Here is a 115,343-nt window from a genome sequence, read left to right on the forward strand (position 1 = left end):
GTTCAGGTGTGATCTTGCTTAGATCGTAACGTCTGTGATTTTTTGGGGTTCTATCTGCGACTAAAGTGCCTTCCTCATCCCATCTTCTTAGGGTTTGGATGGAAACACCCAGTGTTTTAGCTGCAACGCCAATACTAACATATCTACTCATTTGTATATAATAATATAGAAATAAGTATATTTCAATTAGCAGTTATTAACCCTTCAAAAAACCACGCTCAGGCGTGGTTTTTTGCTATTCGCGCTCATGTTCATGCCGCTGTTTCAATGCTGATCTAGCTGCTGAAACCAGATCACCTGACTTAAGGATGGCCGCTGCGCCATCCATTGCAGATACGGCCGGAATTCTTCCAAATAAGGAATGGCCTTCAGAGCAATGGCATAGGCCAGCCAGTACGCCAGATACAAATCTGCGGCACTCATACGCTCACCGAGCAAATAGGGGTTGGCCTGCTGCAGTCCCTGTTTTAAAACGCCATCAGATCTTCCGGCAATCCCATCCCTAAACCGCGTTTATGCTGTTCGAGCTGGGCCTGACTGATCTGGAAATTGCTCAAGTCAATCCATTCGGTTAATGGGCCATGACAGAAAAATAGCCATTTGAAATAGGCGCCGCGCTGCGGATCATCCAGGGCCGGGGCCAAACCTTGTTCAAAGAAATGATCAGCCAGATAGGCAAAAATTGCCGGGGTTTCACTAATAAAAACCGGGCCATCGACCAGTAGCGGCACTTTGCCCAAAGGATTTATGGCCCGATACTCTGGCTGTTGCAGATCTTCCCAACTGACCTGAATAATCTCGATCTGATCCTGAATCTGCAGCTCCTGTAATAGCGGCATTAGGGTCTGACCACGTGATTGAGGATGCGTATACAGTTGCATGTGGAGTTCCTCGACAGTGCATCAATGCTTATATTTTAAGCCTGCTGTCCGGCGAGAAACGCTGTTGATTTGTGTCCATCTTTAACGGCTTCACCAATTTTAAAAAACCGGCTGCGCCGATATGCAGTTAGGTGTAACACACGCTTTAGCCAAAATCCATATAAAACTGCGCTTTTAACACTTTTAAAATCAGCTCAATCGCTTCGCTGCGATGTTGTTTGCGATAGCTGGCATAGAGGCCAATCATCGGCAGTGGTTCCAATGTGTTTTTCACCACAATTTTATCGCCAAGTAGCGGAATCACATAAGCGGGCACCAGACTCCAGCCGACGCCCATCCCGACCAGATTAACGTTCATCAGAATATTGGTGGAATGCTGCACCACATGAATCTCCAGCCTAGACTGCTTTAAAAAGTCCTGAATAATTTTGTACAGCTGCGGTGAGGCGTGCTCATCACTAATCACAAAATCCTGCTGCTGAAAACTTTTGATGCTGATATGTTTTAAGCTGGCCGCCGGAGAATCTTTCGGCACAATCAGGGTCAGTGGTTCATCAAAAATCTGGATTGACTCAAACGCTCCCGATTCATCTGGATAGCGGGTAAAAGCAATATCAATTTCCGCCCGACTTAAGGCCTTAAACTGCTCGGCATCCGGCAGGCTATGAAAATGGATTTTTAAATTGGGAAACTGGGCACGAATATTCGGCATGATATAAGGAAACACTTTCATTTCGGCCACCGGCACAAAGCCGATATTCAACTGTGGTTTTTGCGCCTGTGCCACTTGCCGCGCTTCCTGAATAGCTTTGTCGGCATAGTCCAGACACAAACGCGCCTGCTTTAAAAAGGCCTCGCCTTCTGGAGTCAGTTCTACTTTACGGTTGGAACGCAGCAATAACTGCACCCCGACCTCCTGTTCCAGATCTTTAATTTGCTGGCTTAAAGATGGCTGCACGGTATACATTCTGGCTGCGGCCCGGGTAAAGTTCAGCTCTTCTGCCACCGCAACAAAATAACGTAAATGTCTTAATTCCATGTTGAAGCCTCTTAGGGAGCCTGACGCAAGGTTGGTGTGACCATGGCTTTGTAAAGCAGCAAGGTCAACAGCACCAGCACGGCGCAGAGTAAATAGGTCAGCTGGAAGCCCATCCAGGCAATCAGGATGCCCATCAGCACGGAACCGAGTGCCAGCCCCAGATCAAACAGGGTAAAGAACGTTGAAATCGCATGACCCATGCGCTGTTTATTGACCGTTTGAATGGCCACGGTTTGCAGACACGGAAACAAGGTGCCGTAGCCAATACCAATAAACACCGCCGACAGCCATAAAATCCACGGATTAGATAAAAAGCTGACAATCACCAGTCCCATGGCAAAACACACAAAGGACGGATACATCACCGCACTTGGACCTTTACGATCATAACGCTTGCCGACCCACGGCCGCACCACAATCATGGACACAGCAAAGACCACAAAGAACAGACTGGTATAGGCCAATAACTGCTTGGCTTCACTATAGGCGGTAATAAAACTGATCACACTGGAATAGGCCAAGGCAGTCAGCATCGCCACCAGCCCTACCGGAATGACCCGGGTTTCGACAATATCATGCAGGCTCAGCCGGGGTTTCATGGCAGATGGATCGGGCGGATTGGCCGGTTTGACCCGATCATCCTGTAATTTCAGGCTAAGGCAGAACAGAAAACCCATCGCCATAATCACCGCCAGCACGGCAAACAGCACCCGAAAACTGGTGAACTGGATGGTGGTTAAGGCAATTAAAGGCCCAAAGACTACGCCCAAATTGGTCGACATCACAAAATAGCCAATGCCCTCGCCTTTACGCGCTTCTGGAATAAAGTCGTTGGCCACCGGTACCGCCACCGTGGTTAAAATACTGAACCAGATGCCATGTAAAAAACGCACCAGCAGCAGGCTCCACATGCTGTCAATCCAGATATAGCAAAAGGCAAACAGCACAAAGCACAGCTCAGAACCACGAAAAGACAGTTTCTTGCCCAGCTTTTCCACGATTAAACCGGAAAACGGCCGGATGGCAATCGAGGACACCAGAAACAGGGTCAGAGCCAAACCGGCTTCTTTGACCGTGCCGCCCAGATCATTCATGATATAAATTGGTAATACGGCTAGCAGGGCAAAATAATAAACAAACAGAAACAGGTTATTGAAAAGACACAGAATAAATGCACGATTCCATAATGCAGCAGAACTTTGAGTAGACATAGGCTTAGCGCTCCTGCGCATCAATAAGCGGCTGAACCCGGACTGGTGCCAGCACCATCTCAATCAGCTGCTGAATATAGTCGGCATCGGGCATCCGGTTAAAGAAAATAATCTGGTAATGAATCGGTGCATATAGCGTGTCGAGCATCAGTTCAAACGGATACTGCGCCACAATTTCGCCACGCTGAATCGCCAGCTGAATCAGCTTGCGCATCTGTTCACGCCGTGGCAGCAAATATTCACGAAAAAATGCTGCGGCAGTTTCACGCTGCTCGGCCATCACCACCAGTACCGCCCGCCCAACCTGATGGTTCAGCGCCTGACTCAGCTTAAACAATTGCTGGGTCAGGTTAAACTGCAAAGACTGGCTAAAGTCGAGTTCAAAAATCGAGGCGGTTTGCAGCTTAAAGGCATCGAACACCAGTTCGGATTTATGTTTCCACCAGCGGTAGATGGTCGATTTCCCTACACCGGCCCGCGTGGCAATATCCTCAATGGTCAGATGGCTATAGTCATACTCTGCCAGTGCCTCGACCACAGCATTTAAAATACATTGCTGCCGCCGTGATGATTTTTCAGTTTCCATACCTAGCCCAAAACGAAACGATACGTATCGTTTTATAATAAGCCAGTTGGTGCCGGCTGGCGAGTGATTCTTTTGTCGTCTGGTATGAAAAAATTTGGCAATAAAAAAAGACCTGAAATTTCAGGTCTTTCTTCAACACAGTGAAAGTCAGACTTAAATCGACTTCTTGTAAATACTGCAAGATGGATGAGTACCTTCCTGTAAACGCGCCACTTTACGCTGTTCTGCCGCTTCAAAACGGCAGCGTTTCCAGTCATTGTCCAGATTTAAGGCCGGCACCTGTTTGGGTTTGCCCTGCTCATCAACTGCGACCATGGTAAAATAGCAACTGTTGGTATGACGCACGGTGCGTTTTTGAATGTTCTGCGCTTCGACGCGAATGCCAATTTCCATGGAAGTACGGCCTACATGGTTCACACTGGCCAGGAAAGTCACCAACTCGCCGACATGAATTGGTTCCTTAAAGTTCACTTTATCTACCGAAAGTGTCACCACATAGCTGCCTGAATAACGGCTGGCACAGGCATAAGCCACCTGATCCAGTAATTTTAGAATTGTTCCCCCATGAACATTACCGGAAAAGTTTGCCATATCTGGCGTCATTAACACCGACATGGTTAATTCAGATTGATCTTCTAAGATGGGTTTAAGCTGATCTAATGGGGACATCTTGTTTTCGGCTCTTATAAAAGACAGGATATGTGAATATTATTATATCGTTTTTAACACAAATTAAATGTTCAATTCGGCAATAAAGTCATCATTATTATTTATGGTGATTGGGGTATTATTTAGAAAAATATATAGTGTTTTGCGCTATTACTTGAATTTTCAATTATTTATCCACATCCCGACACCACTTGAACAGGATTTCAGCAGGCGCGTCAGGAGGTGGATTTTTTCCATTCGGGCCGATGAGCTCAGCCCAAAATTGGACTTTTACTGCCTGAGTTTTTAAGCCGGGTTGATATGACGCAACATTTCCGGCGACACGTGACCATAATTTAAAACATTTTGTACATCGAGCTGGGCTTCAATTTCATAGGAACCATCGGCATTAATTTTTTTAATGGTAAAAATAATTTGTTCCATGCTGGCCAGTTGTACAGATTGTCCAATGTGTAATTGCTTCATACTCATGCCCTGCTCAGTTTTAGCTTCTAAGATAAATCGTTATATTCTGATGCGGCCAGTATAAGAGCTTTATTAACAACAGGTAAACTTAAATAGCTGAATTAAAATACACTTATATATAAACTTTAAATATTAATCGCAACCTTTTGAGCATGAATCGAAATACCTTTATTGAATAACATCAGGCAATTAACGCCAAAAGCAAATTGCAATATGAGCATTCTTGCCATTTTTATTCGACTTAAGTTATAGAAAAAAACCGGCAGCATTCTAGCGCCCCGAATGTATCTCAACAGTATTTTGTTGCAGGTTATAGGTTTGAATCCGGTGACCATCGGCATAGCCTTTATGCTGATAGACCTGCGAAATCTGCCCCAGCTTGCCATAGGCGGCGACCACACCGGCCTGCATGGTGGCTTCGCGGCCCTGCACATCAAAAATATGTGCTTTTTCGCGTAAATCTGGCTGAATTACAATATCGGCATGTTTCAGCTCTTCCTGGGCCAGATGCTTCTGCATGATATTAATATTCTGGTTAAACAGCCCCCAGACATGGCTGGTTTCGGTATACATCGGCTGGGCCAGAATATCGACCGCAATCACAATGTCCGCACCCAGTTCGCGGGCGACATTTACCGGCACCGGACTGGCCAGCCCACCATCGACATATTCGGCATCGGCAATTCGGGTTGGAATAAACATGCTTGGAATTGACACCGACGCCCGTACCGCCTGTCCGGTATTGCCGGCATTAAACACCACTTTCTTGCCCTGTTTTAATTCAGTGGCCACCACATACATCGGAATTGGCAGCTGCTCTAACGGCAACTGGTTGACCTGCGTATTGACATAGTTCTCGACTTTTTTGCCATCGAAGAAACCTTTCATATCCAGTTTGATGTCACGGACATCATTGGCTTTCATGTTCAGGGCAATCTGACGCAGCTCATGCGCGCTTTTACCGCTGGCATAAATCGACCCGACTATACTGCCGGCACTGGTCCCGACGATAAAATCCGGACGGATGCCATTTTGCTCCAGCACTTCAATCACGCCAATATGGGCATAACCGCGCGCGCCGCCGCTGCCCAGCACCAAGGCAATGACCGGGTCCTGTCCGGTATATTGCGGCAATGTTTTAAAGTTCATGCGTGCGTTCTGCTGGCTGGCCTCAGCCATTGCCGGGGTCGCCAGTAATTGAGAGGACACCCCCTGATGCTGTTCTGGCAGATGCTGACAGGCGCCTAAGGTCAGCATGACTGCCCCCATCACACTGATAAAGCCAAGATTTTTATTCAACATGGATTCCTCGATCTGAACTCGACAGGCCTGCTGTAGTCTAAGGAGATTTTCTGCAGTGCATTGTTTAAATTCGTTAAACTGTCATCTGCTCAGTTTAAACTTAAGTCGGGTTTTTTAAAATTCTAGCCAATGTCTTCTTTATCTTATTCACAGATTTTTCTGATTTTCTTTAAGCTGGGATGCTTATCTTTTGGGGGCCCAGCCGCGCATCTGGTGTTTTTTCACCAGACTTTTGTGCAGCGTTTGCACTGGCTCAAAGATGAAGACTATGCCCAGGTCGTCGCTTTAGCGCAACTGTTGCCCGGCCCGACCAGCAGTCAGGTTGGACTGGCCATTGGCTATTTAAAACGTGGCTATTTAGGCTCGGTGGTGGCCTGGCTGGGCTTTACCTTGCCCTCGGCCTTACTGATGACGCTACTGGCCTTTATCGGTCAGCAGTTATTCCCGTGGATCAGTTCGGCGTATTTTCATGCCATTCAACTGATTGTACTGGCGGTAGTGTTCTGGGCCTTCTGGCAAATGCTGCAAAGCTTTTGCAAAAGCTGGTGGCAATACCTGCTGATGCTTGTGTCTGCGCTCATGATCTGGTTCCTGCCACTGTCATATAACCAGATTCTGGTGATTGTGCTGGCTGGTCTGGCCGGCATGTGGATTGCCAAAGCACAACCTCAAAGCGGCAGTCATACCACGCCGAGTTTTCAGCTGGAACAGCGCAGTTTCGGCTCAACTACACTCTGGCTAATCTTATTTATCTGTCCATTTCTGCTGCTCGGTGCGCTGAACTGGATCAATCCGCATCTGCTGGCTGAAGGCTTTTTAGGCTTTTATCAGTCTGCTGCACTGGTCTTTGGTGGTGGGCATATTATTTTACCGCTGCTGCATCAGGACTTTGTCAGTACCGGCATGATCTCAGCCCAGCAGTTTGATTTAGGCTATGCCTTTGCCCAGCTCATGCCGGGTCCTTTATTCAGCTTTGCCAGCTATGTCGGCTATTTTCTGGATTTAACTGCCTATCCTGTGCTGAACGCGATCATTGCCACCATCGCCATTTTCCTGCCCTCGTTCTTTCTGATTTTTGCTACCCTGCCGCATTGGTCCTGGCTGATGCATCAGGACAAAATCAAACATGCGGTGATTGGTATTAATGCCACGGTGGTAGGTTTATTGCTCGCGCTCATTGTTGATATGGGACAGGATTATTTAACATCAGTGCTGGATCTGGCGTTTGTGATGTTTGTGATTGTTTTACTGAAAAGCAAACTGCCGGTGTGGGTCAGCCTGATTGGTAGCTTTGGCGTGTATATGGGTTTGCTGTCTTTGCTAAGCTAAAGCATCTAAAAGATAACCTGCTATTAATAAAACAACAGCCTCATGATGAGGCTGTTGCTGTTTGTATTACCAAATATCGGAATTAACCCGGTCTTTAAATTTAGGATGATTGTCCAGTTTAAATTCCGGTTCTTTCACGCCACGCTTCAGCTGAGCTTTGAAGTCTTTTAGCAGCATCAACACAAATGGCGTCAGCAGTAAAATGGCAAACAGGTTGATGGTAGCCATCACGCCCATAAACAGATCGGCCATCGACCAGATCAGTGGTACGGTAGCAATCGCGCCAAAATACACCATAAACAGCACCAGCAGACGGAAAATCAGCATGATCTTGCGGTTGTTGTTAATGAACTGCACGTTACCTTCGGCATAGGCGTAGTTCCCAATAATCGACGAATAAGCAAACATAAACAGGATAATGGCCAGGAAGTCATCACCCCAATGGCCAATCTGGCTTTCCAGCGCCATCTGGGTCAGGGTCACCCCTTCAAAACCGGCATTCTGATATAAACCGGAAGACAAAATGATGATTGCGGTACATGAACAGACAATAAAGGTGTCCACGAATACGCCCAGCATCTGTACCAGCCCCTGATTCACTGGATGTTTTACATCCGACACAGCAGCCGCGTTTGGTACAGAACCCATCCCCGCTTCATTGGAGAACAGACCACGCTTGATGCCCATCATCATCGCCATCGACACCATCGCCCCAAAGAAACCACCGGCAGCGGCATCAAACTCAAAGGCCTTGCTGAAAATCAGGCGGAAAATATCCGGAATAATCGGTATATTAATCACGGCGATATATAGCGCCACCACGAGATATAACAGCGCCATAATCGGGACAAATTTCTCTGCCACTTTGGCAATACGTTTAATCCCGCCAAAAATAATCATGGCGGTCATGACGACCAGAACCAGACCCAACCAGGACAGTTCAAAACTGAATGCACCCATTGGCACAGTCAGATTGGCCTGATTCCAGCCCCAGGCATGTGATGTGGCACTGATAATCGAGTTGGCCTGCACCGCGTTAAACACGAAACCGTAAGTTAAAATCAGGGCAACCGCAAATACTACACCCAGCCATTTCTGTTTTAGGCCTTGGGTAATGTAATAGGCCGGACCACCACGGAACTGATGGTTGCTGGTATCACGCACCTTAAATAGCTGCGCCAGTGAAGATTCGACAAAGGCCGAACTCATGCCTAAAAATGCGGTAAACCACATCCAGAACACCGCACCCGGACCACCAATCGCAATCGCAATCGCAACACCGGCAACGTTACCGACCCCGACCCGACTGGCCAAACCGGTCACAAGGGCCTGAAATGGGGTAATCCCATAACTGTCTTCGCCTTTTTTACGGCTCGACCTCATGGCTTTAATACTGTGCCAGAACAGGCGAATTTGTACAGCGCCGGTGATCAGGGTATAAAATATCCCGACACCAACCAGAAAGATCACCAGAAAATCCCACAGCGGGGTATTTAGAAGCGTCACCCAGGACATTAGGGTTTCATTTAATTGTTCATTCATTTTTTCGCACCCTTTGCTGATTGAGTCATCCTAAAAAGAAAAGCCTTTTAACAAGGCTTTTCCACTCAAATTACTTAAACAAAAAACTTAAGAATGACTTGAATGACAGTCGCATTAATCAAGTCGACAAAGAAAGCACCACACAGCGGTACAATCAGGAAGGCTTTATGAGAAGCACCGTACATATTGGTAACGGCCTGCATGTTGGCAACCGCAGTAGGTGTTGCACCCATACCAAAACCACAGTGACCCGCAGCCAGTACAGCAGCATCATAGTTTTTACCCATAACACGGAAGGTAATGAAGGCCGCATACAAGGCCATGGTGATGGTTTGCGCGCCTAGAATGACCATTAGCGGGCCAGCCAGATCTGCCAGTTGCCATAATTTCAATGACAGCAATGCCATCGCCAAATATAAAGACAATGAAGCGTTACCAAATACGTCAATCGCACGGTCAAAAATAGTGACTTTGAAAATACCTTCTAATACGTTACGCAGAATTACCCCACCAGCCAAAGCCCAGACGAAAGTTGGCAACTCAAACAGCGTGCCTTTGGCATAACCGGTCATAAACTCGGCAAAGGCCAGACAGGCTGCAAATAAACCTAAAGTGGTAATGGCATTGTCTGCGGTAATTAAACGCACCTGATGCGGATATTCAAATGGCACAAACTCACCCGGTACCGGTTCAACTGGCGTATTGTCACGCTGTTCAATTTGTGCATCGGTACGTGGTGTAGCCAACTGATAACGGTTGATCAGCAGTTTGGCCAATGGCCCACCAATAATACCACCAATAATCAGACCGAAGGTCGCACTGGCCATCCCCAGGGCCAAAGCCCCCTGAATACCATGTTCAACCTCAAGGATTTCACCCCATGCACCCGCAGTCCCGTGACCACCGGTTAAGGTAATGGAACCGGCAATCATACCAATTAGCGGATCAATGCCCAATACTGTCGCCAGACTAATCCCGACAAAGTTTTGTACAATGATGAATAGTGAAATTGCGATCAGAAAGATTACCAGACCAATACCGCCTTCACGCAGTTTGGCAAAGTTGGCACTTAAACCGATGGAGGCAAAGAAAATCAGCATAAAACTGGTTTGTAGCGCACTACTGGTGGTAATGCTGTAGCCCCAGAAATTGTGCACGATTAAAGACACTACCGCAGCGACCAAACCGCCCGCGACAGGTTCCGGGATGTTGTAACGTCTTAGAAAATCAATATTGTTAACTAAAAAACGTCCTAAAAGGAGAACGATTACAGCCGCAATTAAGGTGTAAAACGCATTAAAAGTAAATTCCATGGCAATATCCATTTAATATGGTCAATGCTTATTGTTTTCCGGTTCTGATTATTTAAACCTGATGATATAAGCACCTTTTATGATAAGGCTGCTCTGTTTAATTTAAATAAACGGGAAAACTCTGCAATATGAATAATGTAAATCAGAAAAAGTTCTGAGTTGGCGAAGAAGCATCTGAGCTGGAGCGCAAGACTCAGCGTCGCTCCTCAAATTCATATCAACCGGCACTGCCTGAAAAAGAGGGAGTGAAAAATAAAATACAGACACTTCAGTGGCAGGGTAATGTCAGGCTGAAATCTCTGAATAGGCTTACTATAGAAAGATAATCTCATATAGGCTCCTAAACATAGAAAATGCATTGCTTCATGTAGCCAACAAATACATCTTAATTCATAGAAAAAGCTGAACAATACAGCTTAAAAAATCGCACATTATGCATCTTTTTCTCTAAAAATCTTTATTTTTTTAACGCTATTCGCTATTAGTCTAACTTATTGCTTTTAACTATAAATTTAAGCAACTGAATTTAAAATTGTTTTTTTAAAAATTGGTAAATAAAAAAAAGAGGTGGCAAGCCACCTCTTTTTTGGTTCAGCACTTAGAAGTTATAACGTGCCATTAAACCAAAACGATTATCTTTAAACTTGTTACCTGCAAAGGTTTCACGCTCACCGTTGATATATTCAATACCCAAATCAACCGGTTTTACTGGCGAATAAATAAAGTTTAACCATGCTTGGTACACTTCTTCATTGACATTGACATTGACATTGACATTCACATTGTTAGCATTCAGACGTGCATAGTCATTACCATCATCTGCAAAAATAGCACCATAGCCCAGTGTTGAACGCAGGTTTGGCGCAAACTTATAGGTTGCACCGACCTGGAAAGCAGTAAACTCATTTTGTTCAATATTTCTGCCGTCTAAACTGTAAGCCGTATTCGAACCATATAAATAATTACTATTGCCGACTACATGAGAGACATCTGCTGAAATTTTTAAAGGTTCTGTCACCTGATAGTGCGCACCAGCAGCTACACCCCAACCTGTTTTATCATCATTTGCAGTTGTTGATTTATAATTTTCAACCATAGCACGTGCTGATGCTGCACCTTTACCATTCGCAAAACCTTGAGTGACTTTAGCAGTTAACACTGGTAAACGATACGTTAAACCTTCACCTGAACTATCCCCTTCTTCAGCAGAAACCAGCAATTGAGTGGCTGGTGCCAGTTTGTGGCTATAACGCACTTGTGGAATACGGGTAGTACCACCGCCGACGTTGGTACCAAAGTCAATCATTTCTGGTGCATGGTTTGACAGGAAGTTGGAGGTGGTTTGACCCAATAACCAGTTGTCCAGCGTTAAGTATGCATGACGGATACGTAATGCATCGTTGCTCCCTGCGAAGTCAACTTCAATTTTACCGCCCACTTTACGGTCACCTACTGGTGAAGAAAAATCGAGACCTAAACGTGTAGTTTTTGCAGTTGCACGTAATTTATCTTTGGCTAATTTGACATCATTACTTGTTCCAACTGTTGCTGTCTTATGTACCGAGTTGAAGTCATTGTCTGCACCTTCAACAATATAGTTGGCATCACCACGCACAAAACCGTACAGATTGACTTCAGCACCGCCCTTCGACTTTAAGGAAAATGGTGAAGCCGATTTTGCTGCAGGTGCCGGTTGCGCCTGAACTTGCTGGATCTGGACTTGTTGCTGTTGCTGAACCTGTTGCTGCTGTTGAATTAAAGCTTTGAGTGCTTGTACTTCCTGGCGTAATTCTTGAATTTGTTGTTGTTCAGTGCTTGCTGCCTGTACCGTAGAGGCCATTGCTGCTGTAATTGCGACCGCTAATGTTTTTGTGATAAGTAAAGTTTGGATTTTACGATCCATGGGTTTCTCCAGAGTAAAAAATAATGCGCATCCGTGCTCTTTTAAGACATTTTAAATACTGACTCAGATGGCAAGCATCCCTAATTTAAATGTCATTTAATCATCACACTTTTGCTATTTATCAAATAATTAAAAGTCTTATCGATAAAGAATTACACAAAACTGTAATCGTTTTATGCTTTCAATCTAACAATTAATTTATTTTATTAAAATCACTTTTAACGTATAAGGATAAAGGACTGATCAATTTTTCTAATTCTCGTTTGTAAAAATATCGAATTATCATAGTTTTATCGAAAAGCAAAAGTTACCCACCCGGTTAAATATTAGACTATTGTATATAGCAACAGTTGATTAGAACATAAACATTTTAAGGGATTTTTCATGGATAAAGGACTAGTACAACTGGTCGATCAGGCCATTAGCTCGCGTCATTCGGTGCGTGCCTTTTTAGATCGGCCGGTCGATCCGCAAATGATTAAAGATATTCTAAGCGTGGCCAGCCGCGCACCATCCGGCACCAATATTCAGCCGTGGAAGGTGTATGTAGTGACCGGTCAAAAGCGTCAGGAACTCATTGATCGGGTCTGTCAGGCACAAACTGAACTGTATTTGCATCCTGAACGTGCGGCCGATTATCAGGCCACCTTTTCCTATTATCCGGAACAATGGTTCTCGCCGTTTATTGAGCGGCGCCGTGAAAATGGCTGGGGACTGTATGGCCTGCTCAATATTGAAAAAGGCGAAAAACAGAAGATGGCCGCGCAGCATCTGCGTAATTTTCAGCTGTTTGATGCACCGGTAGGCCTGTTTTTTACCCTGCATCGCGACCTGGAAATTGGTTCAAAAATGGATCTTTCTATGATGATGCAAAACGTGATGATTGCCGCCAAGGCACGCGGGCTGGACACCTGCCCACAAGCGGCATGGAATAGTTTTCATCGCATTGTACTGGAGGTCTTAAATGCCCCGGCCGATGAAGAACTGGTCTGTGGTATGGCCTTGGGTTATGCCGATCCAGAGCATATTGTAAATAGCTTTATTACCCCGCGCGTACCGGTCGAAGAATTTGCCGTATTTGTAGAATAATTTTTTAGCTCTGGCCCTCACGCTGCAACAGCTTAAAGAGCAAAGAAGAAACCGCCCGGGTTTCTTCTTTTTATTTATAAGAATGAATCGGGGTTAGGCTGTTTTTAATTTCCGCTCCCGATGCATAATGTACATCGCACTCCCCCCAATCAGAATAAACAGTAGCATCACACTGCCCATATTTAATAAAGCATCCCAGATCAGTACATTCAACATTAAGCCGCCAATTAAACCGCAGCTAAATTGCATACTGCCCATAATCGCGCTAGCTGTACCGGCACGGGCACCCTGCTCCGACATCGCCAACGCCATGGCATTGGGGCCAGTAAAACCAATTCCGGCCACAGCTAAAAACAGCCCGGCAAAAACCACAACAATCGGCGCATGGCTCATCAGCCCGGCGATGACCAGAATTAGCGCGCCAGTGCCCTGCACCGTACCGCCTATTTTTAAACGGGTCATTAAAGAGCTGCTGGTTGCCAAATGCTTGTTTAAGGTCGAGGCCAGCATAATACCGACCGCATTGGCACCAAAAGCAATCGAAAACTGCTGCTGGTTCAGGCCATAACCATCCATCAGAACAGCGGCAGAACTGCTGATATAACAGAACATCGCCCCGCCGGTAAAACAGCCGGCAATCATCGGTAAATAAAAACTGCGGTCCTTAAAAATCGCCAGATAGAGGGTCAGCACCTGATAGAAATTCAATTTCAGACGGCGCTCTGGCGGCAAGGTTTCCTGAAAGAAAAAATGAACACATAACCAGCAGACTAAACTCATGATGGCCAGACAGACAAAAATCGCCTGCCAGTCAAAAAAGCTCAGCACAATCGCCCCCAGACCCGGCGCAATAATGGGCGCAATTGCGGTCACAATCATCATGCTGGAAAAAGCCTGCGCGGAAGCCTGCATATCCAGCCGGTCACGAATTGCCGCACGGGCAATCACCACCCCGACACAGCCCCCTAAGGCCTGTAACACCCGCGCAGCAATCAGGCTCCATTCATCCTGGGCATAAACACAGAGCAGGCTGGCCAGAAAATACAGTCCCAAACCAAAATACAGTGGGGTTTTACGGCCAATCCGGTCACTCAAAGGGCCATAAATTAACTGTCCAATCGCCAGCCCCAGAAAATAAGCCGGCAGACTGTTGGCCACCATTTGCGTGCTGACGCCAAAATCATCTGCCATTTGAGGCAAGGCCGGCAGATACATATCAATTGATAGCGGACCAAGCGAGGTCAGCAAAGCCAGCAGTAAAATCCAGGAAGATGGATACTGCTGCTGCGGGCTTGCACTGACATGGGAATCGGACATATTCATATTTCTTTTTTAAATGACTGATTTAAAGACAAGGTACACAGTCCATAGTATTATTTCAGGGTACTGAAAGTGAAGTTTCACATAATTGCTGCCCGCTGCATAGCATCTGGCTTCGTTTAAGGAACAGTCTTGAAATCCTGGCTCACACGTCTCAAACACTTTGCCTACAACACGGCCTTTATCTATAACATCCGGATGATGATCGCCTTTGCCGGCACCGCCTTTGTTCCTTATCTGCTCGGCTATCAGCTGGCCACCATTCCGCTAACCTTGGGCGTGGTCGCAGCCGGTTTAAGCGATATTGATGACCGCTTCTCTTTAAGAATCCTGAACCAGACTTATACCTATATCGGCTTTTTTATTACCGCCGCCTCCATTCAGCTGCTGTTTCCACATCCGGTGCTGTTTGCCATTGGCCTGATTATCTCCTGTATTGGCCTGATTCTGCTCGGTTCTCTGGGCCGGCGTTATGCCACCATTGCCTATGGCTGTCTGGTGATTTCGGTTTATGCCATGCTCGGCGTGGACCTGTTTGAAGACTGGTACACCCAGCCAGCCTTGCTGGTGGCCGGTGCAGTCTGGTACGGGCTGATTTCCACCATCAGTTTTTTACTGTTCCCGGTACGGCAGCTACAAGACAAACTTTCGCAAAGCTATGCCTCGTTAGGCGATTTCCTGTTTGCCAAATCCAACCTGTTTGATGTCGATATGACCCCCGGCAGTTATCAGCAAAGCCTGATTGACCTATCGATGGAAAACGGCAAGCTGATTGGCCTGTTTAATGAACTGAAAACCGCGCTACTGACCCGCTTAAAAGGTGACCGCGGCCAGAAAGACACTCGCCGCAGCCTGCAATATTATTTTATTGCCCAGGATATTCATGAACGTGCCGACTCTGCGCATATTGACTATCAGAAACTGGCCAAAATTTTTGAGCACAGCGACATCCTGTTCCGTTTCCAGCGCATTCTGGCGATTCAGGGCAAGGCCTGTAAAGATTTAAGCGAAAGTATCCTGAAGCGTGAACCCTATATTCACAGCAAACGTTTTAAACATGCCTTTGAAAACCTGAAACACTCGCTGCAAAAGCTGCGTAGCGAACAGCAGTATGATCAGGTCTGGGTCAATGCCCTGTTTGCCCTGTATCAGAACCTTAAATCTATTGATGCGCAGTTACGCAACCTGGAAACCGAGCGTTATATCAAGCTGGATAAAACCAAACATATTGAAAACCAGCTTAAAGATGATGACCTGAAAGGCTGGGATGATATGGTCATCCGCATCAAGCAGCATCTAACCCCAGAATCGGTGCTGTTCCGGCATGCCATTCGATTATCGGCGGTGCTGCTGATTGGCTATATTTTTGTCCAGGTCACCAATATTGAATACGGCTACTGGATTTTACTGACCGCGCTGTTTGTGACCCAACCCAACTTTAACGCCACCAAACGCCGCTTACGCCTGCGGATTGTCGGCACCCTGGTCGGGATTCTGGTCGGTTATAGCATCTTATATTTTATTCCATCGGTCGAAGGTCAGCTGTTGCTGCTGGTGGTGAGCGGAATTCTGTTCTTTGAATTACGCAGTAAGCAGTATGCACAAGCCACCGCCTTTATTACCATTCTGGCGCTGATTAACTTTAACCTCGATGGTATGGGTTTTGCCGCCGCCCTGCCGCGTATGATTGATACTTTAATTGGCTGTGCACTGGCCTGGTTTGGCGTCAGCTTTATTTTCCCGGACTGGAGATTCCGCCGCTTGCCGCGCACCATTCGCCGTGCCTTAAATGCGCAGTGTGATTATCTGACTGAAGTGGTCGAGCAATACAAAACTGGGCGCAATAACGGCCTGACCTATCGCGTGGTACGCCGTGCAGCGCATAATACCGATGCCGAACTGGCCTCGCTTATTTCTACCCTGGCCACTGAACCGGATTTTGATGCCTCGCAAAAAGCCCAGGCTTTTGAATTGCTGTGCCTGAATCATACCTTTATCAGCTATATTGCCGCGCTGGGGGCACACCGGGAAAAAATTGAAGATCCGGAGATTTTAACCCTGCTGGATAAAGCGCTGGAAGATATTCGCGGTGCCTTGCTGAACGATGAAGTACCGGATCTGTCTTCGCAAAATATGCTGCATACCATCCGGCAGCGTTTAAGTCAAAATCATCAGGAAGATCAACAGGGATTGATTATTTTGCAGCAGTTATCGCTGATGCTGACCATCCTGCATCAACTGAGTCAGCTAAAGCAGAGTTTAAGCCATGACCGTGATCAGGATGCCACCGAACTGGCCTCGTTATAATTCGGATGATTTTGCAACAATAGACTCCTGAAATGCTGTAATTAATGCTAAACTTTTCTGAGTTTGAAATTTGTTAGTTCCACTATGACCGCGAAAAATTTATACGCTTATACTTTACAGCCTGTGAACTACGACATTAGCGAAGCCGAGCAGCGTCATGCCCAGCTTTTAATTTGGCGTAGCACCAACAAAATTGGCACCAAAGCCTGGGCGATCATGGGCATTATTACGGCCCTGTCTATTCTGGGGATTATCCTGATCAAGAACTATTCCACCATTTTCTGCTGGGTAGCTCTGGTCTGTGTGGTGCTGTACTTCCTGATCCGTAAATTCGGTCTGGAATGGTATGCCAAACGCAAAATGAATGAATTTCCGGTACAGGAAATTAAAGGCATCCGTCTAGGCGTACAACCGCACGGCATCATCATGCGTCAGCAAATGGGCCTGCAAGAAGGCATGGGCGCGATTAGCTGGAAAGATATTTATGAATGGTATTCTACCCCGGATTTCATTCTGGTGAACTTTACCGTCAAAGGTCAGCAAGGCGCTTATATCTTGCCAAAACGTCTGGATTCTAAAAACTTTTCTTTTAAAACCATTCGTAAGCACCTGCTTGAATCTGTAGGTGAACCAAAACAGCTTTAAGCCTGTAAGCTCAAAAAAACCTCCACCCTGCTGGAGGTTTTTTTATCCGGTTTGCACCAATCTAAATGATAATGAGAATAAATATTATATTCAAACTCTATTCCATCTCGCTATTCTTCAGTTATAATTTCGCCCATTGTTCTCTTCACACTGCTGCTGTATTGCTATGCTTAAAAAAATATTTTTCCAGCTGCACTGGTTCCTTGGAATTAGTGCGGGCCTGATTCTCGCACTGATGGGTGTTACCGGTGCGATTTATTCCTATGAACAACAAATTCTAAAATGGATGAATCCGGACAGTTATACCGTGCAGGTCGAAAACCGGGCCAAGCTCACCCCGGCGGAAATCTATCAGCATTTTCAGCTGACTCAACCTGAAACCAAAATTAATAGCATTACTATCGCCTCCGATCCGGCAGCATCTTCGAGTGTCAATATTGCCAAAGAAGGCGCACGTCGCGGCCAGAATGTGCTGATTAACCCCTACAGCGCAGAAGTGTTACCCGAGATTAAAGGCCGTGAATTTTTCCAGTTTATCCAGCAGTTACACCGTAACCTGACCGTTGGCCCGGTCGGCAAGCAGATTACCGGCGCCTGTGCCTTGATGCTGATTTTCTTTGTCTTGAGTGGTCTGTATCTACGCTGGCCGAAAAAGCATTCGGTAAAACAGTGGTTCTTTGTGAAGCCGAAACTTAAAGGCCGGAACTTCATCTGGGATTTACACGCCGTTGTCGGCACCTGGGTGGTGATTTTCTACCTGATTCTGGCCTGTACCGGTTTGTACTGGTCCTATGACTGGTGGCGTAATGGCATGTTCAAGGTGCTGGGCGTAGAACGTCCACAACCACAAATGCAGGCCAATGCCGCGCCGCAAGGTCAGCGTGGTGCGCCGCAAGGCCGTGAACGTGGCGAAGGTGCTGCGCGTGAAGGTCGTGGTGAGCGTGCGGAAGGACTGGATTCGCTGCAAATGCAGGCTGTATTAAACCAGACCTGGACTGGCGTACAGGCACAACTGGGACGCGACTACTCAACCATGACCCTGAATCTGCCCAAACAGGCCAATGGTGAAGTCAGCCTGAACTTTGTCGATGCAGTACCGCAGCATGAACGTGCCCGCAATAGTGCAACCTATAACTATCAGACGGCCAGCCTCACCGACATCAGCCTGTATGAAGATAAAAAACTCAATGAAAAAATCATGAGCAGCATGTTACCGGTTCACCGTGGCAGCTTCTTTGGTCCGGTGTACCAGTTCTTTGCCATGGTCGCTTCCCTGCTGATGCCGCTGTTCTTTGTGACCGGCTGGATGCTGTATCTGAAACGTCGCAAGCAGAAGAAACTGACCCAGGCAGCACGGAATAGCGCAAGCGCCGTCACGGTTGATCCAAATGCCAAACCGTGGCTGATTGCCTACGCCACCCAAACCGGCGTGGCTGAACAGCTGGCCTGGCGTACTGCGACCAGTTTGCAGGAAGCGCATCAGCCGGTGACCGTGAAACCGGTACAGCAATTGAGTCTGGAAGATCTGCAATCGGTAGAACAGGTGCTGTTTGTAGCCAGTACCTATGGTACCGGTGAAGCACCTGATTTAGCCTCCAGCTTTGACAAGAAAATCCTGAGCAGCTCGGCCAATTTACAGCATCTTCGTTATGCGGTACTGGCGCTGGGCTCCAGGGAATATCTGGACAGCTACTGCAGCTTTGGTCATAAAATTGATCAGTGGTTACAACGCAATCAGGCACAGCCTCTGTTTGCCACCATTGAAGTGGACAATGCCAGCAATGAAGATATCCAGCGCTGGAACGCGGCACTGGCTCAAGCCACCCAGCTTGAATTGCAAGGTATGGACATTCACAAGACCTTTGACAGCTGGATTCTGAAACAGCGTGATCTGCTCAATCCGGACAGTCTGGGTGCACCAGCCTATAATATCGAGCTGGCACCGCAACACGAAGCACACTGGGAAGCCGGTGATATTGCCGAAATCCAGCCAGGGAACAGTCCTGAGCGTCTGGCAGCCTTTATGCAACAGCATCAGATTCAGCCGGGTACCCTGCTAGATTCGACCGGTGAACCGATTGAACAGGCGCTCTGGGACAAAGACCTGACCATTGAAATCGAGCCGTTTGCCAATCTGGAGCATTTACTGGAACAGTTACCGACCCTGCCGGCACGTGAATATTCGATTGCCAGCATTCCATCGCAGCAGATTTTGCGTCTGGTAGTCCGTCAGCAATCCGATGCCCAAGGTCAACTGGGTCTTGGTTCGGGCTGGCTCACCCAACATGCGCCGCTACAGAGCAGTATTGCCCTGCGTATTCGCACCAATGAGTCGTTCCACCTGATTGATGACAACCGTCCAATCATCTGTATTGGTAACGGGACTGGTATTGCCGGGCTAATGAGTCTATTACAGGCGCGCATCCGTCATGACTACACCCAGAACTGGCTGATTTTCGGTGAACGTCAGCGCGCACATGACTTTTTCTATGAAAATATTGTGTCTGCATGGCAAAGCACCGGCATGTTGCAGCGTCTGGATGTGGCCTTCTCGCGTGATCAGGAACAGAAAGTCTATGTACACCATAAATTGCGTGAACAGGCCAAAGAACTGCAACGCTGGATTGAGCAAGGTGCCGTGATTTATGTCTGCGGCAGTATTGATGGCATGGCCAGCGATGTTGACCAGACCCTGATTGAACTGCTCGGTGAAGCGACGGTGGATCAATTACGCAGCGAAGGCCGTTACCGCCGTGATGTCTACTAAGTTTCGCTAACTGGCTGAAAACTAAAACTGAAAAAACCGGACTTGATGTCCGGTTTTTTCATCTTGATCTTTTATAATCTGCAGATACATCACGCTATTTATGATCATTCCGCCATGCAGAGTCACAGCCACGCCCCACTGAAACGTCTTCTGAGCCTGATGGCTGCAGTTCTACTGCTGGCCAATGGTCTGTGGTTGCTCAGCCTGAACAGCTTTCACTTTGGTACGCTGCTGCCGATGCTACTCGGTGGAGCACTGTTCATTTATGCCTTGTGTTATGTTCCACTACAACGCTGGATTCGACAGCGCCCGATCTATCAACAAGGCTGGCGTTTAGTATGGGGTGCTTTCTGGGTCTGTCTATTCAGTGTGGCGTTGTTCTTTGGCTACTTACACTGGCAAAGCCTGCATAGCCAGCCCAATCCGAATACGCAGGCGATTCTGATTTTAGGCGGGGGAATCCAGCACAACCAGCCAACGCCAACCTTGGCCAAACGCCTGGATGCCGGGGCCGCGTTAGCCAAGCAGCTGCCGCAGATTCCAATTATCGTCAGTGGTGGCGCCACTTTTGGGAATCAGTGGACCGAAGCCGAAGTGATGGCGCACTATTTAACAGAGCAGCATCATCTTCCGAAAACACGGATTCTATTGGAAGCACGCAGTACCAGTACCGCTCTGAATTTCCACAATTCCAAGGCCTTACTGGCACAACACGACATTCAGCTCAGTGATCCGATTGCCGTGGTGACCAGTGATTTTCATTTACCACGTGCGCTGGCGATTGCCCGCAAACAGGGCTATCAGCAGCCATTACCCTATAGCGCCCCCACGCCGCTCTATATTCGCTATAACTCCTGGTTACGCGAATATTTTGCTTATGTAAGCGGCTGGCTGCTCAATGAATATTAATACCCAATAAAGATTAATTAAGGCGAATGGAACGTGGCGAAGGCAGTTGCAGGTTTTTATAGACGTCAGGTTTTTGCAGATAAATCTGGTAAAGATAGTTTTTAATATCCAGCAGCAGCTTTTCCGGTGCCACCAGCACGTTCTGCCCTTCGGGACTAAGATTCATTGACACCAGCGTGCTTTCCTGCCTTAAAAATGGCAGGACTTTTTCAATAAAATCCTTAAAGCTGACTTCCTGAATATCGTAATTTTCCCAGTTGTCTTTGACCAGCAGTTTGGCCAGACTTTTATTTTGCCAGACCGCAAAAGCGCGCTGTCCGGTGGGTGTGGCACATAAGGCCCAGCCGTCATGATACAGCGCAAACACTTGTCCCTGGCTGACCATAATTTCAATAAACTGTTTGTAAATATCTTGAACGTTATAGCTTGAAGTTTGAGATTTAGACGCGGCCTTGCGTTGATATGGATTGCGCATAGATCATCCAGTCCATTTTATTGTTTTATAATGCTGGGATTCTATGGAATATTTAAGATTTAGGCAAGAAAGATATGGTGGGCGCTGACGGGATCGAACCGCCGACATTCTGCTTGTAAGGCAGACGCTCTACCAACTGAGCTAAGCGCCCTGAAGAGTAAAAAATAATATATTATTTTTTACGACGCAAGACCAACGAAGTGTGTAGTCTTGGTAATTGATCACATTTTTCACATCAGGGCATGAAAAATGGCGCAGCGGACGGGGCTCGAACCCGCGACCCCCGGCGTGACAGGCCGGTATTCTAACCAACTGAACTACCGCTGCAACGGTAATTGCGTAAGCAATTAAGGTCTTTTAAGCTTTACAGCTTGAATATGGTGGGCGCTGACGGGATCGAACCGCCGACATTCTGCTTGTAAGGCAGACGCTCTACCAACTGAGCTAAGCGCCCTGATTAAGATTGTCAATCTTGATTCCACTATAAGCTCAGGAAACTTATAGGGCTATTCTTTGAGATGGCGCAGCGGACGGGGCTCGAACCCGCGACCCCCGGCGTGACAGGCCGGTATTCTAACCAACTGAACTACCGCTGCATCGCAAAAGAATCATGGTGGGCGCTGACGGGATCGAACCGCCGACATTCTGCTTGTAAGGCAGACGCTCTACCAACTGAGCTAAGCGCCCTCAAAAGCATTTTATGTAAATGGCGCAGCGGACGGGGCTCGAACCCGCGACCCCCGGCGTGACAGGCCGGTATTCTAACCAACTGAACTACCGCTGCACTTACACAAAGTCACTATTGTGGTTCAAACGAATATTAAAGAAGCTTAAGTGGCGCAGCGGACGGGGCTCGAACCCGCGACCCCCGGCGTGACAGGCCGGTATTCTAACCAACTGAACTACCGCTGCACGTAAGAATCTTTAACGTAAAGGCTTGGTGGGCGCTGACGGGATCGAACCGCCGACATTCTGCTTGTAAGGCAGACGCTCTACCAACTGAGCTAAGCACCCTTAACGTCTTCATCGTTTGTGAGGTGCATTATAGAGAATCTTTACCGCCTGTCAAACGCTTTTCTGCCAGTTTTCACTTTTTTATGACTGAGTGATTAAAAAATAAGTGATTCGCTAGAAAAACAAACAAATTCTGTATGTTATTTGACTTTATTCAAAAAATTTTATTTTTAGCCCACTTGAGAATAGAAGAAATTTCTTGCAATTCCCCCCCCTGCTCGCCTGCACATTTTTATTTTTTATCTGTAAAAAATGCCAGTAAAATTCAGGCTTAAGTCTTATGGCTGTGGTTCAATGGCCAAGGGGCTAAAATCCAGCCGCTTTTCGGACAAATACACCAATGCCTGTTCTGGAATCAGCTCGAACAGCTCGATAATGTCGCGATTGCGCATCCGGATACAGCCATGTGACTTGGGAATGCCCATCGGTTCGGTATCTGGCGTGCCATGCAAATAAATATAACGTTTAAAGGTGTCACAGCCAGCGCCCTGGTTAAAACCATCCTCCAGCCCTGATAGCCATAAAATACGGGACAAAATCCAGTCACGTTCAGGAAACTGTTCGGCCAGCTCATCATCATAAATTTCACCCGTTGGCTGACGGGCAATAAACACGGTATTTTCCGGCGCATCTGCACCAAACTTGAGGGCCACCTGATGCCAGCCACGTGGGGTTTTGCCACTATTTTCTGCTTCACCAATGCCCTTTTCACCGGTAGACACCACATACAGTTTATTGTGTTTTGGTAGATATAAGGTCTGCTCAGATAAATCGACCAGAATATCCGCAGCATGTAGAGGGTAGATCATTCTTGCTTTACCTTTGGTGGAGTGACAACAACAGGTTCAGGACGTAGCCATAACCAGATTGCCACCACAAACATGGTCAGGTTGGTAAAAATTTTGACGGCCAGCGGAGCCGTGGTAAATAACATGATGCAGGCACTGATCAGCATCATGATGGTGGCAAACCATTTGGCTTTACGCGGTACGGTGCCATTGGCACGCCAGTCTCTTAAGGTCTGGCCATATTTGGGATGGTTCAGCAACCAGGCATCCATTTGCGGCCAGCCTTTGGACGCGGCCCAGGCCGCTAAAATCAGAAAGACTGTTGTTGGCATACCGGGCAACACTGCACCAATGAAGCCGAGGATGACAAAAATCACCACCAAACTTCGCCAAAACAATACTCTCATACCGCAACCCTACCCGTCGAATTGCGCTAGTATAAAGCGTTTTTAAACTTTTCTTCGTTGTAATTCTGCTGTTTAACCATGGATTTACTGATGTCGCCTAACACCTTTACTGATATTTCTGCTGAACCCTGGTTAAATTTCCGCAATCCGCTGGTGCGGCAACTGGCCTTTAGCGTGGCCAGTCCCAACATTTTACAGCAGCTGCCACCAGCACTGGAGCAGCGTTATGGCTTTGATTTTCATCCCACAGACTGCTGGTTGCAGCACTTTGATCATTATCAAAGCCGGCTGAAGCATTTAGACCAGCATCCGGCTGCACTGGAAGATTTTTTAAGCCAGCTCAAAAGTACCCGGCTAGGGCTGCGGTTTGAAATGCTGCTCTGGTTCTGGCTGACCGAGCGTGACTATCATCCTTATGAATTGCTCGGGCATAGTATTCAGATAATTGATGGACCACGCACCACGGGCGAACTCGATTTTCTGCTGCTAAACCATAATCACCAGCAAGTTGAACATTGGGAAGTAGCACTCAAATATTATCTGGCCGAACGTGATTTGAGCCTACCCTACTGGTATGGGCTGAACCGCAGCGACACCTTATTGCGCAAGTTAACCCACTTTACCCAAAAGCAGTTTCAGTTTCAGCAGGCGCAAGGTCACACCATTCAACAGCGCTTTGCCGTGTTAAAAGGCCAGCTGTATCTGCCTGAACATACCACTGCACAGGCTCTTCCTGACTGGGTCAATCCCGAGCGCAGAATTGGCACCTGGGGCCAGCATTTGCCGAAAAATCATCAGGATTTTTACCGACTGCAACGGCATGAATGGATTTGCCCACATGCCAGTCCAAGCAGTTCAGCCAACGCATTCTGGAGCAATGGCTTATATCTGAATCAGGACCAGTCTGCATTTTATATGTATCGTAACCCGGTGCTGATGGATGCCTGTTATCAGCACTATTGGACTAAAAGCCTATCTTTGAACAACATTTAATTACTCAACCACAATCAAAGCACTATATTTTTTTGGCTGTATATTTCTTACTCTAATTTTCACATCAGAATAATTTATGCTTAATGATACGGAGATGATGATGAAAAAAATTCTAGCGACTTCATTACTAATGATGTTTGTTCTGACTGGTTGTAATACAGTAAAAGGTCTAGGTGAAGATGTCTCTTCAGCAGGTAATGCGGTAAGTAATACGGCTGAAAAAACTCAGGACGAAATCCGTCAATAATCAAATTTCAATGCAAATTCCCGGCAAAAACCTTATCTCCTGATAAGGTTTTTTTATATTAAAAACTCCCCTTCTCGGCATGATTCCCCTATTATAGGGGCAAATTTTTTGCATGATTCCAAAGCCATGAACCACTCAGATACGCTCGAGCTCAGCTTACAGTTATTACGTCAACCTTCCGTAACACCTGTTGATCATAACTGCCAAGACATCATGGCGGAACGCTTAAAAAAGATTGGCTTTAATATTGAATCAATGCGTTTTGAAGATGTCGATAATCTTTGGGCGCGTAAAGGCACAGAAGGCCCGGTGTTCTGTTTTGCCGGTCATACCGATGTGGTCCCTACCGGTAGTTTAGATGCCTGGCATTCTGACCCGTTTGCTCCAGAAATTCGTGATGGCAAGCTCTATGGCCGCGGTAGTGCCGATATGAAAACGGCATTGGCAGCCATGGTGGTGGCTTCAGAACGCTTTGTGGCCAAACATCCAGATCATAAAGGCTCAATTGCGTTCTTAATTACCTCAGATGAAGAAGGTCCATCCATTAACGGTACCGTAAAGGTGGTTGAAACCCTGGAAGCACGTAATGAAAAAATGGACTGGTGTCTGGTCGGTGAACCATCAAGCACCCATCGTCTGGGTGATATTGTCAAAAATGGCCGTCGCGGTTCATTAAATGCGGTATTAACCGTGAAAGGCAAACAGGGCCATGTGGCTTATCCGCATCTGGCAATTAACCCGATTCATACTGCCTCTAAAGCGCTGGCTGAACTGTGCGAAACCGTTTGGGACAATGGCAACGAATACTTCCCGGCCACCTCTTTCCAGGTGTCGAATATTCAGGCCGGTACCGGTGCAACCAACGTGGTACCGGGCACCATGACCGTGACCTTTAACTTCCGTTACTCGACGGAAGTGACTGCTGAGCAGCTCAAAGCCCGGGTACTGGAAATTCTGGACCGTCATCAACTGAACTATGACATTCAATGGACACTGTCCGGTTTACCATTCCTGACCCCAGTTGGTGAACTGGTGAATGCCGCCAAAAATGCAATTCGCAATGTGACCGGTGTTGAAACTGAACTGTCTACTTCGGGCGGAACATCAGATGGCCGCTTTATCGCGCCAACCGGTGCACAAGTGCTGGAACTCGGTGTGCTGAACGCGACCATTCACCAGATCAATGAACACGTGAATATTGATGATTTAGAGCCACTGGCTGAAATTTATGAGCAGATTCTTGAAGGCCTGCTGACTTAATTTTTTGCTGTTGCATAAAAAAGGAACTCCGCGGAGTTCCTTTTTTTGTGTCTGTTGCCAACTGTTAAATTAGCTATTCAAACCCAGACTGGCCTGAATATGTGCCAGATTCGGGACATGGAATACCTGCTCACCCATACGCACATACTGGAATACCGCCGGATGTTGGCCTTCACGCTCATCATCAACCACTTCCGAAATACGCAGACGGATGGTTTTTGGCATGGCATTACACATCAGGGCAAAACGCTGGTCAATTTCATCGCCTTCAATCACCAAGGCAACGCCCTGATTTTGCTCTGGATGGGTAACACGATATACCGGCAGTTTTAGATCATGCCACTCGACATGATCGACTGCGGTAGAACTGTCCAGCGCCGACAGGACAATATTCTGCGGAATCAGCATATCTTCCTGATCATGACATTCCACAATATAGGCATCAATAAAACCGGTCGAAACGGTAATCAGATGTTGCAGTTCCTGCTGGCTAATCTGGTCGATTTTGCTGGTGCTGTTGCTTTGACTCATGCTTTAGCCTCACTGCTATGCAAAATGTTTTCAATATTGGCAAGCAATTCTGCTTCCTGGAACGGTTTACCCATATAGTGCGTTACCCCCAAGCTAAAGGCACGTTCGCGGTGTTTTTCACCGGTACGCGAGGTAATCATGATAATTGGCAAGTCACGATGGATGTCATGGTGGCGTACCAGGTTGGTCACCTCAAAGCCATCCATACGCGGCATTTCAATATCCAGCAGCATCAGATCCGGTTTAACATTTTCCAGCTGCTCAATCGCATCGACACCGTCTTTGGCCGTGACCACATCAAAGCCCTGACGTTCGAGCAGACGTGACGTGACCTTACGTACGGTCACCGAGTCATCCACAATCATCACCAGACGACGGGTATCACGACGCTGTACTTCACGCGGTTCCATCACATGCTTGATGCGCTGGGTTGCCTGAATCTGACGGGCAATATTCTGACCATCCAGAATCAGACAGACCTGACCATCACCGAGAATGGTCGCGCCGGCAATCGAGCCCACGCTGGAGAACTGCTGCCCAATCGGTTTCATCACAATCTGGCCACGCGAACCAATCAGCTGATCGACCAGTAAGGCAATGGTCTGACCGGTATTGCCTTTAATCAGCAGCACCGGCAATGAATGCGCGATATTGCTTAAACGCGGCAATGGCTGATTAGCGACAAACTCGGACAGATAGCGCAACTTATAGTTTTGCTGATCAATCTTGAAGTAGTCATCTTTGCTGCTGAAGTAACTTTCCAGTGCAGAAGGTGAAATTCGTACAATACGGTCAATTTGCGCCAATGGAATTGCGAACTGCTGATCGCCAACTTTTACCATCAGGGCATCGGATACCGCCACTGTGGTCGGTACGCGAATACTGAAGGTGGTGCCTTTACCGAGTTCAGAATCGACCTCGACATGGCCGCCCAGCGCTTTAATTTCGCTTTGCACCACATCCAGACCGACGCCACGACCTGAAATCTGGGTCACGGCTTGTGCGGTACTAAAGCCCGGATGGAAAATCAGCTGCAGGATTTCTTTCTTGTCCAGCTGCTGCTCTGGCTGAATCAGGCCAAGGCTCAGGGCTTTGGCGTGAATTTTGGTTTCATCAATCCCCTTACCATCATCGGTAAAGCTAATCAGTACATCGGTACCCTGACGGCCGATGTTCAGCTCAATCTGGCCCACTTCCGGCTTCGCTGCCTGTTTACGTACAGCGGCATCTTCCAGGCCATGGTCCACCGCATTACGCAACATGTGTTCAAATGGTGAAATCAGGCGTTCCAGAATGGTCCGGTCCAGCTCGCCTTCGGTATTGTGTACCACCAGCTCGGCAGGACGGTTTAAGGTCGATGAAGTCTGACGCACAATCCGCTGTAAACGTGGCAACATGCGCGAGAACGGTACCAGACGGGTGCGCATCAGGCTTTCCTGAATTTCTGCCTGAATCCGCGATTGTTGCAGTAACAGACCTTCGGCATCACGAATCTTGTCCGCCAGCGTGGTCTTAAAGTCCACCAAGTCCGACGCCGATTCCGCCAACGATTTCGACAGCTGGTTCAAGGATGAATATTGGTCCATCTCCAGCGGGTCGAAGTCGGTATAGCGTGAATGTTCATCACCATGTTTGGCAATAATCTGGCTTTCCAGCTCGCCTTCCATTCGGCGTAACTGATCGGCCAGACGTTTAATCGCCAATTCCATTTCATTCAGGGTACCGCCCAGCTGACCCAGCTCCATCTCGATTCGCGAGCGGTTAATCGCGTTTTCACCCGACAGGTCAATCATCTTCTCAACCAGATCAGCCGAAATACGGATCATCTCATTGCTGTTATCCAGCTGTGCGGTTTCGCTCCATTCGCCCTGCATGGATGGCGGCTCGGCACCATCACCCTGTACAAATTCGAAGGTTTTGCTTGGTGCCAGCAAATCGGTAGCATTAAAGCGTTCTGGCAGCTGTGCCGTCGCATTGACGTATTCAATCGACTCCAGGCTAGCTTTCAGGCTGTCAAAATTGCTGTAATCACGCTGGAAGATGGCTTCTTTTAACCAGACCACAGTGGTGTTGAGCAAGGCATCATAAGCATTGGAATTAAACTGATGCACCGCAAACTGTTCAAAGGTATTTTCCAGCTGATAAGCAATCACGGCCACCGGCTCGATTTCAGCCATACGCGCGCCGCCTTTTAGACTGTGCGCAGCACGTTGTAACTGCAGCAAAATACTTCGGTCACTACGATGGTCAAACCACTGCTTTAACAGGCTTTCTGTGGTGTCGAGCAGTTCCTCGGCTTCTTCCAGGAAGGTTTCTTCCACAATCGAATGCAGATTGTCTTCACCGTCATTTTCAGTAGTAGATACCGCGTCTGTAGGGATGGTTTGCTCGGCCAGAGTCGGTGCATCTTCCAGTACCGGTTCGCTGCTAATATCTGGCTGCTGCTCATCTTCAGGCGCAGCATAGGCTGTTTCTGCAGGTGCTGGCTGTTCCAGTTCAAACTCAAGTGCAGCTGCATCAGACTGTTGTACATCTGCGCTAGAGGTCGCTTCAGCCGCCACTGCCAGCGATTCAGCTTCAACCAGTTGACCCTGGGCCAGTTCGCTAATATTTTCCAGAATCGCCAGTGATTCTTGCGCCGGATAATCGACTTGCTGTTCACGGATGGTCTGGATACGGTCCGCAATATTGTCCTGAACCAGACGGATAATCTGGATCAGTGCGGTTGATGCATTCATTTGACGGTTAATGATGCGCTCATAAATGGTTTCTAAATGGTGCGCAATCAGACCGATATGGCTGGCTGCAATCATGTTGGCGCCACCTTTTAAGGTGTGCAAATGGCGCATCAGATTGTTCAGCGCAGCAGTATTGCTCGGGTCCTGACTCCAGCTGTTAACATCCTGGTCAATACCCGTAAGTAACTCTTCGGCCTCTTCCAGGAAAATGTCCAGCAGATCTGGATCAAAGTCCTTATTGGCCTCAGCGCTATCCATGTATTGACGGTCAGCTTCCAGACGCTGTGACAATACGGCCAGATTCAGCCCTGCACCGGTTTCAGCCGTTTCGGTGACAGCTTCTGTGGTGCCAGTTTCTGAGCTTAGCGCTTCAATATCCTGCTGTACAAAGGCACTCAGGTTATTGATGATCTGCTGGGCGTCTTCGCTTAAGCTGACGCGTTGTCCGGCAGCCAGGGTATCAAACAGATGGATAAATTCCTGATGCGCCTGTCCAAATAATTCAAAGGCATAATCGCTATGCAGCAAGCTTGGCTTATCCAGCAAGGCCGCATAGGCCAGTTGTAATTCCTGGGTAAAATCATGAATACCCTGAGAGGCGCGGTTATCGGTACGCTCTACCAGCAGCTTCGCCTGATGGCTCAGGGTCTGGATATATTCCGGATATTCAGCCTGCGCGCGCTGGTCAAATTCGAACTCAGCATCGAGCAACTGATCAATATTCAGTTCAATCAGCTTGGATACCAGACCTTGCGGATTCACTGATTCATCAACATCTTCCAGGCTAAAGCCATAGTTCTGCCATGCAGTATTGAAAGTCTGATAAATCCGGTCCATGCCGGCACTGTCATTCTGCGGCAACAGATGCAGATAATCCCGCACAAATTCAGCATATTGCAGCAACAGTGCGGTTTCTTTAGAGGTCGATTCAATTTCATCCTGTAACAGGGTCTTGAACAGGTTTTCGACCTTGGAGCTGGCATCAAAAATCTGCTCGATGTGTGCCATGGATGAACTGCCGCGCAAGGTATGCAGGGCACGAATCAGGCCATTGTAATCTTGGGTTTTCAGCTCATCATGTGCCAGGAAGCGATCCACTGTTAACAGGTGTTCTTCCGCTTCTTCAATAAAGATGGCCAGTGTTTCAGCTGCTAGCGGATCTTCTTCAACACTATCAGCCACAGCCAGCTCGGTGTCTGCAGCAACCTGCTCATCAGTACTTGCTGTATCAAACTCCAGACCGGTGATACTGTCGCTGGACCTTAGGCTGCTTGCCAGTTGTAACAGCTCTTCTAAAGCCGGTTCAGGACTTAAATTTTGTTGTAATTGTTGTCCTAATAGCACCAATGGACGCAGGTCTAGTGCCATCGGCTGAGCATGTTTAAAGCTTGGATAAAGTTTGTATTCAAAGACGTTCGCCACCGCGGTTGCAAACTGCTGCACCTGCGCTGACAGGGTCAGGCTACCGTAAATGACCCGGTTTAAGGTATCTTCAACCGTCCAGGCCAGCTCTCCTGCCGACTTGGCACCAACCATGCGTCCAGAACCTTTTAAGGTATGAAAATGACGGCGAATGGTGGTTAGCGTTTCCTGATCGTTAGGCTGCGTGGCCCATTGAGCCAACAGGTCTTTTAGCTCAACGAAGATTTCTTCAATTTCTTCAACAAAAATTTCTAGAATTTCTGCATCTTGATCAAGATAACTATCTTCAGGAAGCGCAGTCGTTTCAACTAAATTTTTTAATATTTCTTTCATAGCTAAGGCTTCTTATGTTTTCAGCGCCCAGCGGCACTCAAACTTAATTGTAACCATCACGTATAACCTAACCCTGAAGTTAAGCTGATCTTGTCGATGCTTGGCTTGATCTGTGTAAAACAGAGAGCTTCCCGAAAGAAGCTCTCTGTGGCTTCCTTAGTCTGGAAGTTTAAAGTCGGTTACAGATTCACGTAATGATTCTGCCATGCTGGCCAGTTCAGAGACCGAACGTGCCGTATCGAAGGTTGCTGTCGTGGTTTGCGAGGTAATTTCCTGTACGACGTTCATCGTGGTCGCAATATGACCCGCCGAAGCCGACTGCAGTTTCGCAGCGTCAGAAATGTTGGCAATCAGTTTCGCCAGGTTATTCGATACCGTCTGAATTTCATCCAGTGCCACACCGGCATCCTTGGTCAAGTTCGCACCACGAACAACCTCAGAGGTGGTTTGTTCCATCGAAATTACCGCTTCGTTGGTATCGGTCTGAATGGTTTTAACCAGCGTTTCAATCTGCTTGGTTGCAGATGCTGAACGTTCCGCAAGACGCTGTACTTCGTCGGCTACGACCGCGAAACCACGACCTGCTTCACCGGCCATCGACGCCTGAATTGCTGCGTTTAAGGCCAGAATGTTGGTCTGGTCGGCAATATCGTTAATCAGGGCAACGATGTTACCAATTTCCTGCGAAGATTCACCCAGACGTTTAATACGTTTCGAGGTTTCCTGAATCTGCTCACGAATGATATCCATACCCTGAATTGAACGGTTTACAACTTCCGCACCATTCGATGCAATTTGTACTGAACGTTCCGCAACCGCTGCAGATTCTTCGGCGTTGGCAGATACCTGGTCAATCGACATCGCCATTTCGTTAATCGCGGCAGATGCACCGGCAATTTCCTGCGCCTGGTGTTCAGATGCTTCGGCCAGCTGGTTGGTAATTTCCTGAGTATTGGCGGTATAACGCGCTACTTCGTGAGAAGTTTCATGAATACGCGATACCAGGTCACGTAACTGGTCAATTGCGAAGTTAATCGAGTCGGCAATCGCACCGGTAAAGTCTTCCGATACGGTCGCGTATGAACGTAAGTCACCATCTGCCAGGTCGGCAATTTCATCCAGTAAACGTAAAATCGCATTCTGGTTACGGTCATATTCGTCTTGCAGACGGGTTACACGTTGTTTATCGGATTGACTACGTAAAGTCAGTAATTTGAATACCAGTACCAGGAAGACCAATAAGCTGGCAATTAACAGTACGGCCGGAATAATGACTGCCGGGCCTGCACCGCTAGATAATTTGTTTAACTGGTTTAACAGCTCATCTGACTGACTGAAAATGTCCGATGCAGCCTGACGTACACGTACAATCTGCGCCGAGTTATTTAATACCGTTGCCGATGCAGATTTTAAAACGTCATCATATTCAAACTGGATGCCTTCTAAAGCTTCACGCAGGCCTGGGTCCGAAATACGCTGTACACCGAGCTCTGCACTACCGTTCAGCTGGGCATTTAAGTAAGCACCGAATGTTTCGGTATCGGCACTGAAGTCATCGGCAGATTCACGCGAGTTTTCTGAACCGGTTAATACCGAGCTGATTGAACGCAGGATACGTTCTGCAATGAACACCTGGTTCTTGGCAATAACCACCTGGCTACTTGGCATGTCCTGACGTGCCATCTGGTCAACCATCAGGTTATATTCGGCCTGAATCCCCGGAATGGTTTCACTGATCGCGATGTTGGTGTCATACAGTTTGCTAATAATGGCCTGTTGCGAGCTGATCGCATCAATATTCTGAGAAACTTTGGCCCAGTCGGCTTCGACTTTTTCCAGCTCGGCCGAGTTACTGCCAATATCTTTTACCGTTTCCAGGTTGTCTTTAAAGCTTTGTTGTGACTGGGTCAGCTTCTGGATCGATTCTTTGGTGCCTGAAGCAGTGGCTTCAGTGGCCTGACGTGAAATGGTCTGCGATAACAAACGCAATTCACCCAGACTCTGGGTTAACTGGTTGGTACGCGGTACGCTATAGAATAAAGACAAAAGACTGATAATCGAGACCAACAGCGCAACTGCGGCAATGAAAATAAGTGGCTTTGATTTATTGGTATCACCGAATACACCCGCAAACTGGTCAATTTGCGTCTGTAATTTTGCGACCGATGCCGAACCGCTTTTGCGGTTGGTTCCATCGCTTGAGTTTTTCTTTTTAAGTTTAAAGCCCATGCAGCTTCTCCCCGATTTTCGCCTTTATATATGCGTACGCGATAGTTAATTTATAAATTTTATAGATGCGTTCATAAATTTTGGGTTTTGCAATAAACGACTAAATAAGAAAATATGCCATTGCTGGTTATGCTGGTGGAAATATCCCTGACAATATTCTTGTAAATTACTATCTAAATCATTGTGTTTAGAAAAGAAACTTTTCTTATTAAAGTGTTGGATCCCCAAAACTTGATCTACAACCAAACCGACATAATGGTCTTGATGACTAATACACATTACTTTTTGAGTCGGTGAATAAGCACTGCTATGTCCAGAAACATAATGTGCCAAGTCTGAAACTGAGAGTAATCGGCCCCGGATATTGGCCAGCCCCATGACCCAGTTCTGGGTGTTGGGTACCGGCGTATATTTTGGTGGATAGATAACCTCAGTGACTTCCCCCAACGGGGCAACGAAATATTGCCCCATCATCTCAAACGCAATGCCAGACCATCGGTTTACTTCATTTTCAGTTGTAACGTAGTTTTTATTTCCCCGTTTAGACAACCGAAGTAATTCGATAAATCCATTTGCGGCCATAAGTTATCCTGCATTCAGGTGTTGATTAATAACGTCTATTAATTGTTGTTCATCTACAGGTTTAGTCAGATAATCGCTGGCACCCTGACGTTTCCCCCAAACGCGGTCAGTGGCTTGGTCTTTGGTACTCACGATCACAATTGGAATATGCTTGGTGGTATCCCCACGGGCAATTTGACGGGTTGCCTGGAAACCGTTTACACCCGGCATCACCACATCCATCAGCACCAAGTCAGGAAGCTCGGCCTGTGCCATGGTCACCCCGTCTGCACCATTGGCTGCTTCAAGCACTTCAAAACCATGCTTGGTCAGAATTTCTTTGAAGCGGAATGTTTCTGTTGGAGAATCATCTACAATTAAAATACGTGCCATCTTTATATTCCCCGAGTTATGCGCTTACGTGATTACGAATCGCGTTTAAAAGCTCATCTTTACTAAAAGGTTTGGTTAAATATTCATCTGAACCCACCACGCGGCCTTTGGCCTGATCGAACAGACCATCTTTACTGGACAGCATGATGACTGGAATATTCTGGTAGTTTTGCGAGTTTTTAATTAATGCGCAGGTTTGATAGCCATCTAGACGTGGCATCATGATGTCAACAAAAACGATATCCGGATTTGCATCGGCAATTTTAGACAATGCTTCAAAACCGTCGACGGCAGTGACCACTTCATAGCCTTCACGCTGTAATAAAGTTTCAGCTGTACGACGAATGGTTTTTGAATCATCAATCACCATGACTTTTAGATTTTGGAGTTTATCGTCCATTTAATGACCCTTCCCATTTTGTTTGTACAAGCAATTCGGTGTAGTAGAATTTTATTTACATAATTATGGTTATTTTTAACATATCTTTACTTTAGGTTTCAATGAACAGTTTTTGCCCAAACCTACACTTTATAGAAACTTTGTATAACTGCTTCACACTTTTCCATGACCATTGATTTTTTTTTGTCTATTGTATTTTTTAAATTTCTGATTCTGGTCTAATATAACAGTTTAAAGACTTAAAAATAAGTAAATTAGTCAACTTTATCTCGGGGAAGCTTGTGCGTACTTTTTTTCAAAAAGCTCTCACAAAAAGGGCGCATACATCATTGTTCAGTCAATCGTTGCTGGGCTTGCTGCTGGCTTTACAGATAGGACAGCTGTCTGCCAATACCGATAACAAGCCGGCCTGGTATCGCTACTACGATAAAAACGGCGTGGCCAATATCAGCAGCAATGTTACGCCAAACCATATCCGCTATGGCTATGAAGCACTGGACCGCAACATGCAGGTGATTCAGCGTGCGCGTCCCTATAATAGCGAAACCGATGCCCGTCAGGCGCCACAACGTGCCGCGCAGGCCCGTCAGCGCGAGCAGGATTTAAAACTAAAACAGGCCTATACCAACAGTCATATTGCCACCCAGCAACATGACAATGCGCTGGCGCATATTAAAAAGCAGATTGCCTTTCAGCAGGAACAGTTAAAACAATTACAGAATGACCGGATTGTGTTTAAACGTCAGGAAATGGAATATCTGCGCAAAGTCAAACCGGTCCCGGAACAGCTGAAAAATAATTTAAACAACAACCTGACTAACTTAAATCAGAAAAGACAGCAGATTCAATCGTTACAAACGAGCTATCGAAAAACACAGGCAGAATACGACAGAATTATTACTCGCTTAAAAGCACTTGAATAAAGTGAAGTTTTTAATTGAATTGTCATGTGACAAGAAAAATAAGGATAAATATGCATGCGACCAGCACCGCGTATATCACATACTTCTACCCGTTTTCATACGCCCCTACTCGGCCTCAGTACACTTTGCCTGTGCCTGCTGCTGACCGCCTGCCAGAACTCAGAACCTGAACAGGCCCGTAGCGAAGCAGAAACCATTGAACTGATTCAGGATGATGTGGTGGCCGTGCAAACCGGCGACTCGGTGTCCAAAACTGCCTTTACCGGCACTATTCGCGCAGTACAACACAGCAGCATTCAAGCACAGGTCACTGCCACCGCCAGTGCAGTCAATGCGCAAGTGGGCCAGCGGGTTAGCAAAGGTCAGGTGCTGGTCCGTTTAAACAATCAGGATAATGCCGCGCGTCTGGCGCAAGCACGCGCCAACCTTGCCTCCACGCAGGCACAAGCCAATCAGGCCCGGGTGATGATGGAGCGTAAACGTCGCCTGCTGAATCAGGGCTTTATTTCCAAAGTTGAATATGAACAAAGTCAGGTCGATTATCGTGCCCAGCTGGAAAATGTCCGTGCCCAGCAGGCCAATGTCGATATTGCCGAAAAAGCCGATCGCGATGGCACCATTCTCAGCCCGATTAGCGGCGTGATTACCCAGCGTCAGGTTGAACCCGGCCAGACGGTTTCTGCCGGCCAGACCCTGTTTGAAATAGTCAATCCGGACCGGCTGGAAATTCAGGCCAAACTGCCAAGTGACCAGCAGTCTGCACTCAAGGTCGGCCAAAAGATTGAATATAAAATTCAGGGCAATCCGGCCCAGCTGACCGCCACCTTAAGCCGGATATCTCCAATTGCCGATCTGGCCAGCCGTCAGATCGAGTTTTTTGCCACACCCAATGAATCCATCAACTCGCTCAGCATCGGTGCCTTTGTTGAAGGCAATATTGTTTCATCCAACTCGATTTCTGGTCAGCTGATTCCTTTAGACACCATTCAGGATATACAAAACAAACCTTATGTCTGGGCCATTCGCCAGAACAAGATTGTCCGGGTTGATATTCACGTGCTCGAGCAGCGCTATAGTGACAATACCGCCATTGTAAGCGGATTGCAGGCCGGCGATTTAGTGAGTCGGGTCAAGTTTAGTCCGCAGAATGAACAGCAACCGGTCAGCATCAGCCAGACCGCCGAAAACGCCTCAGGATAGAAAACTATGTGGTTTACCCGAATTAGTGTCAAATATCCCGTTTTTACGGTCATGATGATGCTGTGTCTGATGGTGCTGGGTCTGGCTTCCTGGCAGCGTATGGGCGTTGAAGAATTTCCGGATGTCGATTTTCCGTTTGTGGTGGTCTATACCAACTATCCGGGCGCCTCGCCGGAAACGGTTGAATCTGAAATTACCAAGAAAATGGAAGATCAGATCAATACCATTTCCGGTCTCAAACAGGTAATTTCCCAGTCCAGTGAGGGCCTTTCCACCATTATTGCCGAGTTCAATCTGGATGTATCTTCTGCCGTAGCAGCGCAGGATGTACGCGATAAAATTGCCAGCGTCACCGCCGAATTCCGCGATGAAATCCAGGACCCGGTGGTGGAGCGGTACGACCCGACGGCCAACGCGATTATGTCGATTGTGTTTGAATCCGAGCAGATGTCGCTGCGTGATTTAAGTGCTTATCTGGACCAGCGTATTGTGCCGCAACTGCGCACCGTACCGGGGGTGGGAACGGTCAATTTACTCGGTGATGCGCAGCGCCAGATCCGGATTGAAGTACAGCCGGAAAAACTGCAAAGTTTCGGGATTGGTGTAGATCAGGTCATCAACACCTTAAAAGCAGAAAATATTGAAGTGCCGGGTGGCACCCTGAAACAGGCCAACAGCGAGCTGGTGGTTGAAATTAACTCCAAGGTTATCCATCCGCTGGCCTTTGGGGACCTGATTATTGCCAATAAAAATGGTGCACCGATTTATCTGAAACAGGTCGCTGACATTCAGGATAGCCAGGCCGAGCTAGAGTCCAGTGCCTTTTTAGATGGCAAAACTGCGGTTGCGGTGGATATTCTGCGCAGTTCAGATTCTAATGTCATTGAGGTGGTCGATAACACCTATAAAGTGCTGGATGACCTTCAGCAACAATTGCCTGAGGGCACCACAGCCAAAGTGGTGGTCGACAGTTCCAAAGGCATTCGCGGCAGTATCCGTGATGTGGCCCGCACCATTATTGAAGGTGCAGCACTGGCAGTACTGATCGTCCTGCTGTTTTTAGGCTCGTTCCGCTCCACCGCCATTACCGGCCTGACCCTGCCAATTGCCCTGCTCGGCACATTGACCTTTATCTGGGCCTTTGGTTTTACCATCAACATGATGACCTTGCTGGCCCTGTCTTTAAGTATTGGTCTGCTAATTGATGACGCGATTGTGGTGCGGGAAAATATTGTCCGTCATGCCGACATGGGCAAAGACCACGTTACCGCAGCACTGGATGGCACCAAAGAAATTGGGCTGGCGGTTCTGGCCACCACCCTGACCATTGTCGCAGTATTCCTGCCGGTGGCCTTTATGGGCGGGATTATTGGCCGTTTCTTCTATCAGTTTGGGGTCACGGTAAGTACCGCAGTTCTGATTTCCATGTTTGTTAGCTTTACCCTGGACCCGATGCTGTCGGCACACTGGGCCGAGCGTAAGAACCCCAACAAACAGCCAGGCCGGGTGAAACGTTTTCTGAACTGGATTTCCACCAAACTGGACAATCTTAGTCATATCTATGAAAAGCTGCTGAAACTGGCTTTACGGTTCCGTCTGATTACCCTGCTGATTGCGGTGGCCTCGTTATTTGGCGCACTCGGTTTATCCAAACTGATTGGTACCGAATTTGTACCGGTACCGGACAAAGGTGAAATCCGGATTAAATTTGAAACTCCGGTGGATGCCTCGCTGGAATATTCACAAGCCAAACTGAAACAGGTCGATCAGATTATTCGCCAGCATCCACAGGTTATTTCTACCTATGGTTCGGTTAACAGTCTGACTGACCGCGGTAAAAACCATGTCAATTTACGCGTACGTGTTACGCCGCGCAATGAGCGTGAACAAACCCTGACTGACCTGAATAATGAATTCCGTGAACGCCTGCAAACCGTGGCTGGCATTCGTGTCACCTCGGTGGCCTCGGCAGATGAAACCGTATCGGGCGGGCAAAAACCGGTGATGATTTCGATTAAAGGGCCGGATTTAAACCAGCTACAACAGATTTCCGACCGCTTTATGCTGGAAATTGCCAAGGTAGATGGCATTGTCGACCTGGAAAGCTCCCTGAAAGAACCGAAACCAACACTGGAAGTGCAGATCAACCGGGTACTGGCCAGTGATTTAGGCCTGTCTGTGAACCAGATTGCCAACGTAATTCGTCCGCTAATTGCCGGCGATGACGTCACCACCTGGCAAGATGAAAACGGCGAAACCTATGATGTAAATGTCCGTCTGACTGAAGACCGCCGCAGCCTGCCGAGTGATGTCCAGCAAATGTCGCTGACCTCACAAAAAACCGATGCCAATGGTCAAGCCATTCTGGTGCCGTTGGCCAGTGTGGCCAGCTTTGAAGAAAATCTTGGTGCCTCACAAATTAACCGTCGTGATCTGGCTCGTGAGGTTCTGGTTGAAGCCAATACCGCAGGTCGCCCAGCTGGTGATATTGGCCGGGACATTGAAGCCATTCAAAATAACTTTGAATTGCCGCCGGGTTACAGCTTCGATACCCAAGGTTCCAATGCCGATATGGCTGAATCTGCGGGTTATGCACTGACCGCCATCACCCTGTCGATTGTGTTTATTTACATTGTGCTGGGCTCGCAATTTAACAGCTTTATTCACCCAGCTGCGATTATGGCCTCGTTGCCACTGTCGCTGATTGGGGTGTTTTTGGCGCTGTTCCTGCTGAACTCCACCATGAACCTGTTCTCGATTATCGGGATTATCATGCTGATGGGACTGGTCACCAAGAATGCCATCTTGCTGATCGACTTTATTAAAAAGGCCATGGACAGAGGTGAGCCGCGTTATGAGGCGATTATTCAGGCCGGTAAAACCCGTTTACGCCCGATTCTAATGACCACGTCTGCCATGGTAATGGGCATGGTCCCGCTGGCACTCGGTCTGGGTGAAGGCGGCGAACAGAGTGCGCCCATGGCCCATGCGGTAATTGGCGGGGTGATTACCTCGACCCTGCTCACGCTGGTGGTGGTGCCCGTCATCTTCACCTATCTGGATGATTTCAAGAATTTCATGCTGCGCCAAAGCCGCAAACTGATGTCTTGAGTCAGAAGAAAACACAATGAGGTGACATTCCGAATGTTCACCTCATTTTTTTATCGTATAATCTCTGCTTTCACGATTAATTATCAGGACAGTTTCCATGCGCGCGAGTCGCTTTTTGTTTGCTACGTTAAGAGAAACCCCAAATGATGCTGAAGTGATTTCACATCAGCTCATGTTACGTGCGGGGATGATCCGTAAATTGGCTTCAGGTCTGTATACCTGGTTGCCGATGGGGGTACGCGTATTAAATAAAGTCGAAGCGATTGTCCGTGAAGAAATGAACCGCGCCGGCGCTTTAGAAACCTTTATGCCAGTGACTCAGCCTGCATCTTTGTGGGAAGAATCGGGCCGTTATGTGCAATATGGTCCGGAATTACTGCGTTTTACCGACCGTCACAACAACCCATTTGTGCTGGGCCCAACCCATGAAGAAGTGATTACCGATCTGGCACGCACTGAACTGAAAAGTTACAAACAGCTGCCAATGAACTTCTACCAGATTCAGACCAAATTCCGTGACGAAATCCGTCCACGTTTCGGGGTGATGCGTTCACGTGAATTCATCATGAAAGATGCCTATTCTTTCCACGTTGATCAGGCTTCTTTGCAAGAAACCTATGATGTCATGTATGACACCTACTGCCGGATCTTTAGCCGTCTTGGTCTGGATTTCCGTCCGGTACAGGCCGATACCGGCTCAATTGGTGGTTCAGGTTCCCATGAATTCCACGTCCTGGCAGACAGCGGTGAAGATGATATCGCCTTCTCGACTGAATCAGATTACGCAGCCAATATTGAAATGGCGGAAGCGATTCTGGTCGGTGAGCGCGCAGCGCCAAGCCAAGCCTTAACTGTTGTAGATACTCCAAATCAAAAGACCATCGCGGATGTATCAAGCTTCCTCGGTACGGATCCTGCACATTCTGTTAAAGCTTTACTGGTACAAGGCATTGCCGATGAAAATGGCACTGTTCCGGTGATTGCCCTGTTCCTGCGCGGCGACCATGAACTGAATGAAATTAAAGCTGAAAAGCATCCTTTAATTGCAGCGCCATTAACCTTCGCCACTGAAGAGCAAATTGCTGCGCTTGGCCTGACCACTGGTTTTGTGGGCCCACAAGGTCTAGTTGAAAAAGGCATGACCGTGATTGTCGATCGTGCTGCTTCTGTCTTGTCTGACTTTGTTGCAGGTGCCAACGCCGCAGATCAACACGCTACGGGTGTGAACTGGGAGCGTGATGCACAGTTTACTGAGGTCTATGATCTTCGTAATGTGGTGGAAGGCGATCCATCTCCAGATGGTAAAGGTGTACTTCAAATTAAACGCGGAATTGAAGTGGGCCATATTTTCCAGCTGGGCCAAAAATATTCTGAAGCACTGAACTGTAAAGTGTTAGGCGAAGATGGCAAACCATTTGTAGTAACCATGGGCTGTTATGGTATTGGTGTGACCCGTGTCGTGGCTTCTGCAATTGAACAGAATTACGATGAGAAAGGGATTATCTGGCCAGCTGCCATTGCTCCATTTGAAGTCGCAATTGTACCAATGAATGCACACAAGTCACCGCGCACATTAGAAGCTGCAGAAGCCTTATATGCAGAATTAAGTGCTGCCGGTTATGATGTACTACTGGATGACCGTAATGAACGCCCAGGAGTGAAATTCTCTGATCTGGAGTTAACCGGTATTCCACACCGTATTGTGATTGGTGAAAAAGGCTTAGATGCGGGTACTTTTGAATATAAAGGTCGCCGTGATGCTGAATCAACCAACTTAAGCAAAGATGAGTTATTGGCGAAGCTCGCAAAATAATAAATCTTGGCTTATAAAAAATCCCGCTTCAGCGGGATTTTTTAGTTTTAAGGCTTAGCAGAATTTCATACCACCGTAGCAGTTTGATTTAAACTCCTGCCCCTGCAAGACCAGATTTGTTAAAGGAAAATCCAGATCAGTTGTCAAAGGAATATTTCCGACCTCTAAAGCATCACCACCTATACACCCCGTTAACAAGTTACCACATGCTCTTGGATTATTTGTTAAATCTGCATTAATTCCATTAATTGTCTGCTGAAGTACAGCATTACTAATTGCAACTTTAGTAGTTGGACTTAAACTTCCTAATTCAACCTCATCTTCCAGAGCAAGCCACCAACCTCTATTTGCCCCCACTGAAGCACCAGGCCACAAAATATTCTCAGCTTGCAAAGAAAGAGAGGCAGGGTTATTTAAATATAACGCATGAATCAGGCCAAGGTCTTGAGATACAGTAATATCTGTTGTTAATCCCGTAATATTACCCGTTACCTGTTTTTCTAAATTTAAAAAACCTAAAACAGTTGCTGTTAATGGTCCCTCAAAGTTAATTTGGCCAACCGTCCCTGCTCCTTTCAATTTAACATCTGTTAATCGCGTACCCGAAACCACAGTAGACTGAATAGTAAAAGGAGCATTTGTAGAACTTAATTTTAAATTATACTGGTCTGACTCGTACTCAATATCTAAACAAGGGTTAAGGAATCCACCACAATTACCAAACCCCAGACCACCTGATACTTCACCTTTAATTTTCATACCTGTATCAGCATAGGCCATATTACGTTCTTCTGTAATCGCAACACCTGAGGCTGTTTTAGTTTTCATATAACCGCTAAAAGTATTAATACCATTCGGAACATTGCTATTTTCAGTACCTAACGTCATTAAACCGGCGATTTTTTCAGCACTTATACGAAAACCCAATATTTCGCGAGTTGCTGTTGAATTTCCATTTCTAATTGCAAACTGAATAAAAGGGTTAGTAATGATTGCAGAACTTGCTGCCCGCTGATCTGCTGTGTAATCAGTACTTGCAGGTAAACCACTTAAAGAAATATTATCGATATCAATATCACAGGTATTTGAAATAAGTGAGTTGTTAACTCCACCACAACCCAGTTGTAGTTTTTTAATATTCGCATTCAGCTCCATTTCGGCACTTAAACCTAACTTATAAAAGCTAATATTCGATTGATTATAAGTGTTATTTAAAGCATCTCTTGTATCTTCACCCATTTGCATTTCTAAATTAAGTAAAGCCTGTCCTGTCACATCCGATAATTCAGCATCTTCAAGCACAGATAAGGCATGACTTGTGTTCGTCATGGATAAAGCTGAACCTATAAGAGCCCACATTATTGTTTTTTTCATACTCAAATCCTTAAGCCAATTTCATCTACTTAGCGTGGTGTGATCCCTAAAGTGCTACGCATATTGCCACCAGGAATGGCAAAATCAGCAATTTTTTGCATCGTTCCAGATGGAGACATCGCCATTTCTGCTTTAAAAGCTTGTCCCAATCCAGACTGCATTGTCGCTTTATAATTAAAGTTCACCTGATTATCTAAGACCACCGTATCTTGTTTCACTAGAACACGGGCATCTAAACCAACATGACCTTGCATTTTGTTTAAATTTACACTGGAGGTTTTAGTCCCGACGCCATTCCGGTCTTCATTAATCAGGCTGATATAACTGCCCAAAACACTTGGATTATCTTTATCTGTCTCTGCAATCGGATTAAATTCAAAATTTGCTTTTAAAGATAAAAAATTAGTATCGGGTGTGGCATTCGTGGACTCAAGACCAGGAATAATCATAAGTTCACCTTTACCATCAAGCTTGAAGGCTAAAGAAGCCAAGATGTCATCTTTTCTGGCAAAGTTATCGATAGGAACTACCCGGTTCTGGCACTCCACTTCAGCACAGTCATATAAAGAGCCAGGCAACTGACCAATTGCAATTTCAGCTTTTGCAGCCAGCAGCAAGTTATCTGCCTTGACATAAATACCATCTTCTTCAAAACCAATCACCCCATCCGATTTCAGGTACGCATCTATATTTCTTAGGCCCGCATAATAGTTGACTTCTTCACCACTGTATTTACCGGTCGCACCATCAATAATCAGAATAGAGGTTGTACTTGGTGCGCCTGTTTTCTGGTCAATACCATAGCCTTCCGTCGAAAGTGCCAGGTTATAGCCTAAACCAGAACGGTCAACACCATTACGACTATAATTTTTTGCATACAAAGCCAGGTTGGTATTTAAGTTAAAGATTGGAATACCAATCCCCCACTCGCCAGAAGTTGCGGTAATGGCATTAATCGAGTTATCTGAAATGAATCTGGCCTTACGCGCGATGGCCTGAAAGTCCATGCCTCGCACCGCAATAAGCGCTAAATTCTGTGCATTCTGATCAGGGCTAATGTTATAAATCAATTCTAGAGTATTACTGCCCAGCACCTTTTGCATATTCTCATTGATAATAAAGTTTAAAGATTTGGCCTGAACGGTATTAATAAAAATATCACCAAAATCAATATAGGCGTTGCGTTTAGTCAAGTCATCAACATTATTACTATCACGTACTGCAAGTGGCGATAAGTTAGAAAATTCAATTGCATAGCTGCCTGTACCTGTATGCCCAATCTCGAGTGTAGTCGGAGCCCTGCCATTGAGTAGCGGGTTGCCTTCTCGGGTAAATTCGGCAGACATACCCAGATGTAAACCACCCGGACCTGCTATATCATAACCACCGGCTTGCCGTGTTGTTTCAGTCAAATCGCCTGAATTACGACTAACCGTATTAAACTTCCCAATTCCAGCCTGGTTGGCATTAATAAAGAGCTTACCATTGGTCACTGCTCCAGAAGCTCCCATACGAATCAGGTTATTCTGGCTTCCCTCTGGACCATAACGTAAATCGATATTCACCCCTGGATTGGTTGCTCCTGACCGGTTATCGGATACATTGGTCAGATCTTCTACCCGTCCTAAATTTACAATATGGTCTTGGCCAGTAGGACTGTTTTTAGTTGCCAGCACAATCCCTTCATCCTGATCCAAATACATATACCCATCTGCAGACAGGTTAAAGTTAAAATCTTTTAAGGTCAGGTTCTGGCCATTTAGACCATAAGAAATACTGGCATTTTTAAGCTCAAAATCTAAATGAGCCAGATCATTTCGGTTAAATAATCCATTACTGGTAATTAAGTTAAAACGTAGTGGTGAAATAGTATGAAAGCTTAAAGACCCCAGGTTCTGATCCGTTTGGTTATCACCACAGTTCGGCTCACAAATGAGCATGATGTTCTGAACCGTAGATTTAAATGGTGAAATACTCGCCTGGATATGCATACCGACACCATTTGCTGTGGTACCAACGTCAACATCAAGGGTACTTTTAATATTCTGCCCCCCCGAGCTGAGCACTTCAATATCATGCATCCCCAGTTTCATACTTCCGGTATTGTGATAGTCCACCCAGTTCAATTGATCAATTGTCACCTTCGAAACTTCATGGGTAATAGAAATACCATCCTGCCCTGTCACCTGACTGAGACTACGATCAGAAATAGGCTGTAGTGCGTATGCCTGCTGAGCTAAACAGATAGATAAGGCAAGTACATTTAATTTTATTGTTTTATTCATTTCAATGTCCTTTTGAAATCCCAACGCTTAACAGCGGCTGGTTGCAGCTCCTGAGCAGTTATAACTGAAAATTTTGATATCTCCTGACAGATGCAAGTTGCCATGAACATTCAGTCCCATAAATCCCTGTTCCTGTCCCTGATCAAATGAAGGAACCTGAGAACCATTGTTATAGGTGGTATATCGGGTATTGTTTAAATAACCTTCATTACCTGACTCAACCGCCAGACTCGCAAAACCTAGATTCCTGATTTTCAGAGGATGCTGATCATAAAATTTAAGCAGCATCGCTGTTTGTGGATTTTTATCCTTATTAATAATGGTGGTGCCTTCCAAGGAGAATTTATCAATCTGAATCGTGCCTTGAATCTGTTTAAACACCAGCCACTTCTGACCATTTTCATCACGATGATTATTGGGAGAAAAAGCAAAACGGCATAACACATCATTGCTACATTCATACTGATAATTTGCCGTAGTGACCTCACCATTACTGAGTTCGGAAATATTCTTGAGACTCATGTCATTGGCATATTTATGGTTTAAAGAAAGCGTCCAGCTTAAATCGGCACCGCCCTGCCCGACCGTATTTAACAGTTCATCTTGATTTAAACTGACCAGTTGAGCAGAACTGAATGTACTGACACAAAGGGTCAGTGGAAAACAGATTTTTTTCAGCATCTCAAGTTCCCTCTTATAGTCCCGTGGTCTTAAACTTCAAGTGCTGGATCAGCACACCATCAATTGCCACCGAGCCCAAGTTTACAGGTGCTGTAGTTGCATGCGGACTTCTAAATACCACACCGGTAGAATTACTCGCAGTGTTGGCTTTTAACAGATTCGTGGTCGGATCACGTGTCACACTACCAATTGAAATACTGCTATGTGTTGCATTGGTTCCCTGATAGTTGGTGGTTCCTGCCCCTGAAAGTACTTGGGAAATATTAGAGCCACAATAAGCAACATTACAGGTTGAGCCTTTATAGTCAGCAGGGTTGATCTCGGTGTTATCACCATCAATATCGGCATAATAGGTATAAATCTGTTTATAAATTTCAGGGACATTCGGAATGCGGGTCACTTCTAAAATAATATTCTGACCTTCCGAGCCCAAAATAAACGGTTGGTGCATATTGCCGAGCACTAAATTGATGTTAGGGCTATACAAATACAAACCCTCTTCAGCATGGAAAATTGGGGCTAAAGAACGGTCGAGTGCAGGCGTAACCGCGGTACCATCATTGAGGGTTGCTGTACTTATACGCAAACCTCTGGCATTGAGCAGTTCTTTATTAGCCTGGGTATTTTCATAAATTAGAGCTTCAGGATTATCATTGGTATTCAGACGGATAAGACTGGCCATACCTAAAGTCTGACTTTCTACCGCATTGGTAGAAGGCATGGTTTGAAACAGTCGAACCTGTGAACCACTTAGGCTTAGACCATTGGCCACCAATTGCAAACGAATTCGCTGATTTTTTAATAAGTCAGGATCATTGACCGCATCGGTCGTGACAGGTGCCCCCGTAATTGGGTCCACCTTGTTACTTGAGTTCCAGCTGCGTGAAAAAGCATCTAACCAAAGCCCAAGTTTAATATTATTGTCCTGATCATCAGCATCCACTTTGGCCAAAGGAGCTTCTAAAGAAATATAACTGATATCGGCCGCTGCATTCGTACTGTCAAATTGACGGATATTTTCGGCTGTACCAGCGCGAAATAACCAGGGATTCGCAGCACTGCCCCAATCAAACCCCTGATTACTATAGCGCTGGTTCATATTGTTATTGGTTTCAGAGAGCGCCAGACCATAAATAAAAATATCCGCTTTGGTTCTCTGATTGGCAGCATCAGTCTGACTGAGGGTTAAATTATCGTAATTTTCACCTACCGGAATGATGCGAATAAAACCGGTGTCATATTGTTCCGGATTATCGAGATTACGGGTATAACTTGATGCCGCAGACACATCATTCGGGCGCTGAAATACCATTTTGAAATTTTCAGGAAGCAAGGCAATCCCTTCACCTGTGGTATTTGCCAGATGTTCATCGGATAGATTCTGTAAAGCATATGCAGGAGAACTTAGCAACATCCCGACCAAGGCAGCTAAGCAACTTTTTCTAAAATTTAGGCCAATTCCATATTCAGTCATCTCGACCATCCTATTCCCAGATGCTCCGCATCATTCTTTTATTTATCCAGAACTTGGCTATTTATTTATGTGTTTTTATCCTTAAAAACATGCGATTACCAAGTCATAATTGTTGTTCATTATGCGTAATAATTTATCAATTGCAAAAAATACAGGCCAAAAAGCCCGTATTTCCGATGAATGAATTGGAGAAAAAATAAGCGAGCACAACGGCTCGCTTGTTTTTATTTTAAGTTTCCACTATCAGGCTTTCGGTAAGGTCACCCCAGTTTGGCCCTGATATTTACCGCCACGATCTTTATAGGAGGTTTCACACACTTCGTCTGATTCAAAGAACAGCATCTGTGCAACGCCTTCACCTGCGTAAATACGTGCAGGCAAGTTGGTGGTATTAGAGAATTCCAAGGTCACATGCCCTTCCCACTCTGGTTCGAGCGGCGTGACATTGACAATAATACCGCAGCGCGCATAGGTCGATTTGCCCAGACATACGGTTAAAACATTACGTGGGATACGAAAATATTCAACTGTACGCGCCAAGGCAAACGAGTTTGGTGGAATAATGCAGACATCCGATTCAATATCAATAAAGCTTTTTTCATCAAAGTTTTTTGGATCAACAATGGCAGAATGAACATTGGTGAATACTTTAAATTCACGTGCACAACGGACGTCATAACCATAACTTGAAACGCCATAGGAAATCAGTTTGTTGCCATTTTCATCAAATCGAACCTGATTATGTGCATACGGTTCAATCATGCCGTGTTTTTCGCTCATTTCGCGAATCCAACGATCAGACTTAATTGCCATTTATTTCTATCCAAAAGCGAATGTTTTACTGCGCTGTACTTTAACTGAAATCGGCACCAATGGAAATAAGCAGGCATGACGTCGACTTTTCTGCCTGCTGTAGATGGGTCATTTAAAGCCTTAAAAGCGCCGAATAACTTAACGGAATTGAAAAGCTGAACAGCAGCAAGGATGCTGTTTTTTGCAGATTGGCCGGATTAAGCCAGCGGATTTTATTGCTGGCCAAAAAGGAACCAATCAGGGTCCAGAAAAATGCAATGGGAATAATCAGGATCAGAAACATCAGAATATGTGCCACATAATGTGCGGCGCTGGTCCAGGCGATGGCCGGAAAAATTGCAGAAGCAAACAGCAAGGCCTTCGGATTTAGTAAAGTGGCCACAAACAGTTCACGTGCACGAATGGTCGGCTGCTGAAACTGCTGTTCGACATTGGCAGTACGCCACAACTTGATGGCCAGATAAATGATATAAACCGCACTAAACAGTTTTAGTACAGTAGGCAATAACGGTAACTGGCTCGACACCTGCCCGATTAGTATGCCCCACAGGGTAATGGAAATCAGATAACCAAAGGCTTCAGCGGGAATTAAATGAAAAGATTTACGGATGCCGACCTGAATTCCGGAAGAGGCCAGCAAGGTGTTGGTTGGACCAGGTGTCAACAAGATGGTGATCACCAAACCAATAAAAAACCATGAAATCATAGCCAGCCTCATGCGCGAATGCTGCAAATGTAATGGAGTTGCAAGGCATAGGCAAAAAATAAATTGTAACTGGCCTCATTGTGCAGCAAAACAGATAAATTCCTCAACTAAAAATACAGTCAATTACAATATATTTATCATTAATTATCATAAGCTTAAAAACATATTAAAGAATATATAACAGTCATCAAAACTGGGCCGTTCATCTCTAATGTATCAAGGGTTTTTAGTCCATTTTTACTCTCCCCCAATTGTATAAATGCGTAAAAAAACTGTTCAAGTTCAAATTATTCAGTTAATTTTTAACTCAACAAGCTGCCTTAACCAGAATAACCAGAATCAGCTTTAAGTTTGAAATCTTTCAATATTTCAACAATGGATGACGATAATAATCACAGGAGAAGTCAATGAAAAAATGGACGCAACTGACCTTGCTGACGCTGGCCTTAGCTAGTGTAAGTGCTTGTTCCAATGATCCGGGCCAGAATAACACCCAGGCCGATCCACAAAGCAGTACCGCTGCTGCCGACAAACTGCAAACCCGTTTTGTCAGTATTGCCACGGGTGGTGCCTCCGGTCCCTATAACGTGATCGGGACCAGTCTGGCCGAACTGTATAACAAAACCTACGGCGTTAATTCCAAAACCCAGACCACCGGCGCTTCGGTTGAAAACCTGAATCTGCTAAAACAGAATAAAGTCGAAATGGCTTTTGTGATGAGTGACAGTCTGACCGAAGCCATTCAGGGCACAGGCAGCTTTAAAGATAAAATTGGCAATGTGCAGCAAATTGCGGCTTTATATCCTAACTACGTGCAGATTGTGGCTTCAAAAAAATCCGGGATTCGCTCTATTGAAGATTTAAAAGGCAAACGTATTGCCGTGGGCGCACAAAACTCCGGGGTGGAAGTTAATGCGCGTACCCTGCTGAATGGTTTTGGGATTAGCTATGACGATGTCAAAGTCGATTACTTGGGCTATGCCGAAGCCGCCGATGCCTTAAAAGGTGGCAAACTGGATGCGGCCTTCCTGACCAGTGGTATTCCAAATTCATCATTGATGGAACTACAGCAGAGTTTTGATCTGCAACTGGTGAGTATTAATGCAGACAAAGTCAAACAGATTGCCCAGAACCAGTCTTACTTCCTGCCAATGGCAATTCCAAAAGGCACGTATGGCAATGCAGAAGATGTGCAGACCGCGGCCATTATGAATGCCTTGGTGGTACGTTCCGACCTGTCTGAAGATGATGTGTATAAGCTGACCAAAACCTTCTTTGACAATTTAGGCAATTTGGCCAATGCCCATCAGGCCGCTACCGATATTACTCTGGAAAAAGCCCAGCAAGGTCTGGTTGCACCGCTGCACCCAGGGGCGAAACGTTATTATGATGAGGTGGCAGCACCTTAATGTTCAGCTATAAAAGTGCAGTTTGGGCTGCACTTTTTCTGTTGATGCTGATCATCCTGCTCGGCTTGTGGTTTCCGCAAAGTTATACCCTGGTCAAGATTGAAGAGAGTCACAAAGGTCCTAACACCAGCTGTGTGATTCGCCCGCAACAGTTTCAGTTGCAGTGGCAACATTCGGTAGAAAAAACCCGCTGGCAGGAACATTATCAGCGTGAAGATCAGCATTTTATTTTAACGCATACCGACCTGGTGTCCTTTGGTGCCGGTACACCGGATCATTATCCTGTGCTGCGCCAAGCCAATGGCCAGGTACGTATGCAGGTCAATCATCATTTAAAAGAATTACATTGGACCATTTCACGCCGTATGCAAGGACAGCTCCAGATCAATCAGAAACGCTGGCCCATAGCCGAAGATTTTCCTGATTACACGGTGGTGCATTTTTCGGTACAGCAACGACCGTTCTGGAAATGGTGGGGTCAAGGAGACTGCGTATGACACAACAAGAAAAAGTAACCATTGAACAGCTGGATGAAAAAGAACAGCAGGCCCTGCTGGAAAAATTTGACCGGGAATCGGTCACGCGTCAGCCTCGCAGCAAATCGGTCAGCTGGTTTATTGCCGCGATTGCCATCAGCTATTCGCTGTTTCATCTGTTTATTACCTTTAACCCGCTTCCAGAACTGCTACAACGCTCGGCGCACGTGGCCATTGGTCTGGTACTGGTGTTTTTACTTTATCCGGCACGACAGTCCAGTTCCCGCCAGCATGTGGTCTGGTTCGACTGGATTCTGGCCCTCGCCTCTCTCGCTTCATTTTTATATTTATGGAAAGAATATCAGGCCATTATGACCACCCGCGGCGGGATTCCCAATGTACTGGATATTGTGTTTTCAATTATGACCGTGGTGCTGGTAGTGGAAGCAGCACGACGGGTCATGGGCTGGATGTTGCCCATTCTCGGGCTGATTTTCCTAGCTTATCCTTTTATCAGTCATTTTAACTGGATGCCAGAACGGTTGCTGACCCGGCCTTATACCGTGAGTGATATTTTCGGGCAGATGTATCTGAAAACCGAAGGCCTGTATTCATCGGCGATTGGCGCATCGGTGACTTTCATTTTCCTGTTTATTTTATTTGGCGCCTTTCTGGCTAAATCGGGGATGGGCAAATTATTTAATGATCTGGCCATGGCCCTGGCCGGGCATAAACAGGGTGGCCCGGCCAAGGTGGCGGTTATTTCCAGTGGCTTTATGGGCAGTATTAATGGTACAGCAGTGGCCAATGTGGTCGGTACCGGTTCCTTTACCATCCCGCTAATGAAAAAGATTGGTTATCACAAAAATTTTGCCGGCGCGGTGGAAGCCAGTGCTTCGGTCGGCGGACAGATTTTACCGCCAGTGATGGGCGCCAGTGCCTTTATTATGGCGGAAACTACCGGCGTCAGTTATGGCACCATCGCCCTAGCCGCGACCCTGCCGGCGCTGTTGTATTATTTAGGCGTGATGGCCCAAGTCCATTTTCGTGCCGGGAAAGACAACCTAAAAGGGGTACCCAAAGCAGATTTGCCCCGGGTTAAAGAAGTGCTAAAAGAGCGCGGACATTTGCTGATTCCGATTGTGGCGCTGGTGTTTTTCCTGTTCCAGTCAATTCCGGTCAGTTATGCCGCGGTATATACCATTGTACTTACGGTTATTGTGGCAGCCTTTAGAAAATCCACCCGCATGGGAATTCGGGAAATTCTGGATGCCCTGGCCGATGGTGCCCGGCAGTCCTTATCGGTGATGGCAGCCTGTGCGGTGGTCGGAATTATTATTGGGGTGGTCAGCCTGACCAGTTTTGGTACTGTCATGACCTCATCCATTATGAGTATTGGTGCGGGCAGCCTGTTCCTGACCCTGTTCTTTACCATGCTGGCCTCCATGATTCTGGGCATGGGCCTGCCTTCAATTCCGGCCTATATCATTACCGCGACTATGGCTGCGCCGGCTTTGGCCCATTTTGATATTCCGACCCTGGTGGCGCACATGTTTGTGTTCTATTTTGGTCTGTTTGCCAATATCACCCCGCCGGTGGCGCTAGCCGCCTTTGCCGGTGCCGGGATTGCTGGCGGTGACCCGATGCGGACCGGTTTTCAGGCACTGAAACTGTCACTGGCCGGTTTTATTGTGCCGTTCCTGTTTGTATATAACCCGGCCATGCTGATGATTGATACCACCAATGTGGCCGTTAATGCGCGTGAATTTGCCTTCCCGGCCTGGACCACCATTGTCAGCATTACCGTGACTTCGGTTATTGGGATTCTAGCCTTGGGCGCGGCGGTCGAGGGCTATTTCAAAACCGGTTTAAACTGGTTCTGGCGAATTTTCATGGGGGTGGGTGCCTTAATGATGATTATTCCGGAAACCTATACCGATATTGCCGGTACCATCATGGTGGTGATTGCAGTGGCTGTTAATGTGCTGCAAGCCAGAAAGCAAAAATCGACGCCATCCGGTTTATCATCTGCCTAAAATAAAAGCCCAATCTGAAGATTGGGCTTTTTTCTATTCACTACATTACAGAATTAAAAAATCCGGTTCTGGTCTTTGTCTGCTTTTGGCAGTTTATCCATGATTTTCTGGGCAATTTCCCGATAGCTGTCGGCTGCATCATCTTCGGCAATCACAGACGGTTTACCGGCATCGGCATTTTCACGAATCTGTACATTCAGCGGCAAACGGCCCAGTAATGGAATATCGTATTGCTCGGCCAGTTGATCGCCACCACCGGTCCCAAAAATTTGCTCTTCAAAACCACAGTTAGAACAGATGTGCGTCGACATATTTTCAATCACACCTATCACCGGAATCTGTACACGGTTAAACAGCTCAATGCCTTTGGTCGCATCCATTAAGGCTACGTTTTGCGGTGTAGTGACAATTACGGCACCCGTGACCGGAATACGCTGCGCCAGGGTTAACTGGATATCACCGGTTCCCGGCGGCATATCAATCACCAGTACATCTAAATCTGGCCACAAGGTCTGATTGAATAACTGCATCAGGGCACCCGTAGCTTTTGGTCCACGCCAAGCCACCGGGGTATTATGATCACCAGTTAAATGACCAATCGACAGCACCGCCATCCCATAGGCATCTAGCGGCACAAAATGCTCGGCTTCAATCATCGGGGTTTGGCCGGCATTGCCGAGCATGGTTGGAATACTCGGGCCATAAATATCGGCATCCAATACACCCACTTTCAGACCCAGCTGTTGCATCGCCAAGGCCAGATTAACGGTAGTGGTTGATTTTCCAACCCCGCCTTTACCGGACGACACCAGAATTACGTTTTGAATACGTGGATGTTTTGGCACATCACGCTGCTGCGGTGCAGCTTTTTGAATTGGCGCTTCTTCTTGCTGGGGTTGATAGTTGGCATTGGCTTGCTTGAGCGCATCTGAACTTGCCGAAGCATCGACCACAGGTGGCAGACTGGATTTTGCTGCAGCTTGTGGTTTGCTGGAACAGCTTTCCCCTTCGGCATGGTGATGACCACAGCCACCCTCTTTTTTCGCTCCGGTTTTTTGCTGCACCACATGCAGATTCAGTTCCTTGATGCCGCATTGCTCGAGTGCATCGGCCAGATCATCATGAATCTGCTGCAAATACTGTTTTTCTTCCGGATAGGTATTGATGGTTAATTGCAGGATGCGTCCCTGTACATTGACCTGAGAAATACGCTCTTTGAGTGCGTTTTGGGAAGCAGGAAGTACATAGTTTTGCAGTACCTTCTGGATTTCTTCCTCTTTCACCTCCTGTGCAGGAGCAAAGACCGATTTTAGTGAAGAAAGCCACGACATAAAGTTACTCCAAATCTGGATATACAACCGAATGCCCTAGTTTAACGGGTATTTAAACGAAGGTTAAGCCAGTGCAGCCACAGGAATTATAAATCTTAGTCAAAGACTTGGTTTTTTCTGTTTTTTCGGCACAGAAATGCAGATTTTATCCGGTCCTGAAAAGAATTCACCGATTCCCTTGTGCAAGCCTGCATCATCTAAGGTAAAATCGCGGACATTGCATAATGAACACGAATGAGAGAGTTAATCCGTGCGTAAAATTTTAGTCACCAACGCCCTTCCATACGCCAATGGTCCAATCCATATGGGCCACTTACTCGGTTATATCCAGGCAGATATCTGGGTTCGTGCCATGCGTGCAATGGGCTATGAAGTGACTTATGTCTGTGCGGATGATGCTCACGGTACCGCCATCATGCTACGTGCTGAAGCCAACGGTATTTCACCAGAACAGCAGATTGCCAATGTTCAGGCCGAACATATGCGTGACTTTGCCGGCTTTAAGGTCGATTTTGATCATTATGATTCCACCCATAGCGACACCAACAAGGCACGCGCGCAAGAAATTTATATCAAGAACCGTGATGCCGGCAATATTGCCGTACGTCCTGTGACACAACTGTTCGACCCGGAAAAAGGCATGTTCCTGTCGGACCGTTTCATTAAAGGCACCTGCCCGAAATGTAAAGCCGAAGATCAGTACGGCGACTCATGTGAAGTCTGCGGAACCACGTATAACGCCACTGAACTGTTAAATCCGAAATCGACGTTAAGCGGTGCCACGCCGATTGAAAAATCATCGGATCACTACTTCTTTAAATTGCCAAACTTTGGTGAATACCTGCAAAAATGGACCCGTGATGAAGGCCGTTTGCCGGTATCAATTGCCAACAAGTTAGATGAATGGTTTGACAATGGCCTGAACGATTGGGACATCTCCCGTGATGCACCTTACTTCGGCTTTGAAATTCCGGATGCGCCAAATAAATATTTCTACGTTTGGGTTGATGCACCTATTGGCTATATGTCGAGCTTTGAAAACTACGTCAAAACCAAACGTCCAGACCTGAATTTTGATGATTACTGGAAAAAAGATTCTGACAATGAGGTCTATCACTTTATTGGTAAAGATATTGTCTATTTTCACGCGCTGTTCTGGCCAGCAATGCTGGAAGGTGCCAACTACCGCACCCCAACCGGTTTATTTGTAAACGGTTTCTTGACTGTAAACGGCCAGAAGATGTCGAAATCTCGCGGTACGTTTATTAAAGCGGAAACGTATTTACAGCACTTGAATCCGGAATATCTGCGTTATTACTTCGCATCTAAACTGTCTGATAAAGTTGAAGATTCTGACCTGAATCTGGATGATTTCGTGCAGAAAGTAAACTCTGACCTGGTGGGTAAAGTGGTCAATATTGCCAGTCGTTGTGCCAAATTTATTAACACCAAGTTTGATAACACATTAAGTGCAACCTGTGCCGAGCCTGAACTGGTGCAAAGCTTTATTGACGCTGGTGATTCAATCGCGCAAGCATACGAAGCACGTGAATTCTCAACAGCGATTCGTGAAATCATGGCGCTTGCTGATAAAGCCAATCAATACATTGATGAGAAAAAGCCTTGGGCGCTTGCGAAAATTGAAGGCGAAGAACAGCAAGTGCATGATGTGTGTTCTGTCGGGATCAACCTATTCCGTCAATTGGCGGTTTATCTTTCACCTGTACTTCCAACATTGGCAGAACAAGTTCAAGCGTTCTTACAGTTAGACAGCTTTAACTTTGCATCGCGTCAGCAGATTCTGCTTGCACATGAAATTGCATTGTTCCAACCGCTCATGCAACGTGTTGACCCGAAAGCAGTCGCAGCGATGGTCGATGCCTCTAAAGATTCTTTGGCTGCGCCTGCTGAAGCGCCAAAAGCTGAGAAGAAAAAAGAGAAGAAAGCTGAGAAAAAGCCAGAACCGAAAGTCGGTGAAGCTGAAATCATTAATATTGATGATTTTATGAAAGTTGACCTACGTGTGGCTGAAGTTTTAGAAGCAGCTCACGTTGAGGGTTCTGACAAGCTTCTTCAATTGACGTTAAATGTGGGTGAAGCTGAGCCACGTAACGTATTTAGCGGTATTCGTGAGTTCTATAAGCCTGAAGACTTAAAAGGCAAATTGGTGGTGATGGTGGCAAACCTTGCACCACGTAAAATGCGTTTTGGTATTTCAAACGGTATGGTACTCGCTGCGGGTAATGGCGATGGTGTTTGGGTGATTTCACCTGAATCTGGTGCTAAACCGGGTGATAAAGTGTCTTAATTGTTAGATTAAGATGAAAAAAGCCTCTACGTTGTAGGGGCTTTTTGATGCCTTTAAGTCCCCCTCTCCTTTTTTAAAGGAGAGGGTTAGGGAGAGGATTATTGAATCACAGCCCCTTTTAAAACTGTATTTACACAGAATTATTTACACCCTCCCATTTTAATCTTATAAAATATATTTGCTTTGCGTAGGCATTCCCTTACTTTTGAAAGATCAAAAATAACAAAAATCTTTTGTTCACTTGATGATACGTCCCTGTACCACAAGTGAACGGCGACATCCATGTCGCCCCAAAATCACTGTAACTATTACTTATCTAAAAATTTCGGAATATTCAATATTTCAGTAGGAATCTCTAAATATTCATAGATAGCATCACTCTTATCTGCTAAACGTTCATCATTTGTAATGAAATAGTCGCAATAACTCGCATAAGCTACATGTGAAATATCTGATTGAGAACTGATAAATTTTTTCTCATTTTTTACTTTCTTTTCTGGTCTAAAGCCCATCAAATTTAGATTTGTGTACATTACATGTATTTTTTCAAAGCTATGTTTCACATTTCTAATTTGCAAAAAATCATCTAATTGGATTTCGTCTAATGATGAATTACTTTTCCTAAGAGTCTCCCAAAGTTTTGTCAAAACATCAGGACTTTGAATTTTATTGATTTCGTCAATATTTATCTTTAACTCTTTTCTAAAAGCTAAGTGGGCATCTGTTTCAGTATTAATCTGCTTTAGATGATTAGTATTATTTTTCACATTCTTTTCAAAATCAGACATCTGCTTTCTTAGACTATCTAACTCATTCTCTTTTTCTTGAATAAATAAGTTAAAAAATGGATGATCAATTTTTTCGTTTTTTAAATTATTTATTTGATCTTCAATAAATTTTAATAAAGAGTATTGAGATTCTATTTGTGAATTTTCCATATCCTCATAATCTTTAACACCACCATACATAGCAAAAATAGTTTCTGTAGTGGATTAATAAATTCATCATATTTTAAGCTTTCATTAATATAATTTTCATAAATTACTTTTGCAGACCCTGATAAAAGCTTCATTTTCCCAGTAAATTTAAAATGCTCATCAAATTCAGCTTCAATATAAATGGCATCAAATTGATCTAATAAAACTAAAAATTCGTCAGAATATTTAGTATCTTTTATGCCTGCTCTATAAATTTCCTGAAGTGTGATATTTGAATAAACTACTTGTACACGCTCTAAAAATCCTTGCACGAAGTCTGGCTCGGTTTCAATACAATTCAAAAAACCATCTAAAATATTTTGATCTAAATAAGCTAAGGGTTTTCCTGAATATTCTGGCTCTCTCATACAGTACTCTTATCGAATAATTGTTTATTTTATAACCAAGAAATTTTTTAAACAATGTGCTAAAAATAGAATATGTTCCTGAAACCAATAAGAATCCCATGAAAACTTTAAAACCCCTATTCCTCGCATTCGCTTTAAGCACCACAACTATCACCACAGTCCAAGCCGTTGAACCAACCATCCCCCAACAAAAACAGGTCGCGGGCTATTATCAGCATCAGTTTGGGCCTTATCTGATTACCGCCCTGCTCGATGGCACCAACTATCTCAACCGCTCACAATTTAAAGGTGTGGCAGATCAGGAATTCAGCGAGATTCTGCAAAAATACTATGCCGATCAAGCCAAAGGCATCCAGACCTCCGTCAATGCCTTTCTGGTCAATACCGGCAGTCAGCTTTATCTGGTTGATAGCGGTGCAGCCAGCTGTTTTGGCGATCACTTAGGTTCAATCTATAACAATTTAAAAGCCTCAGGCCATCAGCCTGAACAAGTGAATGGTGTCTTTCTGACACATTTACACCCTGACCATGTCTGTGGCATCTCAAATAATGGTGTAGCCAATTATCCCAATGCAACCTTGCATATTGCCAAAACTGAATATGATTTCTGGCTCAATCCCAATACCGTAAAAAAACTACCGAAAGACAAACAGGCTGGCTTTTTGGGTACGGTGGAAAAAATCAAAGCGGCTTTAGCACCTTATGAAAAAGCCAAAAAGATTAAAGTCTTCTCCGATAAATCTCTGGCCTTTGGTAGTGTCGAGTTTAAACCGTCATTCGGGCATACACCGGGACATTACAGTTTTAAATTAAAGCATGAGCAGCAGGAACTGGTATTTATTGGTGATATTGTGCATTCGCATACCATTCAGTTTGATAAACCTGAAACCGCCATTGAATTCGATATTGACCCGAAAGCAGCAGTCGAAACTCGCTTAAAGCATTTTGCTGAATATGCCAAAGACGGTCAGACTATTGCGGCCGCGCATTTACCGTTCCCGGGCATCGGCCATATTTATTCAAAAGATGGTAAAAGCTATCAATGGATTCCAGTACATTTTACTGATTAATTCAGTTCTCTTGAGCTAAGTCACTTTTATAAACAGAACCCCGCTAATGGGGTTCTTTTGTTTTAAACCCAGTACTCTTTTGCCATTTTTTTTCGTTTTTTCTGTTCCTACACGCAACCACATTAGCCCTCGCAGCAATTTTCGCCTTAATTTTTAAAATTTTCTAAACAGTCCAGCCTGTTTCAAAATGCACCGTAAACATACAAACTGCTGCACACCTTTGTATCAATCAATTTAAATCCTTCAAAAATAGCCAATAATATTGAATTTTACAGCGTTCAAAAAAGACTTGATTTGGTGCAAAAAACCGCACTGTGCTTTATATCGAGTCTTATTCATTTCACGAAATTCTTCATCAAAATTTCCGCAGTCTGCCCCTCTTTTACAATCTATTCGCCTCGATATACTGAGTTTCTTTTCCTGATCCCGTGCACTCAATTGGAACGCACAATGCCAAATATCGACTTATTATTTCTCCTTCTTGGTGCAGTGCTGGTGCTGGCCATGCATGCCGGATTTGCATTTTTAGAGCTCGGCACCGTTCGGCATAAAAATCAGGTCAATGCCTTAAGTAAAATTCTAACTGACTTTGCCATCTCCGCCATCGCTTATTTTTTAGTAGGCTATTATATTGCCTATGGTCAGCATTTTTTCCATGATGCTCATACCTTGGCAGCCGATCATGGCTATAATCTGATGCGCTGTTTCTTCCTGCTCACCTTTGCAGCGGCCATTCCAGCAATCATCTCGGGCGGCATTGCTGAACGTGCCAAAATGCGCTCCCAAGCTTTAGCGACATTATTTCTGGTTGCCCTGATCTATCCTTTTTTCGAAGGCCTGATCTGGAATGGCAACTTTGGTCTGCAACTCTGGCTGGCACACAGCTTTGGTGCCAGTTTCCATGACTTTGCCGGTTCGGTGGTGGTACATGCCATGGGGGGCTGGATTGCACTGGCCGCGGTGATTCTGCTGGGTGCGCGTTATGGTCGCTATAAAAAAGATGGTCGCATCAGTGCCCATCCGCCTTCATCTATTCCTTTTCTGGCTTTGGGTTCCTGGATTTTGATTGTCGGCTGGTTTGGCTTTAATGTCATGAGCGCCCAGCGTCTGGATGCCATTTCCGGACTGGTGGCAATCAATTCTTTAATGGCGATGGTCGGGGGCACAATAGCCGCTAAAATTGCAGGCAAAGATGACCCGGGCTTTTTACATAATGGTCCACTTGCCGGTCTGGTGGCCATCTGCGCCGGCTCCGATGTGGTACATCCACTCGGTGCCTTTGTGATTGGCGGCATCGCCGGGATTATGTTTGTCAAACTCTTCACCTATACCCAGAATAAACTCAAGATTGATGATGTGCTTGGTGTCTGGCCATTGCATGGCGTATGTGGTGCTTTTGGTGGGCTGGCAGTTGGCATCTTTGGGCAGCAATGGCTCGGTGGTATGGGGGGCGTATCCCTGATCTCCCAGCTGTTCGGCACAGCGCTGGCAATTCTGATTGCGCTGGCCGGGGGGTTCCTGGTTTACGGCGTACTGAAACTGCTGATGGGCATCCGTTTAAGTCAGGAAGAAGAATTTAATGGCGCAGATTTATCTATCCACCGGATTTCCGCCAATTCTGAAGAAAATATGTTCTAAGATAAAAAAGCCTCCGACAAAACGGAGGCTTTTTTGAGATATGTTGATCAACGATCAACACAATTTAAGCCATCTATTTCATACCAAAAATCAGCTTTAGACCCAGCACCGTCATCACCACACCGGCCGCACGATCAAACACTTTTTTAAACTTTAAATAGACTGCGCGCGGTTTTTCCGCCGATAGTGCCACCGCCAGCAAGGAACACCAGCCGGCATCAATAAAGAAACACAGAATAGGCAGGACAAAATAAAAATACAGCGGAATCTCTTTGGGTAATAGCGCGGTAAAAATACTGGCCAGCACAATGGCAATTTTAGGATTCGACAATTGGGTAATCAGACCGGTCATAAAAGCACGGCGTAAGGACATTTGCGTGCCGGCAGCATGATCGGCCTGAATCGGGTCTTTGGCATGTTTAATAATTTTAAATGCCAGCCACAGCAGGTATAAACCGCCACAAATTTTTAAGGCCAGATAAGCCGATGGCACAGCCAGTAAAAAGGCCTGTAAGCCCAGCACCGCAAGCAAACCAAAGATGGCTGCGCCCAAACCGGTGCCCAGCGCGGTAAACAGACCATGCTGACGTGAAATCGCAATCGAGTTTTTCGCCACATAAATTGATGTTGGCCCCGGACTCATGGCCCCCAACATCAATGCCAGCGCAATTGATCCCAAAATAAAAACGGATTCCACAGTCCTATCCAATACAATGATCTGCCGGCATTTTACAAGCAAGTGCTTTGAATATCTTCCTATTTTTTACCAGTTGTTTTGATTTTCACGATATTTTTCACTATAGATCTTTATACTGACCTTATAAAATTCACTCTGTATTTTAATCAATCCGCTGAAATCTACGGGCCATAAAAAAAGTGCTCAAGTGCCATTAGGCCTGAGCGCTTTTCAATATGATCAATTAAATACAATATTAATAAATCTGTGATGAATCAGCCTGTTCTGGCCTCACACTCGATTTTTGCTTGGGCAGCAGATAATCCTGATCATGCACCGGCACACCGCCAATAATCATGCTGCGTGTTTCTTCCGTTTTGGGCTGGTTTAAATCTTTGGTCGGGTCACAAGCCGCCAGTAAAGCGCCCTGGATTAAAATAAGCAGGAAGATGATTCTTTTCATCATTATTCTCCCTTTCTGCAAAGTCTATCCGTTTATTTTTTGCACAGTTACTATTTTTATGCAAGCCTGATCCGGCTTTTATCGTGAAAGATTATTTAGCCATCATTGATGGCCGTGCCCCGTTTTCAGTTAGAATTGTCAAAAACGTTCCGTTCTGTCTATGTTTGATTCTATTGCCCAGCAAGTGCCTTATCAGCACATTGAATATCGCCACCAGCGCATCAGCATCAAGCGGCTGGATCTGATTCATCCGCAGATTTCGGGCAACAAGTTTTTTAAACTGAAATACAACCTGCTGGCCGCCCGGCAACAGGGGTTTGAAAAAGTGCTGACCTTTGGTGGGGCCTATTCCAATCATATTGCTGCAACCGCTTTTGCCGCGCATAAGTTTGGTTTTCAGAGCTTAGGCATGATTCGCGGTGAAGAACTGGCGCAGCGTCCTTTCAACCCGACCCTGGCCACGGCACAGCAATTTGGCATGCAGCTGGAATTTATCTCCCGCAATGCCTATCGCCAGAAAGATCAGCCCGATTTTTTGCAGCACCTGCAACAGCAATATCCCGATTTTTATCTGATTCCGGAAGGTGGCACCAATGCGCTGGCGGTTCAAGGCTGTCGGGAAATTCTGACAGCGGAAGATGCGCAATTCGACCTGATCTGCTGTGCCGCCGGTACGGGTGGTACACTTGCCGGATTGATTGAGACCAGCCAGCAACATCAGCAACTGCTGGGGTTTTCGGCCTTAAAAGGTGATTTTTTAACTCAGGAGGTCGCGCAGCTCACGACCAAACGCAACTGGCGTATTCTGGATGATTATTGCTGTGGCGGTTATGCCAAAACCACACCCGAATTAATCCAGTTTATTCAGTCGTTTGAGCAGCGTTATAATATTCCGCTGGAGCAGGTTTATACCGGCAAAATGCTGCGCGGCATCTTTGATCTGATTGATCAAGATAAAATTGGGCCAGACCAGAAAATTTTACTGATCCATACTGGCGGGCTACAGGGACGCGCGTTTTAAAGCATTAGCTTCAAGTGCAGTCTATTTATGATACCGGCTGGTTATTGTTTAGCGCCATCAGGCCTTTCACCAAACGGTAGATATGCCAGATAAAGGCCAGCAACAGCACAATAAAACCAATCAGAATGGTGGTCAGAACCGCACCGACCAGATAGGCAATCAGCGTCACCCAAAAGGTTTTGATTTGCCAGTTCACATGACTTTCCAGCCAGGTGCCACGCATTTCCGCGCGTTTTAAATAATTCATGATAATGGCAATAATTGGTGTAACACCGACAAAAAAGCCGACGATATACAGAATATAGGTGATCAGGTTGTATTGTTTGAGTTGATCCAGCCCCGCGGTTTGATTCATTGATTTTTTCCTTTTTTATAAAGTCCGATACCAGATATAGATGTCTAGCCGACATTTCTATTTATTGTTAAGCCAATCAAAGTGTAACTGCGTCAAGTTGAGGCTCGACATCTTCATATAAACAGATCATAAAAAAGTCTGATGAAAGTTTTGTTGATGATCTGTATGTGCTGTGAAATTCAAAGTTCATCTGTTGTGACGTCCTCAATCGGGCTTTCATCCAGCGGATACAGTTTCAACTGGATGGAAGGAAAATCAAAACTTAAGGCTGATTGGTCTCTGGCAATGGATTGGCGGCAAAATAGCGCTCCAGATGATTCACATGTGAATCCGGACGTGGCCGGCGCATATTTTCTGCGACCCCGTTATAGAGCTCAGCCCGTGGCGTTAAGTGGAATTTATTCAGCTCTGGGTCCATATACGGCAAGCGCTGTTTACGCTGTAAATATTGATGCAATTGCTGATTAATTTCCTGTAAACCATAGCCACCTTTGGCCCAGGCGCTGTCGTGGCTGCCCCAGTGATGGCCGAACTCATGGCCCACAATACCAATACTGGTATTGAAATAATGCGCATAGAACAGCCAGGTATCGACTCCCAGCACATTTCGTCCGCCTAAACCGCCGCCCACGGTGGTCACCCCGAGCGTCACTTTGCCACGGTTCATAATCTCATCATAATATTTTTGATACTCCGCTGCGGTAAAGTAACCGCCATCTCCGACCACTTGGCCCTTGTTGCCAAAGAAGTCATGCCCCATGACTGCTTTATGGTTAAACCAGATGTGTTTAAACTCAGGGCTATTCACCAGATAGGCAAAATTGGTAATCATAATCACCCATTCACGCGCATAGGCTGGAGTAATTTTGCCCCAGATGCTGTAAATTTGCCGATAAAATATTATCCATATAAAAATGGCGCAGGTTTTCATTGGTCAGGGTTTCCCAACTTTCACCATCTTGCAGCACATAACTGCGGCTTTGGGCCTGCTGCTGCTTGAGTGCCGTGACTGTGGCAGCAGTATTGGACTGGAACTGCTGCAATCGCATAAGCGGCATCATGACAATTTTGCCGTTAAACAGGCTGAATAAATGTTCCTGACTAACCTGAATATCTAAGGCACCGGCCAGTTGCTGATCGGTACTCGCCCCTGCCGTACGATATTTATAAAAACTTTCTTCTGCGGCTGGAAAAATATTCTGTAGATTTTGCGTATTTGGTAAAGCTGAACTGTCGATCCGGCCTGAAGTATGGGCTGCATAAAAACGCTGGTCATCCGCGGCATGAAATACCCGTGTTCCCACATTTTCCTGTCGTGTCGCCGCCACGTTTGTTGCGCCTTCTTCAAGATGAGTCAGGTCATATACATAGCTCATGCCATTATTAAAACTGGCATACAGCAAATTACCGACAGCTTCCAAACGCGCACTACAGTTATAACCACAGTTCGGCAAGGACAAACGTGCATATTTTTTGGCTTTTAAATGATTGGTGCTACTGATCTCACTTTGCTTCCAGACATTAATCCGGCTATGCGTATCTGTGGCAAATACATATTGATCATTCGCTGCCACCGACATGGGATGCACCACCACGGTATTGTGCTGATCACCCGACCAACTGCCGGTTCCCAACGACATCAGAAATTGTGGTTCGCCTGAGCCTAAATCAAAGACATCGACCCGGTTAGACGAATAAGAAGCCGCATATAAGCGGTCGTTATGTACACTTAAATCAAACAACCGATTCCACGGCCGACCAATGCCGGAAATATTCTGGGCATGGATCGAACTCAAGACTCGCTTGGCTTTCAGGTCATAACGCAAAATGCTTGCCTCGGCGCTGTCATTGGCCACATACAAAATATCCTGATGCACCACCATCGCTTTCGGATTCCAGCTGTCCAGACCAAAAGTCTGGGCACTAAATTCGGTGGCCAGATCTGCAAAGCGAACGTCATTGATCAAGCTGGCAGTGACAGGCGTGGTATCAGGTGTTGAACCAGGTGAAGTTGGCGTCACAGGAGCCGGTGCAGATGGATTTGAAGATGCTGCCGTATTGCTGTCACTGCCACCGCCGCCACCGCAGCCAGTGAAAGCCATACTCAAAATTACCGCCAGGCTTAATAATGTTTTATTCATTGTGTTCCCCAAGAGACAAAGTCATGACATAAAAAATATGTCTAAAAATTGCTATTTATTCTGAACAACAATGCCCCTTTAATAAATACTAAAATATTGATTTAAAACAACTTTAAAATAAAACCAGATCAAATAAACACGACTTTGCCGCGTAAAAAATCACCTTAAAACAGTAAAATGTGGCCTTGCTAACGATGATTTGGTTTATTGATAGACCATTCCTGCTTTATAGGAAAAGTAAATATTCTGCGCACATTTCAATCTGGAAAATGCGGCATCATCAAACGATAAAGTCTATAATAGTCCGCTTTCATTTTCTCTCGGTGCAACATGGCAACAGCAAATCAATACGATGTTCTAGTTTTGGGTGCCGGTGCGTCTGGTTTAATGACCGCCTATATGGCTGCCCAGCGCGGACGCAAAGTATTGGTGCTGGAAAAAGCCAATAAAGTTGGCAAGAAAATCCTCATGTCGGGCGGTGGCAAATGCAATTTCACCAACCTCTATGTCGAGCCAAGCAACTATATTTCACATAATCCGCATTTTGTGATTTCCGCGCTCAGTCGTTATACCAATTGGGATTTTATCGGGCTGGTCTGCGAATACGGCATTGACTATGAAGAACGTAAACATGGGCAGCTGTTTACCTTAAATGGCGCCAAAGACATTCTGAATATGCTGCTGGCCGAGTGTGACAAAACCGGTCTGGTCGAGATTAAAACCAGCTGTGAAGTCAAAGCCATGACCGCCATAGATGATTTGGGTTTTCAGGTCGCAACCACTTTAGGTTATTTTCAGGCGGAATCTGTGGTGATCGCCAGTGGCGGCCTGTCCATTCCGACGCTAGGGGGTTCCGGAATCGGTTATGAAATTGCCAAGCAGTTTGGTCATCATGTCTATCCAACCCGTGCTGGCTTGGTGCCGTTTACCTTTTCCGACAGTTTTAAAGAAGTCACTACCCGCCTCAGTGGTAATGCCGTAGAGGCCACACTTTCCAATACGCTAAACAGCTTTACCGAAGCTTTGCTGTTTACTCACCGCGGTTTAAGCGGACCAAGTTCGCTGCAGCTGTCCAATTACTGGGATGTCGGCCAAAGTTTTCATATCGACTTCCTGCCGGCCGTGGATTTAGCCGAGTTTTTTAAAGCCAAAAAATCCAGCCAGCCGAAAGTGCTGTTACGTACCTTACTGGCCGAACATTTACCGAAAAGTGTGGTGGCAGAGCTGCAACAGCTGATCTGGCCGGAACAGGCGGAAAGCGCCATCGGGCAGCTGAGTGATGAAAAACTGGAGCAGATTGCAGCGCGCCTGCACAGCTTTGAAGTCAAACCGTCAGGTACCGAAGGCTACCGTACCGCAGAGGTGACTTTAGGTGGCGTCGATACCACTGAAGTTTCTTCCAAAACCATGGAAAGTAAAAAGCAGAAAGGCTTGTATTTTGTCGGTGAGGTGCTGGATGTGACGGGCCATTTAGGTGGTTATAACTTCCAGTGGGCCTGGGCGTCAGCGCATGCCGCCGCCCAATATGTCTGATGGTTTATAAAACTAGTAGATGAATTATTCCAGATAATCTGTGCGCAATAAGCACAGATGATTCTGGCGTTGTACACGTAAAATGGTCTGCTGCATTTTCATCACGGCGCACTGAATATGCTTTGGTAATACTGCCGGCTGTTCTGATTGTTTTAAGCTAATTTTTAACATAAGGTCTTCCCCAAATAGACTTTCGTCGATTTTATTCCCTGAATATTTCATACAGATTAAATCTAAGCATCTAAAATATATGAAATATTTATTCCTTTTTTATGAAGCTTCACTATAGCAAAAAATTGTTCATTTATACAACATCATCGACTTTGGTCGCAGCTTGCCCGGTATCGCCCGGATCATCAGCGCTCTGGGCGGGTTGGTTTTGATTTTGGTTTTGAGTTTTGGCAAAAATAAATTTATATGCGCTGGCCAAAAAGCCAAGGGTAATCCCTGCAATCACTACGGGTGCAAAAAGATTAGAAGGCGCTTTCTTTTTCGTCATTCTGCTTCTCCAGTTTTCAACAAAAAACGAGGTCGATCAACACTCAGTTTGATCGACCTTGTAGATAGATGACAGGTTATTTCGGGTCATCTTTTCGTGGTTGATGTGCATCGACATCCGGTTCTTTTTCACCAGTTGAACCAAACGGATTATTATTGGCCGGATGCGCCGGATCCACCTTCAGCGTATCAGGTGTAACCTGATCTGCACCGGATGCTTCATCTTCCTGTGGTGCAGTGGTCAGCGTTGCCGGTGTGGTATTCGACAAATCCGTGGTCATTGGGGCATTTGTCCCTTGTGACGGGTCCTGTTTGTTCATTGGATTTACTCCTGGGGTCATAAAGCCGCTATTGGCCGCACTGTCCTGCTCCTGTTTCAACGGATTCGGCTGCTTGGCTTCGCGTTTGGCTTTATCAATCAGATCGGTTAAAACACGTTCTGCCGGTTGACGGCCACCCAGACCAAAGGCCAGAGCAAAGGCCACCGCAACTGCACCCAAGGTTAGACCGAAGGCCAGGTTCACAATAGAATCGGCAATGCCCATGGCACGTAAGCCCATTGCTACGACCAGACCCATAATCAGTACGCGTACCAGCGTCGCTAACCAGCGTGAACTGTTGTATTCACCACGCTCGACCACTTTGGCCACCACATTCGCCAGCCAGAAACCGACCACCAGAATAACCGCGCCCAGCAGAATATTGGCACCGAAGTAAATGAACATCGAAATCAGACCACTTACCTGCTCGAAACCAAGACGATTGGCCGCTTCAGACACGGCAAACAGCATGGTAAAGAACACGATCAGACAACCAACCATGGTCGATACTTTGGTGGTACCGAGGAAACGTTGTACGCCCAGTTTGGCCGGAATTTCATCGACACCCGTACCTGAAATAATTTCAACCACCAGATTGGCCACGAAACGTGACACCACATAGGCAATGATCAGGATTAAACCGGCGGCAATAATATGCGGAATTGCATACATGATTTCATGCAGCATGGCGGTTGCCGGCTGAGAAATCGCCTCAATACCCAAGGCTTCAAATGCAATGATTAATGCAGTAATGATGATCAGGGCAAAAACAAAAGAACCGACCAGCTTCGGCAAGTTAGAGTTCTTGAACAGGCCAATTTTTTGCGCCTGCTGTTGCAGATTCAGGCTACCAATTAAACCTTCGACAATACCACGGACAATTTTAGCCAGAATATAACCGACAAAAATAATCACGCCGGCAATAAAGATATTCGGCAGATAAGAAATGGCTTCAGTCACCATGTTTTGTACTGGATACAACAGGCCGTTTAAGCCCAGAATCGACAGCACAATTGGCAAGAACAGTAACAGGATTAACCAGTACACAATATCACTGATATTGCGGCTAATCGGGCTAACCCCGACATCGGCACTGAGCTTTTCATCCAGCTGGGTACGATTCAGTACGCGCTGCAGGCCCATTTTGACCAGCGTTGCGACAATCCAGGCAATAAAACCGACCGCAATGGCTGCCAACAACTGGGGAATAAAGACCAGGAAGCTTTGAATCATATTGCTAAACGGCCCACTGACACTGGTCAGATTCAGCACATTCAGCGCCGCGATAATCGCGATAATCATGATGATCCAGAAGGCAACTCTGGACAGAATACTTTCTACATTGGGACGGTGCCCGGTGGCATGCGACAGCTTCTGGTTGGTGCCCAGCTTTTCTAAGCCTTTTTTAATGGCTGCACCGACAATTAAAGCAATAATCCAACCAATAATAAGTATGGCAATCGCCGATAAAATGGGATGAAACTGTTCCCAGTAGTACATGGCATCGAAGCCTGCACCTCTCGGGTTTCCATCAAAATAATCATTCATATGTCTTGCCCTCTTGTTATGACTTTCTACATTCGTTGTTCATGGCAAAAGATGCGCATCTTGATCATGGTAAAAATGAAAGGTTTAAGTACTTTGTATTTTTAAGTACCGTGTTTTTATGAAGTACCAAGCGTGTAAGAATGCACGGCTATCGCAAAAAACCCTGAACTGACGGTCAGGGTTTATGCAATCTTCAGACTTATTGAGCGGTGGCCGTAGCGGTATCGCCATCAGTGGCAGTGGCTGAATCACCATCTACAGCGGTGCCAATGTCGCCATCCACACCTGTGGTCGCCACACCTTCTTCAGCCATTGCAGGCGTACTGTTATTGGGTGTAGCCTGTTCTACATTGGCATTCGGATGCCCAGGTGGTGCCTCACTCGGTTTAGGATCACGATCCGCAAACATATACACCACCAGTGCCAGCAGAAAAACACCCACAGCAATCAAGATAAAAACTGGCATACGTTTTTTCTTTTGTACTTCTTCTGCGCTTGTGACATGAGGTGGCTTGTTAAAATCATGGCTCATGTTTCCCTCACTTCTTTTCTATTCGCTTGTCGAATTTTTATACTAACAAGAAGCATTGTTGTGTTGTGTGACAAAGCATTGTGAGATGGTGAAAAATGTAATTACAAAAAATGAAGTTTTTTACTGCTTTCATTTTATTCAAAATTTTGACGTAAACTGGATTTAGCAGCTGACAGGACTTGTATACTTTTTAGTCGCAATAAGCAGATGAATAACTGATGCAAAATTAGAAGAATAAGCACATGAAAAGGAATATAGAATCGCCTAGATGAGAGAAAAAATTCAGCAGCCTGAGCATTCTCCAGTGCTGATCAGCCCCTCCTTGCTTGATACAGCAAAATGCCAGGTAACAATTTGCTTCAGCTCGCCCACCACAAGCACTGCCTTAACGCATACAAATGCGCTATAATATGTCACTCTTTTTTTCATGCTCCAGAATTTTATGGCGTATCGTCAACAAAGTGTAACGCTTGATCTTGACACTGACGTCACACATCAATGTGCTTTGCACTACACGCGTGATCAGCATTTAATCGGGATTATTGAGTTCAGTAAGCCGAGCTTTCTTCTGAAATGGGGCGATCTGGAATATTTCCGCCGTCGTACTGAAGAGTTTTCAGTGATGCCGTTTCCAGACTGCATTAATGCCATGGTGATTGATGTGCGTAATGTCGCGGCCTGGCTCGATAATGAAGTGCCGATTATTCCATGGCGCTTACTGGAAGAAGAATGTCCAGTGCGTCTGGTGGTCCCTGCAGACCGTGTCGAACACTATGCCGGCTTTTTTGAACCGACCTGGCTGACTACTGATACAGAAACAGCGATTCAGGAAATCCGTCATTTTATGGATATGTTTGTGCATTAAGCATATTCAAGTGGTGCTGACACTTCATCAAAAAAACCTCATCTGAATCATACAGATGAGGTTTTTTAATAGAATATACGTTTCATTTAATCCGTTAGCGAATGGTAAAAATACACTGCTGCTTAAAACTGGATTTGGGTAGCCAGATCAGCTGTTTATAGCGCACCTGATCTATTCCAAAACTTTGCATTTTCTGGCGTGTATAGCGCCAGCCAATACAATCTTGATAGCGCGCATATTCAGGCGCTTGCCCTGCTGTAGTCGATGCCTGCTGGACCTGAATTTTCTGGAAAAACGCGGTTTCTCTGGCGCGCATCGGGCCAATATACTGCTGATAGGCCTGCTCCATGTCTGCATCATCAAACTGCATTGGTTACATGGCGCCGCCATGCCAGCCCAGCTGACTGCGCCAGTTCAGATATTTGACCTTTCCGGCCGGAAACACATAATTGGCGCAGGAGGAAAAACAGTATTGCCCGACTTCTACATTCAGCTAATGCGCATAGACCAGATCACCCAAATCCATTCCCAGACCAATTTCACCCCCTTGACTGGTGATTTTCAGGGTCTGTACTTGCGGGAACTGCTTTAACAAGGCAGCTGCACGGGTATTGGCATCTTGGCTGAGCGGGCCAGTATAGATCAGCACATTTTCTTGTACCGTCACTTCTGTTTCCGTGCCTGTGATATTTGCCTGCAGCGTAGTTTCCGCCACCAGCGCGACGCTGGCCATAAGCATGGATTGAAACACTTGCATCACATCCTCACAGAACAATAAACCAGGCTGAGAACAGCAGACCATTGAAGTAAGCCTGTAGCACTCAAGCTTACCAGTAATTCTCTACCGCGATATTGCCTTCTCCACGGCGATTCATGCTCAGGCCACGCGCTTTTAGGGCTTCTTTGGTATCTTCCACCATTTGCGGGTTACCACATAGCATCACATGACTGCTGTCCGGATTAAAAGACAGGCCCACAGCTTTTTCCAGCTCGCCATTGGCGATTAACACCGGCAGACGGTCATGCAAAGGTGCGTTCGGATCACGGGTAATAATCGGCACAAATTTAAAACCTGTATGCCCTTCGCCAAAAGTCGCTGCAATTTCTTCAATCCGCTCGACATAGGCCAGTTCAGCGGCAGTACGGACACTATAGACCAGATGGATATGCTGGTATTTATTCCAGGTGTCGAAGTCTTGCAGCATCGACAGGAATGGCGCCAGTCCGGTGCCGGTACCCAAAAGCCATAAGTCTTGTGGCAAAGGCAACTGATAGCGCGCCAAGGTTAAAAAGCCATACGGTACTTTTTCCAAATACAGCTCATCGCCAACCTGCAGATGTTGCAGATTGGAAGTAAAGGCCCCATCGGGTACGACAATTGAAAAGAATTCCAGGGTTTCATCAAAAGGTGAGGACACCACTGAATAGGCCCGCACCACCAGTTCATCGCCGACTTTAAGGCCAATACGCGCAAATTGCCCGGCAGTAAATTTAAAGTGGGCTGGACGCGTCATGGTAAAGCTGAACAAGGTATCGGTCCAGCGATGTACAGATAACACCGTTTCTAGGCTAAATTTTTCAATTGACATAATTTGTACGTGGCATGAAAGACTGCGCTCATGGTAGCATGGCAGCATAATTTATTAATATTTTTTAAATGTTAAGGCTATATTCATGCGCATGACTTTACGCCAATTGGCTGTTTTTGTAGCAGTCGCTCAAGAAGGCACAGTAACCAAGGCCAGTGATGCCGTCAAACTGACGCAAAGTGCGGCGAGTATGGCTTTAGCAGATCTGGAAGATGGTTTAGGCGCACCATTGTTTGACCGTTTAGGTAAACGCCTGCAATTGAATGATCTGGGCCGTTTTTTACTCCCGCAGGCGCTTGAAATTCTGGGTCGCTGTGAGGCCTTTGAACAGGCCGCCAAAGGTGAGCTGCAAAGCATTGATTTGCGTCTGGGCGCGACCCTGACCATTTCCGATTATCTGATGCCAGATTTAATGGCCAACTTCCTACAAATTCAGCCACAGGCGCATTTACAGCTGCAAGTCGGTAATACCCGTCAAATGATTGAAGCAGTCAACCAGTTCCAGCTCGATTTAGCCCTGATTGAAGGTTCCTGTCATTTACCGCAGCTGCAATGTATCCACTGGCGTGATGATGAACTGGCGGTCTGCTGTTCACCGAATCATCCGCTGGCGCAGCTAGACCGTGCCTTAACCGCAGAAGACTTTAAACAGGTGGAATGGATTTTACGAGAAGAAGGTTCAGGCACGCGTGAAGTATTTGATAACGCCATTTTAAAAGATGTGCCAGATGCCAAAATCCGTTTAACCCTGGGTCATAATGAAGCCATTCTGAAAATTGTGGCCGGCGGCTTAGGCATGTCCTGTATTTCAAAACTGGCGATTGAGCCTTTACGTGAAAAAGGCCAGCTGGTGATTTTAGATACTCCATTCTGGCAACTGGCGCGGCCTTTATTTATGCTGGTGCATCGTCAGAAATACCAGGGTCCAGGTCTGAAAGCCTTTATGAAGTTCTGTGACAGCAAATAAGACTGTATTTAATCCATAAAAAAGCGCCTGCAGGCGCTTTTTTCATACCTTATCGAAATTGGCTTTCACATGGAATCCCGTCGCCATCACCATCCATTTTGGTATTTGGGCAATTACGAATAAAGAATAAAGCCTCCTCATAAGACTTCATCTGACTACAATGCTCGCGGCCATCACATTTAAATTGTTCAGATGAGCTGCTACTTACCGGCAGCGCTTGCTCTACATTCTCTTGGACATTTTCTAAATTCTTTTTCCCTTTTTCACTAAGTCCAAGTTCCGGTAATTCGCCATGTACCGCTCTTTGCTCAGCTACGATCTGTTGCTGAGCAATCATCAGTTCTTCAAGTTTTTGCTGTTTCTGAGTTTGATATTCTTGATATTTCTTATATACCAAAACACTTAATCCTAAAATAATGATTAAGCCTAATACAGTAATGATCTTTGAGTTAAGCCATGAAGACTTCTTTTTATCTCTTGACGAAACTTTACCCTCGATATTTCTGTATCGTAGATTGTTCTGTTCAGCAGGCTCTGATACTTTTAGGTCTAAGCGCACAATATTCGCGGCTTTAAATTTTCCTGCATCTTCAACAATTATAAATTTTAGATTTTCACCGATTTTAGGTGGAACATTCTTATTGGGAAAATCTTTGATGTGGAAAAATAAATCTTTTGACTCTTTCTCTATCTGAATAAAACCAAAACCACGATCTTCATGATAGCTTTTGATTTTCCCCTCTTGAAACATAATGCGCTCTTATCTTTGATATTTTTAATAATTGTAATAAAAAAGAAGCTAAAAAGCCTCTTTTCTATTCTTATACTCGACTTAAGCAGAATATATAAATTCTACCTCAGTACTAACGTCGGAAATTGGACAGCAGGGAAGAAGTAATCGACTGGTTATGGGCGGCCACTTTGGATTTTTTGGCTTTGGCCGACTGGTCTTCAACCCGCTCAATTTTCACTGCTTTAAACTTGTTGCCGTTTTTGACCACATTAAATTTCACCCGGTCATTTCGCTTCGGTTCTATCCTATCGGCCGGGAAATCGGAAATATGAAAAAACACTTCGCCTTCCGGACAGGCAATAAAGCCGTAACCCTTGTCTGCGTTGTATTGCTTAACTTTACCCTGATATTGTTCGTTGCTCATCGACCTGTCCCCCATTTGCGCTTCAAGCTTAGTATATAAAAAAGAGGCTATAAAAGCCCCTTCTCTGTTCACTGGCAAAATCAGTCTTTTTGCACGGAACCGAAAATTTTGTCACCGGCATCACCCAGGCCCGGTACGATATAGCCATTTTCATTCAGGCCCTGATCAACAGAGGCAGTGAAAATTACCACATCCGGGTGCGCTTCCTCTACACGCTGAATGCCTTCTGGCGCAGCCACCAGCACCATCACGCGAATATCTTTACAGCCGCTGGCTTTTAACACATCAATCGCCGCCACTAAAGATGAACCGGTGGCCAGCATTGGATCAATGATCATGGCAATACGGTTTTGTACATCTGGCACCAGTTTTTTATAGTAGGTACGCGCTTCCAGCGTTTCTTCATCACGTTCTAAGCCCAGTACAGAAACTTTGGCACTTGGAATCAGGTTCAGGAAACCATCCAGCATGCCAATACCAGCACGTAAAATTGGCACTACAGTAATTTTTTTACCGGCAATACGGTCTACCGTGACCGCACCATTCCAGCCGTCAATTTCATGCTCGACCATTGGCAAATCTTTGGTCGCCTCATAGGTCAACAGCATGGTCACTTCTTGCGCCAGCTCGCGGAAGTTTTTAGTGCTGATATCTGCACGACGCAGTAAACCGAGTTTATGACGAATGAGCGGATGACGAATTTCATGGATAGCCACGGGAGAACACCTAAAAGGTTAAGATAAAATTCCGTCTATTATAATCATTTTTTGACCCTGATAAAAACAAAAAAGCCCTCAAATATTGAGGGCTTTTTGCTAGACAATTCTCTTTTTCAAGATTATTGCTGAGACAGCATGAAGTGAATTGGAGATAAAATCTCGGCTTCAAGCGCCATCTGGATAATTGGATCCGGATAAACACCAATCACCAATACCGCCAGTGCAGCCAGCAGAACCATGATCCCGCCAACACGTTGACCCCAATGATCGACTGCATCCATTTTTGGTGTTTCTGGCGGAGTCATATACATCACCACCATCACACGTAAATAGTAATACAGACCAATACCCGAACCGACAATAATCATCGCTGCCAGGAACCAGTGCTGGGTTGTTACCGCAGCCATGACAATCAGGAACTTACCAATAAAGCCTGCAGTCAGTGGAATACCGGCCAGAGACAGCATCATCACGGTTAATACAGCAGTCAGCACTGGACGACGCCAGAACAGACCACGGTATTCAGCCAGACTTTCTGCTTCTGAAGTGTTGTTATATGGACTCGACATTAACGCTACGGCACCGAAAGCACCAATCGTGGTTAATACATAGGTAATCACATAAACAGTCACATTACCCAAGCTGGCATAAGTCAGACTGATCAGACCAATCAGCAGATAACCGAAGTGTGCGATTGAAGAGTATGCCAGGACACGCTTCAAGTTCACTTGGCGTACCGCCAGGAAGTTACCGACCACAATCGACAGTACGGCAATAATGGTCAGCAGTGTAATAACTGATTCTTGCAGGATGGCACCTGAAGTCAGCAAGTAACGTACGAACAAACCAATGGTCGCCACTTTGGCAGCCGTTGCCAGGAAGGTCGCGATTGGTGCTGGAGCACCCGCATACACATCTGGTGTCCATTTGTGGAATGGTGCCAAAGACAGTTTGAATGCAACCGCAAAGATAATTAAGGCAATACCTAAAATGACCAGTGGCTGGTGCAGGTTCTGCATAAGCGCCTGTACAGAGTCATAGAATGACAGTGAACCGGTGTAGGCATAAATATACGCCATACCCATCAGCAACATCGCAGATGCGGTTGCTGAAAGTACCAGGTATTTCACCCCTGCTTCTAAAGACTTCGAACGCTGATGCGTATAGGCTAACAAGCCATACACCGGAATCGACATCAATTCCAGGCTGATGAAGAATGAAGCATAGTGCGAGCTTGCCACCATGAGCATTGCGCCTGCAACTGAGGACAACATCAGGATGTACAGCTCTTCACGATTGTCTTTATAGCTTTCAATATAAGCATGTGACAAGGTACAGCAAGCCAGTGCAGCAACCAGGATCAGTAACTGATAAACCAGTGTGAACTGATCAATCATAAACATGCCCATGACATTCGCTGGTGCAAAAGCACCACCGAATAATGAGAGCAGAATATACGCTGCAGCAAGGTTTAAGCCCACTACAGATGCTGTCGCAATCAGGTTATGGTTACGCTTGATTGCGGTGAGAATCATCACGACGATCGCAGTTAAAGCCACGATCATCACAGGAGCTAATGGCATAAGCTCGGAAAATGACATTGTGAAGTTCATGACTTATTGGATCTCCACATTTTCGAGTTGAGTGCTTACCTGTTCGGTCACTTCAACTAGCTCTTGAACTGGAATGTAGCTGTTTGCTAACCACGCCATGCTTGAATTGGAAATATCAAGGAAGCTTTGTGGATACAGACCAAGCCATAACAGACCAACGGCACAAATTAACAGAATCACAATTTCACGCGCATCCAGATCTTTTAACGGATTGCTGTAATGCTGTTTTTGCTCTTCGTTTGGTGTACCAAATAATGCTTTGTGAATCAGGATCAGACCATAAAGACCTGCAAACACCAGACTCACTGCAGCAATGATTGTAAATACAGGGAACTGGTTGAATGAACCCATCAGAATCAGGAATTCACCAATAAAGTTACCCAGACCCGGGATACCGACCAATGCTGCCACGAAGAACATCAGGAAGAAGGCCAGATACGGGAATTGACCACGAATACCACCCATCAGACGCATGTCACGGGTATGCACACGTTCATAGACCTGACCACACATAATGAACAATGCAGCAGATGACAAGCCATGTGCCAGCATCATGATCATTAAGCCTTGGTAAGTCAGGATATTACCTGCGTAAATCGCCAGTAACACAAAGCCCATGTGCGAAATAGAGGTATAAGCCAACAGGCGTTTCATATCGGTTTGCTGGAAGGCACACCAAGCGCCGTAGAAAATACCAATTAAACCGAAAATAATCGCGATGTCTGCAAACTGTGCAGAAGCCGCCGGGAAGAATGGAATCACAAAACGGAGTAAACCGTACGCTGCAGTCTTAATCAAGATACCTGCAAGGTCAACAGAACCTGCTGTTGGTGCCTGTGCGTGGGCATCTGGTAACCAGCCGTGTAACGGGAAAACTGGAAGTTTTACCGCAAAGCCGATGAACATACAGATCATGAAGGCATAAGCCACTGCCGGTAACTGTGCATCAAGCGTATTCGCCACCGCTAACAGATAGTGGTAGTTGAACGAGATGGTACCTGACAGCATGTAACCGTAAATCACCAGACCCAGGATACCGATCAGCATGATCAGACCTGCAACCTGTGTATAGATAAAGAACTTGGTTGCTGCGTAAACACGCGATTTACCATCTGCCCCTTTATGCCCCCAAAGTGCAATCAGGAAGTAGATTGGAACCAGCATCATCTCCCAGAAGAAGAAGAACAGGAACAGGTCAATCGCCAGGAATACACCAATCACGCCACCTAAAGACCATAACAGGTTCAGGTGGAAGAAGCCTACGTTCTTCTGGATTTCACCCCAAGAACAGCCGACGGCCAAAATACCCAGCAGCGCTGTCAGGCCAACCATGAGTAATGATAAGCCATCTACCGCCAGGTGAATGTTAATGCCCAGGGTTTGAATCCAAGGCAACTGGAATTGGGCAGCCCAGCTTGGAACCTGTGCACCCAATGCATATTGATACGTACCTGATTGCCATAACGCCAGGGTCAGACCCAGCGTTACCAGCATACCCACCAGCGCAATATAGCGCGGCAGTTTGTCGTCGAGCTTGTCGACGATCCAACAAATAAAACCTGCAATGAACGGAACGAGGATCAGTGCGGGTAAAATGATATTGTTTGGAGCTTCCATCTTATTTCCCCACGACCTGAGTCACGACCACGACCAGCAGTAAAACAACAACACCGAGGGCCATACTAGAGGCGTATTCGCGCAATGAACCGGTTTGACGTGAACTGGTAAAGCTGTTGCCTGCTTTAACAATTGCAGGAAGCACCAGCCACAAGCCATCAATCGGATCGCGACCTAAAATTTTAGCGATAAGCAGGTAAGGCTTCACGAATACGATGTCATACAACGCATCGAAACCAAGTGCATTACGGCAGATATTGGCCAGACCTGAACCCAGAGAAGTCTGAGCAAAGCCTTTTACGGCATTGTAAGCAAACGCAAACAGCACCACGCCAACAGCAAGACCTGCCAAAGCAACCCCAATCGCGATGTATTCAGCACCATGTGCACCGGCTTCAAGCGCTTCAGGAATAATGAAGGCTGGAATTTGTGCAGCATCCAAAATACTCATGACTGGTGCTTTCAGCACAATCGCCAGACCCGTTGAAAGTACTGCCAGAATTGCCAGTGGAGCCCAGTAAGTAATGCCTTTGATTTCATGATAAGGCGTGTTTTCTTTGCCGAAGAATACCACCCAGATTAAACGGAAAGTATAAATAGACGTTAAGAACGCACCTGCAACACCTACCCAATACAGTGTATTGAAGACTGGTACGCCAGCTAAATGGCTTTGTGTCCACACCGCGGCCAGAATCGCATCTTTAGAGAAGAAGCCGATGGTCAGGAATGGAATGGCTGCCAAGGCACCGCCACCAATCGCGAAACATGCAAACAGGAATTTGTTCTTGTAGAACAGACCACCCATCTTGAAGATGTTTTGTTCGTGATGGTAAGCCAGAATCACTGCACCTGAAGACAAGAATAATAATGCCTTGAAGAATGCGTGAGTCAGCATGTGGAACAGACCCGCCTGGTACGCTTCAGCACCTACGGCCATAAACATATAACCGAGCTGACTCATGGTTGAGTAAGCCAGAATACGTTTGATATCGGTTTGAACCAGCGCTGCAAAACCAGCCACCAGCAAGGTTACCGCACCGGTAATAGAAATGAAGATCATCACTTCTGGTGCAAGTTCAAATACGCTGAACATACGGCAGCATAGATAAACACCTGCAGTCACCATAGTTGCCGCGTGGATTAACGCAGATACTGGTGTCGGACCCGCCATCGCATCTGCCAACCAGGTTTGTAACGGGATTTGCGCAGATTTACCAGCAGCACCCAGGAACAACATTAAAGCTGTCCAGATGGTAATTGATGAACTTTGGGTCATAACCGCAGCAGCATTCTCAACGATGTACTGTGTATTCAGGGTACCGAACTGTTGGTACAGCAAGAACAGTGCAATCAGAAGAAATACGTCACCAACACGCGTTACGGTAAAGGCTTTAATTGCCGCAAAACCGTTGGCCGGGTTCTGGTAGTAATAACCGATTAACAGGTAAGAACACAGACCTACACCTTCCCAACCCAGGAACAATAACGCCAGGTTATCGCCCAGTACCAGCAGTAACATGCTGGCTACGAACAGGTTGAAGTAAGAGAAGAAACGTGCAAAGTCTTCCTCACCACGCATATACCAAGATGCGAAGATGTGAATCAGGAAACCAACACCGGTGATCATGCCCATCATCAGTAACGATAAGCCGTCAAGCTGCAAACTGATGCCTGGGGCAAAATCACCCACACTGAACCACGTCCACAAATGCTGAACGTAAAGTTCTTTACCGTTATTGACAAAGTCAAGGCCGGCAATCAGGGCAAATAATGCCGATAAACCAACTGCCCCTACCCCGATAATCGCCGCAACTTTCTCAGGAAGATTGTGACGCCCTGCCGCTAATAAAATAAAACCGATTAGCGGGAACAAAATTGTTAAATATAAATAACTCATCCGCGCATCTCACTAGCAGCATCCACATCCAGGTGATGGAAGCGATGATAGAACTGAAGGACGATCGCAAGACCGATACATGCCTCTGCCGCAGCCAGCGTCAGAATCAAGATGAACATGATCTGGCCATCTGGTTGTACCCAGGCACTACCCGCCAGAACAAACGCCAGTGCCGCAGCGTTCATCATGATTTCAAGGCTCATTAAAATGAATAACAGGTTGCGTCGCACCATTACACCGTAAAAACCCAGTGCAAAAAGAATGGTTGCAACGATCAAACCATGTTCTAAAGGGATGTTGCCCATTATTGTTTTTCCTCTTCTGCACCTGGTTCACGTTTACCTAAGTGGAATGCTGCAACCAGGGCTGCTAGCAATAACATCGCGGCAACTTCAACCAATAATAAATAGTGAGTAAAGAGTGCTTGACCGACTTCTTTAGGACCAACAATTTCGGTTCCCATGACAGCTGGCGTGCTGGAGTAATCCGATGCAAGCATCCATACCAGAACCAGACCCATCAGGAAGCTCATTAATGCTGGATATGCCCATGCAGATGAGTTGAGCCATTTGCTCTCTTGTTCAACAGTTTGCTGACCCAAGTTCAACATCATCACCACGAACACGAATAACACCATGATCGCGCCGGCATACACAATAATTTCCAGGGCACCGGCAAACGGTGCACCCACAATCATGAACATCCCTGCAACTGCAAGTAATGACACGATCAAGCTCAGTAACGCATGTACTGGGTTCGTGTTGGTGACAACACGAACAGTAGAGATAATGGCCACGAGTGCCATCAAATAAAACGGCCACATCATGGTAATAGACTCCGTACATCAACAGGTGCACTTTCTTTTTGTGCTTGACCTTTGTCTTTACCTGTAACTGCCATACCGGTTACACGGTAGAAGTTATAGTCAGGATATTTACCCGGACCTGAAATCAGCAAATGTTCTTTTTCATAGACCAGGTCCTGACGAACATATTCACCCAATTCAAAGTCTGGTGTCAGCTGAATTGCAGTTGTCGGGCAGGCTTCTTCACACATACCGCAGAAGATACAGCGAGAGAAGTTGATACGGAAAAATTCCGGATACCAACGACCATCTTCCTGCTCTGCTTTTTGCAGTGAAATACAACCCACTGGACATGCAACGGCACACAGGTTACAGGCAACGCAGCGCTCTTCGCCATCTGGGTCACGTGTAAGCACGATACGACCACGGAAACGCGGTGGTACGATTTCTTCGGCTGGCACTTCCGGATATAAAATGGTGTCACGTTTGCGGGTTGCGTGGCTGAACACCATCCACAACGAGCGCACGATTGACCCAAATCCAGCTAGAAACTTATACATTTTGTTCTCCCTGCCCTTACCACAAGATAACCGCGCCAGTAACCAGCAGGTTCACCAACGCTAATGGCAAGCAAATTTTCCAGCCAAAGTTCATTACCTGGTCATAACGTGGACGCATTAAAGAACCACGTGCCAGAACGAACATCATTACAAAGAATGCTGTTTTGATAATGAACCAGAATGCTGGAGGTAAGAAATCAAGTCCGAATGGCGCTAACCAGCCACCGAAGAATAACGTCACGATCAGCGCAGAGATCAGCACCACGTTGACGTATTCCGCAACGAAGAACATCCCCCATTTCATACCGCCGTATTCAACGTGATAACCCTCTGCCAATTCCTGTTCTGCTTCTGGTTGGTCAAACGGGTGACGGTGCGTTACCGCAACACCTGCAACCACGAAAATCAAGAAGCCCAAGAACTGAGGAATTACAAACCAGACATCTTGTTGTGCTTCTACAATTTCACGCATGTTGAATGAGCCGGCAATTGCCACCACACCCATCAGGGAAATACCCAGGAACACTTCATAAGAAATGGTTTGCGCTGCAGAACGTAGACCACCCAGCAATGCATATTTGTTATTTGATGACCAGCCACCAAACAGAACCGCATAGACTGCAATACCCGCCATTGCCATAAAGAACAGCAGGCCGATGCTCATGTCTGCCACACCTAAATACGGTGATACAGGAATAACCATGAACGACAGTACCGCAGTTGCCATTGCAACTGCAGGTGCCATACGGAAAGTCAGCTTGTCAGCGAATTTTGGTGTCCAGTCTTCTTTGAACATGATTTTCAGCATGTCGGCGACAATCTGGAACATACCGCCCGGACCTACACGGTTCGGACCGTAACGGTCTTGCCATAAACCGAGCAGACGACGCTCGATAAATGACATTAATGCTGCAACCAGTACCACAACCAGCAAGATCACAATCGCTTGAATGACTGAATAGGCAATTGGCCAGTTCTCAGCCCAAAGCGGTGTTTGACGCATTAATTCTTGTTCCATGAATTATACTCCTACCGCGACTGACACAGGCTCAGCAAGAGATACCGTCGGTGCTAGACCAATTGGGTAACCAATATAACCTGTAGGTAAATATTCAATCACTTGAACTGGAAGAACAATTGAAGTCTCGCCTGCTTTCACAGTGATCTTCTGACCATCTTTCAGGTTCAAACGGCTTGCATCCTGTTCACCCACGGCAAACATGGCTTCAGGAATACGTGATTCCATCGCTGGTGTTTTAATGGTGAATTCACCTGACGCAAAAATATGATGCATTGGCACCAAACGGAAACTGTCCGGATTGGCCAATACAGGGCTTGGTGCTACGAAGCTACGTGCTGGACGTTTTGGTAAACGGTCGAATAAACGTACGCCTGAATCACCACCTTTTAAGTGACCGCCCACGTTGTCCTGGAATTTGTTCCAAGCCTGTGGCGAGTTCCAGCCTGCAGACCACGCAAATGGCACCAGTGCAGATGGCGTCTGATTACCGACATAACCTTCCATCGAGAAAGTTAATGCAGAATCGACATCGGTCGGCTGTTTTGGTTCGTGAATCGAAAGCGGTGCACGAATGGCAGTACGGCCTGAGTAACGACGTGGTTCACGTGCCACTTTCAGACCATGGACACGGAAGCCCGCATCTGGTGCAACGTCTAAAATACCTTCTAATGCCGGTACGTTTTTCGCTACAGACTCGATCACATCATCCAGCAAGGTCCATGAAATCGCTTTACCTTTCATGCCAGTTTCAAGGGCATGTAACCAGCGCCAAGATTCTTTAATCGCCAGTTCCGGCTTGTAGTAGCTTGGGTCATACACTTGATAGAAACGCTGTGCACGGCCTTCTTGCGATACCACAGTACCATCACCTTCAGCGAAGCTTGCTGCTGAAAGTACGATGTCTGCTTTCGCCACAGTCGCAGTTTCAGAGTGGTCCAGCACAATAATGTCTTTACCTGCAAGTGCAGCATCGACCTGAGCCGCTGGTAAACGACGGTAAAGGTCATTTTCCACCACAATCACAGTGTCATAGTCTTGTGCAAAGGCTTGCTCCAAGCTTTGACCACCAAAGATCGCCAAGCCCATTGAGTTCACTTCAGGAACAGTCAATGTTAAGCCTGCATTACCAAGATTCTGCGCCACTTGAGCCGCCGCTTCCATAATCGCAGCGTCTTGTAAGCTTGTACCAGAGATGATTAAAGGCTTCTTCGCCGCTTTTAAGGTATCTGCGATGGTTTGCGCAAATGCTTTGGCATCGTCATCTAAACCGGTAATCACTTCGCCTTTTACGCCAGCGGCAATCGCAAAGCCTAAACGCGCGATGTCATTTGGAGATGCAACCACTTCACCAGTTGCTACATCTGCTAGACGGGTTTGTGTTGCAGCCAGAATGTAAATCGGAGATTTCGCATCTTGCGCAATACGTTGTACCGGTTCAGCCAGCCATTCTTGAGTACGACGCTCTGCCGCCATTTCTTTGGCTTTGTTTTTCGCCGCTTGACGAACAGATAAAGCCATACGTGGTGCAGTTTGTGTCAGGTCTTCACCCAGAATTAACACGGCGTCATAGCTTTCAATTTCACGCATACCCGGGTTGTAAACACCTTCGGTTTGCATGATTGATGCCGCCAGTTCCACTAGGCTTTGCTCTTTTTGCGACATACCGGTTGAGTAGTTGTCCTGACCAACCAGTTCGCGCAGTGCAAAGTTCGATTCAAGCGAGGCACGTGGTGAGCCAACACCCAGCACTTTTTTGCCTTGAAGATTCTCAATCACGGTGTCTAATGCCTGATCGACAGACACAGTCGTGACATTTTGACCATCACGGAATTGTGGCTGACGCGGACGATCTTCACGGTTTACATAACCGGTACCGAAACGGCCTTTGTCACACAGGAAGTACTGGTTCACTTCACCGTTGAAACGGTTTTCTACACGACGCAGTTCACCATAACGCTCACCTGGAGAAATGTTACAGCCTGAAGAACAGCCTTGGCATACGCTAGGCGCATACTGCATGTCCCACTTACGGTTGTAGCGCGCAGAGTGAGTTTTGTCGGTGAATACACCTGTTGGGCAGACTTCAGTCAGGTTACCCGAGAATTCAGATTCTAAAGTCCCTGATTCTGGACGACCGAAGTACACACGTGATGCGTTGGCATACACGCCAAAGTCGGTACCGCCAGCATAGTCTTTGTAGTAACGCACACAACGGTAACAGGCGATACAGCGGTTCATCTCGTGCGCAATAAACGAACCCAGTTCCTGGTTGTAATGCGTACGCTTGGTGAAACGGTAACGACGACGGTCGTGTTGCGTCATTACAGTCATATCCTGTAAATGACAGTGACCACCTTCTTCACAGACCGGACAGTCGTGCGGGTGGTTGGTCATCAAGAATTCAACAACAGAAGCTCGGAAATCTTTTGCTTCTTTGTCTTCAATCGAGATGTAGGTATTGTCAGCAGCAGGCGTCATACATGACATGACCAGACGACCACGCGTATCTTCAGGATTCGCGTATTGCGTCACAGCACATTGACGGCAAGAACCGACAGAACCTAAGGATGGATGCCAACAAAAATATGGGATGTCGATGCCAAGGCTTAAACAAGCTTGCAGCAAGTTTTCTGAGCCGTTGACTTCATACGATTTTCCATCGACATGAATTGTAGCCATAGTCGAATTCCTTAAGCTTGTTCTACGTTGCTGGTCTGAGCTGCGGCATTCACCACTTTCGCTTCAAACTCGCCACGGAAATATTTGAGTGCGCCCATTAACGGTTCCATCGCACCTGGTGCGTGTGCACAGAAAGTTTTACCAATCCAAAGCTTACGGGTCAGTTCCTGTAAGTGATCGATGTCTTCTTTCGTACCCGTACCATCTTCGAGTGCTTTCAGTGCCTTCACCGCCCACGGTAAACCATCACGGCAAGGTGTACACCAGCCACATGATTCACGCGCAAAGAATTCTTCTAAGTTACGGGTTGCTGAAACCATACATTGGGTTTCATCGACCACCATCAGCAGACAGGTACCTAAACGTGAACCCGCTTTCATGATGCTTTCTGCATCCATTGGCAGGTCAATGTGCTCAGCAGCCAGGAAGTCTGTTGATGCACCACCCGGCAACCATGCTTTCAGCTTCAGGCCGTCACGCATACCACCGGCATGTTCTTCAATCACTTCACGTGCAGTGGTACCAAAAGGCAGTTCCCAAAGACCCGGGAATTTCACCTTACCTGATGCACCGTAAATTTTCGTACCTGGATCTTTCGATTTACCCGCAGACAGGTTGATGTACCACTCAGGACCACGTAACAAAATAGCTGGCAAGTTGTTGTAGGTTTCTACGTTGTTGACAATCGTAGGACGACCCCACGCCCCTGCAACTTGCGGGAATGGCGGTTTGGTACGCGGATTGGCACGGCGACCTTCCAGCGAGTTAATCAGTGCGGTTTCTTCACCACAGATATAACGGCCCGCGCCGGTGTGTACATACAGCTCGAAGTTCCAGCCAGAACCCAGGATGTTGTCGCCCAGGTAACCTTTGGCACGAATCTGCTCAATTGCTTCATTTAAGTATTGTGCAGCTTCGATGTACTCACCACGGATAAAGATATAGCCGTGAGTCGCTTCCAGTGTATATGCCGCAATCAGCATACCTTCAATCAATTGATGTGGAAGTTTTTCCATCAACAAACGGTCTTTGAAGGTACCCGGTTCCATTTCGTCGGCATTACAGATCAGGTAACGTGGACCTGAATTGTCATTTGGCGCCATCAGCGACCATTTGATGCCTGCCGGGAAGCCTGCACCACCACGACCTTTAACGGTTGCAGCTTTCACCACATCCAGCACTTCAGCCGGTGTCATGCTAATGGCTTTTTTGAAGCCGGCATAACCATCAAGCGCTTCGTAATCATCTGCATTACGAACATGCTCTTGTTTACTCAAACGCCAAGTTAATGGATGAGTTTCTGGGTTACCGTCGCCATAAATTGGTTTTGGTTCGGTATTCATACATACTTCTCCAATAACTGTTTAATTGATGTCACTTCAACCAGACCGTGAGTATCTTCATCAATCATTAACGTTGGACCTTTGTCACAGTTGCCCAGACAGCAGATTGGCAGCAAAGTGAAACGACCATCTGCAGTCGTTTGACCAAACTGAATACCAAGCTCGCGCTGGAACGCTTCTGCCAAAGTTTCCGCCCCCATCAAGAAGCACGCGATAGAGTCACACAAAAGAATAACGTGACGACCTACCGGTTGACGGTAAATACGGTTATAGAACGTTGCTACCCCTTCTAAATCAGCAACACTGATTGAAAGCAGTTGAGCAATCGCATTGAGCTGTGCGTCATCAATCCAGCCATTACGGCGTTGTACACACTTCAGCGCATCCAGAGATGCTGCACGTGGGTACGGATAGTGACCAATGTGATGTTCGATTTCGTGGATTTCATCCGCAGTTAAAATCCCTTCAACATTCACACGTGGCTTTTTATCAGTCAAAATCATCATAATGCGTTTACCCCTTAGCGATCCACGTCAGCCATTACGACATCAATTGTCGCTAAATAAATAATCAAGTCAGAGACCAGACTGCCGTTAATCACCGAAGGAATTTGCTGTAAGTGCGTGAAGGTTGGTGTACGGATACGGGTACGATAACTCATGGTTGACTTGTCTGAAGTCAAGTAGTAGTTCGACGCCCCTTTCACCACTTCTGCCATTACAGATGCTTCACCTGCCGGCATGACAGGCCCCCAAGACACGCTCAAGAAGTGCGTAATCAGGGTTTCAATATCTTGTAATGTCTTGTCTTTTGGTGGTGGAACAGCCAGAGGATGATCCGCTTTATATGGACCAGATGGCATGTTATCCAAGCACTGCTTGATGATTTTTAAAGACTGTTCGATTTCGCGGTAGTGAACGATGACACGTGCATAGGCATCGCCTTCATACTCCACCGGCACTTCGAAGTCATAGTTTTCATAGCCGCTGTATGGACGGTATTTACGTACGTCAAAGTCAATACCTGTGGCACGTAAACCGGTACCTGTCACACCCCAGGCCAATGCAGATTTTGCATCGTACTGCGCTACATTGCGGGTACGGCCTTCAAACACCGAGTTTTTCAGCGCTGCAGTATGGTATTCCTTCAGACGTTTTGGCATCCACTCCAGAATCTCGCGGATCAGGTGCTGCCAGTTGTTTGGAAGGTCATGCGCGGTACCGCCAATACGGAACCAGGCTGGGTGCATACGGTAACCGGTGATCGCTTCAATCGCGTCATAAATCTTCTGACGGTCGGCGAACATATAGAATACTGGGGTCATACCGCCGGCATCCTGAATTGCTGTACCGATATAAAGCAAGTGGTTATTGATACGGAACAGTTCCGACATCATCACACGGATACATTGTGCACGCTCTGGCACCTGAATACCGGCCAGCTGCTCCACACCCATCACATACGGCATGTTTTGCGCACAACCACCGAGGTAGTCGACACGGTCGGTATACGGAATGAATGAGTGCCAGGTTTGACGCTCAGCCATTTTTTCCACACCACGGTGGTGGTAGCCGATGTCGGGTACACAGTCTTTTACTTCTTCACCATCCAGCTGCAAGATGACACGGAACGCACCGTGCGCAGATGGGTGGTTAGGACCTAAGTTCAGGAACATGAAGTCTTCGTCTTCGTTACCACGGGTCAGACCCCAGTCTTCCGGTACAAAACGTAAGTGTTCCTGTTCAAAATCCTGCTTGGCCTGGTTCTGCATATACGGGGTATATTCAGTGGCACGTGCAGAATATTCCTTGCGCAGCGGGTGACCTTCCCAATAGGTTGGCAGCAAGATACGACGGAGCATTGGATGCCCTTCGAAGTTAATGCCGAACATATCGTAAGCTTCACGCTCGTACCAGTTGGCATTTGGCCAGATATTGGTCGCAGTCGGAATATTCAGATCGTTCTCATTTAGCGCAACTTTGACACGGATATCGCTGTTACGTTCTAACGACAACAGGTGATAGAACACGGTAAAGTCAGATGCAGGCAATCCGTCGCGGTGCGTACGTAAACGCTCATCTACCGCAGACAGGTCAAACAGCATCACGTATGGACGTGACACTGTACGCAAGAACATCAAGACTTCTTGTACGCGTGCGCGCTCAACCCAGACCGTTGGAAAATCTTCAAAAGTCGTTTGCACATAGAAGTTCTCACCAAATTTGGTTTTGAGCTCTTCTACAATTGCAAATGCTGGGCGGGAATCAACTGCTGTTGATTCTGGCATAGCAATGTCAGTTTCAGCCATTGGCTTGGCTTCCTATTTAATACAAATTCAGTCAACCTAAACGACAACTACACCCATAACGGGTGCACCACGATTTTGTCGCTTAAATTATTTAATTTCATCCATAGAGCGCAGGTTTTTCACCGCAATACGCTGTGCTTGCTTACGGTCACGTTCTGGCATCATCTTTGGCTTATACACTGGCTTAAGATCATCACCAATCACCGCAGACAGCGGACGGCGCTCTAATTGAATTTGGTCTTGCAACAACATTAATGCCTGAATTAAGGCTTCAGGACGTGGTGGGCAACCTGGGATATACACATCGACAGGAATGATTTTATCCACACCTTGTACAACCGAATAAATATCGTACATACCGCCTGAGTTTGCACATGCACCCATTGAGATGACCCATTTTGGCTCAAGCATTTGCTCGTACAAACGCTGGATTACTGGGGCCATTTTCACGAAACAGGTACCGGCGACAATCATGAGGTCGGCCTGACGAGGTGAAGCACGAATAACCTCGGCACCAAAACGTGACAAGTCATGCACGCCGGTTAAAGTCGTTGCATACTCTACGTAGCAGCAAGATGTACCAAAGTTAAACGGCCAAACTGAGTTCTTACGCCCCCAGTTTACTGCTGTATGTGCCAAGTCTTCTAAACGAGTCATGAACACATTTTTATTCACTTCTTCTTCAAGCGGATCTGTAACGATCTGGCGCTCCTGAAGTGGATATTGATCAGCATCCGGATTCGCACGGGTTAAGGTATATTTCATCCCGAGTTACTCCTTATCAGATGATATAGCCTGTGATTTTTTCACATGACCAGCAGATTGAGCAGGAATTTGACCAGTAGGGTCGATTACCAGCTCTTCAATTGAGTTAAAGCGGGTAATTTCTGCAAGATCCATATTTGGTGAACCGATTTTAGGTTTAATCCCTGCAGCTTTACGTTTGTCAGATGGAGCCCAGTTCAGTGCACCGGTTGACAGTTCGTAAATCAAACCAACGAGTAAAACTAAAATAAATACAGCAGCAGTTGCAAAACCAACCCAGCCTACTTCACGAACAGAAGCTGCCCATGCGTAGAGATAGAGGGCTTCTAAGTCGAACACAACGAAGAAAATCGCAACTAAATAGAACTTGGCAGACAAGCGAATGCGTGCACCACCTGCACTCACAACACCTGACTCAAACTGCTCCTGCTTGGCACGGCCCCATGATTTACCCCCTAGGAGTAACGGGACAGTGAGCATAAAGACGCATAAAAATGTAACGCCGATCACGAAGGCAATAATTGCCCATTCGTATGGAGTAATGGCACTCATGCGGGGATAACTCCTGGCAGGCCTATTTATTAACAAAGAATGTATGTATTGGCCTTCAAATACACCAAACACAAAATTAATCCCGCCAATTGTACCTGATTTATGATTTCACTTGCTAGCTTATAAGCCTTAGTCTTTCGGATGATTTTTCCGCGAAACAAATGCCAGAGCACCATTCTGTTGGCCCCTACAGGCCATAATCGTTTTACTAAATCAAGATGTGTTTATTTATTAATTTTTCCAAAATTTTGCATGAGTCGCTGCTATTGATCACTAAATTTGCAATGGCCAATCCTGCCAGCCGTATTCGGCTTCATTTACACCGAATTGAAATGATGATCCTATTCTGCGCCTGAACGCCGGCGTGATTTGTATATTTTTGCAATTTAAAGCGCTTAAGGCTTCATCAATCTGAAGGCTTATGGTATTCCTAAGAAGAACTATAAATTTCAATAATAAGGAGTACATACATGAGCTTAAAATTTACCCATCATCCTGAGTACTTTCTCTTTGCCCAGCTAATTATGCGTCATATTGAAAATTATATTGAGAAACATCCAGACGCGAACAATGCCATTTTCGATTTACGTGATATTTACGAGCTGTTCCGTCAGGACAAAGCCTCAGCCAGTATTAACCTCGATGGTATTTTAAATATTGCTGATGAGTACACGGTGGATACCCTGGACGGTGACCAGAAACTGATTAGCCGTTACAATATTGATGCCAAAGACAATAAGCTGCTGTTTGACTTTAATCAGGCTGCACTGGAAGGCCTTAAGAAAGGCAAAGCCCTGATTGCTCCGGATGCCAAAATCCAGGAATAAAACAAAAAAGCGTGTTTTGACAACACGCTTTTTTAATTAACTTTTACGTTGCCATAAAAATTGTGAAATGGCTCTTAATGCGGCGGCATCTTCAGCAAAATAGTCTAGCGCCTGCAAAGCCTGATCATGCAAATCTGTGGCATAAGCCTGTGCCTGCTCCAGCCCCATCAATGCCGGATAGGTCGATTTCTCCATCTGTTCATCCTTCCCGGCAGTTTTGCCTAACACTTCAGTATCAGAAATAATATCCAGAATATCATCCTGGACCTGGAAGGCCAGACCAATCACCTGCCCATATTCGCGCAGTTGTGGAATCGCGCGATCGGTACCCTCAAAAATCGCTACTGCAGCCATCATAATCGCCGCAGAAATTAAAGCGCCGGTTTTATTGCGATGAATCGTTTCTAACGCAGCCTGATCAACCTGCTTGCCTTCGGCCTGCAAATCCAGCACCTGTCCGCATACCATCTTGGAAGACGCGGTCGCCAGAATCTGCATCTGCTTTAGCACAATTGCCGCATCTACCGCCGCACCCTGATCAAACAAACGGCTGCCCAATACCTCAAAGGCCATTGACTGTAAAATATCGCCAGCCAACAGTGCCGTATCTTCACCAAAAGCAGCATGACAGGTCGGCTGGCCACGGCGCAGCAAATCATTGTCCATACAAGGCAAATCATCATGCGCCAGCGAATAGCAGTGAATCAGCTCAATCGCCACCGCCGCACGGCGCACTGCCGCCATATTGGTATTCGGTTTTAAGGCTGCTGTGGCATAACACAAGGCTGGACGCACACGTTTTCCACCCAGCATTACTGCATGATAGACCGCCCCTTTTAAAGGCTCAGGAATGGCAAAAGCGTCTAAGGCCGTCAATAAATCTTGTTGGATACGTTGTTGCGCTTCAGTCAACACGGTTACAGGGACGTCAGTGAGAGATGACACATTTGCCTCGAATTGGTTGTTCTATAAGATTGTTAGCCGTCACTGGCCAACCCCCTGTCCGCATTGTACCTCTAATTTAAGTTTTTTTAAGCCTTAACTACAGACAAGCGGATATTTCAGTTTTTTCAGCTTTCGATCTCAATCCATAAAAAACGCCCCTATTGAACATAGAGGCGAATTCATTAATTCAGGCAAAATCAAGTCAGCGTTATTCCAGCACCTCGGCCGGTACACGTACCCAGCCTTCCATCAGCACCCGCGCACTACGGCTCATCACCGCTTTTTTCACCTGCCACTGACCGTTTTCCTGCACCGCTTGCGCGCCGACGCGTAAAGTCCCAGAAGGATGACCAAAACGCACCGCTTCACGCTCGCCACCACCAGCAGCCAGATTCACCAAGCTCCCCGGCACGGCAGCGGCTGTCCCAATGGCCACCGCAGCAGTGCCCATCATGGCATGGTGCAGTTTACCCATCGACAAGGCACGCACCAGCAAATCGACATCTTCAGCCTGAATATTTTTACCACTTGATGCGGTATAGCTCTGTGGACGCGCGACAAAAGCAATTTTCGGGGTATGCTGACGTTTTGCCGCTTCCGCTACATCATCAATCAAGCCCATCTGCTTGGCCCCATAGGCCCGGATTTTTTCAAAACGCGCCAGCGCCTCCGGATTACTATTAATGTCATCCTGCAATTCGGTACCGCTATAGCCAATTTCATCGGCATTTAAAAAGATGGTCGGAATACCGGCATTAATAAAAGTCGCCTGAAAAGTCCCGACATCTGGTACCACAAAGGTATCCACCACATTGCCAGTCGGAAACATGGCCCCGCCCTCTTCGCCATCATCGGCCGGATCTAAAAATTCAATTTGTACTTCTGCTGCCGGAAAAGTCACACCATCCAGCTCAAAATCACCGGTTTCCTGCACCTGACCATTGGTGATTGGCACATGCGCGATAATGGTTTTCTGAATATTTTTCTGCCAGATGCGTACGGTACACAGACCGTTTTCCGGAATTTTATCGGCATCCACTAGCCCCTGACTGATGGCAAAAGCACCCACCGCAGCAGTCAGGTTGCCACAGTTACCGCTCCAGTCCACAAAAGGCTGATCAATTGCCACCTGACCAAATAGATAATCGACATCATGCTCCGGCTGGCTGCTTTTGGCCAGAATCACGGTTTTACTGGTACTGGAAGTGGCGCCGCCCATGCCATCAATCTGCTTGCCATAAGGGTCCGGGCTGCCAATGACCCGTAGCAGTAGCTGATCACGAATTTTTCCAGGCACTTGCGCTTCGACTGGTAAGTCATCTAATTTGAAAAAGACACCTTTACTAGTACCGCCACGCATATAGGTGGCTGCAATTTTAATTTGTGGAGCGCAGCGCATTCTTATCTAATCCTTTGATTTTTCGTTGTATTACATAATCTAAAGCAAGGTTTTTGCTTGCTTTAAATGATAACGTCTTTTGCTTAAAAAATCAGGCGAACTGGACTTAAGTATAAAATTTACCCAAATCTTGGGCTGTAGACTTGAAATTTTCAAGCCTAAAAAAATATAGCCAATAAAATTAATATCTTGATTCAATTATTGTTTCAACAAAATGACCATTTTTCGATTTTATGAGCTGTTCTGAAGCGACTGGTGATCTACTAGGCTAATTTGCAACTATCTATTACAATCGAGCCACTTATTATACATTGTCGGGCTGAACACTTTGAACAACGAGTCTTCTCAACTTCAGCGTGGCTTAAAGAACCGTCATATCCAACTCATCGCCATGGGCGGCGCGATTGGTACTGGCTTATTCTTAGGTTCCGCTCAAGTCATCCAATCCGCAGGTCCCTCTATTATTTTAGGCTATGCGATTGGGGGTTTGATTGCATTTTTAATTATGCGCCAACTGGGCGAAATGATTGTTCATGAACCGGTTGCAGGTTCTTTCAGCCATTTTGCTTATCGCTATTGGGGGAAATTCCCTGGCTTCCTGGCCGGCTGGAATTACTGGATTTTATATATTCTGGTCGCCATGACCGAACTCACCGCTGTCGCCAAATATATTAACTACTGGTGGCCGCATATTCCGGCCTGGTCCTCGGTCCTGTTTTTCTTTATTGTCATTACCCTGATCAACCTCGGCAATGTAAAATTTTATGGGGAATCAGAATTCTGGCTGGCAATTATTAAAGTGGCCGCAGTAGTATCGATGATCATTTTTGGTCTGTACCTCCTGTTGACCGCAGATGCCAACTCGACTGCTTCATTTAGCAACCTCTGGAGCCATGGCGGATTCTTCCCGCACGGCTTTGAAGGCTTATTCTTCATGCTGGCCTTCCTGATGTTTGCCTTTGGCGGGATCGAGCTAATTGGTATGGCAGCAGCAGAAGCGCAGGATCCGAAAAAGACCATTCCCAAAGCCATCAATCAGGTGGTGTTCCGTATCCTGATTTTCTATGTTGGTTCATTGACGATTTTACTGTCGTTAGTGCCATGGAATCAGCTGGAACTGGGCGGTCTGGATAAAAGCCCATTCGTGATGATCTTTAGCCAGTTAGGCATTGGCTGGGCGGCACATCTGCTGAACTTTATTATTTTAACGGCGGCGCTGTCGGTTTATAACAGTGGTATGTATGCCAATAGCCGGATGCTGTTCGGTCTGGCCCAACAAGGCAATGCGCCAAAAGTATTCCTGAAAGTGAACAAGCAAGGCGTGCCAATTCCTGCGGTGCTGTTCTCTGCCCTGCTGATTTTTGGCTGTGTATTGTTGAACTACTTTGTACCGGAAGATGCTTTAAGCCACCTGATTTATATTGTGGTCGGTGCCTTGGTACTGAACTGGGCCATGATTACCCTGACTCACCTGAAGTTTATTCAGGCCATGAAAAACTCAGGTCAAACCACCTCTTTCCCTGCACTGTGGTCACCTGTGGGTAACGTGATTGTGCTGCTGTTTATTGCCACCATCCTGTACATTATGTGGACCCAAGGCTTTAGCGAATCGGTGTATATGATTCCGGTCTGGATTGTGCTGATGTGGGGTCTGTTTAAATTGCTAAAACAAAAAAACAGCTAAGTTATTTTTACTGACAAAAGAAAAAGTTATTACTTCGGTAATAACTTTTTTTTCAGCTTTTTTTCAGCTAAATTAAGGGCGTTTTGTGCCCTTAGCTTAACTGGATAGAGCAGTTGCCTCCTAAGCGACCGGCGTGGGTTCGAGTCCCGCAGGGCACACCATCGTATCTATAAAAAAGGAAGGCGCATCTCCTTCCTTTTTTATCTTCAGCACTTCACCGAGATGAAGCAACTCGCGTAGCTGCCTTGGCGAATTCCCCCACCATTTTAAATCGGCTGTAACTGTGCGCTTAAACGTGCTGCCATCTCTCTTAAATACTGGATTTTTGGATGCTGCATATCCAGCGGCAAATCCGAAGCAGTGCCCAACACCGAAATCGCATATTCAATTTCATGGTGCTGATTTAATACCGGCACACAAATCGCATGAATTCCGGCCAGCAAATCGCCTGCGACCGTGGCCACACCTTCACTTAGAATCTGCTGTTTTAAAGTTAAAAATTCATCCCAGTTCTGCGGATAGACCACTTTCTGCTGTGCCTGATGCTGCTGCCATTCTTTTTCCAGCAAAGGTCGCACCAATGCTTCCGGCATAAACGCAGCATAAGCCCGGCCGGTGGCCGAATTCAGCATCGGCATGATCGAACCGACACGGGTAATTACCGAAACTGGCTGATTCGGCTCCAGCCACTGTACAATCAGTGGGCCTTGCATCGTCCATTTGCTAATCTGCAATCCACAATCCAAATGCCGGTGCAGTTCATTAATCTGTGCCTGTGCCGCCTGCAGACTGTCACTGCGCTGGATACAGCTCAGACCAAAACGATAAGCCTGATCGCCCAGTGCATAACGACCATCTTCCAGCTGCTTGGCATAATTCATACGTACCAGACTGACCATATAACGGTGCACCTTGGCCGGATGCATGGCCAGTTTTTCAGATAAATCTTTGAGCATGACCGGATGACGATAGGTCATCAGCGCATCCAGCACGGTTAAACCCACCTCTAAAGATTGCACGCCCACCTGATTCTTTTCTGACATAAGAATTTTACTCTCCTGTAAACACCGAGCATTTTAGCGTGCTGTTCTGATTTTTGACATCCTCACCCACCTGAAAGGAGGGAGATTCCTACTGCTAGACGCTTATGCCCAAGCGCAAGTATGTTCTTGGCGGAGTTTAAATCGCGTTGATTTACACTTCCGCATTCACATTCCCATACTCTTATTCGCAAATCTGCTCTATCTTTCGGACTGCTTGCGGTGATTGCACCGCAGCTCGAACAGGTTTGGGTTGTGAATCTCTCGTTGACTTCCTCAAACATGCCCCCTGCGTTCTCGCATTTATACTTGAGCATGGTTTTGAGTGCTGAAAATCCTGTATCTAAAACAGATTTCGCCATTTTAGTTTTTACAAGTTTGTTCGCACTTAGATCACCAACGACAATCAGTGCATTGTCTTTCACCAGCTGGGTGCTAGCCTTGTGCAAATGGTCTTTACGACAGTTTGCAATCTTGGCGTGTAATGCACGGACACGCTTTTTATTTCTCGCTCTCTGAGCAATACCGAGCTTTTGCTCGTATTTTCGATAGAACTTGGGATTACTGATGACTGTACCATCTGAACAAGTAGCAATATCTTTTAAGCCTAGATCAATGCCCACGGCTTTTGTGGCGGTAGGTTTGTCTTGTTTGGGTGAATCAACCACTAAGCAGACATACCAACGTCCACGACTATCCTCTACAAATGAGCCTGTTTTAATGCTGTATTTCGATAATCCGTAACTATCCCATAGCTTAAATTGATGCTTGTCATACTGAACGTATCCATCGGCGTATTTAATAGCGACCTTTTTAAAGGGTATCCAACCCAGTGATCTTCTTGCTGATTTCTTATTACTGACACGCCATCTCAATTTTGATTTTTTGAACTGTTTTCTGCGAGTGACCAATTCTTCTGTTACAGCCTGAATGGTTTGGCTATGAAGATTACATTCCTTTGATGCGCCTTTCGTGTATTTAGCAATATCGTATGCTGAAAAGAATTGTTGTTTGCGCTGTAGGTGTTTGAAACACAAATCATTGACATAGTTCCAGACAAAATTAACTTCAGATGCCAATTGGTCTAGCACCTTACAATGTTTGTCTTTTATACGTAATTTAAGTGTTTTCATGGGCTTATATTAGCTCATATTAGGCTTGAAATATTGTTCTTTAGCAATTAAACGACATTTCATGTCGTGTCGCTTATATCTCTGACCTGAAAGACAGAGGTTTACGCTCCATTTGATAAATGCATCTCTGCAGAATTCTTTTATTTACATTTTTACGATATTCGTAATTTAATTAACTATTGCGTAATTAATAAAAATGAGTATGATGAGATTTATGACAAAAATCAAGTGATCCAGATCACTCCCCCAGATCGAAAACACTGGACCGTTTTCATCGAGATATGCAGGAACCCCATATGACTCAGCAAGCATTTGTAGACGTTGCAGCACATTCAGATTTCCCGATTCAGAACCTGCCGTATGGCGTATTTAGCGAAAGCCCAACGGGCCATCGCCGTATTGGGGTGGCCTTAGGTGAATGGGTGGTGGATTTGGCCATGCTGGAAGCGAACGGTTTTCTCAGCATTCAGGCCGGCGAAAGTTATTTTAATCAGCCGACCTTGAATAAATTTATTGAATCGGGTCAACACAACTGGCGCAAAATCCGTCAGGAATTACAAAGCCTGCTGTCTGCCGACAACCCGACATTACGTGACAATGACAGTTTACGTGCACAGGCTTTCTTCGCTCAGGCAGAAGTGCATATGCATCTGCCGGTACATATTCCGGGCTATACCGATTTCTATTCATCTAAAGAACATGCCACCAATGTCGGCTGCATGTTCCGCGATCCAAAAAATGCGCTATTACCGAACTGGTCAGAATTACCGGTCGGTTATAATGGCCGCGCCAGTTCTGTGGTGGTGAGTGGTACACCGGTGGTACGCCCATCTGGCCAGATCAAGTTACCAAATGCCGAACGTCCAATTTTCTCGGCTTGCCGTAAACTCGATTTTGAACTGGAAACCGGCTTTATTGTTGGCAAACCCAACAAACTGGGTGAACCAATCTCAATTGAGAATGCTTGGGAGCATATTTTTGGCATGGTGCTGTTCAATGACTGGTCAGCACGTGATATCCAGCAATGGGAATATGTGCCTTTAGGGCCGTTTAATGCCAAGACCTTTGCTTCATCCATTTCACCATGGATTGTGACCATGGAGGCGCTGGAACCGTTTAAAACCCGTACCCCGGTGCAAGAGCCACGTCCCCTGGCCTATTTACGTGAAGAACAGGTCGATAACAGCTATGACATCCATTTGTCGGTTGAGCTCAAAGCCGCACAATCGGAACAGAGCGATGTGATCTGCCAGACCAACTTTAAATATATGTACTGGTCGATGGCACAGCAACTGACCCATCACACTGTTTCAGGCTGTAATGTTCAGGTTGGCGATTTAATGGGTTCCGGCACCATTTCTGGTCCAACGCCGGATTCTTATGGCTCCTTGCTGGAACTGACCTGGAACACCAGCAAACCGTTAATTTTGGCCAACGGTCAACAGCGCGGCTTCCTGGAAGATGGCGACACGCTGATCATGAAAGGTTACTGTGAAAAAGATGGCCTGCGTATTGGCTTTGGTGAAGTCAGCGGCACCGTCTTGCCTGCAGTGCAATTTAACTTTGCCACAGATGAAGTGCAGGATGCTGCCCATGAAACTGTATAGTTATTTTCGCAGTTCAGCTGCTTACCGGGTGCGGATTGCGCTGAACTTGAAGGGATTAAAAGCTGAGATTATTCCGGTACATTTGCTAAACAATGGCGGTGAACAGCATCAGCCTGCCTATCGTCAAATCAACCCAAGCGGCCTGATTCCGGCCTGGGTGGAGGATGATTTTCAGCTGAGCCAGTCGCTGAGCATTCTGGAATATCTACAAGAAAAATATCCGCAGCCAGCCCTGTTACCGGCCGATCTACAGCAACGCGCCAAAATCCGTGCTTTTTGCCAGAGCATTGCCTGCGATATTCATCCGATTAACAACCTGCGTGTGCTGCAATATTTAAGCGGCACGCTGCAACTCAGCGATGAACAGAAAACAGCGTGGTATCAGCATTGGGTGACTTTGGGCTTTCAGAGTCTGGAAGCACAATTGACCGATTCCAATGGCCGTTTCTGTTTTGGCGACCAGCCCACTTTTGCAGACTGCTGCCTGATTCCACAGGTCTATAACGCCCAGCGCTTTCATGTCGATTTAACCGACTTTCCAAAAATTGCCGCGATTTATAGCCATTGTTTCACTCTGCCTTCATTTCAACAGGCCGCACCCGAAGCACAGGCAGATGCCGCTTAAGATTCATCAATAAGGATATTGAACCATGACCATTCAAATTGAAAAAATTCACCACGTTGCCTATCGCTGTAAAGATGCCAAAGAAACCGTCGAGTGGTACAAAAAAAACCTGAATATGGACTTTATTCTGGCTTTTGCCGAAGACTATGTACCATCGACCAAAGCCTTTGACCCATACATGCATTTATTCCTGGATGCCGGCAATGGCAATGTACTGGCCTTTTTTGAACTGCCGACCCAGCCAGAAATGGGCCGTGATGAAAACACCCCGAAATGGGTGCAGCATATTGCCCTGAAAGTGAAAGACCGCGCTGCACTGCTCGAAGCCAAAGCGCATCTGGAAGCCAATGGTGTCGAGGTTTTAGGCGTGACCAATCATGGCATTTTCCATTCAATTTACTTTTTTGATCCGAATGGCCATCGTCTGGAACTGGCCTACGATGATGAAGCTGCGCCAGAAAAAATCGCCCTGATTACCGAAGACATGAAGCATGAAATGCTGGAGCAATGGAGCAAAACCAAACGCGCGCCGCATCATACCCATTTCCTGCATGCCTCCGAGTTAGACAACAACGCTGGCAGTGCCAAAGTCGACAGCTAAACAAGCAGGTTAAAACAGATGAATAAAGTAGTAGCAACTGCTGAGCTGGCGTTGGCCGATGTGGTGGCCGATCATCAAACGCTCGCGGTAGGTGGTTTTGGCCTCTGTGGCATTCCTGAAGCCTTAATTGAAGCGCTAAAAAATACCGGAGTGACTGGACTGACCTGTATTTCCAACAATGCTGGGGTCGATGATTTTGGTTTGGGCAAACTGCTACAGACCAAACAGATTAAAAAGATGGTCTCCTCCTATGTTGGTGAAAATAAGGAATTTGAACGCCAGTATTTAAGTGGTGAACTGGAAGTGGAACTAACCCCTCAAGGCACACTGGCAGAAAAATTACGTGCTGGCGGCGCGGGGATTCCGGCATTTTATACACAAACCGGGGTCGGCACGCTGATTGCCGAAGGCAAAGAAGTTCGTGAATTTGAAGGAAAATCCTATATTCTGGAACACGCCTTAACTGCCGATGTTGCATTAATTAAAGCTTACAAGGCAGATAAAGCCGGAAATTTAATATTCCGCAAAACTGCCCGTAACTTTAATCCTGAATGTGCCATGGCCGGCAAATTTACCATTGCGAAAGTCGAGCAGATTGTGGAAATCGGCGAGCTGGACCCGGACGAGATCCATCTGCCTGGAATTTATATCAACCGTGTGGTACTGAACAGCACACCCGAAAAACGGATTGAACAGATGACCTTAAAGGCGGAGGCTTAAACCATGGCATGGACGCGAAATGAAATGGCCCAGCGTGCTGCGCTTGAGCTGCAAGATGGCTTTTATGTCAATTTAGGGATTGGTCTGCCCACCCTGGTTGCTAACTATATTCCAGAACATATCAACGTCTGGCTACAGTCTGAAAACGGCCTGCTGGGCATTGGTGAGTTTCCAACTCAGGACACGGTTGATCCCGATCTAATTAATGCCGGGAAACAGACTGTAACCGCACAAGCGGGTGCATCATTTTTCTCGAGCGCAGAGTCCTTCGCTATGATTCGTGGGGGGCATGTCAATATTGCCATTTTAGGTGCCATGGAGGTGTCGGAACGTGGCGATCTGGCTAACTGGATGATTCCAGGTAAAAAAGTCAAAGGCATGGGCGGCGCCATGGATCTGGTGGTTGGGGTACAGAAAGTCGTGGTGCTCATGGAACACTGTGCCAAAGATGGCAGTTCAAAACTGCTTTCCGAATGTAGCCTGCCTCTGACCGGTCAAGGTATCGTCAACAGAATTATTAGTGATCTCGGCGTGATTGATGTGACTGAACAGGGCTTAAAGCTCGTAGAGCTGGCTAAAGATGTGACTGTTGCACAGATTCAGGCCGCTACAGGTGCCAAGCTGATCACAACGGGGCTAGATGCAGCTTAAATCACACAGATCAGGAGCAGCCAAATAGCTGCTTCTGTTTTTAACCCACTAATCACCTGATTTTTTAAGAGCACGCGAGTCTCTAAAATTTTGAATTTAATCTCAAAAATTATAGTTTCACATAAATAAGCCTCAAATTTTTAACTACCAAAATCGATCAAATTTCAATCAATTAAAACATTCAAACAAGAGATTGATTTTAAATTTTATTCTTTAATTTTCAATCACTAACAAGCAAAAAAACCACACCAATTAGAACAAATACTCTATTCAGCGTGTTTTTTATACTGATTAGTTTTTTCTAGAGCATTTACTCTTATTTTAATTGTGATATTTTTGTCACATGGAGTAACAAATGGTCTCGGTTTGCACAAATCGAAATCATCCTAAATGAAAGCTTAAAGCATCAACAAAAACTGTCATAAAAGACTTTATAGCCCAAGGGAAATGTATAATGAAATTAAAAGCACTTAGCACAGCAATGATTTTAGCAACTGTACCAATGACGGGTGCTTTTGCTGCAGCTCTAGATCGTTCTGGTCAATCTATTGCTGCGTTCTTACAACCGGGTAACTACTTTGAAGCAGGTATTTCTGTATTAGACCCAGATGTCTCTGGACAGGAAGCTGGCACAAGCACAACAAATCGTCAAATTGGTGATATGGCGGGCGATTACTATTTCCCTAGTGCCGCACTAAAATTCCAACTTACTGATAAATTCTCTTTTGGTCTGCTTTACGACCAACCTTTTGGTGCAGATGCTGAATATACTGGCACTAATAATTTTGTTGCAGCACCAACAGATCGAGTACTAAGCTCACTACCTGTTACAACATCAATGATTGGTGGTACCACTACAGGTAGTACTTCAGTTGAAGTGGACACACAAAACATTTCTATGATTTTTGGTTTCCAGCCTACTGAAAACTTTAATATTTATGGTGGTGGTGTATATCAAACCATTAAAGGTAATGTAAAACTACGCGGCTCAGCTTACAGCGTTTTTAATGGATACGATGCAAACATTAAAGAAGACTCTGCTGTAGGTTGGTTAGCTGGTGCAGCATTTCAAATTCCTGAAATTGCATTAAAAGCTTCAGTAACCTACCGCTCTGAAATTGATCATGAATTTGTTGCGAATGAAAATCTGAGTTTAGCAACGCCATTAGCAAATGCAGCACCAATGTTGGGTGGTATTGTACCGCCTGCATTATTACCTGCTATTTCACAAGCAATTGGTGGTTTTGCAGCAGCTAATTCAGCTGATGGCAAAACTAAAATTACAACACCTCAATCGGTGAATCTAGACTTCCAAACAGGCATCATGGCGAATACTGTAGCATTTGCAAACTTACGCTGGGTAAATTGGAAAGACTTCTCCATCACACCGTATAAATTTGGGAAAGCTGCTGAAGCTGTTGGACCTTTGGTCAATCGTCCAAATGGTTTTTCTCTAGTAGAATATGAAGATGACCAAATTTCTGCAACTGTAGGTGTTGGTCGCAAATTAAATGACCAATGGGCAGGTAACGTATCTGTAGGATGGGATTCTGGCGCAGGTAACCCTGTATCAACTCTTGGTCCTACTGAAGGTTATTGGAACGTGGGTCTAGGGGTTCAATACTCACCTGCACCAAACTACTTTATTGCAGGTGGTGTAAAATACTTCATGTTGGGTGATGCTAAAGCCCAAACAGGTGCTCAAGCAGGCAGTTCTGATTATGTTGCAGAGTTTGAAGACAACGATGCATGGGCATACGGCTTAAAAATTGGTTACCGATTCTAATCTCTTAGTTTTCAAAGGAGCCACCCTTCGGGGGGGCTTTTTTGCACTTAAAACCCACTCGTTTTTAAACAAGTGTTAATTAAATGTTTAAATTAAAAGCAATTAAACTCGTATTTACCCAAACATTATCCTAAAAAAATTATTTAATAAAATTCAATTACTTAAGATCTAAAAATAGTACTTTTACTCTAATCAACTGCTATTTATAACTTATTCAGTTCATTTATTCTGCGAAGTTGAGCATTTACTCTTTTTTTATATGTGTTACTTTTCCTGCACTTTTTGTTACATAAAGCATCAGGGAACGACCATGAAGCTCAATAAAATCTATTCAAGTATTTTACTTAGCACTCTCCCACTTACACCTGCGCTTGCTGCTGGTTTAGACCGTTCTGGTCAATCTATTGCTGCATTTTTACAACCGGGTAATTATGCAGAAGCAGGTATTTCAGTTTTAGATCCCAAAGTTCAATCTAATCAATTGAAAGTTAACGATATGGCAGAAGATTATTATTTCCCTTCTGCTGCGATTAAAGTACAAGCAACTGAACACATTTCTATAGGTCTTTTATATGACCAACCATTTGGCGCCGAATCTCTCTACCCTTCAAATAATCTAGTTTTTGGCGCGAATGGTGAAGCAACCCAAGTAGAAGTAGAAACACACAATCTTTCAGCTTTAATTGGTTACCAACCTACAGAAAACTGGAATTTCTACGCAGGTCCTGTTTATCAAACCGTACAAGGTACAGTATCTTTACGTGGACTTGCGTACGGGGGTGCTTCTAAACTTGGCAGCTACGACATTAATTTAAAAGAAGATGAAGCATACGGTTGGCTTGCTGGTTTTGCTTATCAAATTCCAGAAATCGCGTTAAAAACTGCAGTTACCTATCGTTCAGAAATCAAACATGAACTTGATACTACAGAAACTTTTGGGTTTGGTGCAATTCAACGACCAAATGCACTCACTGAAGTTGTAACTCCGCAATCAGTAAACATTGATTTTCAAACAGGTGTTGCAGCCAACACTTTAGCTTTTGCCAATATCCGTTGGGCACATTGGGATCAATTTGCGGTCACACCAAAGTTTTTAAATGCAGCTTCTGGCAATAACCTTATTGACTATTCAGATGATCAAATTTCTGCAACCGTTGGTGTAGGTCATAAATTTACTAGCAAATGGTCTGGTTCTGCATCTGTAGGTTGGGATTCTGGTGCAGGTAACCCTGTAACTACTTTAGGCCCTGTTGAAGGCTTCTGGAGCGTAGGTTTAGGTGGTCAATATAGCCCTGCGGAAAATTATTTTATTCAAGCTGGCGTAAAATACTTCTGGTTGGGTGATGCCACTGCACGTACGGGTACAACAGACGTTGGTGAATTTGAAGACAACTATGCTTTGGGTTATGGTCTAAAAATCGGCTACCGCTTCTAAAACACTCTCTTGATGCAAAGCTTGTTTGGGGGCGCCTTCGGGCGCCCTTTTTTATTGTTTTAATGAATGAAAATCTCAATAAAAAAGCCGCATAATTTGCGGCTTTCCTTAGTTCAGCGGGTATCCATTAAGCTGGAATATCACGCACAGAAGCTTTACGGATCGCTTCTTTTAGCGCTTCATAGCCATGAATGGCCGGGAACTGTGGAAATTCTGCAATCACATTTTCAGGTGCATCAAACAGGAAACCGGCATCGGCTTCGCCAAGCATGGTAGTGTCATTATAAGAATCGCCTGCGGCAATCACACGGAAATTCAAACCATGTAATGCTTTTACCGCCTGACGTTTCTGGTCAGGTTGACGCAGCTTATACGCGGTGATCATACCATTTTCATCAGTTTCCAGTTTATGGCAGAAAATAGTTGGCCAGCCCAGTTGCTTCATTAACGGATGAGCAAATTCATAGAATGTATCAGATAGAATAATTAGCTGGAAATGGGTACGTAGCCATTCCACAAATTCTTTGGCACCCGGAAATGGGCCCATATCGGCAATCACTTCCTGAATATCATTTAAACCCAAACCATGCTGTTTTAAGATATTCAAACGCTGTGTCATTAATACATCATAGTCAGGAATATCACGGGTTGTCGCTTCTAGCTCTTTAATCCCAGTTTTTTTTGCAAAGTTAATCCAAATTTCTGGAACCAACACACCTTCAAGATCAAGACATACAACTTCCATGAATGCTCCCCATATCTGTCATTGAAAAAAATTTGCTCTATCATAGACCAAGATCGCGCTTTTGACTTGTTCTTTTTTAAATCTATTTTTTTCATAAGCATTGATTTTTTAGTGATAAGTCGGTTTTGGCATTTCTATTAAAATACAGCCGAAATAAATTAATATAGGTTTTGTCATCTCCAAACCTATAGCCAGGAATATTATGACTACCATTCCCACTATTGATCTCGTTGACGCGCTTGCCGCCGAATATGCAGATAAATCTCCAAGTGAAATTCTAAAACTGGCACTCAGCCAGCCAGGTGAAATTGCGATTTCCTTTTCAGGCGCTGAAGATGTGGTGCTGATTGATATGGCGGCCAATCTGGGTCTGCCTTTTCGTGTCTTTAGCCTGGATACCGGCCGTTTGCATGGCGAAACCTATCAATTTATTGAAACCGTTCGCAAGCACTATAATATTCCAATTGAAATCTGTTTCCCCGAAACTGAAGCGATTCAGCAACTGGTCAATGAAAAAGGCCTGTTCAGTTTCTACGCCAATGGTCATCAGGAATGCTGCAGCATCCGTAAAGTTCAGCCGCTGCGTAAAAAGCTGGCCACGCTAGATGGCTGGATTACCGGTCAGCGTAAAGACCAGAGTCCAGGCACCCGTAATGAAATTCCGGTGGTTCAGGCTGACCCAGGTTTTTCTGGTCCTGGCAAACAGCTCATCAAGTATAATCCTTTGGCCAACTGGTCCAGTAGCGATGTCTGGAATTACATCCGTTTAATGGAAATTCCATATAATCCATTACATGAAAAAGGTTTTATTTCGATTGGCTGCGAACCATGTACCCGTGCAGTGTTACCAAACCAGCATGAACGCGAAGGCCGCTGGTGGTGGGAAGATGCAACCCATAAAGAATGTGGACTTCACGCCGGAAATCTGAAAAAATAAATGCGCTAGACCACTGCCCAGCAGTGGTTTATTTTTTTACGCAACAGAATAAACAAAGTTCCGCGTTTATATGATAAACACTATATACTAAGTCAGTTCACCTATAATTCTAAAAAGCCGTTCCAATGAGGGTCGGTCATATTGCAGTGAGGCAATTAACGCTATGCGTCCATTACATCCGATTGATTTTATCTTTCTGTCTTTAGAAAAACGCCAGCAACCAATGCATGTTGGGGGGTTATTCCTATTTCAGATTCCAGAGAACGCACCTGAAACCTTTATTCAAGATCTGGTCGAAGACATCCGTAATTCTCAATCGATGCCGATTCCACCATTTAACAATAAATTAAATGGACTATTCTGGGATGAAGATCCTGAATTTGATCTGGACCATCATTTCCGTCATATCGCCCTGCCTCATCCGGGACGAATCCGTGAATTACTGACCTATATTTCTCAAGAACACAGCGCACTGATTGACCGCGCCAAACCGCTGTGGACCTGTCATATTATTGAAGGCATTGAAGGCAACCGCTTTGCCATGTACTTCAAAATCCATCATGCCATGGTTGATGGCATTGCCGGCATGCGTTTACTGGAAAAATCGCTCTCACACGATCCGGATGCCAAAAGTATTGTACCGCCTTGGTGTGTAGAAGGCCGCCGCGCCAAACGCCTGAAAGAGCCAAAAGCCAGCCGCTTTAAAAATATTGCAGCAGGCCTGAAAAGCCAGCTGGAAGCCACACCGCGAGTCATGTACGAGTTATCACAAACCGTAATGAAAGATATGGGCCGTAATCCGGATTATGTATCCAGCTTCCAGGCGCCAAGTTCAATTCTGAATCAGCGCGTCAGTTCTTCACGCCGCTTTGCTGCACAGTCCTATGAGTTTGCCCGTCTGCATAAAATTGCCAAGGCCCTAGGCGTGACGATTAATGACATTGTGCTAGCCATCTGTTCAGGTGCCTTACGTGAATATTTACTCAGCCAGAATGCCCTGCCAAGAAAACCACTAATTGCCATGGTGCCCGCCTCAGTCCGTAGCGATGATTCCGATGTATCCAACCGGATTACCATGATTCTGGCCAATCTGGCGACGCATAAGGACAATCCGCTGGAACGTCTCAGCATTATTCGCCGCAGCGTACTAAATGCCAAAGAACGCTTTAAACGCATGAATGCCAACCAGATTCTCAACTATAGCGCCTTTGTTTATAGCGCCGCCGGCCTAAACATTGTGTCTGGTTTAATGCCAAAACGTCAGGCCTTTAACCTGGTCATTTCCAATGTACCGGGACCGCGTGAAGCGCTGTACTGGAATGGTGCCAAACTCGAAGCACTGTATCCGGCTTCAATTGTGCTGGATGGTCAAGCGCTGAATATCACCATGACCAGTTATCAGGACAAGCTGGAAGTCGGTTTAACGGCCTGTCGCAATGCCCTGCCAAAAATGCAGAACCTGTTACAGCATCTGGAAGATGAAATTCAGCGTTTTGAACGGATTATTGAAACGGTAGATGTGACCTTGGACGAGGTGGAACAAAAAGTCAGTTGAAAGACTCGGCCCAGGCCGGAAGAATATCGAGATTCAGACGAAAAGTATGAATCTCTTTTTTAAAATTGTAATGATAAGAGAAAAAATTAAGGGGCTTTCAAAAGGCCCCTTAACTTTTAATGGTTCGACATTGTTTTAATAATTGCTGACAGACGGTGCGAATCATGGCGGTAGTAATTTGTACTTCTTTACCTTGCTCATCTACGATATACGCCGCACTGTGTACAGTTTTTGGTTCTAAAACTTTAAGACTTTTATTAATCACGACTTCGCTCATACCCATGATAGACCTCATTTTGCTGAAACCGTAAGGGAGATTACGGCTTTGGCTCTGGTGTATGCTTAGTATTGTGAATCTACCTAAAAAAGTAAAATTTCAGATGTAACAACTGTTTAACGATATCCTGTTACAATTTCAGCTTAAAATGATATCGTATTGCTCTTGCGTGTATAAATTTTCCACCTGGAATTTTATGACACGATTCACGAAATGCTCCAGATCCGCGACGGCTGGTGCTTCTGCGGTTAACAGCCGGTCAATCACCGATGGATGGGCAACGACAGTAAAGCCACGCTGAGATTCAAAGGCACGTGCATAGCGCATAATTTCTCGAAAAATCTCGTAACACACTGACTCGGCTGTTTTCACATAACCGCGGCCCTGACAGGTTGGACAAGACTCACACAGCAAATGTTCCAGAGATTCACGGGTACGCTTACGGGTCATTTCCACCAGACCCAGTTCAGACACCTGGGTAATTTTGGTTTTAGCATGATCGCGTTCCAGCATTTTCTCGAACTGGCCCATCACTTCTTCACGATGCTGTGCTTCCTGCATGTCAATAAAATCAATGATGATAATCCCGCCCAGATTACGCAGTCGCAACTGACGTGCAATCACCTGTGTGGCTTCCATATTAGTTTTAAAGACCGTGTCTTCCAGACTACGCCCGCCGACATAAGAACCGGTATTGATATCAATGGTGGTCATGGCTTCGGTCTGATCAATCATCAGATAGCCACCCGATTTCAGCGCCACGCGGGTTTGAAGCGCCTTCTGGATATCTTCTTCGACATTGTATAAATCGAACAGCGGCCGTTCGCCCGGATAATGCAACAAGCGGTTTTGCATATTCGGCACAAACTCATCGACAAAGTCTTTCAGCTTGGCATAGATTTCACGTGAATCGACATAGATTTTGGCAGTTTCTTCATTGGCCAGATCACGAATCACGCGCTGCGGCAAAGGCAGCTCTTCAAAAATTAAAGACGGCACCGCAATAATTTTCTGTTTACGCTGAATATGCTCCCACAGCTTGGCCAAATAGGCCATATCCTGGGCAATGGCGGCTTCTTCCACCCCTTCTGCAGCGGTACGAACAATCACCGAGCCCGGCAGTTTATGCTGTTTCTGAATCCGTTCAATCATCGAACGTAAACGGTCACGCTCTTCATCCGACTCAATCCGCTGTGATACGCCAATATGACTGCCAAATGGCATCAATACCAGATAACGCGAAGGAATTGACAGATCGGTCGACAGGCGCGCACCTTTGGTGCCGAGCATGTCTTTCATGACCTGCACGGTAAGGATTTGCCCCGGCTGTAACAGCTCAAAGACATTTGGCGTTGGTTGGCTGCGTGGCCAGACCATGTCATTGATGTGTAAAAAAGCGGTACGTGACAACCCAATATCGACAAAGGCGGCCTGCATGCCTGGCAGCACCCGTACCACTTTGCCTTTATAAATATTTCCTACTAAACCACGTTTGGCGGTACGTTCAACAAATAATTCATTGACCGTGCCGTTTTGAATTAACGCGACACGACATTCCATAGGCGTGACGTTAATCAACAACTCGTCAGACATAATACAACTCAAAGCCTTATAAAAATTCTTGTAGCAGCAGTTAATTTAGTGCCTTAACTGTCTGTAATAACTGTACGGTTTCATGCAGCGGCAATCCCACCACGTTGCTATAACTACCTTCAATACGCGGGATATAACGTGCTGCAATGCCCTGTATGGCATAGGCTCCCGCCTTGCCCAGCGGCTCTCCACTGGCCCAATAACGCTCCATGTCACTCAGGCTCAGCGCTTGAAATTCAACCTGGGTACGTACCACTATACTGTATTTTTCTGCTTTTGTGCGTACGCAAACACCTGAAAATACATCATGTTTTCGACCAGAAATCTGCTGCCACATGGCAAAGGCATGCGCCTTAGATTCTGGTTTTCCTAAAATCTGCCCATCAACGCCCAAACTGGTATCAGCGGCAATCACAATCGCCTCTGGAAAACGTGCCAACACAGCATCAGCTTTGGCACAGGCCAGCCGCTCAACATACTGCTCAACTGGCTCATCTGGCAAGATAGACTCGTCGATGTCCGGGCTGTAGATCTCAAATTGCAGCCCCAACTGTGCAAGCAGCTCACGGCGTCGAGGTGAGCTGGAGGCCAGAATTATACGCTGCGCCATTTTCGTAGCAGATAATACAGCACCGGCCAGACCAGAATGCTGGACAGCACCGGTTGCCAGTGACGGGCAAATGGAAATTCAATACCGGCCATAACCTGTAACAGCCAGATCAGCGCCAGATGGACCACAATGGCAATACTGGCAATCACCCATAAATTGGCAAAAGTCATCACCCGCCGTTCACGGGTCAAGAATCGCGCCACAAAAGTAATTAATACAAAACTTAAGGCATTCATGCCCAGCGGTGCATCCAGCAACAAATCTGCAAACAGGCCGGTGCCAAAGGCAAACCAGACGCCGCACCAGGTCGGCTGGCTCATGACCCAGAACAGCATCACCATCATCATAAATACCGGACGCCAGCCCGATAAGCCATAAGACAAAGGATAAACCAGCAGCACCGAGGCAATAATGACCGAAAAAATAATCGGGAATAAAGGATCTTTGGGTTTGCGCTGGCCCATTTTAGCGATTGGCATGTGGCTGCTCCCGTGATAAGGATTCAGAGAATAACACCACCACATGATGTCCACCGGCCAGCTGTGCAGCAGGAATCACATCAATTTGCGCAAACTCGCCCGAGTTATGCCGGCTGACCTTGGAAATAGTTCCGACCAGATAACCTGCCGGGAAATGTTCACCGAGTCCGGAGCTATAGACTTTTTCACCGACTTTGATATTGGCGCTGGTCGGCACATATTCCATTTTTAAACGACCTAAGTCACCCGTACCCGAAACAATCGCGCGCATACCGGTATGTTCCAGACGTACCGACAGCGAATGTTCTTTATCAGACAGCAGCATCACCCGGCTACTGTGCGGATAGACATCAACAATCTGGCCCATAATACCACGATCATCCAGCACGGTTTGCCCGACTTTGAGCTGACGGTTGGCGCCGCGGTTAATCACAATAATATGTCGTAGCGGATCGGCATCGGTCCCAATCACTTCGGCAATTTCCATGCGTCCGTCAATGATCAGTGGCGTATCGAGCAGGCCACGTAAACGGGTATTTTCGGCAGACAGTTCGGAGAGTTTTTGCAGGCGTACCTGTGCCTGAAGCAGCTCAGCCTGCATCGCGGTATTTTCACGACGCAGCTGGGCTTCAGATTTACTTTGTTGACTTAGCCATTCTCGCGACAACACCGGATAACTTGCCAGCGCATAAATCGGATTATATGCCGCGTACAAGAGATCCCTTGCCGGTTGAATTACATGCGGCATGCGCCAGTTAAAAAACAGCACCACCAGGCATGTAATGACCGCAATAATAAAGGAGCGAAAAGATGGCGGTTGTCTGGAAAACAGATGTGATTGCACCGCCGGGTCCTTTTGATTAGCCTACAAATAACATGTCATGGTTTGGATTATCAAAGAATTCCAGTACCTTGCCACCACCACGGGTGACACAGGTTAAAGGTTCTTCAGCCACAACCACTGGCAAGCCGGTTTCTTTGGCCAGCAGCTTGTCCAGATTACGCAGCAAGGCACCACCGCCGGTCAGGACAATACCGCGCTCGGCGATATCTGAAGATAATTCTGGTGGTGTTTGTTCCAGCGCCGATTTTACTGCCGACACAATATTTTGTAGCGGATCAGAAATCGCCTGGGTAATTTCATCAGAAGTCACGGTAATGGCACGAGGCACACCTTCGGCCAGGTTACGGCCACGCACTTCAATTTCCAGTGGTTTCGCACCCTCTTCAGGAACTGCCATGCCCACTTCTTTCTTGATGGTTTCTGCTGTGGTTTCACCAATCACACAGCCATGCGCTTTACGGACATAGTTGATGATCTGCTCATCAAACACATCACCACCAATACGCAGTGAATCTGCATAGACACAACCTTGTAGCGAAATAATCGCAATTTCAGTTGTACCACCGCCCACATCGACCACCATCGAACCACACGCCTGCTCAACCGGCATACCGGCACCAATTGCTGCAGCCATCGGCTCTTCAATTAAACGGACATCACGCGCACCGGCATTAAACACTGCCTCACGAATGGCGCGACGTTCAACCAGCGTCGATTTGCATGGCACACAGACCACCACACGCGGTGCAGGCGGAAACAGGCGCTTTTCATGCACTTTACTGATGAACTGGTTCAGCATGGTTTCAGTCACTTCAAAGTCGGCAATGACGCCGTCTTTCATGGGACGAATGGCAGAAATATTGGCAGGTGTACGACCCAGCATCTGTTTAGCATCCAGACCGACTGCGGCAACGATTTTCTGTGAACCGCTGTGACGAATTGCCACAACCGTCGGTTCATTTAATATAATGCCTCGTCCTGGCGCATAAATAAGTGTATTTGCTGTACCTAAATCAATGGCTAGATCTGGTGAAAACAAGCCAATTAGTCGTTTTAGAATCACGGAGTCGTTCTCGATTAAACTTTATGTGGACGCAAGTTGGCAACTTTAACTAAATGTGATGCTTTGGACAAGTCAATCGCTTATTATAACGCACGATATTTTGAAAATTTTTAATACTGATTAGGTGATGTTATGTCTACATCGGATGCACAGCATTCTGCAGATTTAAATGCACAAACAGTTTCAGCAATCGCCAATCTTGCTCGGTTGTCGCTCAATGATACGCAATCTGCTGAATATGCTCAAAGTCTAAATAAAATTTTAGGCATGATGGAAACCTTAAAAGGCATCAATACCGATGGCGTTGAGCCACTCAAAAGCCCATTTGACCACCCTCAACCGCTACGTGAAGATGTGGTGTCTGAAGATAACCATCGTGAGGAATATCAGGCCGTTGCACCTGCCGTGCAGGACGGTTTGTATCTGGTACCACGCGTAATTGAATAATTTTTTCAGCGCTCATCTTTTTGTTGAATTCAGGTAAAGAATATTTCTCATGACAGATTTACATCGCTTATCCATTCGTGAACTGACTGAGGGTTTAGCCAATGCAAAATTCTCTGCTCGCGAATTGACCGAACATTATTTAAAACGCATCGAAAAAATTGATGCCCAGGTCAATGCCTATGTCACCGTAACTGCGGAACAGGCGCTGGCCCAAGCCGATGCTGCCGATGCGTTGCGTCAAGCTGGCGGCGCTGGTGTGCTGACCGGTGTGCCTATTGCGCATAAAGATATTTTCTGTACCCAAGGCATTAAAACCACCGCTGGTTCTAAAATGCTGGATAACTTTATCTCGCCTTACGATGCTACGGTGGTTGCCAAAGGTAAAACTGCTGGCTTAGTCACTTTAGGTAAAGTGAACATGGACGAATTCGCAATGGGTTCGACCTCGGAAAGCTCATACTTTGGCGCAACCAAAAACCCGTGGGCACTGGATCGTGTACCGGGTGGTTCTTCAGGTGGTTCGGCTGCGGTGGTCGCGGCTGATCTGGCGCCATTTGCAACCGGTACCGATACCGGTGGTTCGATTCGTCAGCCAGCTTCTTTCTGTGGCTTGACCGGTCTGAAACCAACCTATGGCCGTGTTTCACGTTTCGGTATGATCGCATACGCATCATCTTTAGACCAAGGCGGTCCTATGGCGCGTTCTGCGGAAGACTGTGCGTATCTGATGAACGTGATGGCGGGTCATGATGCCAAAGATTCAACGTCGGTCGAGAAAGATGTCGATGATTACGTGGCGAACCTGAATGGTACATCGTTAAAAGGTTTACGTATTGGTATTCCAAAACAGTACTTTAACGTTGCCGGTCTGGCCGCAGATGTAAAAGCACGCGTTGAAGAATCGCTGAAAAAATTAGCAGAGATGGGTGCCATTCTGGTTGAGGTTGATCTCAACATGACTGAAGCCTATGTACCAACCTATTACCTGATTGCACCAGCAGAAGCATCTTCAAACCTGTCACGTTATGATGGCGTACGTTATGGCTATCGCTGTGAAGATCCAAAAGATATTCTGGACCTGTACAAACGTTCTCGTTCAGAAGGTTTCGGTGCTGAAGTTCAGCGCCGTATCCTGATTGGTACCTATGCCCTGTCTGCCGGTTATTACGATGCCTACTATGTAAAAGCGCAGAAAGTCCGTCGTTTAATTCAGCAAGACTTCCTGAAAGCCTTTGAACAGGTGGATGTGATTGCTGCGCCATCTGCACCGACTACCGCCTATAAAGTGGGTGCTGACCTGACTCCGGTAGAAATGTATCTGGGTGATATTTACACCCTTGCGGTGAACCTGGCCGGTCTGCCTGCCATTAATGCCCCTGTTGGTTTTGACCAGAACAACCTGCCAGTTGGCTTACAGCTGATTGGTAACTACTGGTCAGAATCTCAATTGTTGTCTGTGGTACATCAGTATCAACAAGCAACCGATTGGCATACTAAACGCGCTGCAATTGCTGAGGAGAATGCATAATGGCTAAAAACGCTGCTAAACCAAAATCAAACCTGATTGATGGTTGGGAAGTCGTGATTGGTATTGAGATTCATACTCAGCTTGCGACTAAATCTAAAATCTTCTCTGGTTCTTCTACCGAGTTTGGTAATGATCCAAACACTCAGGCGAGCCTTGTAGATTTGGGCATGCCGGGCGTATTGCCAGTGCTGAACAAAGAAGTGGTTG

At 46.1% G+C, this 115,343-nt stretch carries 105 protein-coding genes, 9 tRNA genes and 1 pseudogene (1 of these 115 running past the window's edge); 38 read left to right on the plus strand and 77 right to left on the minus strand.

Annotation, left to right across the window (positions count from 1 at the left end):
• The 8 genes and pseudogenes from FTT63_RS03730 to FTT63_RS03765 all read right to left on the minus strand — a co-directional run.
• Window positions 1–151 (minus strand): MerR family DNA-binding transcriptional regulator (locus tag FTT63_RS03730; protein ID WP_180191996.1); only part of this gene is annotated, 151 nt, incomplete at its 3' end.
• Between the two features lie 113 nt (window positions 152–264).
• Window positions 265–881 (minus strand): annotated as a pseudogene (locus FTT63_RS03735) (glutathione S-transferase family protein).
• A 145-nt stretch (window positions 882–1,026) separates the two neighbouring features.
• Window positions 1,027–1,920 carry a LysR substrate-binding domain-containing protein gene (locus tag FTT63_RS03740; protein WP_127798574.1) on the minus strand — a complete coding sequence of 298 codons (894 nt, stop codon included), beginning with the start codon at window positions 1,918–1,920 and terminating at the stop codon, window positions 1,027–1,029.
• An 11-nt stretch (window positions 1,921–1,931) separates the two neighbouring features.
• A complete protein-coding gene (locus FTT63_RS03745; RefSeq protein WP_127798576.1) occupies window positions 1,932–3,131 on the minus strand; it encodes an MFS transporter in 1,200 nt (399 codons plus the stop codon).
• A 4-nt stretch (window positions 3,132–3,135) separates the two neighbouring features.
• A complete protein-coding gene (locus FTT63_RS03750; protein ID WP_104488704.1) occupies window positions 3,136–3,717 on the minus strand; it encodes a TetR/AcrR family transcriptional regulator in 582 nt (193 codons plus the stop codon).
• 153 nt (window positions 3,718–3,870) lie between these two features.
• Window positions 3,871–4,386: an acyl-CoA thioesterase gene (locus FTT63_RS03755; protein ID WP_005179490.1), complete on the minus strand. Its 516-nt coding sequence runs from the start codon at window positions 4,384–4,386 to the stop codon at window positions 3,871–3,873.
• Between the two features lie 285 nt (window positions 4,387–4,671).
• Window positions 4,672–4,851 (minus strand): hypothetical protein, encoded by a 180-nt coding sequence (locus FTT63_RS03760; RefSeq protein WP_227554649.1) that lies wholly within the window; start codon window positions 4,849–4,851, stop codon window positions 4,672–4,674.
• A gap of 270 nt (window positions 4,852–5,121) precedes the next feature.
• Window positions 5,122–6,153: a patatin-like phospholipase family protein gene (locus FTT63_RS03765; protein WP_127798580.1), complete on the minus strand. Its 1,032-nt coding sequence runs from the start codon at window positions 6,151–6,153 to the stop codon at window positions 5,122–5,124.
• Window positions 6,154–6,282: 129 nt separating this feature from the next.
• On the opposite strand from FTT63_RS03765, the gene chrA reads away from it, so the two are divergent.
• Window positions 6,283–7,482 carry a chromate efflux transporter gene (gene chrA, locus FTT63_RS03770; RefSeq protein WP_163145560.1) on the plus strand — a complete coding sequence of 400 codons (1,200 nt, stop codon included), beginning with the start codon at window positions 6,283–6,285 and terminating at the stop codon, window positions 7,480–7,482.
• A 66-nt stretch (window positions 7,483–7,548) separates the two neighbouring features.
• Here the strand turns inward: chrA and FTT63_RS03775 are convergent, their stop codons facing one another.
• From FTT63_RS03775 to FTT63_RS03785, 3 genes are all read right to left on the minus strand, one after another.
• Window positions 7,549–9,024, minus strand: coding sequence for a sodium:alanine symporter family protein (locus FTT63_RS03775; RefSeq protein ID WP_016659324.1), 1,476 nt, complete (start codon window positions 9,022–9,024; stop codon window positions 7,549–7,551).
• Window positions 9,025–9,098: 74 nt separating this feature from the next.
• Entirely contained in the window at window positions 9,099–10,337 is a 1,239-nt protein-coding gene (gene gltS, locus FTT63_RS03780; RefSeq protein WP_104505555.1) for a sodium/glutamate symporter, read from the minus strand.
• A gap of 598 nt (window positions 10,338–10,935) precedes the next feature.
• Complete coding sequence (locus FTT63_RS03785) at window positions 10,936–12,240, minus strand: DcaP family trimeric outer membrane transporter (RefSeq protein WP_180191997.1); 1,305 nt, start codon at window positions 12,238–12,240, stop codon at window positions 10,936–10,938.
• Window positions 12,241–12,624: 384 nt separating this feature from the next.
• On the opposite strand from FTT63_RS03785, the gene FTT63_RS03790 reads away from it, so the two are divergent.
• Window positions 12,625–13,329: a nitroreductase gene (locus FTT63_RS03790; protein WP_005179503.1), complete on the plus strand. Its 705-nt coding sequence runs from the start codon at window positions 12,625–12,627 to the stop codon at window positions 13,327–13,329.
• Between the two features lie 93 nt (window positions 13,330–13,422).
• Here the strand turns inward: FTT63_RS03790 and FTT63_RS03795 are convergent, their stop codons facing one another.
• Entirely contained in the window at window positions 13,423–14,646 is a 1,224-nt protein-coding gene (locus tag FTT63_RS03795) for a multidrug effflux MFS transporter (protein WP_180191998.1), read from the minus strand.
• A gap of 135 nt (window positions 14,647–14,781) precedes the next feature.
• On the opposite strand from FTT63_RS03795, the gene yccS reads away from it, so the two are divergent.
• From yccS to FTT63_RS03815, 4 genes are all read left to right on the plus strand, one after another.
• Window positions 14,782–16,956, plus strand: a complete 2,175-nt coding sequence (gene yccS / locus FTT63_RS03800; RefSeq protein WP_180191999.1) for a YccS family putative transporter — start codon at window positions 14,782–14,784, stop codon at window positions 16,954–16,956.
• A gap of 84 nt (window positions 16,957–17,040) precedes the next feature.
• Window positions 17,041–17,601 (plus strand): YcxB family protein, encoded by a 561-nt coding sequence (locus FTT63_RS03805; protein ID WP_005179510.1) that lies wholly within the window; start codon window positions 17,041–17,043, stop codon window positions 17,599–17,601.
• Window positions 17,602–17,767: 166 nt separating this feature from the next.
• Window positions 17,768–20,368 carry a sulfite reductase flavoprotein subunit alpha gene (locus FTT63_RS03810; protein WP_180192000.1) on the plus strand — a complete coding sequence of 867 codons (2,601 nt, stop codon included), beginning with the start codon at window positions 17,768–17,770 and terminating at the stop codon, window positions 20,366–20,368.
• Window positions 20,369–20,482: 114 nt separating this feature from the next.
• A complete protein-coding gene (locus FTT63_RS03815) occupies window positions 20,483–21,277 on the plus strand; it encodes a YdcF family protein (protein WP_180192001.1) in 795 nt (264 codons plus the stop codon).
• 13 nt (window positions 21,278–21,290) lie between these two features.
• Here the strand turns inward: FTT63_RS03815 and FTT63_RS03820 are convergent, their stop codons facing one another.
• From FTT63_RS03820 to FTT63_RS03870, 11 genes are all read right to left on the minus strand, one after another.
• Complete coding sequence (locus tag FTT63_RS03820; RefSeq protein ID WP_104471192.1) at window positions 21,291–21,752, minus strand: DUF2750 domain-containing protein; 462 nt, start codon at window positions 21,750–21,752, stop codon at window positions 21,291–21,293.
• A gap of 75 nt (window positions 21,753–21,827) precedes the next feature.
• A tRNA-Val gene (locus FTT63_RS03825) sits at window positions 21,828–21,903 on the minus strand.
• Between the two features lie 99 nt (window positions 21,904–22,002).
• Window positions 22,003–22,079 (minus strand) — tRNA-Asp (locus tag FTT63_RS03830).
• A 51-nt stretch (window positions 22,080–22,130) separates the two neighbouring features.
• A tRNA-Val gene (locus tag FTT63_RS03835) sits at window positions 22,131–22,206 on the minus strand.
• 65 nt (window positions 22,207–22,271) lie between these two features.
• Window positions 22,272–22,348, minus strand: a tRNA-Asp gene (locus FTT63_RS03840).
• Window positions 22,349–22,363: 15 nt separating this feature from the next.
• Window positions 22,364–22,439, minus strand: a tRNA-Val gene (locus FTT63_RS03845).
• A 20-nt stretch (window positions 22,440–22,459) separates the two neighbouring features.
• Window positions 22,460–22,536: transfer RNA gene (locus FTT63_RS03850), tRNA-Asp, on the minus strand.
• Between the two features lie 51 nt (window positions 22,537–22,587).
• A tRNA-Asp gene (locus FTT63_RS03855) sits at window positions 22,588–22,664 on the minus strand.
• Window positions 22,665–22,690: 26 nt separating this feature from the next.
• Window positions 22,691–22,766: transfer RNA gene (locus tag FTT63_RS03860), tRNA-Val, on the minus strand.
• A gap of 278 nt (window positions 22,767–23,044) precedes the next feature.
• The gene (elsL, locus tag FTT63_RS03865; protein WP_104488696.1) at window positions 23,045–23,575 is read right to left on the minus strand and encodes a cell wall-recycling L,D-carboxypeptidase ElsL; all 531 of its coding nucleotides are present in this window, start codon (window positions 23,573–23,575) and stop codon (window positions 23,045–23,047) included.
• Entirely contained in the window at window positions 23,572–23,961 is a 390-nt protein-coding gene (locus tag FTT63_RS03870; RefSeq protein ID WP_075167111.1) for a YbaN family protein, read from the minus strand. Before FTT63_RS03870 ends, elsL begins: the two co-directional genes overlap by 4 nt.
• A 90-nt stretch (window positions 23,962–24,051) precedes the next feature.
• Between FTT63_RS03870 and FTT63_RS03875 the strand changes: the two genes are divergently transcribed.
• The 3 genes from FTT63_RS03875 (at window position 24,052) to dapE (ending at window position 26,461) form a co-directional block, all read left to right on the plus strand.
• A complete protein-coding gene (locus tag FTT63_RS03875) occupies window positions 24,052–24,954 on the plus strand; it encodes a DUF1853 family protein (RefSeq protein ID WP_005179530.1) in 903 nt (300 codons plus the stop codon).
• 100 nt (window positions 24,955–25,054) lie between these two features.
• On the plus strand, window positions 25,055–25,201 hold the full coding sequence (locus tag FTT63_RS03880) for an entericidin A/B family lipoprotein (protein ID WP_005179532.1): 147 nt from the start codon (window positions 25,055–25,057) through the stop codon (window positions 25,199–25,201).
• 126 nt (window positions 25,202–25,327) lie between these two features.
• Window positions 25,328–26,461 (plus strand): succinyl-diaminopimelate desuccinylase, encoded by a 1,134-nt coding sequence (gene dapE / locus FTT63_RS03885; protein WP_005179534.1) that lies wholly within the window; start codon window positions 25,328–25,330, stop codon window positions 26,459–26,461.
• A 69-nt stretch (window positions 26,462–26,530) separates the two neighbouring features.
• Here dapE and FTT63_RS03890 read toward each other — a convergent pair whose 3' ends face one another.
• The 6 genes from FTT63_RS03890 to pilG form a co-directional block, all read right to left on the minus strand.
• Window positions 26,531–26,992: a hypothetical protein gene (locus FTT63_RS03890; RefSeq protein ID WP_075167114.1), complete on the minus strand. Its 462-nt coding sequence runs from the start codon at window positions 26,990–26,992 to the stop codon at window positions 26,531–26,533.
• A complete protein-coding gene (locus FTT63_RS03895) occupies window positions 26,989–31,485 on the minus strand; it encodes an Hpt domain-containing protein (protein WP_127798594.1) in 4,497 nt (1,498 codons plus the stop codon). The genes FTT63_RS03890 and FTT63_RS03895 overlap by 4 nt, the downstream gene beginning before the upstream one ends.
• A 156-nt stretch (window positions 31,486–31,641) precedes the next feature.
• Entirely contained in the window at window positions 31,642–33,714 is a 2,073-nt protein-coding gene (locus FTT63_RS03900; protein ID WP_127798596.1) for a methyl-accepting chemotaxis protein, read from the minus strand.
• Between the two features lie 45 nt (window positions 33,715–33,759).
• Window positions 33,760–34,296: a chemotaxis protein CheW gene (locus FTT63_RS03905; protein ID WP_005179538.1), complete on the minus strand. Its 537-nt coding sequence runs from the start codon at window positions 34,294–34,296 to the stop codon at window positions 33,760–33,762.
• 3 nt (window positions 34,297–34,299) lie between these two features.
• A complete protein-coding gene (locus tag FTT63_RS03910; RefSeq protein ID WP_005179539.1) occupies window positions 34,300–34,668 on the minus strand; it encodes a PleD family two-component system response regulator in 369 nt (122 codons plus the stop codon).
• 16 nt (window positions 34,669–34,684) lie between these two features.
• The gene (gene pilG / locus FTT63_RS03915) at window positions 34,685–35,068 is read right to left on the minus strand and encodes a twitching motility response regulator PilG (RefSeq protein WP_005179541.1); all 384 of its coding nucleotides are present in this window, start codon (window positions 35,066–35,068) and stop codon (window positions 34,685–34,687) included.
• Between the two features lie 281 nt (window positions 35,069–35,349).
• Between pilG and FTT63_RS03920 the strand changes: the two genes are divergently transcribed.
• From FTT63_RS03920 to FTT63_RS03935, 4 genes are all read left to right on the plus strand, one after another.
• The gene (locus FTT63_RS03920; RefSeq protein ID WP_180192002.1) at window positions 35,350–35,991 is read left to right on the plus strand and encodes a hypothetical protein; all 642 of its coding nucleotides are present in this window, start codon (window positions 35,350–35,352) and stop codon (window positions 35,989–35,991) included.
• Between the two features lie 54 nt (window positions 35,992–36,045).
• On the plus strand, window positions 36,046–37,191 hold the full coding sequence (locus FTT63_RS03925; protein ID WP_127798604.1) for an efflux RND transporter periplasmic adaptor subunit: 1,146 nt from the start codon (window positions 36,046–36,048) through the stop codon (window positions 37,189–37,191).
• A gap of 6 nt (window positions 37,192–37,197) precedes the next feature.
• Window positions 37,198–40,302 carry an efflux RND transporter permease subunit gene (locus FTT63_RS03930; RefSeq protein WP_127801594.1) on the plus strand — a complete coding sequence of 1,035 codons (3,105 nt, stop codon included), beginning with the start codon at window positions 37,198–37,200 and terminating at the stop codon, window positions 40,300–40,302.
• A gap of 97 nt (window positions 40,303–40,399) precedes the next feature.
• Window positions 40,400–42,115, plus strand: a complete 1,716-nt coding sequence (locus FTT63_RS03935) for a proline--tRNA ligase (RefSeq protein ID WP_127801595.1) — start codon at window positions 40,400–40,402, stop codon at window positions 42,113–42,115.
• A 54-nt stretch (window positions 42,116–42,169) separates the two neighbouring features.
• Here FTT63_RS03935 and FTT63_RS03940 read toward each other — a convergent pair whose 3' ends face one another.
• The 6 genes from FTT63_RS03940 to FTT63_RS03965 all read right to left on the minus strand — a co-directional run bounded on the left by FTT63_RS03940 (window position 42,170) and on the right by FTT63_RS03965 (window position 49,448).
• Entirely contained in the window at window positions 42,170–43,489 is a 1,320-nt protein-coding gene (locus FTT63_RS03940; RefSeq protein WP_127801596.1) for a hypothetical protein, read from the minus strand.
• A 29-nt stretch (window positions 43,490–43,518) separates the two neighbouring features.
• The gene (locus FTT63_RS03945; RefSeq protein WP_127798612.1) at window positions 43,519–45,774 is read right to left on the minus strand and encodes a DUF6160 family protein; all 2,256 of its coding nucleotides are present in this window, start codon (window positions 45,772–45,774) and stop codon (window positions 43,519–43,521) included.
• A gap of 27 nt (window positions 45,775–45,801) precedes the next feature.
• Window positions 45,802–46,455, minus strand: a complete 654-nt coding sequence (locus FTT63_RS03950) for a hypothetical protein (protein ID WP_016659341.1) — start codon at window positions 46,453–46,455, stop codon at window positions 45,802–45,804.
• Window positions 46,456–46,468: 13 nt separating this feature from the next.
• Window positions 46,469–47,929 carry a hypothetical protein gene (locus tag FTT63_RS03955; protein WP_104487475.1) on the minus strand — a complete coding sequence of 487 codons (1,461 nt, stop codon included), beginning with the start codon at window positions 47,927–47,929 and terminating at the stop codon, window positions 46,469–46,471.
• A 243-nt stretch (window positions 47,930–48,172) separates the two neighbouring features.
• Window positions 48,173–48,742 carry a dCTP deaminase gene (gene dcd / locus FTT63_RS03960; protein WP_005179553.1) on the minus strand — a complete coding sequence of 190 codons (570 nt, stop codon included), beginning with the start codon at window positions 48,740–48,742 and terminating at the stop codon, window positions 48,173–48,175.
• Between the two features lie 112 nt (window positions 48,743–48,854).
• Window positions 48,855–49,448: a LysE family translocator gene (locus FTT63_RS03965; RefSeq protein WP_127798614.1), complete on the minus strand. Its 594-nt coding sequence runs from the start codon at window positions 49,446–49,448 to the stop codon at window positions 48,855–48,857.
• Between the two features lie 407 nt (window positions 49,449–49,855).
• On the opposite strand from FTT63_RS03965, the gene FTT63_RS03970 reads away from it, so the two are divergent.
• Genes FTT63_RS03970 through FTT63_RS03980 form a run of 3 tightly spaced genes read left to right on the plus strand, consistent with a single transcriptional unit; the run spans window position 49,856 to window position 53,369 of the window.
• The gene (locus FTT63_RS03970) at window positions 49,856–50,857 is read left to right on the plus strand and encodes a TAXI family TRAP transporter solute-binding subunit (RefSeq protein ID WP_127798616.1); all 1,002 of its coding nucleotides are present in this window, start codon (window positions 49,856–49,858) and stop codon (window positions 50,855–50,857) included.
• Window positions 50,857–51,354 (plus strand): DUF1850 domain-containing protein, encoded by a 498-nt coding sequence (locus FTT63_RS03975; protein ID WP_127798619.1) that lies wholly within the window; start codon window positions 50,857–50,859, stop codon window positions 51,352–51,354. Before FTT63_RS03970 ends, FTT63_RS03975 begins: the two co-directional genes overlap by 1 nt.
• Window positions 51,351–53,369 carry a TRAP transporter permease gene (locus FTT63_RS03980; RefSeq protein WP_127801597.1) on the plus strand — a complete coding sequence of 673 codons (2,019 nt, stop codon included), beginning with the start codon at window positions 51,351–51,353 and terminating at the stop codon, window positions 53,367–53,369. The genes FTT63_RS03975 and FTT63_RS03980 overlap by 4 nt, the downstream gene beginning before the upstream one ends.
• Before the next feature lie 53 nt (window positions 53,370–53,422).
• Here the strand turns inward: FTT63_RS03980 and apbC are convergent, their stop codons facing one another.
• Window positions 53,423–54,700, minus strand: coding sequence for an iron-sulfur cluster carrier protein ApbC (apbC, locus tag FTT63_RS03985; protein ID WP_127801598.1), 1,278 nt, complete (start codon window positions 54,698–54,700; stop codon window positions 53,423–53,425).
• Window positions 54,701–54,950: 250 nt separating this feature from the next.
• On the opposite strand from apbC, the gene metG reads away from it, so the two are divergent.
• Window positions 54,951–57,008 carry a methionine--tRNA ligase gene (gene metG / locus FTT63_RS03990; protein WP_180192003.1) on the plus strand — a complete coding sequence of 686 codons (2,058 nt, stop codon included), beginning with the start codon at window positions 54,951–54,953 and terminating at the stop codon, window positions 57,006–57,008.
• Window positions 57,009–57,316: 308 nt separating this feature from the next.
• Here the strand turns inward: metG and FTT63_RS15730 are convergent, their stop codons facing one another.
• Both FTT63_RS15730 and FTT63_RS15735 read right to left on the minus strand, forming a co-directional pair.
• Window positions 57,317–57,946 (minus strand): hypothetical protein, encoded by a 630-nt coding sequence (locus tag FTT63_RS15730; RefSeq protein WP_227554648.1) that lies wholly within the window; start codon window positions 57,944–57,946, stop codon window positions 57,317–57,319.
• Entirely contained in the window at window positions 57,928–58,353 is a 426-nt protein-coding gene (locus tag FTT63_RS15735; protein WP_227554647.1) for a hypothetical protein, read from the minus strand. The genes FTT63_RS15730 and FTT63_RS15735 overlap by 19 nt, the downstream gene beginning before the upstream one ends.
• A gap of 98 nt (window positions 58,354–58,451) precedes the next feature.
• On the opposite strand from FTT63_RS15735, the gene FTT63_RS04000 reads away from it, so the two are divergent.
• Both FTT63_RS04000 and FTT63_RS04005 read left to right on the plus strand, forming a co-directional pair.
• On the plus strand, window positions 58,452–59,423 hold the full coding sequence (locus FTT63_RS04000) for an MBL fold metallo-hydrolase (RefSeq protein WP_180192004.1): 972 nt from the start codon (window positions 58,452–58,454) through the stop codon (window positions 59,421–59,423).
• A 450-nt stretch (window positions 59,424–59,873) separates the two neighbouring features.
• Window positions 59,874–61,061, plus strand: coding sequence for an ammonium transporter (locus FTT63_RS04005; protein WP_127798629.1), 1,188 nt, complete (start codon window positions 59,874–59,876; stop codon window positions 61,059–61,061).
• A 73-nt stretch (window positions 61,062–61,134) separates the two neighbouring features.
• Here the strand turns inward: FTT63_RS04005 and FTT63_RS04010 are convergent, their stop codons facing one another.
• Both FTT63_RS04010 and FTT63_RS04015 read right to left on the minus strand, forming a co-directional pair.
• Window positions 61,135–61,758, minus strand: coding sequence for a LysE family translocator (locus FTT63_RS04010; protein ID WP_104473084.1), 624 nt, complete (start codon window positions 61,756–61,758; stop codon window positions 61,135–61,137).
• 235 nt (window positions 61,759–61,993) lie between these two features.
• Window positions 61,994–62,200 carry an NF038215 family lipoprotein gene (locus FTT63_RS04015; RefSeq protein WP_127798633.1) on the minus strand — a complete coding sequence of 69 codons (207 nt, stop codon included), beginning with the start codon at window positions 62,198–62,200 and terminating at the stop codon, window positions 61,994–61,996.
• A gap of 160 nt (window positions 62,201–62,360) precedes the next feature.
• On the opposite strand from FTT63_RS04015, the gene FTT63_RS04020 reads away from it, so the two are divergent.
• Entirely contained in the window at window positions 62,361–63,221 is an 861-nt protein-coding gene (locus FTT63_RS04020; RefSeq protein ID WP_180192005.1) for a 1-aminocyclopropane-1-carboxylate deaminase/D-cysteine desulfhydrase, read from the plus strand.
• Between the two features lie 25 nt (window positions 63,222–63,246).
• On the opposite strand, the gene FTT63_RS04025 is transcribed toward FTT63_RS04020, so the two are convergent.
• From FTT63_RS04025 to FTT63_RS04035, 3 genes are all read right to left on the minus strand, one after another.
• Window positions 63,247–63,576, minus strand: coding sequence for a hypothetical protein (locus tag FTT63_RS04025; RefSeq protein WP_104499095.1), 330 nt, complete (start codon window positions 63,574–63,576; stop codon window positions 63,247–63,249).
• Window positions 63,577–63,838: 262 nt separating this feature from the next.
• Complete coding sequence (locus tag FTT63_RS04030) at window positions 63,839–64,408, minus strand: hypothetical protein (protein WP_104484250.1); 570 nt, start codon at window positions 64,406–64,408, stop codon at window positions 63,839–63,841.
• Window positions 64,409–64,418: 10 nt separating this feature from the next.
• Window positions 64,419–65,717 (minus strand): YncE family protein, encoded by a 1,299-nt coding sequence (locus FTT63_RS04035; RefSeq protein WP_180192006.1) that lies wholly within the window; start codon window positions 65,715–65,717, stop codon window positions 64,419–64,421.
• Between the two features lie 330 nt (window positions 65,718–66,047).
• On the opposite strand from FTT63_RS04035, the gene FTT63_RS04040 reads away from it, so the two are divergent.
• The gene (locus FTT63_RS04040; protein WP_168395417.1) at window positions 66,048–67,250 is read left to right on the plus strand and encodes an NAD(P)/FAD-dependent oxidoreductase; all 1,203 of its coding nucleotides are present in this window, start codon (window positions 66,048–66,050) and stop codon (window positions 67,248–67,250) included.
• A gap of 24 nt (window positions 67,251–67,274) precedes the next feature.
• Here FTT63_RS04040 and FTT63_RS04045 read toward each other — a convergent pair whose 3' ends face one another.
• From FTT63_RS04045 to FTT63_RS04060, 4 genes are all read right to left on the minus strand, one after another.
• A complete protein-coding gene (locus FTT63_RS04045) occupies window positions 67,275–67,421 on the minus strand; it encodes a hypothetical protein (protein WP_016659361.1) in 147 nt (48 codons plus the stop codon).
• Between the two features lie 133 nt (window positions 67,422–67,554).
• Window positions 67,555–67,749, minus strand: a complete 195-nt coding sequence (locus tag FTT63_RS04050) for a hypothetical protein (protein ID WP_180192007.1) — start codon at window positions 67,747–67,749, stop codon at window positions 67,555–67,557.
• A gap of 76 nt (window positions 67,750–67,825) precedes the next feature.
• Window positions 67,826–69,616, minus strand: a complete 1,791-nt coding sequence (locus FTT63_RS04055) for a mechanosensitive ion channel (RefSeq protein WP_127798642.1) — start codon at window positions 69,614–69,616, stop codon at window positions 67,826–67,828.
• A gap of 199 nt (window positions 69,617–69,815) precedes the next feature.
• Window positions 69,816–70,148, minus strand: coding sequence for a hypothetical protein (locus tag FTT63_RS04060; RefSeq protein ID WP_005179600.1), 333 nt, complete (start codon window positions 70,146–70,148; stop codon window positions 69,816–69,818).
• Between the two features lie 442 nt (window positions 70,149–70,590).
• Between FTT63_RS04060 and FTT63_RS04065 the strand changes: the two genes are divergently transcribed.
• A complete protein-coding gene (locus tag FTT63_RS04065) occupies window positions 70,591–71,013 on the plus strand; it encodes a hypothetical protein (RefSeq protein WP_034598216.1) in 423 nt (140 codons plus the stop codon).
• Between the two features lie 94 nt (window positions 71,014–71,107).
• Here the strand turns inward: FTT63_RS04065 and FTT63_RS04070 are convergent, their stop codons facing one another.
• The 3 genes from FTT63_RS04070 to FTT63_RS04080 all read right to left on the minus strand — a co-directional run bounded on the left by FTT63_RS04070 (window position 71,108) and on the right by FTT63_RS04080 (window position 72,602).
• Window positions 71,108–71,383: a hypothetical protein gene (locus tag FTT63_RS04070; RefSeq protein ID WP_104505627.1), complete on the minus strand. Its 276-nt coding sequence runs from the start codon at window positions 71,381–71,383 to the stop codon at window positions 71,108–71,110.
• A 123-nt stretch (window positions 71,384–71,506) separates the two neighbouring features.
• A complete protein-coding gene (locus FTT63_RS04075; protein ID WP_180192008.1) occupies window positions 71,507–71,770 on the minus strand; it encodes a hypothetical protein in 264 nt (87 codons plus the stop codon).
• 70 nt (window positions 71,771–71,840) lie between these two features.
• Complete coding sequence (locus FTT63_RS04080; RefSeq protein ID WP_034597870.1) at window positions 71,841–72,602, minus strand: ferredoxin--NADP reductase; 762 nt, start codon at window positions 72,600–72,602, stop codon at window positions 71,841–71,843.
• 85 nt (window positions 72,603–72,687) lie between these two features.
• On the opposite strand from FTT63_RS04080, the gene gigC reads away from it, so the two are divergent.
• A complete protein-coding gene (gigC, locus tag FTT63_RS04085; protein ID WP_005179612.1) occupies window positions 72,688–73,569 on the plus strand; it encodes a LysR family transcriptional regulator GigC in 882 nt (293 codons plus the stop codon).
• 49 nt (window positions 73,570–73,618) lie between these two features.
• Here gigC and FTT63_RS04090 read toward each other — a convergent pair whose 3' ends face one another.
• From FTT63_RS04090 to ndhC, 16 genes are all read right to left on the minus strand, one after another.
• Window positions 73,619–74,320: a cold shock domain-containing protein gene (locus tag FTT63_RS04090; protein WP_180192009.1), complete on the minus strand. Its 702-nt coding sequence runs from the start codon at window positions 74,318–74,320 to the stop codon at window positions 73,619–73,621.
• Window positions 74,321–74,432: 112 nt separating this feature from the next.
• Window positions 74,433–74,726: a cold-shock protein gene (locus FTT63_RS04095; protein WP_163145534.1), complete on the minus strand. Its 294-nt coding sequence runs from the start codon at window positions 74,724–74,726 to the stop codon at window positions 74,433–74,435.
• Window positions 74,727–74,806: 80 nt separating this feature from the next.
• On the minus strand, window positions 74,807–75,442 hold the full coding sequence (gene upp, locus FTT63_RS04100; RefSeq protein WP_005179614.1) for a uracil phosphoribosyltransferase: 636 nt from the start codon (window positions 75,440–75,442) through the stop codon (window positions 74,807–74,809).
• Window positions 75,443–75,564: 122 nt separating this feature from the next.
• Window positions 75,565–77,058 (minus strand): NADH-quinone oxidoreductase subunit NuoN, encoded by a 1,494-nt coding sequence (gene nuoN, locus FTT63_RS04105; RefSeq protein ID WP_005179615.1) that lies wholly within the window; start codon window positions 77,056–77,058, stop codon window positions 75,565–75,567.
• A gap of 3 nt (window positions 77,059–77,061) precedes the next feature.
• Entirely contained in the window at window positions 77,062–78,675 is a 1,614-nt protein-coding gene (nuoM, locus tag FTT63_RS04110) for an NADH-quinone oxidoreductase subunit M (protein WP_045796289.1), read from the minus strand.
• Window position 78,676: 1 nt separating this feature from the next.
• Complete coding sequence (nuoL, locus tag FTT63_RS04115) at window positions 78,677–80,572, minus strand: NADH-quinone oxidoreductase subunit L (RefSeq protein ID WP_005179621.1); 1,896 nt, start codon at window positions 80,570–80,572, stop codon at window positions 78,677–78,679.
• Complete coding sequence (gene nuoK, locus FTT63_RS04120; RefSeq protein WP_005179622.1) at window positions 80,569–80,877, minus strand: NADH-quinone oxidoreductase subunit NuoK; 309 nt, start codon at window positions 80,875–80,877, stop codon at window positions 80,569–80,571. Before nuoK ends, nuoL begins: the two co-directional genes overlap by 4 nt.
• Window positions 80,877–81,395 carry an NADH-quinone oxidoreductase subunit J gene (gene nuoJ, locus FTT63_RS04125; protein ID WP_171065113.1) on the minus strand — a complete coding sequence of 173 codons (519 nt, stop codon included), beginning with the start codon at window positions 81,393–81,395 and terminating at the stop codon, window positions 80,877–80,879. The genes nuoK and nuoJ overlap by 1 nt, the downstream gene beginning before the upstream one ends.
• Entirely contained in the window at window positions 81,395–81,937 is a 543-nt protein-coding gene (gene nuoI / locus FTT63_RS04130; RefSeq protein WP_005179629.1) for an NADH-quinone oxidoreductase subunit NuoI, read from the minus strand. Before nuoI ends, nuoJ begins: the two co-directional genes overlap by 1 nt.
• A 16-nt stretch (window positions 81,938–81,953) precedes the next feature.
• A complete protein-coding gene (gene nuoH / locus FTT63_RS04135) occupies window positions 81,954–82,955 on the minus strand; it encodes an NADH-quinone oxidoreductase subunit NuoH (RefSeq protein WP_005179637.1) in 1,002 nt (333 codons plus the stop codon).
• A 3-nt stretch (window positions 82,956–82,958) separates the two neighbouring features.
• Window positions 82,959–85,637, minus strand: a complete 2,679-nt coding sequence (gene nuoG / locus FTT63_RS04140) for an NADH-quinone oxidoreductase subunit NuoG (RefSeq protein ID WP_104487501.1) — start codon at window positions 85,635–85,637, stop codon at window positions 82,959–82,961.
• 11 nt (window positions 85,638–85,648) lie between these two features.
• Window positions 85,649–86,980, minus strand: coding sequence for an NADH-quinone oxidoreductase subunit NuoF (gene nuoF, locus FTT63_RS04145; RefSeq protein WP_005179643.1), 1,332 nt, complete (start codon window positions 86,978–86,980; stop codon window positions 85,649–85,651).
• Window positions 86,977–87,486, minus strand: a complete 510-nt coding sequence (nuoE, locus tag FTT63_RS04150) for an NADH-quinone oxidoreductase subunit NuoE (RefSeq protein WP_005179645.1) — start codon at window positions 87,484–87,486, stop codon at window positions 86,977–86,979. The genes nuoF and nuoE overlap by 4 nt, the downstream gene beginning before the upstream one ends.
• 14 nt (window positions 87,487–87,500) lie before the next feature.
• Window positions 87,501–89,288 carry an NADH-quinone oxidoreductase subunit C/D gene (nuoC, locus tag FTT63_RS04155; RefSeq protein ID WP_005179647.1) on the minus strand — a complete coding sequence of 596 codons (1,788 nt, stop codon included), beginning with the start codon at window positions 89,286–89,288 and terminating at the stop codon, window positions 87,501–87,503.
• Between the two features lie 87 nt (window positions 89,289–89,375).
• The gene (locus tag FTT63_RS04160) at window positions 89,376–90,053 is read right to left on the minus strand and encodes an NADH-quinone oxidoreductase subunit B family protein (RefSeq protein WP_005179652.1); all 678 of its coding nucleotides are present in this window, start codon (window positions 90,051–90,053) and stop codon (window positions 89,376–89,378) included.
• Window positions 90,054–90,059: 6 nt separating this feature from the next.
• On the minus strand, window positions 90,060–90,605 hold the full coding sequence (gene ndhC, locus FTT63_RS04165) for an NADH-quinone oxidoreductase subunit A (RefSeq protein ID WP_005179655.1): 546 nt from the start codon (window positions 90,603–90,605) through the stop codon (window positions 90,060–90,062).
• A 470-nt stretch (window positions 90,606–91,075) separates the two neighbouring features.
• Here ndhC and FTT63_RS04170 point away from each other — a divergent pair, with 470 nt between their 5' ends.
• A complete protein-coding gene (locus FTT63_RS04170) occupies window positions 91,076–91,432 on the plus strand; it encodes a hypothetical protein (RefSeq protein WP_104505625.1) in 357 nt (118 codons plus the stop codon).
• 36 nt (window positions 91,433–91,468) lie between these two features.
• On the opposite strand, the gene FTT63_RS04175 is transcribed toward FTT63_RS04170, so the two are convergent.
• Window positions 91,469–92,377 (minus strand): farnesyl diphosphate synthase, encoded by a 909-nt coding sequence (locus FTT63_RS04175; protein ID WP_180192010.1) that lies wholly within the window; start codon window positions 92,375–92,377, stop codon window positions 91,469–91,471.
• A gap of 208 nt (window positions 92,378–92,585) precedes the next feature.
• On the minus strand, window positions 92,586–93,776 hold the full coding sequence (gene prpF / locus FTT63_RS04180) for a 2-methylaconitate cis-trans isomerase PrpF (RefSeq protein ID WP_160242898.1): 1,191 nt from the start codon (window positions 93,774–93,776) through the stop codon (window positions 92,586–92,588).
• A 328-nt stretch (window positions 93,777–94,104) separates the two neighbouring features.
• Here prpF and FTT63_RS04185 point away from each other — a divergent pair, with 328 nt between their 5' ends.
• Window positions 94,105–95,460, plus strand: a complete 1,356-nt coding sequence (locus tag FTT63_RS04185; RefSeq protein WP_034597873.1) for an amino acid permease — start codon at window positions 94,105–94,107, stop codon at window positions 95,458–95,460.
• 85 nt (window positions 95,461–95,545) lie between these two features.
• Window positions 95,546–95,621 (plus strand) — tRNA-Arg (locus FTT63_RS04190).
• Window positions 95,622–95,726: 105 nt separating this feature from the next.
• Here the strand turns inward: FTT63_RS04190 and FTT63_RS04195 are convergent.
• Window positions 95,727–96,503, minus strand: a complete 777-nt coding sequence (locus tag FTT63_RS04195; RefSeq protein WP_163141385.1) for an IclR family transcriptional regulator — start codon at window positions 96,501–96,503, stop codon at window positions 95,727–95,729.
• A 62-nt stretch (window positions 96,504–96,565) separates the two neighbouring features.
• Entirely contained in the window at window positions 96,566–97,633 is a 1,068-nt protein-coding gene (locus FTT63_RS04200) for an RNA-guided endonuclease TnpB family protein (protein WP_180192011.1), read from the minus strand.
• Between the two features lie 296 nt (window positions 97,634–97,929).
• Here FTT63_RS04200 and fahA point away from each other — a divergent pair, with 296 nt between their 5' ends.
• From fahA to FTT63_RS04235, 7 genes are all read left to right on the plus strand, one after another.
• Window positions 97,930–99,240 (plus strand): fumarylacetoacetase, encoded by a 1,311-nt coding sequence (fahA, locus tag FTT63_RS04205; protein WP_180192012.1) that lies wholly within the window; start codon window positions 97,930–97,932, stop codon window positions 99,238–99,240.
• Window positions 99,227–99,865 carry a maleylacetoacetate isomerase gene (maiA, locus tag FTT63_RS04210; protein WP_104472661.1) on the plus strand — a complete coding sequence of 213 codons (639 nt, stop codon included), beginning with the start codon at window positions 99,227–99,229 and terminating at the stop codon, window positions 99,863–99,865. The genes fahA and maiA overlap by 14 nt, the downstream gene beginning before the upstream one ends.
• Window positions 99,866–99,890: 25 nt before the next feature.
• The gene (locus FTT63_RS04215) at window positions 99,891–100,466 is read left to right on the plus strand and encodes a VOC family protein (protein WP_005179677.1); all 576 of its coding nucleotides are present in this window, start codon (window positions 99,891–99,893) and stop codon (window positions 100,464–100,466) included.
• 18 nt (window positions 100,467–100,484) lie between these two features.
• Window positions 100,485–101,186, plus strand: a complete 702-nt coding sequence (locus FTT63_RS04220; RefSeq protein WP_180192013.1) for a CoA transferase subunit A — start codon at window positions 100,485–100,487, stop codon at window positions 101,184–101,186.
• 3 nt (window positions 101,187–101,189) lie between these two features.
• Entirely contained in the window at window positions 101,190–101,837 is a 648-nt protein-coding gene (locus tag FTT63_RS04225) for a 3-oxoacid CoA-transferase subunit B (protein WP_180192014.1), read from the plus strand.
• A gap of 454 nt (window positions 101,838–102,291) precedes the next feature.
• Window positions 102,292–103,623: an OmpP1/FadL family transporter gene (locus FTT63_RS04230; protein ID WP_127798660.1), complete on the plus strand. Its 1,332-nt coding sequence runs from the start codon at window positions 102,292–102,294 to the stop codon at window positions 103,621–103,623.
• Between the two features lie 310 nt (window positions 103,624–103,933).
• Complete coding sequence (locus FTT63_RS04235; RefSeq protein WP_180192015.1) at window positions 103,934–105,058, plus strand: OmpP1/FadL family transporter; 1,125 nt, start codon at window positions 103,934–103,936, stop codon at window positions 105,056–105,058.
• 127 nt (window positions 105,059–105,185) lie between these two features.
• Here the strand turns inward: FTT63_RS04235 and thrH are convergent, their stop codons facing one another.
• Complete coding sequence (thrH, locus tag FTT63_RS04240; RefSeq protein WP_075168141.1) at window positions 105,186–105,803, minus strand: bifunctional phosphoserine phosphatase/homoserine phosphotransferase ThrH; 618 nt, start codon at window positions 105,801–105,803, stop codon at window positions 105,186–105,188.
• 202 nt (window positions 105,804–106,005) lie between these two features.
• Here thrH and FTT63_RS04245 point away from each other — a divergent pair, with 202 nt between their 5' ends.
• Window positions 106,006–106,740, plus strand: a complete 735-nt coding sequence (locus FTT63_RS04245; protein WP_180192016.1) for a phosphoadenylyl-sulfate reductase — start codon at window positions 106,006–106,008, stop codon at window positions 106,738–106,740.
• 163 nt (window positions 106,741–106,903) lie between these two features.
• A complete protein-coding gene (locus tag FTT63_RS04250; RefSeq protein ID WP_005179696.1) occupies window positions 106,904–108,295 on the plus strand; it encodes a wax ester/triacylglycerol synthase family O-acyltransferase in 1,392 nt (463 codons plus the stop codon).
• A 109-nt stretch (window positions 108,296–108,404) separates the two neighbouring features.
• Here FTT63_RS04250 and FTT63_RS04255 read toward each other — a convergent pair whose 3' ends face one another.
• From FTT63_RS04255 to FTT63_RS04280, 6 genes are all read right to left on the minus strand, one after another.
• Window positions 108,405–108,578 (minus strand): PA1571 family protein, encoded by a 174-nt coding sequence (locus tag FTT63_RS04255; RefSeq protein ID WP_005179698.1) that lies wholly within the window; start codon window positions 108,576–108,578, stop codon window positions 108,405–108,407.
• Window positions 108,579–108,710: 132 nt separating this feature from the next.
• The gene (rng, locus tag FTT63_RS04260; RefSeq protein WP_075168139.1) at window positions 108,711–110,165 is read right to left on the minus strand and encodes a ribonuclease G; all 1,455 of its coding nucleotides are present in this window, start codon (window positions 110,163–110,165) and stop codon (window positions 108,711–108,713) included.
• A gap of 40 nt (window positions 110,166–110,205) precedes the next feature.
• Window positions 110,206–110,775 (minus strand): Maf family nucleotide pyrophosphatase, encoded by a 570-nt coding sequence (locus FTT63_RS04265; RefSeq protein ID WP_163170334.1) that lies wholly within the window; start codon window positions 110,773–110,775, stop codon window positions 110,206–110,208.
• On the minus strand, window positions 110,760–111,254 hold the full coding sequence (gene mreD / locus FTT63_RS04270; protein ID WP_016659382.1) for a rod shape-determining protein MreD: 495 nt from the start codon (window positions 111,252–111,254) through the stop codon (window positions 110,760–110,762). Before mreD ends, FTT63_RS04265 begins: the two co-directional genes overlap by 16 nt.
• A complete protein-coding gene (gene mreC, locus FTT63_RS04275) occupies window positions 111,241–112,098 on the minus strand; it encodes a rod shape-determining protein MreC (RefSeq protein ID WP_005179707.1) in 858 nt (285 codons plus the stop codon). The genes mreD and mreC overlap by 14 nt, the downstream gene beginning before the upstream one ends.
• Before the next feature lie 16 nt (window positions 112,099–112,114).
• Window positions 112,115–113,161, minus strand: coding sequence for a rod shape-determining protein (locus FTT63_RS04280; protein ID WP_005179708.1), 1,047 nt, complete (start codon window positions 113,159–113,161; stop codon window positions 112,115–112,117).
• A 132-nt stretch (window positions 113,162–113,293) separates the two neighbouring features.
• Here FTT63_RS04280 and gatC point away from each other — a divergent pair, with 132 nt between their 5' ends.
• The 3 genes in view from gatC to gatB are tightly spaced (at most 49 nt apart) and all read left to right on the plus strand, a layout consistent with a single transcriptional unit that may run on beyond the window.
• A complete protein-coding gene (gene gatC / locus FTT63_RS04285) occupies window positions 113,294–113,608 on the plus strand; it encodes an Asp-tRNA(Asn)/Glu-tRNA(Gln) amidotransferase subunit GatC (RefSeq protein WP_045796270.1) in 315 nt (104 codons plus the stop codon).
• A 49-nt stretch (window positions 113,609–113,657) separates the two neighbouring features.
• A complete protein-coding gene (gatA, locus tag FTT63_RS04290; RefSeq protein ID WP_163170335.1) occupies window positions 113,658–115,136 on the plus strand; it encodes an Asp-tRNA(Asn)/Glu-tRNA(Gln) amidotransferase subunit GatA in 1,479 nt (492 codons plus the stop codon).
• On the plus strand, window positions 115,136–115,343 hold the 5' portion of the coding sequence (gene gatB / locus FTT63_RS04295) for an Asp-tRNA(Asn)/Glu-tRNA(Gln) amidotransferase subunit GatB (RefSeq protein WP_180192017.1). The gene runs 1,268 nt beyond the window's last position; the window shows 208 of its 1,476 coding nt (coding positions 1–208); it begins with the start codon at window positions 115,136–115,138; the stop codon falls past the right edge of the window. The genes gatA and gatB overlap by 1 nt, the downstream gene beginning before the upstream one ends.

The organism is Acinetobacter sp. C15 (assembly GCF_013420645.1).
Classification (GTDB): Bacteria; Pseudomonadota; Gammaproteobacteria; order Pseudomonadales; family Moraxellaceae; genus Acinetobacter; species Acinetobacter indicus.

Coding starts and splice junctions, on each gene's coding strand:
- FTT63_RS04170 (WP_104505625.1), top strand. CDS start 91,076: ATGAGCTTAAAATTTACCCATCATCCTGAGTACTTTCTCTTTGCCCAG.
- FTT63_RS03755 (WP_005179490.1), bottom strand. CDS start 4,386: ATGTCCCCATTAGATCAGCTTAAACCCATCTTAGAAGATCAATCTGAA.
- dcd (WP_005179553.1), bottom strand. CDS start 48,742: ATGGCAATTAAGTCTGATCGTTGGATTCGCGAAATGAGCGAAAAACAC.
- FTT63_RS03930 (WP_127801594.1), top strand. CDS start 37,198: ATGTGGTTTACCCGAATTAGTGTCAAATATCCCGTTTTTACGGTCATG.
- FTT63_RS03890 (WP_075167114.1), bottom strand. CDS start 26,992: ATGAGTCAAAGCAACAGCACCAGCAAAATCGACCAGATTAGCCAGCAG.
- FTT63_RS03965 (WP_127798614.1), bottom strand. CDS start 49,448: ATGATTTCATGGTTTTTTATTGGTTTGGTGATCACCATCTTGTTGACA.
- FTT63_RS04160 (WP_005179652.1), bottom strand. CDS start 90,053: ATGAAATATACCTTAACCCGTGCGAATCCGGATGCTGATCAATATCCA.
- FTT63_RS04080 (WP_034597870.1), bottom strand. CDS start 72,602: ATGTCAATTGAAAAATTTAGCCTAGAAACGGTGTTATCTGTACATCGC.
- FTT63_RS03805 (WP_005179510.1), top strand. CDS start 17,041: ATGACCGCGAAAAATTTATACGCTTATACTTTACAGCCTGTGAACTAC.
- FTT63_RS03905 (WP_005179538.1), bottom strand. CDS start 34,296: ATGGCCGCAAATGGATTTATCGAATTACTTCGGTTGTCTAAACGGGGA.
- FTT63_RS03740 (WP_127798574.1), bottom strand. CDS start 1,920: ATGGAATTAAGACATTTACGTTATTTTGTTGCGGTGGCAGAAGAGCTG.
- FTT63_RS04095 (WP_163145534.1), bottom strand. CDS start 74,726: ATGAGCAACGAACAATATCAGGGTAAAGTTAAGCAATACAACGCAGAC.
- FTT63_RS04070 (WP_104505627.1), bottom strand. CDS start 71,383: ATGCAGTTTGATGATGCAGACATGGAGCAGGCCTATCAGCAGTATATT.
- FTT63_RS03980 (WP_127801597.1), top strand. CDS start 51,351: ATGACACAACAAGAAAAAGTAACCATTGAACAGCTGGATGAAAAAGAA.
- FTT63_RS04255 (WP_005179698.1), bottom strand. CDS start 108,578: ATGGGTATGAGCGAAGTCGTGATTAATAAAAGTCTTAAAGTTTTAGAA.
- apbC (WP_127801598.1), bottom strand. CDS start 54,700: ATGTCGTGGCTTTCTTCACTAAAATCGGTCTTTGCTCCTGCACAGGAG.
- FTT63_RS03875 (WP_005179530.1), top strand. CDS start 24,052: ATGTCGCCTAACACCTTTACTGATATTTCTGCTGAACCCTGGTTAAAT.
- FTT63_RS03895 (WP_127798594.1), bottom strand. CDS start 31,485: ATGAAAGAAATATTAAAAAATTTAGTTGAAACGACTGCGCTTCCTGAA.
- FTT63_RS04050 (WP_180192007.1), bottom strand. CDS start 67,749: ATGACGAAAAAGAAAGCGCCTTCTAATCTTTTTGCACCCGTAGTGATT.
- FTT63_RS04250 (WP_005179696.1), top strand. CDS start 106,904: ATGCGTCCATTACATCCGATTGATTTTATCTTTCTGTCTTTAGAAAAA.
- nuoI (WP_005179629.1), bottom strand. CDS start 81,937: ATGTATAAGTTTCTAGCTGGATTTGGGTCAATCGTGCGCTCGTTGTGG.
- FTT63_RS04035 (WP_180192006.1), bottom strand. CDS start 65,717: ATGAATAAAACATTATTAAGCCTGGCGGTAATTTTGAGTATGGCTTTC.
- FTT63_RS04195 (WP_163141385.1), bottom strand. CDS start 96,503: ATGTCAGAAAAGAATCAGGTGGGCGTGCAATCTTTAGAGGTGGGTTTA.
- FTT63_RS03870 (WP_075167111.1), bottom strand. CDS start 23,961: ATGAGAGTATTGTTTTGGCGAAGTTTGGTGGTGATTTTTGTCATCCTC.
- mreD (WP_016659382.1), bottom strand. CDS start 111,254: ATGCCAATCGCTAAAATGGGCCAGCGCAAACCCAAAGATCCTTTATTC.
- FTT63_RS03955 (WP_104487475.1), bottom strand. CDS start 47,929: ATGACTGAATATGGAATTGGCCTAAATTTTAGAAAAAGTTGCTTAGCT.
- FTT63_RS04000 (WP_180192004.1), top strand. CDS start 58,452: ATGAAAACTTTAAAACCCCTATTCCTCGCATTCGCTTTAAGCACCACA.
- gltS (WP_104505555.1), bottom strand. CDS start 10,337: ATGGAATTTACTTTTAATGCGTTTTACACCTTAATTGCGGCTGTAATC.
- maiA (WP_104472661.1), top strand. CDS start 99,227: ATGAAACTGTATAGTTATTTTCGCAGTTCAGCTGCTTACCGGGTGCGG.
- gigC (WP_005179612.1), top strand. CDS start 72,688: ATGCGCATGACTTTACGCCAATTGGCTGTTTTTGTAGCAGTCGCTCAA.
- nuoH (WP_005179637.1), bottom strand. CDS start 82,955: ATGGAACAAGAATTAATGCGTCAAACACCGCTTTGGGCTGAGAACTGG.
- FTT63_RS03785 (WP_180191997.1), bottom strand. CDS start 12,240: ATGGATCGTAAAATCCAAACTTTACTTATCACAAAAACATTAGCGGTC.
- thrH (WP_075168141.1), bottom strand. CDS start 105,803: ATGGAAGTTGTATGTCTTGATCTTGAAGGTGTGTTGGTTCCAGAAATT.
- FTT63_RS03810 (WP_180192000.1), top strand. CDS start 17,768: ATGCTTAAAAAAATATTTTTCCAGCTGCACTGGTTCCTTGGAATTAGT.
- FTT63_RS04015 (WP_127798633.1), bottom strand. CDS start 62,200: ATGAAAAGAATCATCTTCCTGCTTATTTTAATCCAGGGCGCTTTACTG.
- FTT63_RS03900 (WP_127798596.1), bottom strand. CDS start 33,714: ATGGGCTTTAAACTTAAAAAGAAAAACTCAAGCGATGGAACCAACCGC.
- FTT63_RS04045 (WP_016659361.1), bottom strand. CDS start 67,421: ATGTTAAAAATTAGCTTAAAACAATCAGAACAGCCGGCAGTATTACCA.
- FTT63_RS04075 (WP_180192008.1), bottom strand. CDS start 71,770: ATGCAAGTGTTTCAATCCATGCTTATGGCCAGCGTCGCGCTGGTGGCG.
- FTT63_RS04030 (WP_104484250.1), bottom strand. CDS start 64,408: ATGATTACCAATTTTGCCTATCTGGTGAATAGCCCTGAGTTTAAACAC.
- nuoN (WP_005179615.1), bottom strand. CDS start 77,058: ATGAACTTCACAATGTCATTTTCCGAGCTTATGCCATTAGCTCCTGTG.
- FTT63_RS04005 (WP_127798629.1), top strand. CDS start 59,874: ATGCCAAATATCGACTTATTATTTCTCCTTCTTGGTGCAGTGCTGGTG.
- FTT63_RS04265 (WP_163170334.1), bottom strand. CDS start 110,775: ATGGCGCAGCGTATAATTCTGGCCTCCAGCTCACCTCGACGCCGTGAG.
- FTT63_RS04220 (WP_180192013.1), top strand. CDS start 100,485: ATGAATAAAGTAGTAGCAACTGCTGAGCTGGCGTTGGCCGATGTGGTG.
- gatC (WP_045796270.1), top strand. CDS start 113,294: ATGTCTACATCGGATGCACAGCATTCTGCAGATTTAAATGCACAAACA.
- FTT63_RS04040 (WP_168395417.1), top strand. CDS start 66,048: ATGGCAACAGCAAATCAATACGATGTTCTAGTTTTGGGTGCCGGTGCG.
- FTT63_RS03775 (WP_016659324.1), bottom strand. CDS start 9,024: ATGAATGAACAATTAAATGAAACCCTAATGTCCTGGGTGACGCTTCTA.
- rng (WP_075168139.1), bottom strand. CDS start 110,165: ATGTCTGACGAGTTGTTGATTAACGTCACGCCTATGGAATGTCGTGTC.
- FTT63_RS04060 (WP_005179600.1), bottom strand. CDS start 70,148: ATGAGCCATGATTTTAACAAGCCACCTCATGTCACAAGCGCAGAAGAA.
- fahA (WP_180192012.1), top strand. CDS start 97,930: ATGACTCAGCAAGCATTTGTAGACGTTGCAGCACATTCAGATTTCCCG.
- FTT63_RS03790 (WP_005179503.1), top strand. CDS start 12,625: ATGGATAAAGGACTAGTACAACTGGTCGATCAGGCCATTAGCTCGCGT.
- FTT63_RS04055 (WP_127798642.1), bottom strand. CDS start 69,616: ATGAATGATTATTTTGATGGAAACCCGAGAGGTGCAGGCTTCGATGCC.
- nuoC (WP_005179647.1), bottom strand. CDS start 89,288: ATGGCTGAAACTGACATTGCTATGCCAGAATCAACAGCAGTTGATTCC.
- FTT63_RS04245 (WP_180192016.1), top strand. CDS start 106,006: ATGACTACCATTCCCACTATTGATCTCGTTGACGCGCTTGCCGCCGAA.
- nuoF (WP_005179643.1), bottom strand. CDS start 86,980: ATGAATACCGAACCAAAACCAATTTATGGCGACGGTAACCCAGAAACT.
- FTT63_RS04025 (WP_104499095.1), bottom strand. CDS start 63,576: ATGAATCAAACCGCGGGGCTGGATCAACTCAAACAATACAACCTGATC.
- gatA (WP_163170335.1), top strand. CDS start 113,658: ATGACAGATTTACATCGCTTATCCATTCGTGAACTGACTGAGGGTTTA.
- FTT63_RS03945 (WP_127798612.1), bottom strand. CDS start 45,774: ATGAATAAAACAATAAAATTAAATGTACTTGCCTTATCTATCTGTTTA.
- FTT63_RS03880 (WP_005179532.1), top strand. CDS start 25,055: ATGAAAAAAATTCTAGCGACTTCATTACTAATGATGTTTGTTCTGACT.
- FTT63_RS04235 (WP_180192015.1), top strand. CDS start 103,934: ATGAAGCTCAATAAAATCTATTCAAGTATTTTACTTAGCACTCTCCCA.
- FTT63_RS03975 (WP_127798619.1), top strand. CDS start 50,857: ATGTTCAGCTATAAAAGTGCAGTTTGGGCTGCACTTTTTCTGTTGATG.
- FTT63_RS03940 (WP_127801596.1), bottom strand. CDS start 43,489: ATGAAAAAAACAATAATGTGGGCTCTTATAGGTTCAGCTTTATCCATG.
- FTT63_RS15730 (WP_227554648.1), bottom strand. CDS start 57,946: ATGGAAAATTCACAAATAGAATCTCAATACTCTTTATTAAAATTTATT.
- nuoE (WP_005179645.1), bottom strand. CDS start 87,486: ATGATGATTTTGACTGATAAAAAGCCACGTGTGAATGTTGAAGGGATT.
- FTT63_RS03820 (WP_104471192.1), bottom strand. CDS start 21,752: ATGCGCAATCCATATCAACGCAAGGCCGCGTCTAAATCTCAAACTTCA.
- dapE (WP_005179534.1), top strand. CDS start 25,328: ATGAACCACTCAGATACGCTCGAGCTCAGCTTACAGTTATTACGTCAA.
- FTT63_RS04090 (WP_180192009.1), bottom strand. CDS start 74,320: ATGTTTCAAGAGGGGAAAATCAAAAGCTATCATGAAGATCGTGGTTTT.
- FTT63_RS03760 (WP_227554649.1), bottom strand. CDS start 4,851: ATGAAGCAATTACACATTGGACAATCTGTACAACTGGCCAGCATGGAA.
- ndhC (WP_005179655.1), bottom strand. CDS start 90,605: ATGAGTGCCATTACTCCATACGAATGGGCAATTATTGCCTTCGTGATC.
- FTT63_RS03750 (WP_104488704.1), bottom strand. CDS start 3,717: ATGGAAACTGAAAAATCATCACGGCGGCAGCAATGTATTTTAAATGCT.
- FTT63_RS04065 (WP_034598216.1), top strand. CDS start 70,591: ATGGCGTATCGTCAACAAAGTGTAACGCTTGATCTTGACACTGACGTC.
- elsL (WP_104488696.1), bottom strand. CDS start 23,575: ATGATCTACCCTCTACATGCTGCGGATATTCTGGTCGATTTATCTGAG.
- FTT63_RS15735 (WP_227554647.1), bottom strand. CDS start 58,353: ATGAGAGAGCCAGAATATTCAGGAAAACCCTTAGCTTATTTAGATCAA.
- FTT63_RS03745 (WP_127798576.1), bottom strand. CDS start 3,131: ATGTCTACTCAAAGTTCTGCTGCATTATGGAATCGTGCATTTATTCTG.
- FTT63_RS03950 (WP_016659341.1), bottom strand. CDS start 46,455: ATGCTGAAAAAAATCTGTTTTCCACTGACCCTTTGTGTCAGTACATTC.
- FTT63_RS04200 (WP_180192011.1), bottom strand. CDS start 97,633: ATGAAAACACTTAAATTACGTATAAAAGACAAACATTGTAAGGTGCTA.
- FTT63_RS03795 (WP_180191998.1), bottom strand. CDS start 14,646: ATGTCCGATTCCCATGTCAGTGCAAGCCCGCAGCAGCAGTATCCATCT.
- nuoL (WP_005179621.1), bottom strand. CDS start 80,572: ATGAGTTATTTATATTTAACAATTTTGTTCCCGCTAATCGGTTTTATT.
- nuoM (WP_045796289.1), bottom strand. CDS start 78,675: ATGGAAGCTCCAAACAATATCATTTTACCCGCACTGATCCTCGTTCCG.
- nuoG (WP_104487501.1), bottom strand. CDS start 85,637: ATGGCTACAATTCATGTCGATGGAAAATCGTATGAAGTCAACGGCTCA.
- FTT63_RS04225 (WP_180192014.1), top strand. CDS start 101,190: ATGGCATGGACGCGAAATGAAATGGCCCAGCGTGCTGCGCTTGAGCTG.
- FTT63_RS03925 (WP_127798604.1), top strand. CDS start 36,046: ATGCGACCAGCACCGCGTATATCACATACTTCTACCCGTTTTCATACG.
- FTT63_RS04020 (WP_180192005.1), top strand. CDS start 62,361: ATGTTTGATTCTATTGCCCAGCAAGTGCCTTATCAGCACATTGAATAT.
- FTT63_RS03765 (WP_127798580.1), bottom strand. CDS start 6,153: ATGTTGAATAAAAATCTTGGCTTTATCAGTGTGATGGGGGCAGTCATG.
- nuoJ (WP_171065113.1), bottom strand. CDS start 81,395: ATGTGGCCGTTTTATTTGATGGCACTCGTGGCCATTATCTCTACTGTT.
- pilG (WP_005179541.1), bottom strand. CDS start 35,068: ATGGACGATAAACTCCAAAATCTAAAAGTCATGGTGATTGATGATTCA.
- FTT63_RS04230 (WP_127798660.1), top strand. CDS start 102,292: ATGAAATTAAAAGCACTTAGCACAGCAATGATTTTAGCAACTGTACCA.
- FTT63_RS04215 (WP_005179677.1), top strand. CDS start 99,891: ATGACCATTCAAATTGAAAAAATTCACCACGTTGCCTATCGCTGTAAA.
- FTT63_RS03935 (WP_127801595.1), top strand. CDS start 40,400: ATGCGCGCGAGTCGCTTTTTGTTTGCTACGTTAAGAGAAACCCCAAAT.
- FTT63_RS03970 (WP_127798616.1), top strand. CDS start 49,856: ATGAAAAAATGGACGCAACTGACCTTGCTGACGCTGGCCTTAGCTAGT.
- prpF (WP_160242898.1), bottom strand. CDS start 93,776: ATGCGCTGCGCTCCACAAATTAAAATTGCAGCCACCTATATGCGTGGC.
- chrA (WP_163145560.1), top strand. CDS start 6,283: ATGTCTTCTTTATCTTATTCACAGATTTTTCTGATTTTCTTTAAGCTG.
- FTT63_RS03910 (WP_005179539.1), bottom strand. CDS start 34,668: ATGGCACGTATTTTAATTGTAGATGATTCTCCAACAGAAACATTCCGC.
- nuoK (WP_005179622.1), bottom strand. CDS start 80,877: ATGGGCAACATCCCTTTAGAACATGGTTTGATCGTTGCAACCATTCTT.
- FTT63_RS03815 (WP_180192001.1), top strand. CDS start 20,483: ATGCAGAGTCACAGCCACGCCCCACTGAAACGTCTTCTGAGCCTGATG.